The organism is Salinihabitans flavidus (assembly GCF_900110425.1).
GTDB classification, from domain to species: Bacteria; Pseudomonadota; Alphaproteobacteria; order Rhodobacterales; family Rhodobacteraceae; genus Salinihabitans; species Salinihabitans flavidus.
The window spans coordinates 112,345-226,063 of the sequence record NZ_FODS01000003.1 but is presented as its reverse complement, the minus strand read 5'-3'; the positions used below and the strand labels follow the sequence as shown (position 1 = coordinate 226,063).

Genomic DNA, 113,719 nt, shown 5'->3' with positions numbered 1-113,719 from the left:
ATGATCGACGGACGGGTGCGCGGCGAAGGCGGCCACGGTCCAGTCGACCACCCGCCGTCCGGCCAGCGCGCGCCATTGTTTCGGCCCGCCCGGTCCCGCCCGCGTGCCACGCCCGGCGGCCACGATCACGGCGGCGGTCATCGGTCTTGTTCGTGTCATGCTCAAGCTCTAGACCCTGCCGCGCGCCAAGGCAATTGACCCAAGGCGCGCGCCTAATTATTGGGCAATCATGCTTTCGTGCCGGTTTTTTGCACCCGTTTTCATTGAGGCAGGCGCCCAAGTCGTCTAGCAAGACCCCATTGCACAAGGATTGAGCAGGTGACCATCCAGACCGCAGAGCTTTCGATTGATCCGCCGGTGCTTCTCGCACCGCTGGCCGGGATCACCGATCTGCCCTTCCGCGAGCTTGTCGCCTCTTTCGGGGCGGGGCTGGTGGTCAGTGAAATGGTGGCAAGTCAGGAGATGGTGCAGTCCAAACCCGGCGTGCGCGAAAAGGCGGAGCTTGGATTCGGCCGCGCGGGCACCTCTGTCCAGCTTGCCGGGCGGGACGCCCACTGGATGGGAGAGGCCGCGCGCATGGTGTGCGACAACGGCGCGCGGATCATCGACATCAACATGGGCTGCCCGGCCAAGAAGGTGACAAGCGCGAGCGGGTCGGGCGCGAGCGGCTCGGCGCTGATGAAGGATCTGGGTCATGCCCTTTCGCTGATCGAGGCGGTGGTGGGCGCGGTGGATGTGCCGGTCACGCTCAAGACCCGGCTGGGCTGGGACGACGAGATGCGCAACGCCCCCGAACTGGCGCGGCGGGCTCAGGACGCGGGCGTGCGGATGGTGACCATACACGGCCGCACCCGCTGCCAGTTCTACAAGGGCACCGCGGACTGGGCCGCCGTCGCGGCGGTGAAAGAGGCGGTCTCCATCCCGGTGATCGTCAATGGCGATATCACCGGACCACGTCAGGCGCGGCGCGCGCTGGCGCTGTCGGGGGCCGATGGCGTGATGGTCGGACGCGGGGCGCAGGGGCGGCCGTGGCGGCTGGCCGAGATTGCAGCCGCGCTTTACGGCCATCCCGCGCCGGAGATTCCGCAGGGCGATGCGCTGGCCACGATGGTGGCGGGGCATTACGAGGCGATGCTGTCCTTCTATGGCGCGCCGCTGGGGTTGCGTGTCGCGCGCAAGCATCTGGGCTGGTATATGGACGTGGCCGGAACGCCGCCCGACCTGCGCCGCCGCATTCTGACCGCGCGCACTCCGCGAGAGGTGCTTTCGCTATTGCCATCCGCCTTTGAGGCCGTGCCACGGGACGACGCGGCATGAGCCATGATCCCGCCATCTGGGCGTCTTTGCCGGTGCCCGCAATCCTCGTGGATGATCAGGACCGGATCGAGGACATCAACCCCGCCGCCGAAGGGTTTCTCAACGCGTCCGATCGCCTCCTGCGGGGGGTGCCTCTGTGGGACAAGGTGATGGTCGACGCCCCGCTTGAGGGCGCGTTTCAGCGCGCGCGCGACAGCGGCACCCCGCTGTTCGTCAATCATGCCGATGTGGGCACCGGAGACGGCCCGCCGGTGCAGTGCAATCTCCAGATTGCCCCGGTCACCAACCGGCCCGGCACCATGCTGTTCATCATCGCCCCGCGTGAGCTTGCCGGGCGGCTGTCCCGCTCCGAAGGGGTGAAATCTTCGGCGATGTCGGCCATCGGCATGGCCGAGATGCTGGCCCATGAGATCAAGAACCCGCTGGCGGGGATTACCGGCGCGGCGCAGCTTCTGTCGATGAACCTGTCGCCCGACGATCTGGAGTTGACCGATCTGATCGTCGAGGAATCGCGCCGCATCGTCACGCTTCTGGAGCGGGTGGAGCAGTTCGGCAACCTGTCGCCGCCCCGCCGGGCGGCGGTGAACATTCACGATGTGCTCGACCGCGCGCGGCGCTCCGCGCTGCTGGGTTTTGGCGCGCATATGTCCATCGTGGAGGATTACGATCCCTCGCTGCCGCCCGCGCTTGGCGATGCCGATCAGCTTTTGCAGGTGGTGCTCAACCTGCTCAAGAACGCCTCCGAGGCGGCGGGGGACAAGGGCACCATTCGCTTGCGGAGCTTTTACGAACACGCCTTCCGCCTGCGGCGGGCGGGCGGTCATGGCACGGCGCTGCCGCTTCAGATCGAAGTGATCGACGACGGCCCCGGGCTGCCCAAGGAGATCGAGGGCGACATCTTCGATCCCTTCGTGTCGGGCCGCGAGAACGGAACCGGGCTTGGCCTCGCGCTGGTGAGCAAGATCATCTCCGATCACCACGGCTGGATTTCCGTCGATTCGGTGCCGGGGCGCACGGTGTTCCGAATCTCGTTGCCGCGGGCGCCGAAGGATATGGAAACCACAGAAGAGGAAACGGGCTGATGGACGGAACCGTTCTTGTCGCCGACGACGATCGCACGATCCGCACGGTGCTCACGCAGGCGCTCACACGCGCGGGATGCAAGGTGCACGCCACCTCCTCTCTGACCACGCTCATGCGCTGGGTGGGAGAGGGCAAGGGCGATGTGATCATCACCGACGTGGTCATGCCCGACGGCAACGGGCTCGAATTCCTGCCCAAGATCGCCGAGGACCGCCCCGGTCTTCCGGTGATCGTGATCTCGGCGCAGAACACGATCATGACCGCCATCAAGGCGGCGGAGGCGGAAGCCTATGATTACCTGCCCAAGCCGTTCGATCTGCCCGACCTTATGAAGCGCACGGCCAAGGCGCTGGAGCAGAAACGCCGCGCGCCGCGCCCGGCACAGGCCGAGAACGAGCGGCCCGACGAGCTTCCTCTGGTGGGGCGCACTCCGGCGATGCAGGCGCTCTACCGGCTGGTGGCGCGGGTGATGAACACCGATCTTCCGGTGCTGATCTCTGGGGAATCGGGCACGGGCAAGTCATTGATCGCGCGAGAGATTCACGACTTTTCCGACCGCCGGAACCTGCCGTTCGTGGTGGTCACGGGGCCGGAGCTGTCGGACATCGAAGGGCCGGCGCGGGTTCTGGCGCGGGCGCGGGGCGGCACCGTCGTCTTTGACGAGATCCCCGATTTCGCCGATGACATTCAGGCCCGCATCGTTCGGATGATCGACAATCCCGGCGAACACAGCCCCCGGTTCATGGCCACAAGCCAGGGCGATCTTGCCGCTTCGATGCAGAAGGGCGGGGTGCGCGAGGATCTCTACTACCGGCTCAACGGGGCGGCGCTGCATGTGCCGGCGCTGCGCGAGCGGGTGGATGACATACCGCTACTGGTCGAACATTTCCTGGCCCGCAGCGAGCAGGACGGCCAGCCGCGCCGCGCGTTCACCTCCGAGGCGCTGGACCTGTTCCGCGCCTATAGCTGGCCGGGCAACGTCCGGCAGCTTGAAAACGCGGTCAAACGGCTCGTGCTGACGGCGCGGGGGGATGAGATCTCACGGACAGAGGCCGAAGCCGTGCTCGGCAACCAGCCCGAGGTCGAACGGTTGCTGGGTGGTGACAGCGAAAGACTTTCCGGCGCGGTGGGGCGCCATCTGCGGCGCTATTTCGATCTGCACGGCAACATGCTTCCGCCGCCCGGACTTTACGCCCGCATCCTGCGCGAGATCGAAGCGCCGCTGATCGAGATCGCGCTCGATGCGACGGGCGGAAATCAGGCGAAATGCGCCGATCTGCTTGGCATCAACCGAAATACTCTGCGCAAAAAGATTACTGATCTGGATATTGAGGTGACACGGCGGCGGAAATTGATGTAAAACTGCCACAATACGTGGCTTTGGCGCAGCACTGTGCAGGCGTCGCCACAAGATTTGGCGGTTGAGCGCATGCGCGCATCAAGATCAATTGAGGTCGTCGGGTGAGTAGCCGGACAAACAGGAACCACTGGACACGGCTGCGCCGCCTGCGGCGGCAACGCCGGGTGCAGACTGCGGCGACCTTCGGGCTGGTGGTTCTCGGCCCGGTGCTGGCGATTGCGACCTTCCTTGCGCTCGGGCCGCTCGATCAGGACGCCAACGCGGTCGGACTGCGCGCGATTCTTCTGGCCGATCTTGTCTATGTTCTGGTGGTGGCCGCGCTTGTCCTGCAACGCATCGCCCGCATGATCGCATCGCGCCGGGCGCAATCGGCCGGCTCGCGTCTGCATATGCGTCTGACGGGGGTATTTACCGCGCTGGCGCTGGTGCCGACGGTCACGGTGGCCATTTTTGCCGGGCTGACCCTGAATATCGGGCTGGAGGGGTGGTTCTCGGACCGGGTGCGGCAGGTGGTGGGCAATTCTCTGGCCGCGGCCGAAGCCTATGAGGATGAACATATCCGCGACCTTGAAACCGATGTGCGTGTGCTGCGCGATTATCTCGACGCGAACCGGCGGGCGGTCTTCTTCAACATGTCGGCGGGCGATCTTCGCGTGCTTCTGACCAATGGGCAGTCGCGGATTCAGCGCGGCTTGCGCGAGGCGTTCGTGATCGACGGCACTGGCGAGATTCTGGCGCGGGGTGAGCGGTCATATCTGTTCGATTTCGAACAGCCCACCCCTGAGCAGATCGAACAGGCCGACCACGATGAAGTGGTGATCATCCGCGATCTGGACGCCAGCGAATTGCGCGCGCTGGTGCGGCTCGATGCCTTTGTCGACCGTTTTCTTTACGTCAGCCGCGCGGTCGATGCCTCGATCTTCAGCCTTCTGGACGAAACCCGCGAGTCGGTTCAGCTTTACAGACAGCTCGAAAGCGAACGGGGGCGGGTGATCTTTGAGTTCGGGCTGATCTATATCGGGTTCGCGGTGATTCTCATTCTGGCGGCGATCTGGCTGGGCCTGTGGTTCGCCGAGCGTCTGTCGCGGCCGGTCGGGCGGCTGACGGGTGCAGCGCAGCGGGTGGGCGCGGGCGATCTCGACGTGCAGGTGATCGAGGACGACGGCGACGACGAGATTTCCATGCTCGGGCGCTATTTCAACCAGATGACGCGGCAGCTCAAGGCGCAACGCGAGACACTGCTGGAGAATACGCGGCAGATCGAACGCCGCCGCCGCATGTTCGACTCGGTGCTCAGTTCGGTCACATCCGGCGTTGTCGGGCTCGATGCCGAGGGGCGGGTGGCCTTTGTCAACCGCTCCGCGGAGCGTCTTCTCGACTGGTCCGGCGACCGGCAGGCGATGGCAATCTCCGTGGCGGTGCCGGAGTTCGGGGCGATGTTCTCCCGGCTGAAATCAGAGGGCGGCGAGGTGGCGCAGGAAGAGATCAAGGTCACGCGCGGCGGGCGGCTCGAAAGCCTTCTGGTCCGCATGTCCACACGCCGCAATCAGGACGGACGGCTGGAAGGCTATGTGGTGGCCTTTGACGATGTGACAGACCTTGTCACCGCGCAGCGCATGGCCGCCTGGGGCGACGTGGCGCGGCGCATCGCGCATGAGATCAAGAACCCGCTCACGCCGATCTCGCTGTCGGCGGAACGGATCAAGCGCAAGTTCGCGGGGCGCCTTGGGGAGGACGGCGAAAAGCTTGAGGCGATGACCGACGTGATCGTGCGCCAGACCAATGACCTGCGCCGCATCGTGGACGAGTTCTCCAAGTTCGCACGTATGCCGCAACCGGACCGCCGCACCGCCGACCTTGCCGAGCTGCTTCGGGGGGCGGCGCTGTTGCAGGAAACGGGTCAGCCGGAGGTGCGGTTCGTGACCTCGATCCCCGAGGGGCCGGTCTGGGCCGAACTGGATGCCACTATGATTTCGCAGGCGCTGACCAACCTGATAAAGAACGCGGGCGAAGCGATTGAAAGCCTTGTCGAAAAGGGCGCGCCCGAAGGGTTCGTGCCGGAGATCAGGGTGCGGATGGAGACGCGAAGCGGCTCTGCCGTGATCCACATTGCCGACAATGGTATCGGCCTGCCCGAGGATCGCGCCCGCCTGTTCGAGCCGTATGTGACGACCCGCGACAAGGGCACAGGGCTGGGTCTGCCGATCGTCAAGAAGATCATCGAAGAACATGGCGGCACCCTCGTGCTTGAGGATGCGCCGGTTTTCGAAGGCGCCGAGCATGTCGGAGCGCAGGCGGAAATCAGGCTTCCGCTGACCGAGACGCCGCCAGTCGAGATTGAAAAAGAAGAAGTGATGTGAGGGCCTTATGAGCGACATTCTGATCGTCGACGACGAACGCGATATTCGAGAGCTGATTTCCGATATCCTGAAAGATGAAGGCTATACCACGCGGCTGGCGGGAAATTCCGATCAGGCCATGACCGAGATCGGCGGAGAGCCGCCCGCGCTTCTGATCCTCGATATATGGCTCAAGGATAGCCAGATGGACGGGATCGACATTCTCAAGTCCGTCAAGCGCGACCATCCGGATGTGCCGGTGGTGATCATCTCGGGCCACGGCAATATCGAGATCGCGGTCGCGGCGATCAAGCAGGGGGCCTATGATTTCATAGAGAAGCCCTTCAATATCGACCAGCTTCTGGTGGTCATCCGCCGCGCGATGGAAACGTCGCGCCTGCGCCGCGAGAATCTGGCGCTCCGGCGCCAGGACAGCAAGGCCGCCGAGATGATGGGCGATTCCGGTCCCTTCCGCGCCCTGGTGTCGCAGCTCGACAAGGTAACGAAATCCAACGGGCGGGTGATGCTGACCGGGCCGGCCGGATCGGGCAAGGAGTTGGCGGCGCGCTACATTCACACCAATTCCAACCGCGCTTCCGGCCCTTTCGTGACGGTCAACTGCGCCAGAATGGAACCTGACCGGATGGAAGAGGTGCTGTTCGGGCGTGAAGACACGTCCCGCGGGGTGGAGCCGGGTCTGCTTGAAGAGGCAAATGGCGGTGTCGTCTATTTCGATGAGGTGGCCGATATGCCGGTTGGCACCCAGTCGAAGATCCTGCGCGTTCTGGTGGATCAGCAGTTCCAGCGAGTCGGCGGGTCTGACAAGGTGCGGGTCGATCTGAGGGTGATCTCGTCGACCAACCGCGATCTGGAGACCGAAATTGCTGAGGGGCGCTTTCGGCAGGAGCTTTTTCACCGGCTCAACGTGGTGCCCATCGAGGTGCCGTCGCTGGCCGACCGGCGCGAGGATATACCGCTTCTGGCGTCGCATTTCATCGCCGCCTTCCACGAGACACAGGGCCTTCCCCGGCGCGAGTTGAGCGATGAGGCCGTGGCGCTGATGCAGACGATGCTCTGGCCGGGCAATGTGCGACAACTCAAGAACCTGATCGAACGGGTGCTGATTCTCGGCGACGGCAGCGGGCCGATCGAGGCGCGCGAATTGCCGAGCGACGAGCACGCCCCCGGCGATAAGGGTCGCACCGTCGTGCTTGGCGCGCTTGCCACGCTGCCCCTGCGCGAGGCGCGCGAAGCCTTCGAGCGTGAATACCTTCTGACCCAGATCAACCGTTTTGGCGGGAATATCTCGCGCACGGCCAGTTTTGTCGGAATGGAGCGCAGCGCGCTGCACCGCAAGCTGAAATCGCTTGGCGTGGTGACCTCGAACAAGTCCGGCGCGCGCGTGGCCCATGTCGGCCCCGAGTCAGAAGACGAGCAGGAGGTCGGCTGAACCTTTTGGGGGGAAGCCCCTGAGGCCGCCTAGCCGGGGCCCATCCGCAACAAGACCCGGCCCTGTTTCGTGCGCATGGTGCAGATGCTCTCGTCGAGCGGCGGCGTGCCGCGCACCACGCTGTAGCCACGCGCGTCCAGCGCCTCGCTGTCGCAGACCGGAATCGACACCCGCTCAAAGCCCTGCCGCTGCATGCACTGGCGCGTCACCCGTGCGCGCAGCCCCGCATTGACGTCGTATTCGTCATAGTCATAGCCGATGATCCGGGTGCGGCCCTTCTTGTCCTTGCCATAGATCGGGGTCACGTCGCGAACGATCTGTACCGGGGCCTTGCGCAGCGCGCTCACCTCGCATTCGGTTTCCAGCGTTTCGGCTTCGCGCAGCGGCGTGCCGGGCTTGTAGTAGGTGGAATAGCCAAGACAGCCGCAGAGCGGCAGCAACAGCACAAGGGCCAGCAGTCGCATGTTCCCCTCCTTGGAAAAGAGGTCGAGTCTGCCCGAGGGGGCAGGGCGCGTCAATCTTCCGTTTGACGCCCGCGACCTGTTCTGACACATCTTCTCTTTACGGGAAAATGCGGAGACCCACGTATGAAGGTCATCATCTGCGGCGCGGGTCAGGTCGGATGGCAGATCGCGCGCCACCTCTCGGGCGAACGCAACGACGTCACGGTGGTGGACAACAATCCCGAACTGGTGCGCCGCGCGACCGATACGCTCGATGTGCAGGGGATCGCGGGCTTTGCCAGCTATCCCGACATCCTCGACCGGGCGGGCGCGCGCGATGCCGACATGATCATCGCGGCCACCCATTCCGACGAGGTGAACATGGTCACCTGCCAGGTGGCCCATTCGGTGTTTTCCATCCCGCGCAAGATCGCGCGTCTGCGGGCGCAAAGCTATCTCGATGCGATCTATTCCGACCTTTACCGACGCGATCACATGCCCATCGACGTGGTGATCAGCCCCGAACAGGAGGTGGCCGAGGCCGCGCTCAAGCGGATGTCCGCGCCAACGGCCTTCGACACCGAGACGTTTCTGGGCAACAGGATGCAGATGCTGGGAATCGCGCTGGATGAGGACTGTCCGGTGCTCAACACCCCGTTGCGCCAGCTTTCCGATCTGTTCTCCACCTTGTCTGCCGTGGTTGTCGGGGTGCGGCGCGAGGGCAGGCTTTTCGCGCCCGAACCGAAGGATCAGCTTTTCGCCGGCGATGATATCTATGTCTTCACGCTGATTTCCGATGTCGGGCGCACCTTTGAAGTGTTCGGCAAGAAACCGAGGAAACAGGAGCGCGTGATCATTATCGGCGGCGGCACCGTGGGCCTGATGGTGGCGCAGAAACTCGAAGCGCGGGCAGATCGCGTCCGCGCCAAGGTGATCGAACGGGACCGGGCGGTGGCCGAACGCGCCGCCGAGGCGCTGGAGCGCACCATCGTGCTCAACGGGGACGGGCTCGATGTGGCGTTGCTGTCGGAGGCATCGGTCGATCGGGCGGATGCCATACTGGCGCTCACGGATGACGACAAGACCAACCTTCTGGCATCGGTGCGGGGCAAGTCGCGCGGTTGCGGCATGGCGATCGCGCTGATCAACGATCCGTCCTTTGTCCCGCTGATGAAGCCGCTTGGAATCGACGCCTACATCAATCCGCGCGGCACGACCGTCAGTTCCATCCTGCGCCACATTCGTCATGGCCGGGTGCGCGATGTCTATTCCATCGGCGATGCCGAGGCCGAGATCATCGAGGCGGAAGTGCTGTCCACCTCGCCCATCGCGGGCCGGCAGGTGCGCGACATCGACTTCCCGGAGGGGGTGCTGATCGGCGGTATTCTCAAGGACGGCGATATTCTCAAGCCCCGGGGCGGGACGCGCATAGACGAGGGCGACGTGATCGCACTCTTTGCGCTGTCGGGGGATGTGCCGGAGGTCGAGCGCCTCTTGCAGGTCTCGATCGACTACTTCTGACCCGCCATGATCGCAGCAATCGCCCAATGGCCGCTTTTTCTTCTGCTCACAGGGGTGGCGGCGCTGTCGATGTTCGTGCCGGCCGCGCACGCGCTGGCGCTGGAGTCCTTTCACGAGGCACGGACCTTTTTCTATGGCGGTCTGCTTCTGTTGATGGCAACGGGGCTGGTGGGAATCGCCCTTTCGGGCCGGACCGGGGCGGCCAGAACGCGTCACCACCTGCTTGCCCTTTTCGCGGCGCTCACCATTTTGCCGCTGGCGCTTGCGGTGCCGTTTCATGAAGTCGTGCGCAACACCTCCTTTCTGAATGCCTATTTCGAGATGGTCTCGGCCTTCACCACCACGGGGGCGACGCTGTTTCCGGCGCCCGACCGGCTGAGCCCGACGCTGCATCTGTGGCGGGCGCTGGTTGGCTGGCTTGGCGGGCTGATGATGTGGGTAGCGGCGACGGCGGTGTTCCTGCCGCTCAACCTGGGGGGCTATGAGGTCACATCGCGCGGTGAGCCGGGGCAGCATGTCTCCTCCAGCGGTCAGATGGTGCTGGCCGATCCGGCGCGGCGGTGGCAGCGCGCGTCGGCCGTGCTGGTGCCGGTCTATGCCGGTCTCACGCTGGCATTGTGGGTGATGCTTCTGATCATGGGCGACCGGCCCCTTGTCGCGTTCAGCCATGCCATGTCCACAATGGCCACGAGCGGCATTTCCCCCATCGGCGGGGTGCAGAACGCCGGGTCCGGTCTGGGTGGGGAGGCGGTGATCTTCCTCTTCCTGACCTTCGCGCTGTCGCGGGTGACCTATGCCAGCGATGCCGGCATCCACCGAAGCGCCAAGGTGATCGAGGACCCGGAGTTGCGCCTTGGTGCCCTGATCGTGCTGGGCGTTACGGCGGTTCTGTTCCTGCGGCACTGGGTCGGTGCCTATGATGTTGACGAGCAGGAGAATCTTGTCGGTGCCCTGCGCGCCGCGTGGGGCACGCTGTTTACCATCCTGTCGTTTCTGACCACGGCGGGGTTCGAAAGCACCGAGTGGGCCGCGGCGCGCGACTGGTCGGGCCTTGGCACGCCCGGGATGATCCTCATGGGGCTGGCGCTCATGGGGGGCGGTGCGGCCACCACCGCCGGGGGGGTCAAGCTGCTGCGCGTCTATGCGCTTTATCTTCAGGGGTTGCGCGAGATGGAAAAGCTCGTGCAGCCCTCGTCGGTCAGCGGGGCGCGTCTGCGCGCGCGCCGGATACGGCGGCAGGGGGCGGTGATCGCCTGGGTGTTCTTCATGCTCTTTGCCATGTCGCTGGCCGTTGTCACGCTGGTGCTCACCGCGCTGGGTATCGGCTTCGAGCAGGCCATCACGCTTTCGGTCGCCTCGCTGACGACGACGGGCCCGATCACGCGGCTTGCCGGGGATGTTCCGGTGGACCTTCTGGCGCTTGCGCCCGCCGTGAAACTGGTGCTTTGCGCCGCGATGGTTCTGGGCCGACTGGAGATGCTGGCCATCATTGCGCTGCTTGCTCCGGGGCTCTGGCGGAACTGATGCGAATGCGTCACGCCCCCTTGAAACTTCTTGTATTTTGCTATGGCATGTCAGGACGATGCACGACATACTCTGGCCCTGAAAATGATTTGGCTCCCGGGCACGACATAAGAACAAAGGCGTATAAACGATGGCTTCGGATCGACAGAACCTTCAGGACGCATTTCTCAATCATGTTCGCAAGACCAAGGTTCCGGTCACGATATTCCTGATCAATGGCGTGAAGCTTCAGGGTGTGATCACCTGGTTCGACAACTTCTGCGTGCTTCTGCGCCGCGACGGGCAGAGCCAGCTTGTCTACAAGCACGCCATTTCCACGATCATGCCAGCGCAGTCCATCAGCCTTTATGAAGGCGATGACGGCACTTGATGGAGCATGATCCGCAGATCACCCGCGCGTGGGTCCTGCATCCCGAGATTACCAGCGCCTACAAGCGCCGCGAGCCGGCCCGCGCCCTGCAAGAGGCTGTTGCGCTTGCCGAGGCGCTTCCCGGTCTGGAGGTCGCGGGATCGGAAACGGTGCGCCTGTCCCGGCCTCATGCCGGAACGCTTTTCGGCTCCGGCAAGATCGCCGAGATCGGAGAGAAGCTCGCCGAGCAGGAGATCGGTCTCGTCCTGATCGACGGCCCCGTCACGCCGGTGCAGCAGCGCAATCTGGAACGGGCGTGGAAGGTGAAACTTCTGGACCGGACCGGGCTGATTCTGGAAATCTTTTCGGACCGGGCCCGCACCCGAGAAGGTGTGTTGCAGGTCGAAATGGCCGCGCTTTCCTATCAGCGCACCCGGTTGGTGCGCGCATGGACCCACCTTGAACGACAGCGCGGCGGCCTTGGGTTTGTCGGCGGTCCCGGCGAAACGCAGATCGAGGCCGACCGCCGCGCCATCGACGAACAGCTCGTGCGCCTGCGCCGTCAGCTCGACAAGGTGGTCAGAACGCGCGAGTTGCACCGCAAGGCGCGCGCCAAGGTGCCGTATCCGATTGTCGCGCTCGTCGGCTATACCAACGCCGGTAAATCGACGCTGTTCAACCGCCTGACCGGGGCGGACGTGATGGTCAAGGACATGCTGTTCGCCACGCTCGACCCGACGATGCGGCGTCTTGAACTGCCCGAAGGCCCGGAAGTGATCCTCTCCGACACGGTCGGGTTCATCTCCGACCTGCCGACAGAGCTTGTCGCGGCCTTCCGCGCCACGCTCGAAGAGGTGCTGGCCGCCGATCTGATCGTGCATGTGCGCGACATTTCCCACCCCGAGACCGCAGTTCAGGCCGAAGATGTACGCTCTATCCTTGCCTCTCTGGGCGTTGAGGAGGAAGCGCCGATACTGGAGGTCTGGAACAAGATCGACCTTCTGGATGCCGATGCCCGCGACGCCGCCCGCGCCCGCGCGGCGCGCGACGATGCGGTGCTTGCCGTGTCCTCCACCACGGGCGAGGGCGTGCCGGCGCTGCTTGCCGCGGTGTCCGATGCGCTTCAGGGCGCACAGCACCAGACAGAGCTGCATCTGGGTTTTTCCGAGGGGCGCAAACGCGCATGGCTCTTCGATCACGATCTGGTTCAGAACGAACGCCAGACGGACGACGGGTTCGAAATCACGGTGCTCTGGACCGCGAAGCAGGAGGCGCAGTTCAACGCGCTCTAGGCCCGATCGCCCGGCTGATGGCCACTGCGGCGACCACGGGTCCGAGCAGTTCGAAGGCCACCGTGGTCCCCACGGCAAGCGCCATGATCGTGTCGGCCTGATCGGGCATCTTGTCGGACGCGATCAGCGCCATGCCGATCGCCACGCCCGCCTGCGGCAGCAGCGCAGGGCCATACCATGGCCGCTCCCGCCGCGGCACGCCCGAAAGATGCCCCCCGGCCCAACCACCCGCGATCCGGCCCAGCACGCGCAAACCCGCATAGGCCACACCAACTCCGCCAACACCCAGCAATGCCCAGGCATCGAGCGAGGCACCGGCCAGCACGAAGAAGATGATCATGAAGGGCCACTCGAAATGCTCGATCTCGTGAAAGGCCTTGGTGTGATGAGTGGCGACGTTCACGATCACCGCGCCCACCGTCATCCCCGCGATCAGATAGGACAGGTTGAGCCAGATCGACAGCCCGGCGGTCAGAAAGATCAGCCCCAGCCCCTCGATCCGAAGCGGCTCACCTTCCGACATGCGCCCGGTCAGATAAGCGGCCGGAAGCCCGATCGCGAGCCCCAGCGCCACCGAGCCGCCGATCTCCTGCAGCGAGTGGAGCAACGCGCTGCCCCCCGCATCCCCCTGTTCGATGAACTGTGAAAGAACCAGCGCAAGGCTGAAGACGATCAAACCCCAGCCGTCATCAATCGCCACGATTCCCTTGAGCCTGTCGGTAAACCCGCTCGCTCGCCCCGACTGGTCGATCACGTCATAGATCGCCGCGGGGTCGGTCGCCGTGGCCATTGCCCCGAGGATCAGCGCCAGCGCCAGCGGCACCCCGATAAGCCAGAGTCCGGCCGACACCACCGCCAATGTCACGATGACCACCGACAGCGACAGCATGATGATGGCCTTGCCATGCGTCCTGAGTGTCTCGAGCGACAGCGCGCTGCCCAGAAGGAAGGCCACCGCGCTCAGTGCGATGACGCTCACGGTGGGATAGAGCTGCGTGACCCTTTCGGGAAGCAGATCGAACCCCGCCTTGCCCACGACCAGCCCGCACCCCAGCAATAGCGTGACCCGTGGCAACCATGTGCGCCGGCCGATCCAATCGGCCCCGAGGCCGGCCAAAAACAGAAGGCCGAGCGCGATCAGGGGCAGAGCGGGCGCCTCCATGTCAGCGCCGGGGGCGGAGTGTCGTCGTCCCGACCGCCGCCGCCCGCGCCAGATCGGCGTCAAGCGACATCGGGATATACTCCCCCCGCCGCCAAAGCTGGGCGAAATCATCGTAGTAGCGCGACAGGAAATGCCCGGATTGCCCGGTGGACGTGATGAAAACGGAACTGTCCGGATCGGCGAAATCATAGATCCCGCGATAGCCTGCTCCGTGCACATTGGTGAAGGGGGCGGGCTCCTTGCCGCTGGTTCGACCCCGCAGCAATGTGTTGTCACCGCCGCTTGTGGATTGCCGGATATTCACGAAATACCGCAGAACCGGCACCTCCCCCAGAACGGGGTGATCATGGGTCGCCTGATGCGCATCCCCCCAGCGCAGCGTTTCAAGCTGTCGGCCATGATGTTCGGCAATCCAGAGCAGCGCATCATCGAGCGCGAGCCGCGCCATGTCGGCGCAGGTTTCCTCGGTTGCGCTCCGGATCACGTTGCACCACGCCGCAGCGCCGTCGATGTCGCGGAAGACCCGCTCTATGAACAGCGGCTCCACATGGGTGAATTCCTCCGCCAAAGTTCCGATCTCATCGCGGATCAACCGCTCCTGCAAGGCCCGTAGCCATGCCGAGTAGATAAGCGGCTCTGGCATGTGCTCGTTCATTTCGCCATTCCATTCGGCCAGAAGGGCTAAGGCGCGCTGGCGCTGCCGTTCTGGCGTGCCCTTGGGCGCGGCTTCTGCGGTGAACCACAGGTCCGCCCCGATCAGCGGCAGAAGCGATCGTGCCGCGGAGCTCACGGTGTCAAGCTGCGCTTCCATGAAGCTGTCGCGGGTATGCACCTGCCGGCCCTGCATCAGCCGCTGCCAGCGTTTCACCCGCTGGCTGTCACCCCAGCTGTAGGAGACATGGAGCGGAAAGGGCCGCTCCACGATCTTGTTGTTGGTATTGCCAAGTATACCGCCCACCGGCGCGACGAACTCGGGATTCGCCGAATAGTCAAAGTGCCCTTGCCAGCGGTTCTCCGGCTGCCAGCCGAGGCTGGGAAGACGCCCCTTGCTGCGATGCGCGTCCTCGCGCCGGGGCATGGCCCCGATCAGCTTCAGCGCGATGCGTTCGTCATCGACCAGCGTGAGGTTCTGCGCCGGGGCGATGAACGCCTCGCCGGCGTCGAGCGCCTCTTCGATGTCTGCCGCGCCCATCAGCGCGATGGCGGCGCTCATCGACGTGTCCTCACCGCTCAGCGCGGTCCAGCCGAGCGCGGGCACATGACCCGGCGGCGTCACCGCGCCAAGGCTGTAGTGACTTGCCGGCAGCACCGGGCCGTTGTCGCTCCAGCGCAGGGTGAGCGTGACCGGCGCTTCATCCTTGATCTCAATGATGGTCTTGCGTGTCTCGAACGGCTTGAACCCGTCAGGCGTTCGGTATTCCTGCGGGTTGTCGGGGTCGAGTTCCTCCATGAATACGTCCTGATCGTCGAGATAAGAGGAAGTCAGCCCCCACCCCAGCCGCGCGGAGCGTCCCACCAGAACCGTGGGCAACCCCGGAATCGTGCCGCCGATCACACCGCCCGATTGCAGCTCCAGCCGCGCCAGATACCATGTCGACGGCGCGGAGAAGCCAAGATGCGGATCGTTGGCCAGAATCGTTCCCCCCGCGGCAGAGCGTGACGTCGCCGCGGCCCAGGCGTTCGATGCCCCGGCAAAGGCACGCGGCTTGAACGGTGACAGCGGATGATCGGGCAGGGGGGTGGTCTTTGCAAAGCGCGGCATTTCGGGCATGAGCGCGGAATACTCCGGCAGCGCCGCGATCCCGCTTCCCGGCGCATCGGGCATGATGTCGCGAAGCCGCTCCGGATCCGGCAGGGCGATTGACACCCGGGCGCGCAGCACCTCTTCCTCAAGGTGGCTGGACAGTTGCAGTGCCATCAGCTTCAGGATCACCAGCGAATCGGCGGGTCGCCACGGGGCCACCGCATGTGGAAACAGGAACATTTCCGGGGCGCCGCGACCAAGCGCATCGCGGTTCACCTCGTCAATGCGCGCATTCACCCCCTGCGCGTAGGCTTCAAGAAGGTCCACGGTGCGGGTGTCCTGGGCCTCCACCGAGGAACTCGCCAGCCGGTACAGATCCAGCCGCCGCAGGAGTTTGTCTATATCGAGCGTGCGCGATCCGAAGATCTCCGAAAGGCGCCCCTGTGCGGTGCGCCGCAGCATGATCATCTGCCACAGACGGTCCTGCGCATGGGCGTAGCCAAGGCCATGGAACACGTCGGCGTCCGTTTCTCCGAAGATATGCGGCACATTGGCATTGTCCCGCATGATTTCCACCGGCGCGGAAATTCCCTCGACGCGCAGCGTCTTGTTGTAATCGGGCAGGGACCGCGACGCGAGGTAGTACACCACCGCGATCGCCAATGCGATCAACACCACGAACCCGCCAGTGATCCGCAAAAGCCATCTGAAATAGAATGCCATGCCGTGTTGTCCCGCCTCGTTTTTTGCGATTGTCTCTTGCAGTCTGCCGTCCCGGGCGGGACAAAGACTACGACGAAAGCAGCGAAGGGGAAAGCAGATGACGAAGATTGCATTTCTGGGACTTGGTGTCATGGGCTATCCGATGGCCGGGCACCTGAAGGCTGCCGGACATGATGTCACGGTCTACAACCGCACCGCCGCCAAGGCGGAGAAATGGGTTGCCGAGCATGGCGGCGCGATGGCCGCCACCCCGGCAGAGGCCGCCGAGGAGGCCGAGATTGTTCTGGCCTGTGTCGGCAACGACGACGATCTGCGCCAGGTCTGCACCGGCATGGGCGGGGCCTTCGAGACGATGGGCGAGGGCAAGTTGTTCGTCGATCACACCACCGTATCGGCCAAGGTCACGCGCGAGCTTTACGAGGCGGCGGCGGGCAAGGGCGTCGGTTTCGTCGATGCGCCGATCTCCGGCGGACAGGCGGGCGCCGAGAACGCGCAGCTGTCGATCATGTGCGGCGGCGATCAGGATGCCTACGACCGTGCCGAGCCGGTGATGCAGACCTACGCCAAGATGTGCCGTCGTATCGGTGAAAGCGGCGCGGGCCAGATGACCAAGATGTGCAATCAGATTGCCATAGCCGGGCTGGTGCAGGGGCTGTCCGAGGCGCTGCATTTCGCCGAACAGGCCGGGCTTGATGGCCGCGCGGTGGTCGAGGTGATCTCTCAGGGGGCCGCCGGGTCCTGGCAGATGTCGAACCGTTACGAGACGATGCTGGATGATCATTTCGAACACGGCTTCGCGGTCAACTGGATGCGCAAGGATCTGGGGATCTGCCTGTCCACCGCCGATGAGACTGGCGCGACCCTGCCGGTGACCGCGCTGGTGGATCAGTTCTACAAGGATGTGCAGGCGATGGGTGGCGGCCGCTGGGACACGTCGAGCCTGTTCAAGCGCCTGCGCGCCCTTGCCGGCGACTGATCGCTCCAGAACGCGGGATTGGCGGGGCACGTGTCCCGCCAATCCGAAGGTTCACGGAATGACGCGGGTGTATTTCGTTCCCTCGAGTGTCAGCCCCGCCCGAAGCCCCGCACGCCCGAAAATCACCCCGATCACGGGCGAAAGCACCGTCGTGGTATCCGCGCTGGCCGAATTGCCTTCGTTGAGCACGACGAATTCCGCATCCCCGCCAACGGCCCATCCGCTTGAGCGGCGGAACTGCGACAGCGCCTCTTGGGTCATGAAGAACAGGACGTGCGCATATTGTTGCGCGCCGATCTGAAATCCGAAATTCGCCTTCGCGGACGAGTAGTAGTCGACCGTCACGTCATCGACCAGAAGCGCACCGCGCCCATAGCCGCCGCCAAAGCCGAAGCCCGCCTCCGTCACCAGCGGCATGACCAGCATGCCCGCCGACTTCTCCTTCAGATCCACGGTCCCGGGATAGTTGGAATACATATGGTTGAGCGTGGTTTGCACCCGCGCGTCGATCTCTGCCGGCCCCCGGCTTCCGATGCCGTTGCCGCATGCCGCGGTCAACCCAAGGCTCGCAAGCCCGGTCAGCGCGGCCCGCCGTGTTGTGATGATGCTCATGTTTTCTCTCGCCTGACTGTTGCCTCTGCCGCCGGGTTTGCCCCGATCGGTATGGGGCGAGAGTATAGACAGCCCACGCGCCGCTGTCACCTTGCATCTGGACGCTGGCAGCTTCACGCCTGTTGCAGAAGCCGTGCCGCCGCCGGGGCGAAATAGGTCAGGATGCCGTCGCAACCCGCCCGCTTGAACGCCAGAAGGCTTTCCATCATCGCGCGATCCCCGTCGATCCAGCCGTTCTGCGCCGCCCCCGCGATCATCGCGTATTCGCCCGACACCTGATAGGCGAAGGTCGGCGCGCCGAAGGTATCCTTCACCCGGCGGCAAATATCGAGATAGGGCATCCCCGGCTTGATCATCACCATGTCCGCCCCCTCGGCCAGATCGCGCGCCACAAGGCGCAGCGCCTCGTCGGAGTTGGCCGGGTCCATCTGGTAGGTGGTCTTGTCCCCCTTGAGCGCGCCCGATGCCCCCACCGCGTCGCGGAACGGTCCGTAAAAGGCGCTGGCGTATTTCGCGGCATAGGACAGCAACGTGACGTTGCTGTGCCCGGTCTCTTCCAGCGCCCGGCGCAGCGCGCCGATGCGCCCGTCCATCATGTCGCTGGGCCCGATGATGTCGGCCCCCGCGTCGGCCTGGCTCAGCGCCTGCTTGACCAGCGCCTTCACGGTGGCATCGTTCACGATCTCGCCCTCGACGACGAACCCGTCATGGCCATCGCTGTTATAGGGGTCGAGCGCCACATCCGTCATCACCGCGATGTCCGGCACGGCGGCCTTGATGGCGCGGGTCGCGCGGTTCGACAGGTTGTCGGGATTCCACGCCTCTTCGCAGCCGGGGGTTTTCTTCGCCGGGTCGGTATAGGGAAACAGGCAGATCGCCGGAATACCAAGCGCCGCCGCCTCCTGCGCGGCCTCCACCACCTTGTCGACAGAGCGGCGGACAACGCCGGGCATCGAGTTCACCGGCTCTTCCACGTCCTCGCCGTCGCGCACGAAAACCGGCCAGATCAGATCCTGAACACAAAGCACGTTCTCGCGCACCAGTCCGCGCAATGCGGGGCTCTGGCGGGTGCGGCGAAGACGCGCGGCGGGGAAGGGGGCGACGGTCGGGGTCATGACACTCTCCGGGAATTGCGACCTGTCTGACCTGCCACGGAAATTCGCGCATCTCAAGGGTAGGAATTGCCGCGCGCCCGCGCTATGTCGGGGTGCTATTTCAAGGGACATCGCACGTTGCACTGGTATCAGACGGTTTTCGAACTCATCGACATGCGCAGTTTCACCAACCTGTGGTATTGGGTGGCGCTTGCCGTGATGTGGTCGTCGGCAAGCCATTGGGTGCTTGGCGTGCCCTATGACATGATCCTGCGCGCGCGGCGTCAGGGCGGCGCGGCGCAGCGCGACCTTGAGGATATGGTGCGCATCAACACCAACCGCCTTTTGCATTTCGGGCGCAGCTCGGGCGTGATGATGGTCAGTTTCGGCTGCTTCATGTTCACCATCATTGTCGTTCTCGGCTTCTGGTATCGTCTCGAGTTCGCGCAGGCGGTGTTTCTGCTGCTCTTCCCGCTGTCGCTTGTCGGGATAATGGGCATCAACACCGCGCGGCTGATCCAGTCGGGGCAGGAACGTGGCGAAACCCTGCACAAGCGCCTTGCAAAGCATCGGCTCTGGACACAGGTGATCGGCATGCTCGCCATCCTCGTCACCTCGATCTGGGGGATGTATCAGAACCTACAGGGCTCACCGCTGCACTGAGCGATACAGGCATCATGACCAAGACAACGCATATCTCCGTCGGCGGGGCGCCCGAAGGCTTCGATGCCCGGCTGATCCTCGATGAACTGGGCAAGACGGGCCGCCCTGTGGCCCATGTCGCGCGCGATGACAAGCGGCTGGCGGCGCTGCGCGCGGCGCTGGCCTTTCACGCGCCCGATATGCCGGTTATGACCTTTCCGGGCTGGGATTGCCTGCCGTATGATCGGGTTTCGCCCAATGCCGACATCTCCGCCACGCGGATGGCGACGCTGGCGGGGCTGGTGCACGGAATGCCGGACCGCTTCATTCTTCTGACCACGCTGAACGCGGCGACACAACGCATCCCCGCGCGTGAGGTTCTGCGCGATGCCGCCTTCACCGCCCATGTCGGCGAACGCATCAACGAAGAGGCGCTGCGCGGTTTCCTCGTGCGCATGGGGTTCTCGCAGGCCCCCACGGTGATGGAGCCGGGCGACTATGCCATTCGCGGGGGCATCATCGACATCTTTCCGCCCGGGGAGAGCGGCCCGGTGCGGCTCGATCTGTTCGGCGATGTGCTCGACGGGGCCCGACGCTTCGATCCCGCGACGCAGCGCACCACCGAGAAGCTCAAGGTGATAGAGCTTGCCCCGGTCTCCGAAGTGATCCTTGACGAGGCGGCGATCACCCGGTTCCGGCAATCCTATCGGATCGAGTTCGGCGCGGCGGGCACCGACGATCCGCTCTATGAGGCCGTGAGCGCGGGGCGCAAGCATCAGGGGATCGAACATTGGCTGCCGTTCTTCCATGAGCGGTTGGAGACACTGTTCGACTATCTTCCAGATGCCACGATTACCCTTGACGATCAGACGGATGCGGTGCGTCTTTCACGTTGGGACGGGATCGTTGACCAGTATGAGACGCGTCATCACGCCCTTGGCCAGAAGTCGCGGATCGACACGGTCTACAAACCCGTTCCCCCCGAACTTCTCTATCTCGACGACGACGCCTGGGACGCGGCGCTCTCGGGCCGCCGGGTGCTGCATTTCCACCCGCTGCCCCAGGCCTCCGGCCCCGGCGTGATCGACGCGGGCGGACGCATCGGGCGCAATTTCGCTCCTGAGCGACAGCAGGAAAATATAAGTCTTTTCAAATCTCTGGCGGATCATGTTCGCGCGAAACTTGAAAAAGGCCCGGTGCTCATCGCCTCCTATTCCGAAGGCGCGCGCGAACGCCTGACCGGGCTCATTGAGGACGAAGGGCTGGCCGAGACGATCGCAATCGGTGACGCCACGCGCATCGGCAAACGCGGGCTTTATCTCGCGGTCTGGCCGCTGGAGCATGGCTTCGAGACGCCCGACATGACGGTGATCTCGGAACAGGACGTGCTTGGCGACCGGCTTATCCGCGCCCCGCGCAAACGCCGCCGCGCCGAGAATTTCCTGACCGAGGCGCAATCGCTCTCGCCCGGCGATCTGGTGGTGCATGTGGATCACGGAATCGGCCGCTATCGCGGGCTGGAGGTGATCACCGCCGCTGGCGCCGCGCATGAATGCCTGAACATCGAATATGCCGAACAGGCGCGGCTTTATCTGCCGGTGGAGAATATCGAGCTGCTGTCGCGCTACGGCCATGAAGAGGGTCTGCTCGACCGTCTGGGCGGCGGCGCGTGGCAGGCCAAGAAGGCCAAGCTCAAGGAACGCATCCGCGAGATGGCGGACCGGCTCATCCGCGTGGCCGCCGAACGCGCCCTGCGCTCCGCCCCGGTGTTGGAGCCGCCCCACCATGCGTGGGAGGCCTTCAGCGCCCGCTTCCCCTATCAGGAAACCGACGATCAGCTCAGCGCGATCGAGGATGTGCTGGGCGATCTGACCTCCGGACAGCCGATGGACCGCCTGATTTGCGGCGATGTCGGCTTCGGTAAGACAGAGGTGGCCATGCGCGCCGCCTTCATCGCTGCCATGTGCGGACAGCAGGTCGCGGTGATCGCGCCCACCACGCTGCTCGCCCGCCAGCATTATCAGAGCTTCGCGGAGCGGTTCCGCGGCTTCCCGCTCGAGGTGCGCAGCCTGTCGCGTTTCATTTCCGCGAAAGAGGCCGACAAGACCCGCGAGGGGCTGGCGCGGGGCACGGTGGACATCGTGATCGGCACCCATGCGCTTCTGGCCAAGGGGGTTCGGTTCAAGAGCCTCGGCCTGCTTGTCATCGACGAAGAGCAGCATTTCGGCGTCACCCACAAGGAGCGCCTGAAACAGTTGCGCTCTGATGTGCACGTCCTGACCCTGACCGCCACGCCGATCCCGCGCACGCTTCAACTGTCGCTCTCGGGGGTCCGGGATCTCAGCATCATCGGTACGCCGCCGGTGGATCGCCTCTCCATCCGCACCTATGTGAGCGAGTTCGACGCCATGACCGTGCGCGAGGCGCTCTTGCGCGAGCACTATCGCGGCGGGCAGAGCTTCTATGTCGTCCCCCGTGTCTCCGACCTGCCGGACATCGAGGCGTTCCTGCGCGAGCAGGTGCCAGAGGTAAGCGTAGTCACCGCCCACGGGCAGATGGCCGCGGGCGAACTCGATGACCGCATGAACGCCTTCTACGATGGCAAATACGATGTGCTTCTGGCCACGACCATCGTGGAATCCGGTCTCGACATTCCCACCGCCAACACCATGATCATCCATCGCGCCGACATGTTCGGCCTTGCGCAGCTCTATCAGATCCGAGGTCGCGTGGGCCGGTCCAAGACCCGCGCCTATGCCTATCTCACGACGAAACCGCGGTCTCCGCTGACACCGGCCGCCGAAAAGCGGCTGCGCGTTCTGGGCTCACTGGACACGCTGGGCGCAGGGTTCACCATCGCGTCGCAGGATCTCGACATTCGCGGGGCCGGCAACATTCTGGGCGAGGAACAGTCCGGACAGATGCGCGACGTGGGCTATGAGCTTTACCAATCCATGCTCGAAGAGGCGATTGCCAAGATCCGCTCGGGAGAGAGCGAGGGGCTCACGCAGGACGATGACCAATGGGCGCCGCAGATCAACCTTGGCGTCTCCGTTCTCATCCCCGAGGATTACGTGCCCGATCTCGATGTGCGTCTTGGATTGTATCGCCGCCTTAGTGGCTTGCATGATAAAGTTGAACTGGAAGGCTTTGCCGCCGAATTGATCGACCGTTTCGGAAAACTGCCGCGCGAGGTCAATACCCTCCTGCTTGTCGTGCGCATCAAGGAGATGTGCAAACGCGCCGGGATCGCCAAGCTCGACGGCGGGCCCAAGGGGGCGACCATCCAGTTTCACAACGACAGGTTCGCCTCGCCCAAGGGGCTGGTGGAATTCATCGAGGATCAGAAAGGGCTGGCCAAGATCCGCGACAACAAGATCGTGGTGCGCCGCGACTGGAAGGCCGAATCCGACAGGATCAAGGGCGCCTTCGCCATCGCCCGCGATCTGGCCGAGAAGCTGGCGCAGGAAAAGAAAGCGGGCCAGCCGAAGAGCTGAGCGCTCGACATTTGCCGCGCTGTGGTCAACCCTGCCCGCATCCATACGAGAAAGGACCGGCCCCGATGATCTTTTACGATTGCGCCACCGCCCCAAGCCCGCGCCGCGCGCGCATGTTTATCGCGGAAAAGGGGCTCACGCCGGAGACGCGCGAGATCAGCATCGCGGCGGGAGAGCAGCTTGTCCCGGAGTTCCTTGCCGTCAATCCCCGTGCCACGGTGCCGGTTCTGGTCACGCGGGACGGCACGGCGCTGACAGAAAACCTTGCCATCGCCACATACCTCGAAGAGAGCCATCCGCACCCCCCGCTCATGGGGGAGGGGGCCGAGGAAAAGGCCGCCGTGATGATGTGGACCGCCATCTGCGAGACGCAGGGCGGGCAGCCCATCGCGGAAACGCTGCGCAATTCCAATCCGCATATGCGGGGCCGCGCGCTGCCCGGCCCGGTGGACTATGACCAGATCCCCGAACTGGCCGAGCGCGGCCGCGCCCGCGTCGCGCAGTTCTACGACCTGCTGGAGGACCGGCTGACAGGTCGCGATTTCCTCGCCACGGATCGCTTCACGCTGGCCGACATCACCGGCTACGTGTTCTGCGATTTTGCCCGCGTGATCCGGATGCGCGTGGACGACACGCACCCGGCGCTGAAGCGCTGGTATGATGCCATCGGCGCCCGTCCCAGCGCCGCGCTCTAACCGGCCATCGCCGCCTGCGCGCAGGCGCAGGAGGCGCGCGCAACCCGGTCCGCCCGAGCCTGCGCGAGGGCGAGCCTTTGGGCGACCTGCACGATCTCTGTTTCTTCACCTCTTGCCTCAAGGCAATCGTGCAACCCCTTGAGGGACCATATATTATCCGGGTGAACCGTGGCCCTTGAAAGTTGCCCACCAAGGCCCAGATCCTCGCGGTAGACCGCCTCCGCCTCGGGCACGCGCCCCTGTTCGAAAAGCAGCGCGCCAAGCGCGTGCCGCGCCGGCTGCATCCAGCCCCAGGGCTCGTCATAGGGCAGCGCGTCATCGCGCGCGACCGACCGGCGCAGCGCCGCGAAGGCCGCCTCATACTCGCCCTTACGATAGGCGATCTCTCCGCGCAGCATGTCCGCCGCGATCTCCAGCAGGTCCACCACCCGGTTGTTGTGCAACAGCCGCGTGTGCGGCACCCGCGCCCTGGCCGCGTGGAAAAGCCGCTCTTCGGCTTCGGCCTGCGCGACATGGCCAAGCGCCGCATGGGCCACGCCGCGCGCGTAATGCACATGCGCCACCTGCGTGCAGTAAAGCTCCGGATCGTCCGGCAGCGGCAGCCGCGTGGCCTCTTCCCACCGGCCAAAGCGGATCAGGACGTGCGGCTCCATCGCGAGGAAGGCTTCGAAATAATCGGCCATCGGCGGGCTTTCGATGCGCAGCATATCCTCGGGCGTTGTCTCGACAATCTCCCGCAAGGCTTCGCGCGCCGGTTCGATCTGTCCCAGAAACAGCGCGCCATAGATGATGAAATGGTAATTGTGCTGCCGGTAGCCGGTATAGATGTTGAGCGCGCCCTCGCGCTCGTAATATTTCAGATCGGCCTCCACCGCCTTGCGGTTCCAGTAGACGACATCATGATACTGCCCGCACAGCACGTCGATATGCGTGGGCATATGCACCAGATGCCCGGCATCCGGCACCAGCTCGCGCAGCGCATCGCCGGCCCTGAGCGCCTTTTCCGGCGTGGGCGACATCTCCATCAGGTGAATGTAAAGATGCAGCAGGCCGGGATGGCGCATCGCCTCCGGATCGGTCTCCAGCGCCTTTTCCAGAATTGTCTGACATTCGATCGTGCTGGCGCCCTGCGCCGGTTGTCCGCTCGCCAGATCCCACATGTTCCACGGCGTGCGGTTGAGCAGCGCCTCGGCGAACACCGCCCGCAAATCGCGGTGATGCGGATGGGCGGCGAACACCGCGCGCATGGCATCGGCAAAATCATCGTCCCAGGCGGACATGTCGGCGATCGGCTCGCGCTGCGGGTAGCGGGCGGGCAGGGCGCGGATCAGCGCGGCCTCCTCCGCGCTCACCCCGTCCAGACAGGTTAGCGCCGCCTGCGTCGCGTCATAAGCGGCCGCCAGCGCCGCCGCGCGGCCCGCCTCGTCAAAGATCTTCCATGGCATGTTGTAATTGGGGCCAGAGGCATAGGCGACACCCCAATGCGCCATCGCGCACTGCCGATCATGCTCCAGCGCGCGCTGAAAACAGGTCACCGCCTCGGCGTGGTTGTAGCCATAGGTCCAGATCAGCCCCCGGTCGAACCAGAGCTGCGCCTGCTCCGATCCGGTGGTCACCGAGCAGCTGTGCGTTCCAAGGTCGTAATACGTCATCTCATCCTCCCATCATCCCTGGGCGCCGCCCCGAAAAATGTCTGACCTTTCTTTGTTCCACAAATACTCAAATTCCGACAGCCGGGACAGGCGCGCGCTTCGCGTCCCGCGCCTCGATCCGCCGCAAATGCATCATGAGCGCAAAACCAAGGGCCGCCTCGACCCCCAGCCCCAGCGCGAGCGGCACCGGCGTGCCATTGAACAGAAGTCCCACCGGCACCGCCAGCGCCGCCCCCGCCACGGTGGACACCGCGCCCATCACGCTGGCCGCCGTGCCCGCCATGTGGCCCAGCGGCTCCATCGCCATCGCGTTGAGGTTCCCGATGGTCAGCCCCGCCTGAAAGAAGACCGTCGCCTGCCACAGCAGGAACACCGCGAAAAGCACGCCCATCTCCGGGATCACAAACCAGCACAGGACCATCGCGCCCGACAGGCCCATCTGCGCGCCAAGCGTCACCGTCACCATGACCCGCATTCCCAGACGCATCACCAGCGCCGCGTTCAGAAGGCTGGCCGATCCGGCGACGATGGCGATCACCCCGAACCAGAACGGAAAACTCGCCCCCTGTTCGAAGGTGATGTCAAACACCTGCTGCACCGTGCTGATCATCGTGAACAACATGGCAAAGCACAGCGACTGCACCATCATCGGGAGGCGCACCGCCGGGATCGCCCACATCTCGCCAAGCGCGGCCACGATCAGCCGGGGCCGGAACGGGCGGCGGTTCTCCGGTGCCAGCGGCTCGGGCAGGCGGATATGCAGCCACAGCACGGAGATCAGCGAAAACAGCATGAAGGCCGCGAACACTCCGCGCCAGCCGGTGAAGGCGATGATCGCCGCGCCCAGCGTCGGCGCGATCGCCGGCACCAGCGTGAAGACCATCATCGCAAAGGACATCATCCGCGCCATCTCGCGCCCAGAGACCAGATCGCGGATGATGGCGAGCGTCACCACCCTTGGCCCCGCCGCCCCCAGACCTTGCAGGAACCGTGCCGCCAGCACCAGTTCAAGCGACTGGGCCATCCACGCCAGCCCCGCCGACCCGATATAAAGCGCGGCCCCCGCATACACCACCGGCTTGCGTCCGAACCTGTCCGACAGCGGCCCGGTGAAGAACGTGCCCACCCCCATGCCCAGAACGAAACTCGTCAGGATGAGCTGCGCGCGGTTGACGTTGTCGGGGCTCAGCTCCGCGCCGATCTCGGGCAGCGCGGGCAGCATCGCGTCGATGGAAAAGGCGATGGTGGCGAACATCATCGCGCAGAGCGCGGTGAACTCCACGCGCGAGATCGGCAATCGGGGGGCTGTCATGGTTCGGGCCTGTCATCCTCGTTGGCGGCCTCCGGTTCCTGCTCCGCCTTGTGGTGGCCCAGTCGCGCAATCAGCCATTCGGTATGCGTAAGCCGGTTTTCTGCAGCCATCCGCCCGATTTGCTGAATCACAACGGCGAAAATTCCCAGCCCGATGAAAATGAACACCGTTGTGCCGATCTTGCCCAGCGTCGTAGCCGGGACCAGCTCCCCATAGCCCACGGTCGAAAGCGTCACCACCGAAAAGAAATAGCTGTCCACCCAGCTCCAGCCCTCGACATGATGAAAGAACACGGTCCCCGCCGCGATCACCGGCGCCAAGAGCGCCAGAAGCGCGAGAATGCGCAGCATCGGGTTCATTCCCCGTCCTGCCGCGCGTTGATCTCCGCGATCACCCGCGTCCAGAGCTCGGGCGGCTGCGCGCCGGGCACCGCGTGCTGGCCGGCCACGATGAAGGTGGGCACCGCGGTCACCCCCATTTCGCGCGCCTGCGCGTCGCGCGTGCGGATCTCCTCCACATCCGCGTCCGAGGTCAGAAGCCGCCGCACCGCCGCGGCGTCCATCCCGGCCGCGTCGGCGATATCGGCTAGAGTGTCATGCTCGCCAATATCGCGGCCCTCCTCGAAATAGGCCCGGAACAGCGCATCCACGACGTCTTGCTGCCTGCCCTCGATCCCGGCCCAGTGGATGAGCCGGTGCGCGTCGATGGTGTTGGGCGTGCGCGCGATGGCGCCGAAATCGAGCGACAGCCCCGCCTCTTCGGCTTTTTGCGCGATCTGGGCATAGGTCTTGACCGCCGCCTCCCGGCCGCCGAACTTCGCCTCCAGATAGGCGCGCCGGTCCATGCCTTCGGGCGGCATCTCGGGGTTGAGTTGAAAGGGATGCCATTCGATGGCAAAGGGCGGATCGGGCTCCGCCGCCAACGCCTGTTCCAGAAGCGCCTTTCCGATATAGCACCACGGGCAGATCGGGTCCGACATGATATCGAGTTTGATCATCGCTTAATCCTCCATCAACGCGCGCAGCGCCCGGCGCGAGAGTTTGCCATTCGGTCCGGTGGGCAGGGTATCGAGCCGCCGCCAGATGCGCGGCTGTTTGTATCGTGCGAGATTGGCCGCGGCAAAACCGGCCAGCGCCGCCTCGTCGATCGTCTCTTCGGCGGTGTAGAAGGCCGCGATCACCCGCGCGTCGCGCTTGACCTCCACCTCCGCCACGCCGACCGCGCCGATGCCCGGAAAGCGCGAGAGCGCGTGCTCCACCTCCAGCGGTGAGACGCGGTATCCGCCCGCGTTCATCATGTCGTCGGCCCGCCCCTTGTAGGTGATGTTGAAATCCGCGTCCATCTGGCCCAGATCGCCGGTCAGGAACCACTCCCCGGCAAAGCGTGCGCGGGTTTCCGTCTCCGCCCCGACATATCCGAGCATCAGCCCCGGATCGCGTGACGACACCGCGATCACCCCTTCGGTGCCGATCTCCACCGGACCGGCGTCATCCACGATGGCGACGCGCCGCCCGGCCTGTGGCCGGCCAAGGCTGTGGGCGGGCGCGGGCGCCTCGGGGCTGGCGGAAATGAACGTGGAACATTCCGACATGCCAAAGGCCTCATAGATCGCGGTGCCGGTCGCCTTGTGCCAGCCCTCTCGGATCGCATCGGACAGCTTTTCCCCCGCGCTCAGCCCATGGCGCAGATCGGGTAGCAAAATCTCGTTCTGCGCGGCAAGAATCTTGCGGTAAACCCCCGGCGCGGCGGCGAATATCGTCGCCTGATGCCGCCGCAGCAAAAGCGGCAGCGCGGCAATCTCCACCCCCGGCGCGGGGATAAGCGCGCTTGCCCCCACGCTCCAGGGATCCATCAGCCCGGTGCCAAGCGTATAGGTCCAGTTGAACGCCCCCGCATGGCACAGCCGGTCCTGCCCGCCGATCCCGTACCACCCGTCATGCATCATCCGCCGTGCCCAGATCGCGCGATGCGCATGGGCCACGGCGCGCGGGCGCCCCGCCGTGCCGGAGGTCTGGACGATATAGGCTTCCCGCTCCGGATCGCCCATCGCATAGGGTGCGCCGGGCAGATCGCGCATCGCCACCAGCCTCTCCAGCCCGATCTCGGGCACGCCCGGAGCGTCGGGGCTGGCGATCTCGGGGTCACGCAGGATCGCCCCCGGCGCGATGTCATCGACGATCCGCGCCACCTCCCCGGCGGTGAGCATGGCGGAGGTGGGCACCGGCACGATCCCCACCGCGATGGCGCCGAGATAGGCAATCGGAAACTCCACCGAATTGCCCAGCCGCATCACCACCCGGTCGCCGGGCCGCAGCCCCCGCGCCAGAAGCCCCGCGCCGGTGCCCAGCACGGCATCGCGAAGCCGCCCATAGCTCCACCGCTCGGACCGCGTGGGCGAGACCACCGAGAGCGCGATCTTGTCGGGCTGGCTCTCGGCATGCGCCAGCACATACGCGGCCATGTTGAACGGCGCGGGGCAGGGGGGCGGGGGGCCTTGATCGAAAACCGACAGCATGCGGCATTGCTATGCCGCGCCCTTGCGGGTTGCAAGTGCGCGCCGGGCGGGGCTATAGGCTCGTCATGAAAAAGACCGACCCCAGAACCCTCATCCGCGTCGCGCGAGAGGCGGGTAACGCGGAGAATCCCGAACCGCTCGATCTTGGCGCGCGGGTACGCGAGCTGCGCAAGGCGCAGGGCTGGACGCTGGAACAGGCGGCGCGGCAGGCGGGGCTGGCCCGCTCCACCCTGTCCAAGATCGAGAACGGCCAGATGTCGCCCACCTTCGACGCGCTGCGCAAACTCGCCGTGGGGTTGCAGATTACCGTGCCGCAGCTTTTCTCGCAGCCGCGCCACGGGCAGGTCAACGGCCGCATGGTGACGACGAACTCCGGCGAGGGGATGCATCAGGTCACGACGACCTATGAGCATGAGCTTCTGGCCGAAACCCTGAGCCGCAAGCAGATGCTCCCCTACCGCGCCCGCATCCGCGCCCGCTCCATGGAGGAGTTCGACGGCTGGGTGCGCCACGACGGAGAGGAGTTTCTCTATGTCCTCACCGGGGTGATCCGCCTTTACACGGAATATTATGAACCGTTCGAGATGCGCCGTGGCGACAGCGCCTATTACGACGCCGCGATGGGCCACAACGTGATTTCGATCAGCCCCGAGGACGCGATGATTCTCTGGGTTACCTCGCTGACCTGACCCGACACCCGGGGGACGGGGCCGATACCGACGCAATACCGACGTTTTACCGACGTGGTGCAGCCTCGCCTTTCGCGGCCCTTTCCAGCGCCTCCGCCAGATCGCCATAGCCGGTGAAACGCCGCTCGAAGTCGAGGCCGAGGAAGTCCGCGCAGGCCCGCGCCTTTTCGGTCAGGGCCGGATCGTCGGTCTGCGCCTGATAAACCAGTTTCGTGTAATTGCCGAAATACATGTCCCGAAGCTCCGGGTGCCGGTCAAGGCCAAGCGGTTTTGTGACGAAGGCATCGAACTGCCGGACGAGGAAATCGGTCAGGTAGAAGGCGGTGATCTCGTCTTCGCTTTTCGCGGCAAAGTCCTGATTTCCCTGGAAAAAGCTGTAACAATGGGGCCCCTGGATCATCTCCACCCCCATCTCGTCGCAGGCGCGCTGCAATGCCCCGCCGGTGCCGCAATCGGCATAGGCGACGAAGATCGAGTCGAAGCTGCCCCGGTGCTTGTCCACCGCTGCGCGCACCGCGTCCGTGATCTTGTCGGGCGTGTTGTGCAGGATCGCGGGCAGGCAGGCCAGATGCAGATGATCCCAGCCATTCGCCGCCCGCAGGTCGAGGATCTCCCGCGCCAGCGCCCCGCAGGCGATGACCAACACGCGCCCCTTGTCGGTGCCGGGGGGCAGCCCCATTTCGGTCAGATCGCTGTCGCTGATCCCGCTCATCTCATGACCTCGAAAAGCAAAGGCCCGCCAGTGGCTTGGCGGGCCCTTCCGATGTGAATGCCGAGCCCGCTCAGCCAGCGGCCATCGCATTGTGCTTGCGGGCGACATAGGCTTTCGCCGTCTCCACCGCAACGGCGGCATCGCGGCAATAGGCATCCGCGCCGATCGCCTTGCCGAACTCCTCGTTGAGCGGCGCACCGCCCACCAGCACGATGTAATCGTCGCGCCGCCCCTGCTCGATCAGCGTGTCGATCACCACCTTCATGTAGGGCATCGTGGTCGTCAGAAGCGCGGACATGCCAAGGATGTCGGGCTTATGCTCATCCAGCGCCTCAAGGTAGTTTTCCACCGGGTTGTTGATTCCCAGATCGACCACCTCGAACCCGGCGCCTTCCATCATCATGCTGACAAGGTTCTTGCCGATGTCGTGGATATCGCCCTTCACCGTTCCGATCACCATGGAGCCCATGCGCGGCGCGCCGGTTTCCGCCAGCAGCGGCTTGAGAATCTGCATCCCGCCCTTCATCGCGTTGGCCGCCAGAAGTACCTCCGGCACGAAGAGGATTCCGTCGCGGAAATCGGCGCCCACGATTGTCATTCCGCCGACAAGCGCCTCCGTGAGAATCTTGTAGGGGGCCCAGCCCCGCGCAAGCAGGATCTGCACGCTCTCCTCGATCTCCTCTCGGAGACCGTCATAGAGATCGTCGAACATCTGCTGAACCAGTTCATCGTCGTCGAGGTCCGCGAGAATGATGTCGTCGTCGTCTTCCGCCATAGCACTTCCTTGTCTGCGTAGGGTACGCGCCTGGATCTTCTTGCCGCAGCTTGTAGGGGAAGCCCTGCGACATGATGTCAAATTTGCGACACCGTCGCCTTCGCCACCGACCTATAACGGCTTTTTCAATTCCGTGTGATGGCAATTACTCATGTCAGACATGAAGAAATTGCGAATGTTCCCTCTATGTTCTATACATTGCCCATGTCAGAGCATGATCCCCTCCCGATCGACACCAACCGCCGCCGCGCCCGCGGTGCGCAAAGCAATCATTCGGGCCGTTTCGAACGCCTCGTGCGGGAGGAGACACATGACGGATGGGATGGCCCTGAAGACCGTGCCGCCTTCCGCACCTTCGTCACCACCGAACGCCCGCGCAGCGCGATCACGCGCAACACCTCTCCCGATGTGCCGTTCGATCGCTCGGTCAATCCCTATCGCGGGTGCGAGCATGGCTGCATCTACTGTTTCGCCCGGCCCAGCCACGCCTACCTCGGGTTTTCACCGGGCCTCGATTTCGAAACCCGCCTGATCGCGCGCCCCGGCATTGCGAAGGTGCTGGAACAGGAGTTGCGCGCGCGCCGCTATCGCCCCGCGCCGATGGCGTTCGGCACCAATACCGACCCCTATCAGCCCGTGGAAAAGACCCATGAGATCACGCGCAACTGCCTGAAGGTCCTGCGCGATTTCAACCATCCGGTCGCCATCGTGACCAAGGGCACGCTGATCGAGCGGGATCTCGACATCCTGTCGGACATGGCCGCGAAGGGGCTTGCGCATGTCGGGATCTCGGTGACGACGCTCGACGCGGGACTGTCCCGCGCGATGGAGCCGCGCGTGCCGCCCCCCGCCCGCAGGCTTGCCACGATCAGCGCGCTCGCGCAGGCCGGCGTGCCGGTGCGGGTGATGATGGCCCCGGTGGTGCCCGCGCTCACCGACCATGAGATCGAGGGCCTGCTCACCGCTGCAAGGGACGCGGGCGCCACGGCGGCAAGCTGGATCATGCTGCGCCTGCCGCGCGAGGTCTCGCCGCTGTTTCAGGACTGGCTTCAGGCGCACCGTCCGGACCGCGCGGCCCGCGTCATGGCCCGCCTGCGGGAGATGCACGGCGGGCAGGACTACAGTCCCGACTGGGGCAAGCGGATGCGCGGCGAGGGACACCATGCGCAGATGATCGCGCATCGCTTTCGCCTCGCCATGCGGCGGCTCGGCCTGTCCGAGGCGTTGCCGCCACTGCGCCGCGATCTGTTCGCCCCGCCGCTGGCCTGCGGCGATCAGCTTGCGCTGTTCTGACCCGTTCTCTGTTCGTCAAATACTCCCGCCGGAGGCGTCCCGACAGGATGGCAAGCGCGGGGGTGCCTGTGTTCTCAGGCGCGCGGGCGGCGGCGGCCCCGGCGGCGTTCGGGCGCCGCGCTGCGCGCATCCGCCCCGGTGCCATCTCCGGCCGAGGAAAATGCCCCAAGCGCGGCGGTGATCTGCTCCAGTGTCGGGCGCGGCCCGCGGGGCCGCGTCTCCAGCGCCTCGCGCATGGCGGCAAGATGCTCCGGCATCGTTCCGCAGCACCCGCCAATGATCGTGGCGCCGCAATCGCGCGCCATCACCGCGTAATCGGCCATGAGCGCCGGGGTGCCGTCATAGTGGATATGCCCGTCCTCGTATTTCGGAATCCCGGCGTTGCCCTTCGCGATCAGCGGCCGCTCCGTGCCCTGCGCGGCAAAGCCCAGAACCGTGCGCAGCAAATCCGCCGCCCCGGTGCCGCAATTGGCGCCGAAGGCGATCGGCGGGTTCGGCAGGCCTTCGACAAGCTGCACCATATCGGCGGATGTCACGCCCATCATCGTGCGTCCGGCGGTGTCGAAGCTCATCGTCCCGCACCACGGCATATCCGCCAGCGCAAAGGCTTCGGCCGCCGCGCGGTATTCCTCGGGCGCCGAGATGGTCTCCAGCCAGAGGATATCGACCCCGCCCTCCTTCAGGCCCTCGGCCTGTTCGTGAAAGATCTCCACCGCTTCGGCGTGGCTGAGTGTTCCGACCGGCTGCATGATGTCGCCGGTGGGGCCGACCGACCCTGCCACCACGACCGGACGGCCCGCCGCGTCGGCCACCTCGCGGCCAAGCTCCGCCGCCGCGCGGTTAAGCTCCCGCACCCGGCCCTGCGCCTCGTGCAGCTTGAGCCGGGAGGCATTGCCGCCGAAGGAATTGGTCAGGAAAAGATCGCTGCCCGCCGCGACCGCATCGCCGTACAGCTTGCGGATCTTGTCGGGCTGATCGAGATTCCAGAACTCCGGCGCATCGCCCGACATAAGCCCCATGTTGAACAGGTTGGTGCCGGTGGCACCATCGGCCAGGATCCAGTCACGGGTGTCCAGAAGACGGCTCAGCGCGTTGGTCATGAAGGGCGCTCCTCTCAGAGGTGGGATAAGCGGCGGGGACCGAGTGAACACCCTCTGCCATGCCGGCGCGCGCACCGCAAAGTCACTCTGTTGATGGTCAATATGAGATCGCGGCCCGAGTTTGCAATGCAAAACGCCCGAACCAACGGTCCGGGCGCCGTTGTCTCGCGCCGCCTCGCGCCTAGACTTCCTTGAGAAGCTGGTCCTTGGCGATCTTGAGAAGCTCGGCCATCTTGGCGCGAATCTCCTCGGCGCTCACGCGTCCGTCCAGATCGCCCGCGACCTTGCGCACCACGTCCTCGTGACCGGCCTCCTCGAAATCGGCGATCACCACCGATTTGGCGTATTCATTGGCCTCCTCGCCCGTCTTGCCGAGGATCTCCGCGGCCCACAGCCCCAGAAGCTTGTTGCAGCGGGCCTGCGCCCGGAACTTCATCTCTTCGTCATGGGCGAACTTGTTCTCGAAGGCTTTCTCGCGGTCATCGAAGGTGTTCATCTGTCCAGGTATCCCTTGCAGGCGTTTCAGGTTGGTCCAGATATGCCCGGATGGGGGCCGTGCTGCAAGAGGGCAGGCGTGCTTGCGACAAAGCCGCCCATGGATTAAGAGAACGCCATTGACGGGGACTCAGCCCTGCATTGATGAAAGAGACCCCGATGGCGCGTCGCAACAAGATTTACGAAGGCAAGGCGAAAATTCTCTATGAAGGACCGGAGCCCGGCACTCTTGTCCAGTATTTCAAGGATGACGCCACCGCCTTCAACGCGGAAAAACGCGATGTGATCGACGGCAAGGGCGCGCTCAACAACCGCCTGTCCGAATATTTCATGACCGGGCTGAACAATGTCGGCGTGCCGACGCATTTTCTCAAGCGGCTCAACATGCGTGAGCAGCTTGTGCGGGCCTGCGAGATCATCCCGCTGGAAGTGATCGTGCGCAACTATGCCGCCGGATCGCTGTCAACGCGGCTCGGCATCGAAGAGGGCACGCAGCTTCCCCGCCCGATCGTGGAATACTGCTACAAGGACGACAAGCTCGGCGATCCGCTGGTGACAGAGGAGCATATCGCCGCCTTCGGCTGGGCCAGCCAGCAGGACATGGACGACATCCTGAGCCTCGCGCTGCGGGTCAACGATTTCATGTCGGGGGTCATGTTCGGCGTCGGTATCCGGCTCGTCGATTTCAAGATCGAGGTGGGCCGCGTTTATGACGGCGATTTTCAGCGCCTTGTCGTGGCCGATGAAATCAGCCCCGACAGTTGTCGCCTGTGGGATCTGGAAACCGGACGCAAGCTCGACAAGGACGTGTTCCGCCGCGATCTTGGCAACCTGACCGATGCCTACGCAGAGGTGGCGCGGCGACTCGGCGTGATGCCCAAGGGCACGACGCCGATGTCGAAACCGACACTGATCAACTGATCCCGCACCGGCCTTCGGGCGCGGGACGGGGAACGAACGGGGCGGCACCGCCGTCATGATGACCGGAGCGGAGAGAACGGACATGAAGGCACGGGTCTATGTGATGCTGAAAAGCGGGGTACTCGACCCGCAGGGCGAGGCGGTGCGCCACGCGCTCGCCACGCTTGGCTTTGATGGCGTCGAAGGGGTGCGTCAGGGCAAGGTGATAGAGCTTGAACTGACTGAAACCGATGCAACAAGGGCTGAGGCGAGTGTCACCGAGATGTGCGAAAAGCTGCTCGCCAATACCGTGATCGAAAGCTACCGGGTGGAGATCGCCCAATGAGAGCGGCGGTCATCGTCTTTCCCGGCTCCAACTGCGACCGCGATCTGAAGGTCGCCTTCGAGCGGGCGGGCTTCAGCGTGGATATGGTCTGGCACAAGGACACGTCCATGCCGGACGGGATCGACATCGTGGGGGTGCCGGGCGGATTTTCCTTCGGCGACTACCTGCGCTGTGGCGCCATCGCGGCCAACTCCCCGATCTGCCGCGCGGTGATCGACCATGCCAGCCGCGGCGGCTATGTCCTGGGAATCTGCAACGGTTTTCAGGTTTTGACCGAAACCGGAATTCTGCCCGGCGCGCTGCGCCGCAACGCGGGTCTGAAATACATCTGCCGCACTGTCGGTCTGAAGGTGGAGACGGCCGACAGCGCCTTCACCTCCGGCTATCAGGCCGGGCAGGAGATCATGATCCCGATTGCCCATCACGATGGCAACTATTTCGCGGACGAAGGCACGCTCGCGCGGCTGCGCGATGCGGATCGCATCGCCTTTTCCTATCTCGACAATCCCAATGGCTCCGTGGCCGACATCGCCGGCGTTCTGTCGGACAATCGCCGGGTGCTCGGCATGATGCCGCATCCAGAGCGCGCGGCAGACGCGGGACATGGCGGCAGCGACGGGGCGGCAATGTTCCGCGCGTTGGCGAGTCAGTTTGCAATGGCGTGACTTGAGCATGCCGCGGCGGCGGCGTAGTCTCTTGCCATGAAAGAGGTGGTCCCCCAGAACCCGACTCCCGCGAGGCCGGGCACGATAAGCTGGCGTGTGCGTGCCGTGCTGGCGGTGTTGTGCGTTCTGGCGGGTATCACTGTCTGGATCACCAATAGCTATCTTACGGACCGTTTCACCGAAACCACGCGCAACCGTGCGGAACTTCGCCTGACGCTCTATTCCGGAAACCTTCAGGCAGAGTTGAGCCGAAACGCCATCGTGCCGCAGCTTCTGGCGAAAGACCCGGCGCTCATCGGAGCATTGAACTCTGAGGATTTCTCGCAATCCACCGCCCGGCTCATTTCCTTTGTCGAAGAGATCGGCGCCGCGTCGCTCATGCTGCTCGATTCCGATGGGCGCACCGTGGCCGCGACCGATCGCAACCGGCTCGGCTCCGATCACCTTCAGGACGCCTTCTATGTTGACGCCATGCGTGCCAGCAGCACTGTTTTTTCGGCTATTCCGACCGAAGGCACCGGCTATCGCTTTTTCTATTCCCGCCGGATCGAGGCGCAGGGTGACACCATCGGCGTGATCGCGGTGGAGGTGGATCTGCAAAAATTCGAACGCGCCTGGGCGGGGATTTCCGACGCGGTTTATGTCACCAACAGCGACGGGATCATCATCCTCGCCACAGAGCCGCGCTGGCGCGGCCTGACCGAGGATGAGGCGCTCGCGCGGCAGCCCGCCCAGGGCGCGATCGAACGTGCGATACAGGCCACCGCCGACTGGACTGCACTGCCCGCCGACGCCTATATCCGCGGCGAGGCGGTGATGCGGATGGGCGCGCGCATCCCCTTTCGCGGATGGGGCATTACCTCCTTTACCACCTATGCCAGCGTGCGCGAACGGGTGAACAGCGTTCTGGCGCTCGAAATCATGGGGTTCGCGATTCTCTTTGCGCTCACCTTCTATTTTTCAAGCCGCAAGAACGCCCTGCGCATGGCGTTGTTTCAGCGGGAATCGGCAAGCCTGCGCGTCTTGAACCAGCGCCTTCAGCGGGAAATTGCCGAGCGGGAGCGCATGCAACACAGCCTTGCGGTGGTCGAGCAGTCCCTCGCCCAAAGCTCCAAGCTGGCCGCGCTGGGTGAAATGTCCGCCGCTGTCAGCCATGAGCTGAACCAGCCGCTGGCGGCGATGAAAACCTATCTTGCCGGCGCGCGCCTGCTGCTGCGCCGCAACCGCCCCGAAGAGGCGCTGTCGAGCTTTCAGCGCATCGACGATCTGATCGAGCGGATGGGGGCGATCACCCGGCAGCTCAAATCCTACGCCCGCAAGGGCGGGGAGGAGTTCCACCCCGTTGACATGGGCGAAGCGCTGGCCTCCGCGCTGTCGATGATGGAGCCGCAATTGCGTCAGCGCAAGGTTCGCATCAGTCGTATCCTGCCCGACCATCCCGTGCGGGTGATGGGCGACCGGGTGCGCATCGAACAGGTGATGGTCAACCTGCTGCGCAACGCGGTGGATGCCACGAAATCAGTGCGTGAACCCGAGATCGAGGTGATCCTTGCGGCGGGCGAGACCGCGACGCTGTCGGTGCGCGACAACGGGCCGGGCATCGACAATCTCGATGCCCTGTTCGAACCGTTCTACACCACCAAGCAGCCGGGTGAAGGCGTGGGACTCGGGCTTGCCATTTCTTCGGGAATCGTGAACGACCTTGGCGGGCGGCTGACCGCGCGAAACGGTCAGGACGGCGGGGCTGTATTCGAGATGCAGTTGCCTATCTTGAGTGACGAGATCGAGGCGGCGGAATAGGAATTGGAACGCAGATGGCTCAGGCAATGAAAATCGCGATCATCGACGACGAACAGGATATGCGTCAGTCAATCAGCCAGTGGCTCGCCCTCTCGGGGTATGACACCGAGACCTTCGCCAGCGCAGAGGATGCGCTCAAGGCCCTGGGCCCGGATTATCCCGGCATTGTCATTTCCGACATCAAGATGCCCGGCATGGACGGGATACAGTTCCTCAGAAAACTCATGGGCAGCGATTCCGCGCTGCCGGTGATCATGATCACCGGCCACGGCGACGTCCCGATTGCGGTGGAGGCGATGCGCATCGGGGCCTTTGATTTTCTTGAGAAACCCTTCAACCCCGACCGGATGAGCCAGCTTGCCAAGAAGGCCGCCAACGCCCGCCGCCTGACCCTCGACAACCGCGCGTTGCGGCGCGAATTGTCTGATGGCGGGCAACTCATGAAGAAACTGATCGGCGCCAGCCCGGCGATGCAGCGCCTGCGCGAGGATATCCTCGATCTCGGACAGGCCGACGGCCATGTGCTCATCGACGGGGAAACCGGCACGGGCAAGACGCTGGTGGCCCATGCCCTGCATGCGGTCGGAAGCCGCGCGGGACGGAAATTCGTGTTGGTAAGCTGTTCGGCATGGGAAGAAGAGGCGCTTTCCAAGCGGCTTTTCGGACCGATGCAACCCGAAGACAGCCAGCTTCCCGCCATCGAGGAGGCGCGCGGCGGCACGCTTGTCCTGGAGGGGGTCGAGGCTCTGAGCGATACGCTCCAGGCGCGGCTTCTCAGCGTGATCAACGAACAGGGCACCCCCGCCGAAACCCGCATCATCGCAATCTGCAACCTTCAGGAACAGGACCGCACCTGCGAGGACGCGCTGCGCCCCGATCTGTATTACCGTCTGGCCGCGCTGCGCATCACCGTGCCGCCGTTGCGCCAGCGCGGAGAGGATATTCTGACCCTCTTCACCCGCATGTCAGAGCAATTCGCCGAAGAATATGGCTGCGACGCCCCCAAGGTCAGCGCGCAGGAAGCCGCGCAACTTCTTCAGGCGCCCTGGCCGGGCAACGTGCGCCAACTCATCAATCTGGCCGAACGCGCGGTGCTGCAATCGCGCAGGGGCGAGGGGACCATCGCCTCTCTGCTGATGTCCGATCACGACGAGATGCAGCCCGTGATGACCACCGACGGCAAACCGCTTAAGGAATATGTGGAAGCGTTCGAACGTATGCTCATCGACAACACGATGCGCCGCCACCGTGGCTCCATCGCTGCCGTGATGGAGGAGCTTTGCCTGCCGCGCCGCACCCTGAACGAGAAGATGGCCAAATACGGCCTGCAACGCTCCGATTATATCTGAACGTTCCGCTCGCGCGATGGTTGCATATTTCCACCGCGCCATTTCTTGGGTTTTGCCCATTGTAATTGCCCGCGCGCTGGCCTTATGTTGAGAAAGACGGAGTCCGGTGGATTTGAACCGGTCCGCAAGAGTTTCGCCGACCCTGACCGCACGGGGCCTTAAACCCCGCGGTCGCCCGGTCGGACCGATTAGGCCTTACTTGAAAATGAGGCCGGAAAGTCGCCCGGATCGCGCAAGCGGCGGGCATGCAACAGGCGCGGTGCTCCCGCAAGGGGCCGAGCGTCGGAGAAGAACCGCGATGAAGCGCGCGCAAAACATGAGTGTCAGAGCAGAGGCCGCAAGCGGCCCTGTCTGCCGCGCGCCATCATTCGCCCTGACAAGACACCCCGACGCGACACTCGCGCCCCCCGGGCGCGGGTGTCGTACGGGTGCAAACGGACAAAATGGCAAAGAAAATGCTCATAGACGCCACGCACGCGGAAGAAACCCGCGTTGTTGTGGTGGATGGAAACAAAGTCGAGGAATTTGATTTTGAATCCGAAAACAAGCGCCAGCTTGCTGGCAATATCTATCTCGCAAAGGTAACGCGGGTCGAACCGTCGCTTCAGGCGGCCTTCGTCGATTACGGCGGCAACCGGCACGGGTTTCTCGCGTTTTCCGAGATTCATCCCGACTACTATCAGATCCCCGTCGCCGACCGCGAGGCGCTGATGGAGGAAGAGCGCGCTCTGGCCGAGGCCCAGAAAGAGCGCGACGAGGAAGAGGACAACCCCAAACCGGCCCGCGCCCGCCGCAGCCGTGCGCGAAAGCCCAAGCAGGCCAAGCCCGAAACCGATGACGCACCGAAAGGGGCGGCACCGGAAGCGGAGTCGAATGACGCACCGGAAGACTCAGCCCCGCAAAGCGGTCAGATTTCCGGCATGGAAACGATCGACCTCGACACCTCGCAAGACACGGACGCCGAAACCTCGGCGCTGGTCGAGGACAAGTCCAAGCCCCAATCCGCGAATCCCGATGCCCCGGACGACACATCCGGGCAAGAGCCTTCCGCGGACGACGATGGCGACGATTCCGATACATCCGGCAGCTCCGGTGGCAAGACGATGGCCGCAAACGCCGATCACGGCGATGCGCTCGCCACCCGCGATCCCGGCACCGGCGAAGAAACCGAGGATAACGGCACGGACGGCGATGACGACAATGGCAATCGCCGTGGCAGCCGGCGCCGTTCCGACGCCGCGTCCAAGGATGACACCATTGAATCGGTGGCCGATGATGACGATACCGACGACATCCGCCCGCCGCGCAAGGCCCGCCCGCGCCGCTACAAGATCCAGGAGGTGATCAAGGTCCGCCAGATCATGCTGGTGCAGGTGGTCAAAGAGGAACGCGGCAACAAGGGCGCGGCGCTGACCACCTACCTTTCGCTCGCGGGCCGCTACTGCGTGCTCATGCCCAACACCGCCCGTGGCGGCGGCATCAGCCGCAAGATCACCAATGCCGTGGACCGCAAGAAACTCAAGGCCATCGCCTCGGAGATCGACGTGCCCAAGGGCGCGGGGCTCATCGTGCGCACCGCCGGGGCCAACCGCACCAAGGCCGAGATCAAGCGCGACTATGAATACCTACAACGGCTCTGGGAACAGATCCGCGAGCTGACGCTGCAATCCATCGCGCCGGCCAAGATCTACGAAGAGGGCGACCTGATCAAACGCTCGATCCGCGACCTCTACAGCCGCGACATCGACGAGGTTCTGGTGGAGGGCGACCGCGGCTACCGCATCGCCAAGGACTTCATGAAGATGATCATGCCGTCCCATGCCAAGAACGTGAAGAAATACGAGGGCTCGCTCCCGCTCTTCGCGCGTTTTCAGGTCGAAAGCTACCTGTCGTCGATGTTCAACCCCACGGTGCAGCTCAGGTCAGGTGGCTATATCGTCATCGGCGTGACAGAGGCGCTCGTGGCCATCGACGTGAACTCCGGTCGCGCCACCAAGGAAGGCTCGATCGAGGAGACGGCGACCAAGACCAATCTGGAGGCCGCCGAAGAGGTGGCCCGCCAACTGCGCCTGCGTGACCTTGCGGGCCTCATCGTGATCGACTTCATCGACATGGATGAACGCAAGAACAACGCCGCCGTGGAGAAGATGCTCAAGGACAAGCTGAAAACGGATCGCGCCCGCATCCAGATGGGCCGCATCTCGGGCTTCGGCTTGCTGGAGATGTCGCGCCAGCGTTTGCGCCCCGGCATGATCGAGGCCACGACACAGCCCTGTCCGCATTGTCACGGCACCGGGTTGATCCGTTCCGACGACAATCTTGCGCTTTCGATCCTGCGCGAGATCGAGGAAGAGGGCACCCGCCGCCGCTCGCGCGAAGTGCTGGTCAAGGCACCTATCGGGATTGCCAACTACCTCATGAACCACAAGCGCGAACATGTGGCGATGATCGAGGCGCGCTATGGCCTGTCGGTGCGCATCGAGGGGGATCCCATGCTGATCTCCCCCGACTTCAGCCTTGAGAAATTCAAGACCGCCACCCGCACCGTGCCCGAGGTCGTGCCGGTGGTGTCCGCCGATGCCGCCCTGATGGGACAGATCGACGACGACGACAACATCGTCGAAGAGGCGGATGTCGTGACCGAACCCCGGCCAGAGCCGGAGCCGGAGCAGCCGCAGGCCGAGAGCGACGACAAGCCCAGGAAAAAGCGTCGCCGCCGTCGCCGCAGCAAGAAGAAAACCGGCAACGGGGATCAGGCCGACGGCAACGGGACTGACAACAGCAGCGACAGCACCGCTCAGAGCGGCGAGGCAGCATCGCCCGATACCCCGGATCAAAGCGGCAGCGACGCCCCAACGCCGGAGCCTTCGGCACAAAAGGCGGTCGCGGTTGACAGCGATGCCGACACGGCGCCCGAGGAGGCCGGCGAGGCCGCGGAGCCCGCGCCGAAAAAGCGCCGCACCCGCACCCGCAGGAAGCCCGCAAAGGCCGACACCGCACCGCAGGAGGTCGCAGCGCCCACGCCCGAGGCGACCGGGGCAGACACGGCCGCACCGGCAAAGCCGGAGCCCGCCCCCGACACGACGCCGGCCACCGCCGCGCATGAGGCGGAAACGGCACCTGCCGAAGCGGCCCGGACGGTGGAACAGCCGGAACAGACCCCGGCGGACTCCGCGCCGTCCCCGGCCGAACCGGAACAACCGGAGCAGAAGGCCCCAACCGCGCCGGACGAACCGGCCGAGGCAGAGGCAGAGCCGGAAAGTGCCACGAACGACAGCGACACAACAGCTGACTCAAAGGGCGAGGTGCTGGAAAAACCGGCCGCTGAAAAGAAGAAGAAGCCCGCCAGCAAACGTCGCGGCTGGTGGTCGCTGGGAAGCTGATCCACGTCGTTATGTCCTGACATGCGCAGCGCCGCCCGGGGAGATTTCCGGGTGGCGTTTTGCGACAGGAGCGAGGAGATTTTCGCGGTCCGTTGTGTGATCCACTGGTTCGGATGATGGCGTTCTGACCGCATCTTGCAACGCGCGCTGCCTTCATCATGTCCAAAACGCGGTGGGCCTGAAAACCGGCACCGACGCGATACCGACGTAATACCGACGTTTTACCGAAAGGCGATTTTTAGCGAAATCAGTGCGTTAACCCTGATTCGCACATTTCTCGACGATAAACACCAGAATCGCCCCATCCTCGCGCGTTTCCACAAGCCTGTGACCGGCCTCGGCGCAGAAATGCGGCACGTCCACCACGGCCGCCGGATCGTCCGCCAGAAGCCGCAGCCGCGCGCCCTCCGGCAGGGCCTTGAGACGCTTGCGCAGCTTCAGGACGGGTAGGGGGCAAAGCAGCCCGATCGCATCGAGTTCCTGTTCCATGACAATCCCTTAGCTTTCATGTTTCAACCTGTCCACAAGGTTGTGACAATCGGCCCCGTGACGCCGGGCCTGCTTTGGCATATGCCGGTGTCATGTTCGGAATCGACATCATCGACGCGGGGCTGATCCCCGCCATGATCGCGGCGCTTTTCGCCGGCCTCATCTCATTTCTGAGCCCCTGCGTCCTGCCCATCGTGCCGCCCTATCTGGCGTATATGAGCGGCGTGTCCGTCACCGACCTGAGCGAGGACCGAAGCCACCGAAGCCGCGCCCTCTTGCCGGCGCTGTTCTTCGTTCTGGGCCTGTCCACGGTCTTTCTTCTGCTTGGCTTCACGGCCTCCGCCATCGGCACGCTGTTCCTGCAATATCAAAGCTGGTTCAATGCGTTAGCCGGGATTCTGGTGATGTTTTTCGGGGCGCATTTCATCGGGATCTATCGCATCGGGTTCCTTGACCGCGAAGCGCGGCTTGAGGCCGGAGATCGGGGCGGCACCTCCTTCGGGGCCTATATCATGGGCCTCGCCTTCGCCTTCGGCTGGACCCCCTGCATCGGCCCGCAACTCGGTGCGATCCTGTCGCTCGCCGCCTCCGAGGCGTCGGTGAGCCGGGGCACCTTCCTGCTGGCGATCTATGCCGGGGGGCTTGGCATTCCCTTCCTGCTCGTGGCGGCCTACCTGCCGCGACTGGGCGGGCTCATGGGCTGGATGAAGCGGCACATGGACCGGATCGAACGGATCATGGGCCTGCTTTTGTGGACCATCGGCCTGCTGATGCTCACGGGGGGCTTTTCGGCCTTTTCCTACTGGCTTCTGGAGACATTCCCGGCGCTCGCGCTTCTGGGCTGATCGGGGTCAGATCCGGGCCGCGCATTCCCCTTACTCTTGCCGCAAAACCCCGTTACCCTGCCTGAAAAGAGGGCAGGCATGGGCAGAGCAGAGAACAGGATCGTGCGCCGGCGCCGGGTGTTCTACATCCCCGGCTATGATCCGATTCATCCCCGCCGCTATCGCGAGCTTTACCGCAAGGAATCCGCCGCGCAGTCGGCCATTTCCGGCTATGACATTGCGCTTCGCCCCAAGCAGACCGAGGGCCCCTATGGCTGGCATGTCACGGGCCGGATCGACGGTGCGGACGTGACCGTTGATGTGGAGGTTCTGGTCTGGTCCGACATCGTGCGCGACAGCATGGAGCAGGGCATTCTCGCCACCTACCGGCAGCTTGCCATCACCGCCTGGACCTATATCGCCTCCGGTGCGCTCTGGCGGCTCATGCGGCTTCGCAAGGGGCCGGTGATCGCCGCGCTCTACCCGGTGGTTTTCCTTCTCGTTCAACTGGTTCTGGCGCTTCTGGTGGCATGGGGGCTGGGCCGTCTTCTGACGCTCGCGCTACCCGGCTGGACGGCGGTTCTTGGCCTCGCCGTGGTGCCTTTCATCCTGAACTGGTTCCGGCGAATGGACAGCCGGTTTTTCGCCTATTACCTGATGCATGACTACGCCTATTCCGCCGCCTCCAACGGTGCCAACCCGCCCGAGCTCGAGGTGCGGATGCGCCGGTTCGCCGATACTATCGCAGAAGCGCTCAGCACCGATGCGGACGAGGTTCTGGTGGTCGGCCACAGCTCCGGCGCGCATCTGGCGGTGTCCGTGCTGGCCGACCTGATCCGCGCGGGGCGGGTGCCTGTGGACGGCCCGGCCCTTGGGTTCCTGTCGCTGGGGCAGGTGGTGCCGATGGTGTCCTTCCTGCCGGAGGCTCACCGCCTGCGCGCCGATCTGCGCTTCCTGTCGGAGCGCGACGAACTTGCATGGGTGGACGTGACCGCCCCGGGCGACGGCTGCGCCTTCGCGCTCTGCGATCCGGTCGCGGTCAGCGGAATGGCCACGCCCGCAAAACGCTGGCCGCTTGTGATCTCGGCAGCCTTTACCAAGACGCTCAGCCCTGCGCGCTGGAGGGAATTGCGCTGGCGGTTTTTCCGGCTGCATTTCCAATATCTTTGCGCCTTCGACCGCCCCGGCGATTACGACTATTTCCAGATCACCGCGGGCCCGAGAACACTGGCGGACCGCTACGCGGGGCGCCCGGCCTCGAAATCGCGGATCGAGGTGCCGGTCAACAAGTTCACCGGGGTGGCCGCATGATCCCGCCCAAGCCAACCTCCCGCCCCAATCGGGTTTCGCTCTGGCGGTATGCGCGGCTCTTCCGGCAGGACATCCTCTCGGCGCAGCCCGCACGGCTTTACCGGGCATGGATGGCCGAATTCCGCACGCCGTTTTTCCGCTCCTACCTGCTCAATCAGCCCGATCTGGTGAAAACCGTGCTCAAGGACCGGCCCGACGATTTCCCCAAGTCCGGCCGGGTGAGCGAGGGGCTCCGCCCGCTTCTGGGCAACTCCGTGTTCCTGACCAACGGTGCGGTCTGGAAACAGCAGCGTCGCATCATCGACCCGGCGTTCGAGGGGGGGCGCCTGCGCGACACCTTTCCCGCGATGTGGGCGGCGGCAGAGGCGGCGGTGGTCCGGCTGAAGGGGCGCACGGGCCACCCCATCGAGATCGAGGCCGAAACCAGCCACGTCGCCGCCGATGTGATCTTTCGCACCCTTTTCTCAATTCCCATCGAACACGAGGTCGCGGCGCAGGTCTTCTCGCAGTTCCGCGACTATCAGCGCAGCCAGCCGATCCTCAATGTTGCCGCATTCATTCCGCTGCCACGTTTCCTGCCGCGCCTCCACCGCCGCCGCACACGCCAGACCGCACAATCCATCCGGGCCCTCATCACCCGCCTGACCACGGATCGGATGGCGGCGATCCGCGATGGCACCGCACCTGACGATCTGGCCACCAAGATCATGACAACGGCGGACCCGCAGACGGGCGAGACCTTCAGCACCGAGGAGATGGTCGATCAGGTCGCGATCTTCTTTCTGGCCGGACATGAAACAAGCGCCTCCGCGCTGGCCTGGACGCTGTATCTCTTGGCGATTTTCCCCGACTGGCAGGATCGGGTGGCGGAAGAGGCCGCCGCTCTCGAGTCCTGCGATTTCAGTGTCATGTCGCGCTTGCGCACAAGCCGTGATGTCTTTCGCGAGGCGCTGCGCCTCTATCCTCCGGTGCCGATGATGGTGCGGCAGGCCACCTGTTCGGAACGCTTCCGCGACCGCACGATCCGCCCCGGCTCCCAGATGGTGCTGTCACCCTGGCACCTGCATCGCCACAGCCGCCTGTGGGACCGGCCAGACGACTTCGATCCGGGGCGATGGACCACCGACAACGGCAAGGCCTGCCTGCGCGACGCCTATATACCGTTTTCCGCGGGGCCGAGGGTCTGTACGGGGGCGGGTTTTGCGATGGTGGAGGGGCCGCTGATCCTGTCCATGCTGCTGCGGCATTTCCGCGTCTCCGCAGTGCCCGGGCAGGAGCCGGTGCCGGTGGCGCATCTCACCGTGCGCTCGCGGGACGGGATCTGGCTCCGTCTCGATCCGCGCTAGCTATCAGAACCAGCCCTGAACGGTGCGTGCCCCGCCAGAGATGTCGTGCCCCACACCCTCGATCGTGGCGCACCCGGCGAGCAGTGCAACGAGCCCTGCCAACATGAGTGTCTTCATTCTTCCGTCTCCTCATACCACCATGTCGCGGGCATCCATTCCGCCCCGTCGCCATAGATCGGCACGGTATCGGGATACTTCAGCTCCTTGACATGCGCAATCCGCCCCACGGCATAGGTCCAGATCGGGATCACATAACGCCCCGCCGTGAGCACCCGGTCAAGCGCACGGGCCGCCGAGAGGAAATCCTCGCGGCTTTCCGAGGCCAGAAGCGCGTCAATCACCTCGTCCACAGCCTTTGAGCGCACCCCCATCAGGTTGCGGCTGCCCTCCTGCGTGGCGGCCTCCGAACCCCAGTAGAGCCGCTGCTCATTGCCGGGGCTGAGCGACAGGGAGCGGCGGAAGTCCGTCATGTCGAAATCGAACGCGTTGATCCGCCGGGTGTATTGCGCGTTGTCCACCGTGGTTTGCCGCACGTCGATGCCCAGCCGTTCCAGCGCTTGGCTGTAAATGTCCGCGATGGCCTGCGTCTGCTGATCGGCCTGACGCAGGAGAATCTCGAACCGCATCGGCGTTCCGGCCTCATTGGCCAGCCGCCCCTCCTGCACGGTCCAGCCCGCGTCTGCCAGAAGGCGCAGCGCCTTGCGCAGATTGCCACGGTTGCGGGAGGTGCCATCGCTTTGCGGCAGTGTATACCCCTCCAGCGTTCCGGGCGGCAATGCCTCGGCATAAGGCGTCAGCAACTCCGCCACCCGTCCCTCGGCCGGACCGGGGCGCATGGCCAGAATGGAATTAGAGAAATACGAGGTGATCCGCGGCTGACGTCCTCCCGTGAGCGTGTCGTTTACGAATTCGAAATTAAACGCGTGTAGAAGGGCATCACGCACCCGAATATCGTCAAAGGGCGCGCGCCGGGTATTCATCACCAACCCGGTCATTCCCGACGGTTTCTGATGCGGGATTTCGGATTTGACGATGTCGCCTTCGCGGACACGACGGAAATCATACCGATTGGCCCAAGCTTCGGCGTTGAACTCGCGGATGTAGGACAGATCACCAGCCTTGAAGGCCTCGAATAGAACATCGCCATCGCCGAAGAATTCGATGCGGATTTCGTCAAGGTTATGCGTGCCTCGGCGAAATGGCAGATCGCGGCCCCAGTAGTCGGGATCGCGGTGCAGGGTGACATGGCGCCCCGGTTCGAAATCCGCGATCACATAGGGGGCGGTGGTGATCGGCACATCCTCCAACGTGGACTGGCTGAAATCCTTGCCCGCCCATTGCGTCTTCTTGAGAATGGGGCGCATACCGGCCAGCATGGCAAGCTCGCGGTCCGGTGTCTCGAAGGTCAACCTGACCTTGCGTTCGCCCGTCTGTTCGATCCGCTCCACCCTGGACCAGAACCCATGATAGCGTGGGTGACCCTCGGTGCCCAGAACGTCGTAGGACCAGATCACATCCTCCACCGTCACCGGGCTGCCATCGGAGAATCGCGCCTCGGGGCGAAGGGTGAATTCCACCCATTCGCGCTCTGGTCCGGTCTCGACCGATTCGGCCAGAAGTCCGTAGAGCGTGAACGGTTCATCCCAGTTTCGTCCCATGAGCGATTCGGCGGCAAGAAATCGCAACTGCCACGGGGCGGTGCCTTTCAGGATGAATGGGTTGAGCGAATCGTACCCCCCCGTGTTGCCCGTGACGACCCGCCCCCCCTTGGGGGCCTGCGGGTTGGCATAGGGCAGAGACACAAAATCCGGTGGCAGGGCGGGGTCCCCATACATAGCTATGCCATGTGAAGGATCCGCGAGCCCTTTCACAGGCAGCAAAACTAGTGTGATGATGGCGCCAATCCGGCACCATCGGGGAAAATTCAACGGGCGCATTCTGGCAACAATCCTGCTCTTGTCATTGTTCATTGGCGGTCAGGCTACCCCCGGAATCGTGAGTTTTCAAACTTTTACCTTGGACTCCGGACGCTGGATTGCTTATACAGGAGTCACTGCTCGATAGGTTTCTTGCCTGTATGAAACCTGCCTCAATAACTTAACGCCCGCCTTGTGCGGGCGTTTTTTTTGTGCGCCTCATGGCTGCCTTTTCCCCCGTTCCCCCTTATTTTGCTGATGCAGCATGCTATGGTGCGGGCAACTCAAACCAAGGGGCAACTCAATGACGCTTTCGGGAAAAACGGCCATCATCACCGGGTCCAATTCGGGAATCGGTCTGGGAATCGCGCGGGAACTGGCGCGGGCAGGGGCCGATGTCGCGCTCAACTCCTTCACGGACAGCGAGGAGGACCACGCGCTGGCCGATGGCATCGCCAAGGAATTCGGGGTGTCGGCGCGCTACATTCAGGCCGACATGTCGAAAGGCGAACAGTGCCGCAAGCTCATTGCCAAGGCGGGCATCTGCGATATCCTCATCAACAACGCTGGGATTCAGCATGTCGCGCCGATCGAGGAATTCCCGGTGGACAAATGGGACGCCATCATCGCGATTAACATGAGCTCCGCCTTTCACACCACGGCGGCCGCCTTGCCGGGGATGCGGGCACGCGGATGGGGTCGGGTGATCAACATCGCCTCGGCGCACGGGCTGACGGCCTCTCCCTACAAATCGGCCTATGTCGCGGCAAAGCATGGCATTGTGGGCATGACGAAGACGGTGGCCCTTGAAACCGCCGAGGAGGCGATCACCGCCAACGCGATCTGCCCGGGCTACGTTCTGACCCCGCTGGTCGAGGCGCAGATTCCCGACACCATGAAGGAATACGATATGACCCGCGAAGAGGTCATCAAGAACGTGATGCTGACGCGGCAACCCTCGAGGGAATTCGCCACGGTGGAGCAGATTGGCGGCACGGCGACGTTCCTGTGCTCTGATGCCGCGGCGCAGATCACCGGAACGACGATCAGCATTGATGGCGGCTGGACCGCGCTCTGAGGCGTTGGCCAGGCGAGAGAGGACGGGCCCGTCCGTGGCGCCCCTCTCTGGCCTTTTGATCCTGCACGGCATACCTGACAGGGAAAGAGTCGGGGAAGACACGCATGAGACAATGGCATACCGCATCCGAGGATGAACTGGCCCGGGCAGAACAGCGTTCGGGATGGCGGACGGTGCGCCGGGTCTCGCCCTACCTCTGGCCCGAGGGGCAGACATGGGTGAAGCGGCGCGTGATCCTCGCGCTTGCGATGCTGGTCGCGGCCAAGTTTATCGCCGTCGGCGTGCCAATGATCTACAAGATGGCCGTGGACGATCTGTCGGGGGAGGGCGCATCGGATCTGATGCTTGGCGCGGTCGGTCTGACGGTGGCCTATGGCATGGCGCGGCTGATGTCGGTCGGGTTTCAGCAACTGCGCGATGCGATCTTTGCGCGGGTCGCACAGCGGGCGCTGCGGCGACTGGCGCTGGAGACCTTCCAGCATATCCACCGGCTTTCCATGCGCTATCACATCACCCGCAAGACCGGCGGATTGAGCCGCGTGATCGAACGCGGGGTGAAAGGGGTGGAGTTCCTTCTGCGCTTTCTTCTGTTTTCCATCGGACCGCTCGTTCTTGAACTTGTGCTGATTGCCGGGGTGCTCTTCTTCCTCTTTGACGTGTGGTATCTGGCGGTGGTGACAGGCACGATCGCGGCCTACATCTGGTTTACCTTCAAGGTGACGGAATGGCGGGTGAAGCTGCGCCGCCAAATGAACGATCAGGACACCGACGCCAACCAGAAGGCCATCGACAGCCTGCTCAATTTCGAGACGGTCAAGTATTTCGGCGCCGAGGCCCGCGAGGCGGCGCGCTATGACGCCTCCATGGAAGGCTATGAAACAGCGGCACTCAAGACCTCGTATTCGCTGGCCTTTCTCAACACCGGGCAGTCGTTTCTGATCACCTCCGGTCTTGTGGGGGTGATGGTTCTGGCCGCGCTGGGGGTGCAGTCGGGCGCGCTCACGGTGGGGGATTTCGTCATGGTGAATGCCTACATGATCCAGATCACCATGCCCCTCAACTTCCTCGGCACGGTCTACCGCGAAATCCGGCAGAGCCTCGTGGACATGGGCGAGATGTTCGACCTGCTGGAGCAACCCGCCGAAGTGTCCGACAAACCCGGCGCGCATGATCTGGTGGTATCCGAAGGGCGGGTCGAGCTGGACAATGTGGAATTCGGCTATGATCCCGAACGCCCGATCCTTCAGGGGGTGAGCCTTGTGGTCGAAGGGGGGCAGACCGTGGCGATTGTCGGTCCCTCGGGATCGGGCAAATCGACCATCGGGCGGCTCCTGTTCCGGTTCTACGATGTGGGCGGCGGTGCGCTTCGGATTGACGGGCAGGATATACGCGATGTCACCCAGACAAGCCTGCACGACGCCATCGGCGTGGTGCCGCAGGATACGGTCCTGTTCAACGATTCCATCCGCTACAACATTGCCTATGGTCGCGACGGGGCGAGCGAAGAAGAGATCGAAGCCGCAGCGCAGGCGGCCCAGATCCATGATTTCATCATCTCACTGCCTCAGGGATATGACACGATGGTGGGCGAACGGGGCCTGAAACTTTCCGGTGGGGAAAAACAACGCGTGGGCATTGCCCGCACCCTTCTGAAGAATCCGCCGATCCTTCTGCTCGACGAGGCGACAAGCGCGCTGGATACAGAGACCGAACAGGAGATCAAGGTGGCGCTGAACCGTGCCGCCGAGGGGCGTACGGTGCTCACCATCGCGCATCGCCTGTCCACGATCGCCGAGGCGGACCGGATCATCGTTCTGGAACACGGGCAGATCGTCGAGGAAGGCACCCATACCGATCTGCTGGCGCGGCGGGGTCGCTATAGCCAACTCTGGGCACGGCAGCAGGCCGAAGAAGAGGAGGCGGCCTGAGGGGACCGCCGCCACCACAGGTGCGGCGCTATTCGGCCGCGCGCAGTCTCGCGCCCGCGAGAGTGGATGTGCCGTTCGCTTTCTTCTCGGTCTCATCGACCCACAGAATTTCGGGATGCCGGACCTTCTTGGCCGCGCGGCGCAGCGCCCAGTCACGGGCGGCACGGCTGGACCGGCCCATCGAGAGCCGCGCCAGAAGCATGGCAAGCCACATCGCATAGCGTCCTGCCCAGACCCGAAGCGCCAGCATCGACGGAGTGAACACCAGCGTCAGCATCGTGGCAACGCCAAGCCCGAACACCACGGCCGTGGCGAGTTGCTTCCACCACAGGGAGGTGGGGCTGTCGATGGAATACCCGCCGCCGATGAAATCGAGGCTGAGACCGAACATCATCGGCGCAAGCCCCGCCATCGTCGTGATCGTGGTCAGAAGTACCGGGCGAATACGGTCCTGCGCGGTGCGCACGATGGCCTCGATCCGGGGCATGTAGCGGCTGTATTCCTGATAGGTGTCGATCAGCACGATGTTGTTGTTCACCACGATGCCCGCCAGCGCGACAATCCCGGTGCCGGTCATGATGATCGAAAAGGGCTGCTCCATCACCAGCATTCCGATCAGAACCCCGGTGGTGGACAGAACCACCGCGAGAAGAACAAGAACCGAATTGTAGAAGCTGTTGAACTGCGCCAGCAGGATGATGAACATCAGTCCCAACGCCCCGGCGAAAGCTTTCATCAGGAAGGCCTGACTGTCGGCCTGCTCTTCCTGATCGCCGCTCCATTCCCAGTCGATGCCTTGGGGCAGGGGCTCCGTCTCGAGCCATTGGGTCAGGGCCGCGATCCGTTCGTTGGCGTTGACCGGCTGCACGCTGTACCCCTCATCGAGATAGCGCGCCCGCAAATCCTCATCGCCCTGCCACTCGGATGTGGACACGACCACGCGCTCACCACCGTCGGGCGGGATGAGAGCGGTCTGGCCCGAGGACACGTCGGCCTTGATATCGAGATAGCGTTTCTGCCCCACGCGGGTGATCTCCGCGAGGCTTTGCACAGGTTCGCGGGTGATGAAGTTGGACAGCGGCACCAACCCGTCATTTGTGCGCACCTTGAGCGAATCGAGGGTCGAAAGGACCCGGTCCCGTTCCGGAAGCCGCACGCGGATCTCGATCTCCTCGTCGCTGGAATCGACGCGCATTGTATCGAGAAGGATGCCCCGGGTGACAAGCTGCACCATCGCGCCCACGGTGGCCACATCGGCGCCGTAGCGACCCGCCCTCTCAACGTCCACGTCAATTTCCCAGTCAATGCCGGGCAGGGGGCGGGTGTCCTCGACCAGGAAAAGGCCGGGCGTGTCCTCGAACCGCTTTCTGGCCTGTTCGGCGGCAGCCAGCAGGCTCTCCCAGTCGTTGCCCTTGACACGCAGGTGCAGAGGCTTGCCGCTCGACGGTCCGCGATCCGCGCCAAGGATTTCGATCCGGGTGCCCGGGATTTGCCCAAGCGACTCGGTCAGTTCCTCTATGACGCGGTTGCCATCATACGCCGGGTCTTTCACCCTGCGATTCACCACGAAGTCGGTGAAGGGTACGGTGAACCACGGCTCCACCGTGTCGGGACGGTCTTCCCACCGTATCGTCTCAAGCTGGATCTGGCCGATGGTTTCCTTGGGCGGTTGCGCGCCCCCGGTGTTGGCATCAAGCCCGCCTTCTCCCGCAAAGGCAAAGGCGGTCTCGATCCCGGGATGATCCAGGACGATCGCTTCGGCTTCGCGGATGAGCGAATCCTTTTGCTCCAACGACAGGTTCCCGCGCGCGAGGATATAGACGATGGCCTGTTCCGGTTCGCTTTCGACAAAGAAATCCACGCCGCGGTTGTTCTCGGCGAAATACGCGAAAACACTGACAACGACGAAGATGACCGCGCCGATCGACACCAGCGGCATGATGGGATTGGAGGCGATACCACGGATCAGCCAACCGAAGGGTGACAGCCGCCGACCGGCCCGGATGCGCCTGACCCGCCGCTGAATGCGGGCGGCGTCGAGCGTGATCGACCCGGCAAAGGCGCCCGCAATGAACAGGACAATCCCCGGCAGGATCGCGGCCCGGCCCTCGATCGGCGCCTCGCCCCCGAAAAGATACCCGGGGTTAAGGGTCTGCATGGCGCCGAGAAAGATGAGATAGAGAGACGGCGGAACCAGAAGCGCGCGCACCACCCAAGGCAACCGCGCGCGCAGCCCATTGGACGCGCGGTGGAACAGGCGGCTCAACCGGCCGGAGACGCCCCCCATCACGGGCAGATAGATGAGTGCGACCACAAGAGACGCCGACAGCACGAAGATGAGCGTGATGGGAAGCATCCCCATGAATTCACCGGCAACGCCTGGCCAGAACAGCATCGGCAGGAAGGCACAAAGCGTGGTGGCGGTGGAGGAGACGATGGGCCAGAACATCCGCTTGGCTGCCTCCACATAGGCGTGCATCGGTCCGATCCCGTCACGGATACGCTTGTCGGCGTACTCGACCACGACAATGGCCCCGTCCACCAGCATCCCCACCGCGAGGATCAACCCGAACATCACGATGTTGGATATCGTCACATCCATTGCGGCCAGCAGCGCGAAACACAACAGGAAGGAGGTCGGGATAGCAAACCCCACCAGAAGCGCCGCACGACTGCCAAGTGCCGAGAGCACGACGATCATCACCAACGCGATGGCGGTCAGCACCGAGCCTTCCAACTGACTGACCATGGAGCCGACGATGCGGCTCTGATCGTTGGAGGTGCCAACTTCCACGGCCGCGCGGAGTTCCTCGGGCCAATCGGCTTCGGCCTCGGCCACCTCGCGCTTGACCGCATCGGCGGTGTCAATCAGGTTGAAGCCCTTTCGTTTCACCACCTGAAGCGCGACGGTCTTCTGCGCGTTGAAACGCGCCGTGCCTGTGCGATCCTCGAATGTCAGGTTGATCTCGGCCAGATCGCCGAGCGTCACCACGCGATCCCCGTTGGTCTTGACCGGAAGTGCATAGACGTCTCGCGGTTCGTCGAAACTCGACGGAATCTTGACAGCGAACTTCCCTGTCGCGGTCTCGACTTCTCCGGCGGCGATAAGCTGATTGTTGTTCTGCACAACGTTGATCAGCTCCCCCGCGGTGACATTGTAGCTTTCGAGCCGGAGCGGATCGATCACCACTTCGAGCATCTCCTCGCGGTTTCCGGCAATCCCGGCCTCAAGCACCGAGTCCATGGCTTCCAGCCGCTCCTGAAGATCACGCGCGACGCGGAACATCGTGCGTTCGGGAACGGCGCCGGTCAGATTGACGATGATGATCGGAAACTCGGAGAAGTTGATTTCATTGATGGAATATTTCTCGAAACCGTCGGGAAACTTGCTTTCGGCGGTGTTCATGGCCTCGCGCACATCGGCCATGATCTTCGACTTGTCCCATCCGAACTCGAATTCGAGCGCAATCCCGGCGTAGCCCTCGGCGGCTGTGGCGGTCATGGACTTCAGGCCATCGAGATCGGCCAGTTCAGTTTCCATCGGCTTGACCAGAAGCGTTTCGGAATCCGCTGCCGAAATGCCGGGAAAGGGCACCGAAACGAAAAGCGCCGGAATTTCGATATCCGGCTCGCCTTCTTTCGGCAGGTTGAAATAAGAGAACCCGCCCACCGCAATCGAAAGGACGATGAAGGCGATCACCATGCGGGCGCGTGTCGCGGCCCAGTCCACCACCCTGTTCATTTTCCGGGCTCCTGAAAGCGCGGGGCGACGGGCACTCCCTCGGTGACGTAATCCTGCCCGACGACGATCACATCGGCCTCCTCCGGAAGCCCGGTGACCCATGCGCCATCGACCGTGTCTCGCATCAGATCGACGGCGACGAAAGTGGCGCGGCTTTCGCTGTCGACAATGCGCACACCAAGCGTGCCCTCATCATTTAGCGTCAGCGCAGATTGTGGCACCAGATGCGCGTTCTTGCCGTCCGAGGCGATCATGATCTCCGCGGTCTGCCCGTCGCGGATGGCCATGTCGGGATTGGCCACTTCCACCTCGACCCGGAAGGTGCGGGTCTGTGGATCGGCAGAGCGTGACAGAAAGATGACACGCCCACGCACATCCTGTTCGCCCGCCGCGAGTCGGGCACCCGCCATCGCGCCCACATGCACGCGGTTCACTTGCGTTTCCGGCACGAAGCCCACCAGCTTTATCGGATCAAGCTGAATAATCGTCGCGCAATGTGCAGAGCCGCCCTTCGGCTGCATCAGGCTACCAAGTTCCGCGGTGTCGGATTCAAGCAGTCCGGCAAAAGGCGCCCTGATCGTGAGCCGGTCGATGTCGGTTTGCGCCCGTGCCACTGCGGCCTCGGCGGCCTGCTTGTTGGCTTGCAGGCTTTCCATCCCGGCGCGTGCGGCCTTCAGGCTGGCCTGCGCGCTGACAAGCCCCGCCTCGGCGGAGCGCTTGGCGGCATTCGTGTTGGCGACGCGGGTCTGAGATGCAAAGCCACTCTCACTCAGCTTTTGCGCCGCGTTGGCATTGATCCTTGCCTCTTCCAACCGTGCACGTGCTTCTTCCACGCGGGCCTCTGCCTCTGGTATGCGGGCTTCGACCTCTCCCTTTTGGGCCTGCACCTCGGCAAGCCGTGCCTCCGCCTCATCGAGACTGATGCGCCGTGTTCCGGGATCGAGTTTGCAAAGAACATCGCCCTCCTCCACGACGCTACCCTTGCGCAGCGGATCGGAAACGACCTTGCCGGAGGTTTCGGCCATGACGTCCACCTGGCGCAGCGCTTCGGTCTGGCCGCGCAGGATCACGGCGCTGTCGGTGACCTGGGATCGGGATTTCACCGCTATGACACCGACCGCACCTTTGTCGGATGGCACAGCCGTGTCAGGGGCGACGCTCTCGTCCTGAGGCTGCGTCGCAGCACTTTCCGCCGCGCCTCCGCCTGCAAACTCTATAAGCCGATCCCGCTCCACCACGATCATGTAGAGGAACGCGACAACCACGATGGCGGTCAGGACCGGAACAAGTCGCATCTCGGGGTGTCCTTGCGAGGTTTCGAGAGCGCAATTAGTAGCTTTGCGTAAGAATGCATAGGGTGTCAGCGCGAATTCTGAACTGATCGGTTCACTTTATGGCGTTTCCGCCACATGTGCAAGCACTCGCAAGTGCGGGATGGCGGCCCTTGGCATGCTGCTGTCTTCAGGTTATGAGGAGGCAAATCAAGGGGGAAGCCGCGTGAGCGAAACCGACAGCTTTATTCAGGAAGTTACCGAGGAGGTCCGCCGGGATCGTCTGTTCGCGTTGTTCCGCCGCTATGGATGGATTGCCATTCTTGCGGTCCTGCTCATCGTCGGGGGCGCGGCCTGGAATGAATACCGCAAAAGCGAGAATCGCGCGGAGGCGCAGGCTACGGGGGACGCACTTCTGGAGGCGCTCGACCGTGATGATGCGGCCGCACGCGCCGAGGCATTGGGCGCATTCGACGCCCCGTCCGAAGAGGCGCAGATCGTTGTGGACCTGCTGGCCGCAGGCGAGGCGCTTGAGGCCGGTCGCGCCGAGGCCGCCACCGAGACGCTTGGTGCGGTGGCATCGACCAGCGGAGAGGCGCCGGAGATTTACCGTGAGATTGCCGCGTTCAAGGCGGTGCTGGCTGCAGGGACGCGCCTGCCGCCGGAGGAGCGGCGGGTCCGCATGGAGGCGCTGGCAAGTTCGGGCGGGCCTCTCGCCCTTCTGGCCGAAGAACAACTTGCGCTTGTGGATGTCGAAGAAGGCCGCACCGAGGCGGCGCTGACCCGTCTGCAAGGGATCGTGGACGCCGCGAATGTGTCGCCGGGCTTGCGTCGACGCGCGTCTCAGTTGATTGTGGCCCTTGGGGGCGAACTCGGGTCCGGCACCGGGCAGTGAGCTACCGATAGGGGGCAAGGACGTGCTAAATCACAACTGGATCCTGGCGCTGACGGGGGCCGTGCTGATCGCGGGATGCACCGAACCGCAATTCATCCTGCCTGGGGAACGGGAGGAGTTGCGCAGCGGTGAGGCCGCCACGGCGCAAGGCGAGATCGTGAACCGCGCCGCACCAATCCGGCTTGCGCAACAGAGCGTGAACGCCAATTGGACCCACCGTATTGGCACACCCGCATTCCGCACCACGCATCCGGCCCTGTCCCAAACGCCCAAATTGAAGTGGAGCGCGGATGTAGGATCGGGGATGGGCAAACGGCAGAGGCTCAATACCGATCCTATCGTTGCCGATGGACGAATCTTCACCCTCGATAGCGAATCGCAGCTAGTGGCAACGTCGACCTCGGGCGAACAGGTTTGGTTCCGCGACATGACGCCACCGCAAGATCGCAGGGGCGAAGCGACGTCCGGCGGCTTCAGCTATGGTGACGGTCGGCTCTATGTCGTTACCGGGTTCGGCGTTCTGATGGCCTTGAGCCCGGCGACGGGTGACGTGATCTGGGAGCAGAAGCTGCTCGCCGTGGGCAATTCCACCCCAACCTTCTACAAGGGTCGCGTTTATGTCGTGGCGGGGGACGAAACCGCGTGGGCGGTGGATGCCGCGACGGGTCGGGTGGACTGGCGTCTCGGCGCGTTGCCCTCTGTGGCCAGCCTTCAGGCCCCAACCGCTCCGGCGCTGACAGACCGGCTTGCGATTTTTGGCTTTGGTTCCGGTGAGATGAACGCCGTATTCCGCGAGGGCGGTACACGGCTTTGGAATGTGAGCATTACGGGCCAGCGTCCGGGCCGCGCGATCAACACCGTAGGAGACATCTCGGGTGATCCGGTTATCGACGGCGGCACGCTCTACGCGGCGAACCATACCGGCCGGCTTGTGGCGATGGATCTCGATACCGGCCAGCGCAAATGGACGATTGAACGCGGCACGCTGTCGCCGGTCTGGCCTGCCGGAGGCTCTCTTTTCATGGTGACAGAGCGTAACAAGCTGGTGCGGATCAACGCCAGTGACGGAGAGGTGATCTGGGAACAGGAGTTGCCGCTTTTCGTGCAGGATCGCCCGCGCCGTATGAAATCCATGCATGAGCACTATGGCCCGGTCATCGCCGGCGGCCGGGTGATTGTCGCCTCTTCGGATGGGCGTCTGCGCAGCTATGATCCCGAGTCCGGCGCACTGCTTTACGATACCCCGATTCCGGATGGCGCGGCCTCCAACCCGATTGTGGCGGGGCGCACGCTTTATGTGCTGGGCGCCGAGGGGCAATTGCACGCTTTCCGTTGAGCGTGAATTGCTGTATCGCCGCACTTTCGGATCGTGACGGAGTGTGACCGATGAGCTTTACCCTCGCCATCGTGGGGCGCCCGAATGTGGGCAAATCCACTTTGTTCAACCGCCTTGTGGGCAAGAAACTGGCGCTGGTGGACAATCAGCCCGGGGTCACGCGCGATCTGCGCGAGGGCGAGGCGCGACTTGGTGATTTGCGGTTTACCGTAATCGACACGGCAGGGCTTGAGGACACCACCGACGATTCCCTTCAGGGACGGATGCGGCGGCTGACCGAGCGTGCGGTGGATATGGCCGACGTTTGCCTGTTCATGATCGACGCCCGCGCTGGTATCACCTCCATCGACATGATGTTCGCCGAAATCCTGCGCAAACGGTCCGCCCATGTGATCCTCGCCGCCAACAAGAGCGAGGGCAGCGCCGCCGATGCCGGTGTGCTGGAAGCCTACAATCTAGGACTTGGAGAGCCCATTCGTCTGTCCGCCGAACATGGCGAGGGGCTCAATGATCTCTATTCGGTGCTGATGCCACTTGCGGATGATTTTGAAGAGCGTGAGCAGGAAAGCGCCCCGGAAACCGATGTCGAGGTGTCCGAGGAACCCGAAAACGACGGAGCGCCGGTGCCCACCGTTGCCAAACCGCTTCAGATCGCGGTGGTCGGCCGCCCGAATGCGGGCAAATCGACGCTGATCAACCGGATTCTCGGTGAAGACCGCCTTCTGACCGGGCCCGAACCCGGAATTACCCGCGATGCGATCAGCGTGGCCACAATCTGGGACAACACCCCAATGCGCATTTTCGACACTGCGGGAATGCGCAAAAAGGCGAAGGTGCAGGACAAGGTTGAAAAGCTCTCGGTTTCCGACGGGCTGCGGGCGGTGAAATTCGCCGAAGTGGTGGTGGTGCTCCTTGATGCCGCGATACCGTTCGAGCAGCAGGATCTTCGGATTGCCGATTTGGCCGAACGCGAGGGCCGCGCCGTGGTCTTGGCGGTCAACAAATGGGATGTGGAAGAAGACAAACAGGGCAAGTTGCGCGCGCTGAAAGAAGCGTTCGACCGGCTTTTACCACAGTTGCGCGGTGCGCCTCTGGTGACGGTGTCGGCCAAGACGGGGCGTGGATTGGACCGGCTGCAAGATGCGATCCTGCGGGCGCATGATGTCTGGAACCGCCGGGTGAGCACGGCAAAGCTCAACCGCTGGCTGTCGGGCATGATCGAGGCGCATCCTCCCCCCGCGCCGCAAGGCCGCCGAATCAAACTGCGCTACATGACTCAGGCCAAGACCCGGCCGCCGGGCTTTGTCGTCATGTGCTCTCAGCCCGACAAGATGCCCGAAAGCTATTCACGTTACCTCGTGAACGGGCTTCGTGACGATTTCGACATGCCCGGCACACCCATTCGTCTCACGATGCGGGGGCAGGGGGACAGGAATCCTTACAAGGGGCGCAAGAAATCCACGCCCTCGCGGCTTCGCAAACACCTCGATAAATAGATCAGAAGCGGCCAAGCAGCGGAGCGGCCCCGGCTTGACCGGGGCCGCAAATCTTTCATAGAAGGTCGTTGACCTTTGCAACCACGGCGTCGGCGGTGATTCCGAAATGCTCGAACAGAGCCTCGGCCGGCGCGGATGCACCAAAGCTGTTCATGCCGATGAAACCAGCTTTCGCCTCGCGCCCGCGCTCGCCCAGAAGCCAGCGATCCCAGCCCATTTGCACACCGGCCTCCACGCCGACACGGACCGGGCCGGCGGGCAGGATGCGCCTGCGGTAGCCTTCCTCCTGCTGCGCGAAAAGCTCCATGCAGGGCATGGAGACGACACGCGTTCCAATCCCCTCCGCCTGAAGCATGTCGCGCGCGGCCATCGCAACCGATACCTCGGAGCCGGTGGCGATCAGGATCGCCTGGCGCTTGCCCTCGGCCTCGGCCAGAACATAGGCGCCTTGCGCGGTGAGGTTCTTCATCTTGTGTTCGACCCGCACCGTGGGCAGGCTCTGCCGGGTGAGTGACAGCACTGACGGCGTGGCCTTCTGGTTCAGTGCGATTTCCCAGCTTTCGGCAGTCTCCACCGTATCGGCGGGGCGGAACACGAGGGTGTTGGGCGTGGCGCGCGAAATCGCCAGATGCTCCACCGGCTGATGGGTGGGCCCGTCCTCGCCCAGTCCGATGCTGTCATGAGTCATCACAAATACAGTTGGCACCTTGCTCAGCGCGGCGAGGCGCATGGCGGGGCGGGCGTAGTCTGTGAAGCACATGAAGGTGCCGCCATAAGGGCGGATGCCGCCATGAAGCCCCATACCGTTCATCGCCGCGGCCATACCGTGTTCGCGGATGCCCCAATAGATGTAGCGGCCTTTGCGGTTGTCCACGTCGAAGACACCCATGTCGCCCGTAAGCGTGTTATTGGAGCCGGTCAGATCGGCCGAGCCGCCCACGGTTTCAGGCATGATCGGGTTGATCACCTCCAGCGTCATCTCGCTCGACTTTCGAGTGGCGATCTTGGGTTTGCTTTCGGAGACCTGCCTTTTCAGGGCGCGAACCACCGATGCGAGTTTCTTCGGGACCTCGCAGGCATAGGCGCGGTTGAACTGCGCCTGTCTTTGCGCCGAAAGAGTATCGAAACGGGCTTGCCATGCCTGCCGCTGCGCCGCGCCCTTGCGTCCGATCTCTTCCCATTCGGCCTTGATGTCGGCGGGGATTTCGAACGGACCATGCGGCCAGCCGTAGGCCTTTTTCGCCGCGGCGAGCTGATCCATATCGGTCAGCGCGCCGTGTCCCTTGGCCGTGTCCTGCGCGGCGTGACCGAGTGCGATATGGGTCTTGCAGGCGATCATCGAGGGTTTCTTGGACTTCTTTGCCGCGTTGATAGCGGCGTCGATGGCGTCGGGATCGTGCCCGTCGATTTCCTGCACATGCCAGCCCGACGCCTTGAAGCGCTTTACCTGATCGGTGCGGTCCGACAGACCCACTTCTCCGTCGATGGTGATGTTGTTGTTGTCCCAGAAAGCGATGAGCTTGCCCAACTGGTGGCGACCGGCAAGGCCTATGGCCTCCTGGCTGATGCCTTCCATGAGACACCCGTCGCCGGCAATGACATAGGTATGGTGGTCCACGACCTTGCGCCCGTAGTGCGCGCGCTGGATTTCCTCTGCCATGGCGAAGCCGACGGCGTTGGAGATCCCCTGACCCAGCGGGCCGGTGGTCGTCTCAACGGCATCGAGCAGAAAATTCTCCGGGTGTCCTGCCGTTTTCGCGCCAAGCTGCCGGAAGTTCCTGATCTCATCGAGGGTGACCTGCGCGTCGCCGAGAAGATGCAGCAGTGAATAGATCAGCATGGAGCCATGCCCGGCAGACAGGATGAAGCGGTCGCGGTCGGGCCATTTCGGGGTGCTCGCATCGAATTTGAGATGCTTTTCGAACAAAACCGTCGCGACATCCGCCATTCCCATCGGCATGCCGGAATGACCGGATTTGGCGGCCGCGACGGCATCGAGGGTCAGGGCACGGATGGCGGTCGCCTTTTTCCAGTGCGCGGAATTTCTTGTTTGCAGCGCGGCAATATCCACGGGCGGATTCCTTTGATCAGGTGATGTTCGGAGCGTTCCTATCAGGCTCTGGGTGAAGATCAAGCGGATGGGTCAAGTGCTTGAAACCAAAGGGGGCGCAATTTGCCAGTCCTTTAGGTAAACTCGGGGAACGCCTGCGCGGGGCCGATTCGCCGCCGCGGGTCTGCGCATTTGGGCATGCGCGGGTCGAAAAAACGAGGATGAGGGCATGAGCGAACTCAGTGAACTTGAGGGCAGGCTGACCGCCGCGATGGAGCGGATTGGCCGGGGCATGGAAACCTTGCAGGAGGCCCGAAGTGCCGACCCTGACGAGCTGGCGCAACTGCGCGCCGCGCTTGAGGACGAAAGGCTTGTGAGCGCGCAGCTCGAAGAACGTGTCAAAACATTGCACGCGCGTCAGGCTAGCGAGATCGAAGAGTTGCAGGCGCGCGCCGACAAGCAACGCGGAGCGATACAGACGCTTGACGCGCGATTGCAGCGGTTGCGCAAGGCCAATCAGCAGATGCGTGAGGTCAACCAGGCCCTTCGCGAGGCCAAAGAGAGCGAAGGGGCCGATCCGCATCTGATCAATAAGTCGATGCTGGCAGAGCTCGAGGCGCTGCGCGCCACGCAGGAGGCAGATCGGGCAGAGGCTGATCTGATTCTCGCGGCAATGCGGCCGCTCCTTGCCGAGGACTCCGCCGGGGATAGTACCGATACCGTAACGGAGGGTGCATAGATGCCGGAGGTGGAAATTAACATCGGTGGACGGGTTTTCGAGGTCGCGTGTCAGGAGGGCGAGGAAAAATACCTTCAAGCGGCAGCGAAAATGCTCGACGACGAGGCGCAGGTGCTTGCCCAGCAGATCGGGCGCATCCCGGAATCGCGCATGCTTCTGATGGCGGGGCTGATGCTGGCGGACAAGACCGCCGGGATGGAGGACCGGCTGCGCGAGATGGAGGCCCGACTTTCAGAGCAGACCGCCGAGCTTGAGGCACTACGCGCAGCCCCCGCGCCCGAGCCCGAACGGATCGAGGTTCCGGTCGTGCCGCAGGATGTGACCGAAAGCCTGGCCGAATTGGCTGCGCGCGCGGAAGCACTCGCCGATGAGGTAGAAGAGAAGGTCGAGGGTAAATCCGCGCAAGGATAATCCCGTGCCGGGGTGGTTCAGCGGGCAAAGGCGATGAAAAAGGCGCGCGGAACATCGCCACGCGCCTTTTCGTCTTCAAATTCAGTGTCGTTCGGGCGAGCCCGATATCATCCGTTCGCTTCGCGGATCTTGTCGGCGGCGTCCTTGTCATAGTTCACGCCGCTCTGCTCGAATAGCTGGTCCAACTCTCCCGAAAGGGTCATTTCGGTGATGATGTCGCAGCCTCCCACAAATTCGCCCTTCACGTAGAGTTGCGGGATGGTGGGCCAGTCGGAATAGTCCTTGATACCCTGGCGGATATTCTCATCGGCGAGCACGTTCACTTCGGTGAAATCCACTCCCATGAAATTCAGAACGCCTGCTACGCGAGAGGAGAACCCGCACTGCGGCATCTCCTTGGTGCCCTTCATGAAGAGCACGACATCATTGGACTTCACGGTTTCGTTGATCTGGGTCTTGGCGTCGGTCATGGTCTCGGCCTCTATGCTGTGTTCGTTTGGGGTGTTCACGTCCTGAGCGTCGGGGTCGCCCTCCGGTGCGGGCGGCTCATAGCTGGGCGCGGTTTCGTCGATCGGGAATGCCGCGCGATTGTTGCCCGATGGTCCGTATCGCCACCAACGCCGAACCTCCAGCCATGTCGCCCAGACAAATACAACAAGAAAGGGTAGTACAAGAAGGACAATCAAGGGGTTGTGCGTGATGAGCGTCGGCTCGGGCATGAATCAGTCGGGGGCCTTCGTGGTCAGGGCGAGGGCGTGCAGGTCGCCGGCAGGGCCATCCATCTTGCCCTTGAGGGCGGCATAGATGGCGCGCTGCTGCTGAACCCTGTTCTTGCCCCGAAAGCTCTCGTCGATCACCTCTGCGGCATAGTGGTTTCCGTCGCCCGCAAGATCGGTGATCGTCACCTTGGCATCGGGAAATTCTGCGCGGATCAGCGCCTCTATTTCATGGGCTTGTATCGCCATTTCGGAACTCCCTGTTCGTCTTGATATTGATGTAGAGGGGATGGGGGCGCGCTGCAAGGGGGGCGGCCGGCGGGGGCGTCGCGCAGGAAAACTTCGCTGCTATCGCGATGGAACCGACACCTCCGCGTCCGCTGCTCCATTGCGTTCAGGTGTTTGACATACAATTGCCTGCGCTTGGTCGGCTCCGGGGGCTGCCCTCGCTGTCAGCCCCGCCCATGGACCACAAGGCTTTCGCCGAGGTTGGCAACGGTCACATAGCCGATAAAGCGGCCCTCGTGGTTCTCGATCGCGACTGCTGGAACATTTCCGCCATGCAACAGGTCAAGCACCTTGTCGAGGCGGGTGGTCAACCGGGCCGTGGGTATATCCCCGGTCATCAGATCACCCACGGTGGCCCCCTGCCTGTCGCCCATCAATGCGGCATATAGTGAATCACGCGTCAGCACGCCGAGAAGTCGATCCTCTGCGTCCAGGACCGGAAACTCCTGTTGCGTCGTTCGGATCAGCGCGCTGGAGGCGGCCTGAAGCCCATCTCCAGGTGTCAGGCACTCGAATTCGGTGATCATCGCCTGCCGCGCCAACATGTTCCGGGCGGCCGCATGAAGCGAAACACTGCTGCTTTCGGCCTCGGCGGCCACGAACACGAATACAGCGATCAGGATCAGCACGATATTCCCGCTGGTCAGCCCGATGAAACCGAAGACAATGGCGAGGATCTGCCCAGTGGAGGCCGCCACTTTTGTCGCCTGCACCCGGTCGACGAAGACCGACAGCACAGCGCGCAGCACCCGGCCACCGTCCATCGGAAAGGCAGGGATCATGTTAAAAACCGCCAGAAACAGGTTGATCATGGCCACGCGGGCGAGGAAATCTTGGGGCGTAATGTCAAAATCCGCCATCACCGACGGATCCGTGCGCAGCCCGAAGAAACCCGAAAGTACCGCCCAGATAACCACATTGACCGCCGGACCCGCCAGGGCGACGAGAATCTCCTCGCGTGGATTTTCGGGCATCCGTTCGAGCCGGGCCAGCCCGCCGATGGGTAGGAGCGTCACATCCGGAGTGCGAATTCCGAACCGCCGAGCCGTGAGCGCATGGCCGAATTCATGGGCGATTACGCAAGCAAAGAGCACGAGAACAAAGGTCGTGTTCAGGGCTGCCGCCGCCAATCCGCCCTCTTGATAGGCGATGGCAGCGATCAGCAACAGCAAAAGGAAAAACGTCGCATGCACACGAAGCTGCGAGCCGAACAAATGACCAATGGGAAATGACCAGCGCATGGGGAGTGCCTCAACAGTTCAGGTGCCGTCCCAACCTAAGGGGGTGGACGGGACAAGACCATCCCTGTGATGCGAAAATCAGAACGGGATTTCGTCGTCCAGATCGCGCGAGGGGGCACCGCCGCCGCTCGGCCCGCCATAGCCTGTGTCATTGCCTCTGTCATCGCCGCCGCCGCTCTGCTGGCCGCCGCCTTCACCGCGACCATCCAGCATCACCAGCGTGGCGTCGAACCCTTGCAGCACCACCTCTGTGCTGTAGCGGTCCTGCCCATTCTGGTCCTGCCATTTGCGGGTCTGCAACTTGCCTTCGAGATAGACCTTGGAGCCTTTCCGCAGGTATTGCTCTGCCACTCGGACAAGCCCTTCGGAGAAGATTGCGACCGAATGCCACTCAGTCCGCTCGCGCCGCTCTCCGGTGTTCTTGTCTTTCCATTGCTCTGATGTTGCGATGCGCAGGTTACACACCTTGCCACCGTTCTGAAAGCTGCGCACCTCGGGATCGCGGCCCAGGTTTCCAATCAGGATGACTTTATTGACTGATCCGGCCATGTCGCTTCTCCCTCAGAATCCGTCACTTCACATCCAGCTTACACCACTCTGTTCCTGCGAGGGAAAGCCAAAAATTTCGTTAACCTACCCATTTCCATGTTGTAAAGCTGCTCCCGGCAGGTTTGCTCAGTTCCAGAGCGCGGGCGATCGCTTGCCCTGACACGCCGCGCGACGCTTTGGGTGCTGGAAATTGCGCACTGGGCTGGTATAGTCGGGAAGGAGCGGAAATGGGACAGTTCAATATGAAACACTGGGTCACGGCAATGCTGGCGGCCGCGTTTGTCTCGGCCAGTCCGGCTGCGGCGGATGTGCTGTCCACGAAATCGCGTCTCAAGCTATTTGAATCGCAGACCAACGTTCTCGATAACCGCGCAAGTCAGCAGTATAATGGATCTGTGCGACTGAAACCGCAGGCGATCCACACGCCGAGCAAATGGGGCGCGCAAGGCTACGAAGGCTCCTATCGCGGTCCCTACCTCGACATGGCGCGCGACGCTGCGCTGCGTCACGGCATTCCCGTCGACCTCTTCCTGCGGCTTGTGGAGCAGGAATCAGGCTGGAACCCGCGGGCCAAATCGCACAAGGGGGCGCTTGGTCTTGCGCAGCTCATGCCGGAAACCGCGCGCAGGCTGGGTGTCGATGCGCTCGACCCGAAACAGAATCTCGAGGGCGGCGCGCGCTATCTTGCCAGGCAGTATGGCAAGTTCCGCTCGTGGCGGCTGGCGCTTGCGGCCTACAACGCCGGGCCGGAGGCCGTGGTCAAGCACGGCGGCGTGCCGCCCTATCAGGAAACCCGGAACTATGTTCTTGTGATCTGGGGAAGCTGACCGTCACAGCTCCCCGGGGGTCAACAGCGGCGCGCGGTGCTCTATATGGGGACTGCCCGGATCACTCCGCCGCGATCTTGATCACTGGTGCCATGCGTTTGAAGATTTCGTCGTCCAGATGGCACTTCACCTGATGCCCGTCGCCCATATCACGCACTGGCGGCACCTCCGTCTCGCAGAGATTGCCCGGCACTTCAGATTTCCAGCGGCAACGCGTCTGAAAGGGGCATCCCGAAGGCGGGTCCATGGCCGACGGGATGTCACCTTCCAGCACGATATGCTGTTTCTCCACCTTGGTGTCCGCAATCGGCACGGCGGATAATAGCGCCTCCGTATAGGGGTGATACGGCGGGCTGAAGACCTGATCCGTGGTGCCCAGTTCGACCACATGGCCAAGGTACATCACCATCACCCGGTCAGAGAGATAGCGTACGATCGAAAGATCGTGGCTGATGAAAAGCAACGTGGTCTTGTGCTCGCGCTGAATCTCCATGAGCAGATCGGTCACAGCCGCCTGCACCGAAACATCAAGCGCCGAGACGGGCTCATCGGCCACGACGATCCGCGCATCCCCGGCAAAGGCCCGCGCGATGCCGACACGCTGTTTCTGCCCGCCTGAAAGCTGCCGGGGCATCCGGTCGGCAAACTCGCGTGGCAACTTCACGAGATCGAGCAGGTCCAGCATCCTTTTGCGCCGATCGGCCTCAGACGCACCGATACCGAAAATCTCCAGCGCCCGCATGATCTGCCGACCCACCGTCATCGACGGGTTGAGTGTGTCGAACGGGTTCTGGAACACCATCTGAATGTCCGCCACTGTCTGGGTGTCGCGCTTTTCGATAGGGATCTGTTCGATATTGCGATTGTCGAGCAGGATCTGCCCGTCGGTGGCCGTCTCAAGCCCCATCAGCACCTTGGCGAAGGTCGACTTGCCGCATCCCGATTCCCCCACGATGGCGAGCGTTTCGGATTCATGCGCTTCGAAACTGAGGCTTTCATTGGCCTTCACAACCTTCAAGTCGCCACTGCTCCCAAAGAGCGCGTTGGCCGCGACCTCGTAATATTTCTTGAGCTTGTCCATCTTCAGAACGACCCGGCCGATCTCTCCCTTGGTCTTGGTCTGCGCCAGTTCCAGCGGGGCGTTCCAGTCGATTTCCTCAAAGCGCAGGCATCGGCTCTCATGCCGTTCATAGCCTTCGACCGGGATCATCGGAATGGTTTCTTCCTTGTCGCAGATCCCTTCGACGAAATAGTTGCAACGCGGGCCAAAGTTGCATCCAGGGGGGCGTTCATGGGGAAGTGGAAAGTTCCCCGGAATGGCGATCAGCGGGCGTGAGTTCTTGTCCGCCCCCGGAAGCGGGATCGAGCGAAAAAGCGCCTGTGTATAAGGGTGCTGCATGTGATCGAACACATCCTCGATGGAGCCGCGCTCCACCGCCTCGCCGGAATACATCACGCAGATCCGGTCGCAGGTTTCCAGCACGAGCCCAAGGTTGTGGCTGATGAACAGCATCGAGGTTCCGTATTTCTTGCCCAGATCCCTGACCAGTTCGACCACTGCCGCCTCCACCGTCACGTCGAGCGCGGTGGTCGGCTCATCCAGGATAAGAAGCGACGGCTTTGACATCAGGGCCATGGCAATCACGATGCGCTGCTGCTGGCCGCCCGACAACTGGTGCGGATAGGCGTCGAGAATCCGCTTCGGGTCCGGCAGACGGACATCGGTGATAACCTCGAGCGCGCGTTTGCGAGCCTCTTTCTGGCTTACGTTCTCATGGATCATCGGCACTTCCATGAGTTGCCTGCCGACTTTCATCGCGGGGTTCAGGCTGGCCATCGGTTCCTGATAGATCATGGCGATCTCATTGCCGCGGATCTCGCGCAGCTCTTCGTCGTTCAGGTCGGCCATGTCGCGCCCCTTGAACTTCACAGAGCCGCCGACAATCGCTCCGTTCTTGCCAAGATCGCGCATGACACCAAGCGCCACCGTCGATTTGCCACAGCCCGATTCCCCCACAAGGCCCACAGCTTCGCCGGGTTGGACATGCACCGTGAAATCCATCACCGCCGGAATCTCGCGCAGGCGGGTGAAGAAAGAGATCGACAGCTTGTCGATCTCCAGGATCGGGCCATCGTGATCTGCCGGTTCGGTCATTCGTCGTCTCCCTTTGGAGCCTCGGATCAGAGGGGTGGCCCTGATCGTCTTCTTGATTCACACACTTCGGAAGGTCCGGGAGGCTGACCCCCGGTTCCGCCCGTTTCGTCAGTCGCGCAGGCTTTCCTCGCGTAGCCCGTCCGCCAGAAGGTTAAGCCCCAGAACGAGGCTCAGAAGCGCGAAGGCCGGCGGCAATGCAGGATGTGGATAGATTGACAGAAGCTTGCGTCCCTCGTTGATCGTGGAGCCCCAGTCCGGACTTTCCGGCGGAAGGCCCAGCCCGAAGAAACCCAAAGTTCCAAGCAGGATCGTTGTATACCCGATGCGCAGGCAGAAATCGACGATCAGCGGCCCGCGCGCATTGGGCAGAATCTCCCACAGCATGATATACCACCGCCCCTCGCCGCGCGTCTGGGCCGCGGCCACGTAGTCGCGTGTCTTGATGTCCATCGCCAGCCCGCGCACGATCCGGAAGACCGTTGGCGAGTTCACGAAGACGACCGACACGAAGACGACGAGAATTCCGCCCGGAATGTCGAACAGATCGAGAAAGGACGGCAGAACGCTGACCACCGTGCCTTTGGCCGAGATCACGCTGAGATAGATCCAGAACATCACCAGAAGCACCGCCGCCAGAAGCGGCGTTCGCAACGTGGGCCTTGTGTAGAAGCGTGAATTCAGCAGCACCGTCACAAAGATGATCGGAAACATGAAAAGAACCATCGCCATGTAGTTGGGAATCCCGGTCTGAACAATCTCGGGTGTGACCAGCAGGTAGAAGAGCAGAATCACCGGAAAGGCGAGGATCAGGTTGGCCAGAAACGACAGGAAGGTATCCAGCCGCCCGCCGTAAAACCCCGCCGGCAAACCCAGCGTGATCCCGACCATGAAGGCGAACAGCGTGGCCAGCGGCGCGATCTGAACCACCACCCAGCTTCCCGTCACCATGCGGCTGAAGACATCGCGCGCCAGATTGTCTCCGCCCAGCAAGTAATAGGCGTACTCGCCTTCCTCGGCGCTGCGAAGCGGCTCACCGGGCAGCTTGTTTTTCATGCCGGAGACCTGGGAAAGCGGATCGTGGGTGTATACCAGGTCGAATACCCCCGCGAAGATCGCGGTGTAGACCCAGAACATCACCAGACCGAAGCCGATCATGCCGATCGTGCTGTCGAACAGCTTGCCATAAAGGCCAAGCCGGCGTTTGTAGACGATGGAAACGAGGAAGGTCACGATCAGTGCGATCCAGACCGGCGAGAACTGAAACAGGATGTTCAGGATGATTTGAGTCCAGCTCAAAGGTTCCATGATGCTCTCGCCTTCTCAGGTAATTCGGATACGCGGATTCAGGTAGACATAGCCGATATCGGAGATCAGCTGTGTCGCCAGCACCACGAAGACCGAGACCACCGAAACCCCCAGAAGCATCTCGATGTCATTGTTGCCGGCAGCCTGCACCAGCGTCCAGCCGAAGCCCTTGTAGTTGAAGAGCGTCTCGACAATCACCACACCGTTCAGCAGCCAGGGAAACTGCAGCATGATTACGGTAAAGGGCGCGATGAGGGCGTTGCGCAAGGCGTGTCGCAAGACAATGTTGCGGAATGTGGCCCCCTTGAGCCGCGCGGTCCGGATATACTGCGCTGTCATCACTTCGGCCATGCTCGCCCGTGTCATCCGCGCAATGTAACCCGTCCCGTAAAGCGCGATGGTCAACACGGGCAGAAAGAAGTTCTCGAAGGTGGGATTTTCCATCGCGCTTGTCGCCGTGCCTTTGAACGGTGCGTTGCCCTCGATCAGGCCCCAGTCGTTCAATAGCGGGCCGAGCCCATACCGCGACGAGGCCAGCAGCGCGATGAAGATCACGCCCGAGACGTATTCCGGTGTGGCCGTGGACAGGATCGACACAGTTGAGAGGGATCGGTCTGCCCGGCTTCCCTCACGCATCCCCGCAAGCACCCCGATGATGAGCGCGGAAGGCACCATCAGGACCATCACCCAGAACATGAGAATCCCGGTCAGCCCCAATCGCGTGGCGAGGATTTCGGAGACATCTTCGCGGAACACGGTCGAAAAGCCCCAGTCGCCCTGCAACACACCACAAAACCGTGGTATTTCATCGGGTTCCATGCCCGGCTTTACGCATTTTCCGAGAACCGTGCCGTTCTGCAACTCATTGACAAAGCCGGGCAGCACACCGAGCCATTGGGCGTATTTCACCGGCATGGGTTGAAGATGACCGCGGTTTTCAAGCCAGCTTTCCACCGCTTCATCAGACATGCGGAAATTGCCCTGCGTCTTGGCCAGCTTCTCGAGATTGGGATAGAGATTCGTGAGAAAGAAGACCACAAACGTCAGACACAACGCCGTGATCAGCATCACCCCGAGTCGTCGTAGGATAAACAGTCCCATGAAGTCCTCTGTTGGTCTGTTATTGTTTCGTTGGGCAGCGGACCGTCCGCGCGCCAGGATATCGAAAACCGCCGTGGCATCATGTCAGGCGGTTTGCGGGGCTTTTGCTAAATTGGGGTTGCCTCTGATCTGTGGACACTGATCGGAACTGTCCCGGCCTCTTGCGGCATTGTGGAAGGGTCTCTTCATGTCGGCTTGCCTGGCATGTCGCTACTCCCCTGTGACACGGTCCTTCAGCAGCCAGATGCCCTCTTGCAGGGGCTATTCCATGCCGTGCCCGTTCTCAGGCGGCATTGCGGTTCTGGCGTCTGTGGCAGGTATTCGGCACCAGAAATGCAGCCGCGTCAACAGATGTCACCGCCATTCGCGGGTGAAAAAACGACATTCGCCTGTCGTGAAAGCGACATCACCACGACGGAAGCGGCCGCGTTTCATTGCCCACCCTCACACCGGAGTGCGGCGAGGAGGACTTGCGCAATTGGCTTGGTGGCAGGCCGCATCGCTGCTGCATGAACCGCGAGAAATAGGCCGCGCTGCCAAAGCCGAGATCCTGCGCGATGTCCTGAACCGGCTGTTCTGTCGCGACCAGCCGCCTGCGCGCCTCGTATTCGAGACATTGCGAAAGCATGTCGCTCGCGGTCATGCCATTGGCCTTGCGGCAGGCACGGCTGAGGTGGGTGGGTGTGATATCAAGCCGGTCGGCATAATCGGCCAGACTTTGTCCGGTCTGGAAATCGGTGGCCACCAGATCGGCAAAGCGCCGAACAAGGCGTTCGCCAGCGTCGGCGCGGGCCGGGTCTTCGGCCCCCCGCATCTGCCGTTTCAGCCAGATCGCCAGAAGCTGCGCCCGGGCGATCATCGCTTCGGACAAGAAGGGGCGGTTCGCATCCAGCTCGCGCCGCATTTCCTCGATCAGTCCGGTCAGTTCCGATTGCACCATCACGTCCTGCGCCCGCAGGTGATGGCAGCGATCCGGTAGTGTCACCTGGTTGTCATCCGGGATCAGGACCGCATGACCGATCATCTGCCGCCCGGCTTCGATGGCCAAAAGTCGACCCGCCGGAACGAAAATCGCGTTATGGGCGCCAAACCCCCGACGCAGACCGTGCAGGACAATCCGCCCCTGTCCCCGGGTGATCCAAAGAAACAGGTGATCGTGCCGAACATGCAATCGCGCAAGTGAACCCGGCGCCCATTGCGCAAGCTGTGCCAGAGACAGAACCTGAATTGGGGTGGCCTCGGACATGGAGCTCCGCAAATGCCTGAATAGTGAATGAAATCCCACTGTGCGCAGAGGGTCAAGTGTGCTTTAAATCAGATTTGGACAAGTCAAGTCAAGTCAAGTCAAGTGAAGCTCTGCTCCGGAGACCATGCTTGCCAGTTTTTCATCCGGCCTCGAAACCATGTGCGCTGTCGCTTGGCGAATTGCCGCGTCGCGATTGTCGCGCGCTCGCGCGCTTGGTCGAGCGTGATTTCGCCGCGCAGATGTGCGATGAGTTCGGGGGCGCCAATGGCCTTCGATGACAGATGCGTGGGATCCCATCGCGGCAGGTTTTCGCGCGCTTCCTGCAATGCGCCCTGATCGAGCATTCGGTCAAATCGCCAGGCAATGCGCGCACGGAGCCAGTTCACGTCCACATCGAACAGGATCGGCGTGCATTCCTCTTCGGGCAGAAGCGGCGGCGGCGTCTCGTCGTGCCATTGCGCCATCGGCCGACCCGTGGTGCGCCAGACCTCCCAGGCTCGCTGCACGCGCATCGGGTTGGCGCAGTCGATGCGCGCCCGCGTTCTGCTGTCAAGCTCGGCCAGAAGGCTTTCGAACCCCTCTGCGGCGACCCGAGCGTCGGCCTGGGCGCGGATGTCCGCCGGAGTGGGGGGGATCTCGGCAAGTCCTTGCGTCAGTGAGGTGAAATAGAGCCCGGTGCCCCCCACGATGATCGGCCTCCGGGAATCCTGAAGAATCGGCGCCACCTCGCGAAGCCAGTGCCCGACCGAATACTCCGCGTCAAAGGCCACATGCCCATAAAGCCGGTGCGGCGCGCGGGCCTCCTCCTCCGGCGAGGGACGCGCGGTCAGAACGCGCCAGTTTTCATAGACCTGTATCGCGTCGGCATTGACGATCACGCCGCCCTGCGTCTCTGCGATCCGAAGCGCCAGCGCGCTCTTGCCGCTGGCCGTCGGCCCGGCGATCAGGACCGGGCGGTCGGGATCAAGGTCGCGCAACGCGTTCATGGCGTCGCGCCGGCGCGTCTGACGCGCGCGGGTCTCCGCCCGTTTTCGATCATATCACGCATTGAACCCGCCCGTGTTTTCCGACATCTTGCGCGCGATCCTAAGATCCAGCCGCGACGGAGTGCAACATGAACGAGGCCGACCCCGAGACAAAGACCACCTTTCGCAGGGTGTTGCTCAAGATATCGGGTGAGGCGCTGATGGGCGATCAAGGGTACGGGCTGCACCCGCCGACGGTGCAGCGCATCGCGCAGGAAGTGAAATCCGTCCACGATCTCGGGGTTGAGATCTGCATGGTCATTGGTGGCGGCAACATCTTCCGGGGGCTGCAAGGCTCCGCACAAGGGATGGAACGAACCACCGCCGACTACATGGGCATGCTCGCCACGGTGATGAATGCGCTGGCGATGCAATCGGCGCTGGAGGGGCTGGGCGCGTACTGCCGCGTTATCTCGGCGATCCGCATGGACGAAGTGGCAGAGCCTTACATCCGCCGCCGGGCGGTGCGACACCTTGAAAAGAAACGCATCTGCATCTTCGCCGCGGGCACCGGCAACCCATATTTCACGACCGATACCGCCGCCACGCTGCGCGCCAACGAAATGAACTGCGAAGCCATCTTCAAGGGCACGAAGGTGGACGGGGTCTATGACAAGGATCCCCACAAGTTCGACGACGCCGTGCGCTATGACACGGTGAGCTATGATGACGTGCTGGCCAAGCGGCTGGGGGTCATGGATGCGTCCGCCATCGCGCTGGCGCGGGAAAACAACCTGCCGATCATCGTGTTCTCACTGGATGAACCCGGCGGCCTGCGCGGTATCCTCGCGGGGAAGGGCACCTATACAACTGTCAGGTAAACCCGTTAGAGTGATCCGCGAAACTGGGGCTAAATCCCCCTTTCAACAAGAGCAAGAGCCATGTCCGAAGATGAAATAGAGATCGACACCGCAGATCTGGAACGCCGGATGGAAGGGGCAATCGCCAATCTGCGCGTCGAATTTGCAAGCCTGCGCACCGGCCGCGCCTCCGCCTCCATGCTGGAGCCGGTTCAGGTTGACGCTTACGGCCAGATGACCCCGATCAACCAGGTCGGAACCGTGAATGTGCCAGAGCCGCGCATGGTCACCATCAACGTGTGGGACAAGGGGCTCGTCAACAAGGTTGAAAAGGCCATCCGCCAGTCTGGGCTGGGCATCAACCCGCAGCTGAACGGCACGATCATCATGCTGCCCATCCCCGAGTTGAACGAGGAACGCCGCAAGGAACTGACCAAGGTGGCTGCGCAATATGCCGAACACGCCCGCGTGTCCGTGCGCAACGTGCGACGCGACGGCATGGATCAGATCAAGAAAGCCAAGAGCAACGGCATGTCCGAGGACGACCAGAAATTCTGGGAAACCGAGGTGCAGGAATTGACCGACCGCTACATCGCGCGGGTGGACGAGGCGCTGGAAACCAAGCAGGGCGAGATCATGCAGGTGTGACCGGCGCCTGTCACGATCCCGACAGGCCGTGTTCCGCCGAGGGGCCGAACCCGTAGCACCCGCGACAGACAATGGCGCAACCCCGGACGGAAACGCCGGGCCTCGCCTGCGAAGGAGATAATGAATGGCCGCTGACACGTCCCGGGAACTGCGTTCCGGCCCGCGCCATGTGGCCATCATCATGGACGGCAACGGTCGTTGGGCGCAGGCGCGCGGGCGGCCGAGGCTTTTCGGTCACCACGCCGGCGCAAAGCGGGTCAAGGAAAATGTCCGCGCCTGCCCGGAACTGGGCGTGAAATATCTGACCATCTTCGGCTTCTCGACCGAGAACTGGAAACGCACCCAGTCTGAAGTGGCCGGGCTGATGAGCCTGTTTCGCCAGTATATCCGCAAGGAGGCCCGCGCGCTGAAGGCCGAAGGCGTGCGTGTGCGCTTCATCGGTGATCGGGTCAGGCTTGACGAGAAGCTGGTGGCGCTCATGGATGAGCTTGAGCTGATGACAGCCGACAATGACACGACGCATCTGACCATCGCACTGAATTACGGGGGACGGGATGAAGTGGCACGCGCCACCAAGCGTCTTGCCCGCGATGTGGCGGCGGGGCACCTCGATCCCGACGACATAGATGAGGAAACCCTGCCCAAGTACCTCGATACCTACGTTCTGCCCGATCCCGATCTGGTGATCCGCACCAGTGGGGAGGCCCGCGTCTCCAACTTTCTGCTCTGGCAGTCGGCCTATTCCGAATATGAGTTTATCGATACGCTCTGGCCCGATTTTACGCCCGAGGAGTTCCGCCGCGTGGTTCAATCCTTCTGTCAGCGGGATCGCCGCTTTGGTGCCGCAAGCGTATGAGCGACGGGGGCAAATGGGGCGATCTGCCCGCGCGCGTCGGCTCAGCGGTGGTGATGGTGACCATCGGCGCAGTTGCGCTCTGGCTTGGCGGACTTTGGTTTCGCCTGCTGTGCGCCTTGATATGCGGCGGTATGCTATGGGAACTGACACGCATCCTTGCACCGGAGAAATCCGCGCTGGCGGTGCAGATGGGGATTCTGGGCACGGGCGTCCTGCTGATTGCCACATATGGGATCGGTCTGTTGACACTGCCGGTTCTGATTGCGCCGGTGCTCGTCGGGGCAACGCAGATTTCCCGCGAGCGGGCGATTTTCGCAGGCTACTCTGCACTGCTTCTTCTGGCGTGCTTTGGCCTGGCGGCATTGCGTGATTTCCGGGGGGTTGACTGGGTCGTCTGGCTTGTCGCGGTGGTCATCGCCTCGGATGTGGCCGGCTATTTTGCGGGCCGGATGCTGGGCGGGCCCAAGGTCTGGCCGCGCGTGAGCCCCAAGAAGACATGGTCCGGCACCGTTGCCGGCTGGATTGGTGCGGCGCTGGTAGGCTGGGCCTTGCTCGGGCCGGGGGTGGTCGTACTCAGCGTTCTGACCGCGATCGCCGCTCAAATGGGCGACATCGCAGAAAGCGCGATCAAGCGCCGGTCAGGGGTCAAGGACAGCTCCGCCCTCATCCCCGGACATGGCGGACTGATGGATCGGTTCGATGCGATGATGGGGGCGGCCTTGTTTGTCCTTCTTGTGGGTGTGACGACCGGATTGCCGGGGGTCGGATGAAACGGGTTTCAATCTTCGGGGCGACAGGCTCGATCGGGCAGAATACGATCGACCTGATCGCCCGCGCGCCGCAGGACTATCAAGTTGTGGCGTTGACCGGCGGAAGTAACATCACGCGGCTGGCCGCAGATGCCCGTGCCTTGGGCGCAGAGATCGCGGTCACCGCGCATGAAGACCTGCGCGCGCCGCTCATGCAGGCGCTGGAAGGCTCTGGGGTGGAGGTGGCCGCCGGCCCCGCCGCGCTGCTGGAGGCGGCGAGCCGTCCGGCCGACTGGATCATGTCCGCCATCGTCGGCGCCGCGGGTCTCGCACCGGGGCTCAAGGCGATCGAACAGGGCGGTACCCTGGCCCTTGCCAACAAGGAATCGCTCGTGACCGCCGGGCCGCTCGTGCTGGAGACCGCGCGCCGGCATGGGACAACGCTCCTGCCGGTGGACAGCGAACATTCGGCGGTGTTTCAGGCTCTCAGGGGCGAAGAGATGTCCGCCGTTGAACGCATTGTCATCACCGCCTCGGGCGGTGCCTTCCGAGACTGGACGCGTGAGCAAATGGCCCGCGCCACCCCCGACGAGGCGGCCAAACACCCCAACTGGGACATGGGACAGAGGATTACGATCGATTCCGCATCCATGTTCAACAAGGCCCTGGAAATCATTGAAACCAAGGAATTCTTCGGGTGCGCACCGGATCAGATCGAGGTGCTCGTGCATCCCGAATCGCTGGTTCACGCGCTGGTCGGCTTCACGGACGGGGCGCTTATGGCGCATGTGGGTAGTTCCGATATGCGCCACGCCATCGGCTATGCCCTCCACTGGCCGGAGCGGCGCGCGCTGCCGGTCGAACGGCTCGATCTGGCGCGCGTCGGGCAGCTCAATTTCCGCGCCCCGGACGAGGCGCGCTACCCGGCGCTTCGACTCGCGCGCGAGGTGATGGCGGCGGGGGGGCTGACGGGCGCGGTGTTTAATGCGGCCAAGGAGCGCGCGTTGGACGGATTTCTGGACGGGCGCATCGGATTCTTGCAGATGGCCGAGGTTGTGGAAGAAGTCCTGACTCGATTGTCATCAGAATGCGGCCTTACAAATGCCGCGTTGACCCTTGATACCGTCGCGCAAACGGACCAAATCGCCCGGAAGACGGCGGATACGATAATGGCAGAACGGCAGGCATAGGAACGGTTTTGGATATTTTTGCACTTCTTCCCGCATTCGGCGGCATGGCGATGACTGTGCTGGCGTTCATCGTGGCGCTGTCGATCATCGTGGCGATTCACGAATACGGTCACTACATTGTCGGGCGCTGGTCGGGCATCCATGCAGAGGTGTTTTCTCTCGGCTTCGGCCCTGTCCTCTGGTCCCGCATGGACCGGCGCGGTACGAAATGGCAGGTCGCCGCGCTGCCCTTTGGCGGCTACGTTCGCTTCATGGGCGATTCCGACGCCGCCAGCGGCAAGGATGCCGAGGCGATCGAGACGATGGACGACGACACCCGGCGCCATTCGATGCACGGCGCCCCGCTCTGGGCGCGCACCGCCACTGTGGCCGCCGGTCCGCTCTTCAACTTCGTGCTCGCGATCCTGATCTTTGCCGCCGTTCTCATGGCCCGCGGGCAGGTGGGCGACACGCTCGTCGTCGGGGAACTGCGCGACCTGCCGCCCCCGGCGTATGAGTTGAGTGAAGGCGACGAGGTGCTTGCCGTGGCCGGCGCGCGTGTGCCCGGTTTCGATGACGCAGAGACGTTCAGGGAGTTTACCGATGCGCTGCCGCTGGAAAACCCGCTCGACTACCGCGTGCGTCGCAACGGCCGGGAACAGGTCGTCAGCGGCCCCTACCTCTATCCGCCGTTGATTCAGCATCTGGCCCCGCAATCGGCCGCCTATTCTGTCAACCTCAAGGTCGGCGATGTCATCACCGCCATCGATGGCAGCCCCATCGTGGGCTTCTCGCAGCTCAAGGAGGCCGTTGAAGATGGCAAGGGCCGCCCGCTTCTGCTCGATGTCTGGCGCGACGGTGAGACGCTGCAATTCACCTTGGTCCCCCGCCGCGTGGATGAACCGCAGCCCGGCGGAGGCTTTGACACCCATTGGCGTATCGGCATCGGCGGCGGACTCGCCTTCGATCCCGCGACCGAGACGCCGGGCGTCGGAACGGCCCTTCTGGGCGGAGCAACGCAGACATGGCGTATCATGGAAGGCTCGGTCTCCGGTCTTTATCACATGATCACGGGCGCCATCAGCAGTTGCAACCTCTCCGGACCCATCGGTATCGCCCAGACCTCCGGTGCGATGGCCAGCCAAGGTGCACAGAGCTTCATCTGGTTTATCGCCGTGCTTTCCGCGGCGATCGGGCTTCTCAACCTTTTTCCCATTCCGGTGCTCGATGGTGGCCATCTGGTGTTCTATGCCTATGAGGCGGTCGTGGGGCGTCCGCCAAGCGATGGTGCCGTGCGGATTCTGATGACCATCGGCCTCGCCCTGGTTCTGGGCCTCATGACCTTCGGTGTGACCAACGATCTATTCTGTCCCTGAGGTTGCAAGATCGCCGCAATCCTGCCCTAATTGGTTGGTAACGTTGTCTTATCTGCAATGGGAAAGGCACTGTTGCCATGCAAACGCTACAGCAAGGCTATCGCGCGCTCGAGGAAATGGTGGAAACCAACTGGGACCGCATGCTGTTTCCTGCGGCCATCGTTGCAGGGTTGATGCTTGCGGCCTTTGGCCGGTCAATCGGCCTTTTCTGAGCCTATAAAGCTCTTGACGCCACGTTTGTGAACCGGGTTTGCCCGGTGGCGCGCCATTGTGATTTTGCAATCATTCCGCAAGCGCCATAACGCGCTTTTGACAAGGCGGCGCAATCCCGCTAGTCACAATTCATCTGGGATGTCGCACGGGATTTGAATCATGACCGACCTTGCGGGCGCGCGAGCGTCTTTGCCAACCGGCCGGAAAGGCCCCGGATGCAGATTTTTGTTTGCATTTGTTCTTTTGATTTCGATGGCTTTCATTGCCTTGCCGCAGGTGTCCGAAGCCCAGAGCTATCGCTTTTCTTCGGTTACGATCGAAGGCAATCAGCGGATCGACCCCTCTGCCATCGTGAACTACGCCGGAATCGCCCGCGGTCAGACCGTCAGCGCGTCCGAGCTGAACGACGCCTATCAGCGCGTTCTTGCCAGTGGCCTGTTCGAAAGCGTCGAAATGGTGCCGCAGGGCAACCGTCTGGTGATCCGGGTCGAAGAGTATCCCACGATCAATGTCGTCAGCTTCGAGGGCAACCGGCGGCTGAAGGACGACGCGCTCACTGAAATTGTCGAATCGCGTTCCCGCCGTGTGCTCAACCCTGACGTGGTCGAACGCGACGTGGCCAGGATCGTCGATGCCTATGTGGCCGAAGGGCGGATTGCAGCGCGTGTGACACCACGAATCATCCGCCGGTCCGATAACCGCACCGACCTGATCTTCGAGATTTTCGAAGGTGGCGTGGTCGAGGTGCAAAGCATCAGCTTCGTCGGCAATCAGGAATACTCGGACAACCGGCTGCGCCGTGTGCTCAACACCAAGCAGGCGGGAATTCTCCGCGCTTTCATCCGATCCGATACCTTCATCGAAGACCGAATCGAGTTCGACAAGCAGGTGCTACGCGATTTCTATCTTTCCCGCGGCTATGTGGATTTTCGCGTGACCAACGTCACGTCCGAACTGTCGCGTGCCCGTGACGGCTATTACATGACCCTGCATGTCGAGGAAGGGCAGCAGTTCCGCTTTGGCAAGATCACCACGGTGAGCGAATACAAGGGCGCCGACGCCAAGGAGTTTCAGGAGTCGCTGCGAATTCGCGAGGGGGTGGTTTATCGTCCCGGTCTCGTGGAGAATTCGATCACCCGTCTGGAACGTCTCGCCACGCGTAAAGGGTTCGATTTTCTGCGGGCAGAACCGCGCATCACGCGCAATGACCGCGATCTGACGCTGGATGTGGAATTCGTCCTCGTCCGCGGAGAGCGAATCTTTGTCGAGCGGATCGATATCGAGGGTAACACCACCACGCTCGACCGCGTTGTGCGGCAGCAGTTCAACACGGTGGAGGGCGACCCCTTCAACCCGCGCGAAATCCGCGAGGCGGCGGAGCGTATCCGCGCCCTGGGCTTCTTCCAAACAGCCGAGGTGAACGCGCGCGAAGGGTCCAGCCCCGATCAGGTGATCATCGACGTCGATCTTGAGGAGGAGCCGACCGGCTCCCTCTCACTCGGGGGGACCTATTCGACCAACAGCGGCTTTGGCGCCGTCGTGCAGTTTTCCGAGCGGAACTTTCTTGGCCGCGGACAGCAGCTTCGGCTGTCGTTCTCCGCCGCCGAGGATGTGACCGACTATGGCATTCAGTTTGCGGAGCCTAACCTTCTTGGACGGGATCTGCGGTTTGGGCTTGATCTGCTCTATCGCGAGTCGGAGAGCAGTTTCACCCGCTTCGACGTGCTGTCGGGGCAGTTCCGTCCATCGCTCAACTTCCCGGTCGGTGAAAACAGCCGCCTTGGCGTGCACTATTCGCTGAGCCTCGATCAACTGGTCATCGACCCGCCAAACAAGATCGGCGGATCTTTAATCGACGCAGAAGATGCCCGCGGCGATATCTGGAAAAGCGAGGTCGGCTATCGCTACACCTACGATTCTCGCACGACCGGGCTTAACCCGAATGCCGGTTACCTGTTCGAGTTTGGACAGGACTTCGGCGGCTTGGGCGGCGATTATACCTATATCTCGACAACAGGTCGGGCCGTTGCCCAGACAAAGGTGCTCAACGAAGAGGTGACGCTGCGCGCCGCGCTTGAAGGCGGGATGCTCTATTCGCCCAACGACGACTCGCGCGTGACCGACAGGTTCAACTTCTTCGGCCGCCGGATGCGCGGGTTTGAGCCCTATGGCATCGGCCCGCGTGAGGTGTCCACGGGACAGAACGATCCGCTCGGCGGTACATACTTTGCGGTCGCGCGGTTTGAGGCGGAATTCCCCCTTGGCCTGCCCGAGGAATACGGCATTACAGGCGGTCTGTTTTACGACATGGGGTCGGTCTGGGGGCTTGATACGACCTCGACCAGTGTTGTTCAGGAAGATTTCGCGCTGCGCCATGTAGTGGGTTTCTCGCTCTTCTGGAACACGCCGGTGGGGCCGCTGCGCTTCAACTTCTCCAAGGCGCTGAAAAAGGAAAGATACGACAACGAACAACTCTTCAACCTGACCATCCAGACCGAATTCTGATCGCCCCATGCGTGCCGTGCGTCGGATCATAGCCACCCTTGCCACAGTCCTGCTGATGGCAGGCGGGCTCGCTGCGCAGACCTTCGGCACCACGGTCAGTTCGGTTCTGGTTATCGACTCCGAAGAGCTTTTCGCCCAGTCAGAGTTCGGACAGCGCGTGAGCAGCGAGATCGAGGCCGATCAGGCCCGGCATTTGGCCGAGAACCGCAAGATTGAGGCGGAGTTGACGGCCGAGGAAAAACGCCTCACCGAACAGCGCCCCGAGATGGACCCCGGCGATTTTCGCGCCGAGGCCGATGCGTTTGATGACCGGGTGCAGGAAATCCGCCGCATACAGGATGAGAAGGCCCGGAAGATCGTTCAGCGGCGCGACAGGGCGCGTGTCGCCTTTTTGCGGGCCGCAACGCCGGTTCTGGGGGAGATCATGCAGAACTCCGGAGCGAATGTGATCTTCGAACGCAATTCCGTTTTCCTGCTCGATGAATCCATCGACATCACCGATCGCGCCATCGACCGGATCAACGAGGCTATAGGGGAGGGGGCGGACCTCCTGCAGGAAGTGGACGAGGACAGCGAGAACGTGGGCGGCAGCGATGAGCAGGTGCCGCCTCTACAGAATACCGATTGATTGGCTGGCCGGGCCGTGTCGGGAAACAGTACCGACAAAATACCGACGTTATACCGACGCGATACAGACACCGGATTCCTGCCGCCCTGCGCCCTGCACGCTTGCCCCGGTCCCGTCGGGTTGCTAGGCAAAGGTCGGTGACATTTCTCAGGAGCCCAATATGAGCGAGCCGACCAAGACCGCTGATATCCATATGATCCAGCGGATCATCCCGCACCGCTATCCGTTTCTCCTGGTGGATAAAGTCATTGATATCAATGGGTTTTCATCGGCCCGCGGCATCAAGAACGTCACCATGAACGAGCCGCATTTTCAGGGGCATTTTCCGGGAAAACCGATCATGCCCGGCGTCACCATCGTTGAGGCGATGGCCCAGACCGCTGCCGTCATGGTCGGCACCGCTCTCGGCATGCAAGACCGTGAAATGCTTGTATATTTCATGGCAATCGACAAGTGCAAGTTCCGCCGCATGGTGATCCCGGGGGATGTTCTGGAATTGAATTTGACCACCCTGAGGGGTAAACCCGGCGCGAAGGTTTGGAAATTTTCCGGCGTGGCCGAAGTCGAGGGTGACATGGCCGCCGAAGCCGAGTTCACCGCCATGATGGACCTGCCCGGAGAATACCGGCGATGAGCATCTCCCCCAACGCCCGGATCCACTCCAGTGCCGTGATAGAGGACGGCGCGCGGATCGCGGATGGTTGCGTGATCGGTCCGTTCTGCGTGATCGGCCCGCATGTGGTCCTGAAAGAAGACGTCGAACTCAAGTCTCACGTGGTCATAACCGGCAATACAGAGATCGGCGCGGGAACGCAGATCTTCTCATTCGCGGTGATTGGTGAAGTTCCGCAAGACCTTAAGTTTAAAGGCGAAAAAACCCTTCTTGTGATTGGTCAACGCAATCGAATCCGCGAGCATGTGACCATGAATCCAGGGACAGAACACGGTGGCGGCGTGACCCGTGTGGGCGATGACGGGCTCTTCATGGCGGGCTGTCATATTGCCCATGATGTGATTCTGGGCGACCGGGTGATCATGGTCAATTCCGCGGCTGTGGCGGGCCATTGCGTGATCTCGGACGACGTCATCATCGGTGGCTTGTGCGGTATTCATCAATGGGTGCGTATCGGTCGCGGGGCAATCATTGGTGCGCTCAGCATGGTGACAAATGATGTGATCCCCTACGGCCTTGTTCAGGGACCGCGCGGGGCGCTTGATGGCCTCAATCTTGTAGGCCTGAAGCGCCGCGGCGTGGGGCGCGCCGATATCACGGCCCTGCGCGCGGCGTTCCAGATGCTCGCACAGGGTGATGGCACCTTTGCCGATCGTGCGCGCCGTCTCGGCGAGGAAAGTGAAAGCGCCTATGTGCGGGAGATCGTCGAATTTGTGCTCGGAGAGAGCGACCGATCTTTCCTGACGCCTGGGTGAAAATCGTGGGGCTTGCGATTCTTTCAGGTTCCGGAGGGCTTCCACAGCGGCTTGCCGAAGCGCGACCGGATGCATTGCGCGTGGTTTTCCGGGGGGAGAAACACGATCACTCAGGTTCCGTATTTGAGCATGATTTCAATCGATTGGGCGATTTATTTGATTTTTTGATTGAACATGAAATCGGTCAGGTCGTGTTGGCGGGCGCTGTGTCTCGCCCGTCTCTGGATCCGGCGCAATTCGACCCTTACATGGTGCGGGTCGCGCCACGACTGATTGCCGCGATGCGAACAGGGGATGATGCGCTCCTGCGCGAGGTCATTGCGCTTTTTGAAGAGCAGGATCTGGAAGTAGTCGGCGCCCATGAGCTGCTGCCTGACCTTACCGTGCCCGAAGGAGTGATCTTCGGAACCTTACCCAGCGATCAGAACCGAATTGATGCGGCGCGGGCATTGGATATACTTGAGGCGCTTTCACCGCTGGACGTGGGGCAGGGCGCTGTGGTGGCGCGAGGCCTGTGTCTGGGGGTTGAAACGCTGCAAGGAACCGATGCGTTGTTGCGTTTCGTGGCCGATACCCCGACCGAAGTACACCCTGGGGGTGGAGTGCTGGCGAAGGCTCCCAAGATCGGGCAGGATCTGCGCGCGGACATGCCGGCGATCGGTCCCGCGACAGTTCGAAACGCGGCGGCTGCACGGCTCGACGGAATCGTGATCGGTGCAGGGACGGTGCTTGTTCTGGAGCGTGACTCGATCATGCAGGCACTCGATGAAACCGGTCTTTTCCTTTTCGCGGAGCGGTGTCGATGAAGGTCTTTGTCGTTGCCGGAGAGCCCTCCGGGGACAGGCTCGGCGGAGCGCTTCTGGCAGGGCTTCATCAGCTTGACCCCGACCTTGAGATCAAGGGGGTCGGCGGCCCACAGATGGCGAAGCAGGGGCTGAACAGCCGTTTTCCCATGGATGAGTTATCCGTAATGGGGATTGCCGAGGTTTTGCCGAAGTACCGCCACCTGAAGCGCCGGATCGTCGAGACGGCCGAGGCTGTCCTCGCCATGAATCCAGATGTGCTCATCACGATTGACAGCCCCGATTTCGGCCTGCGCGTGGCGCGTCGTGTGAAGGCGGCCAGTTCCGTCCGCACAGTGCATTATGTTGCCCCGACGGTCTGGGCTTGGCGCGCGGGCCGGGCGGCGAAAATGGTCGGGAAAATTGATCAGGTTCTGGCCCTTTTCCCGTTTGAGCCGCCCTACATGGAAGCGGTGGGAATACGCTGTGATTTTGTCGGTCATCCCGTCGTGGCAGAGCCCGTGGCGAGCGACGCGGAGGTGAGAGAATTCAGGCGTCGTCACACTCTGGGCGACGCGCCTGTTGTATTGGTGCTCCCCGGATCTCGCAGGGCGGAGGTGTCGCGCATGGCGCCGATATTCGGGGCCACGCTGGGGCCGATCATCGACGCGCATCCTCAGGCCCGTATCGTGCTGCCCGCAGCCGCGTCCGTGGCACCCGTGGTGCGTGAAATGACGGCCGACTGGCCCGTGCCGCCACTGATCCTCGACCCAAGCGCCGCCGATCCGGAACAGGCTGCCACCGATAAACGCGCCGCGTTCCGTGCGGCCCAGGGGGCGCTTGCGGCCTCTGGCACAGTCTCGCTGGAGCTTGCGGCGGCGGGAACACCGATGGTTATCGCCTATGACATGAACTGGCTGAGCAGGCAGATCATCGGCAGAATGCTGAAGGTGGACACGGTAACACTGGTGAATCTTGTCACACGGACTCGTGCAGTGCCCGAATTCATCGGAAGGGCATGCCGTGCAGAGGCCATCGGGCCGGCAATGCTGGATGTTCTTCGCGATCCCACAGCTCAGAGAGAAGCCATGGTGCGCTGCATGACCCTTCTGGGAAAGGGACAAGAGGATCCGGGCCTGCGCGCTGCGCGCGCCGTTGTGCATGGTCTGAGAGAGGCCTAGATCAGTGACGAGCTACACGACGCCACGCCAGATCCAGCCCCCTCCGAGGATGCGGCTTCCCTCTGTCTCGTAGAAGACACATGCTTGCCCCGGTGAGACACCTTCCTCTGGTGTCAAAAGCTCCACCTCCGCCGTGTGCGGTCCAAGAGGGCGCAGGATCGCCTCCCGCGGCGGGCGGGTGGAGCGGACCTTGACCGCAACCGGCCACTCATCTTTAGATGCGAAAGGCTCATCGCCCAGCCAGTTGATTTCCCGAACCGGAATAGTGCGTGTGGAGAGCATGTCCTTGGGGCCAACTACGACACGGTGATTATCCACATCGAGCTTCACCACGTAGAGCGGGTCGGATAATCCACCGATGCCGAGTCCTCGCCGCTGACCGATCGTATAGTGGATGACCCCGTTGTGGCGCCCCAGCACATTTCCCGTGCTGTCCACGATTTCACCCGGTTCCGCCGCGCCGGGGCGCAGCTTCTCAATCACGCTGGCATAGTCGCCATTCGGCACGAAGCATATGTCCTGGCTATCCGGCTTGTCCGCCACGGCCAGCCCATATTTTGCCGCCAACCGCCGCGTGTCATCCTTGGACGGCAGATGACCAAGCGGAAAACGCAAGTAGTCAAGCTGTTCGGGTGTCGTGGAAAACAAGAAATAGCTCTGATCGCGCGTTGGATCGGCGGCGCTATGAAGCTCAGGTCCTTCTTCGCCCATCTTGCGCTGAATGTAGTGTCCGGTGGCCATGCAATCGGCATCCAGATCCTTCGCGGTTTCCAGAAGATCTTTGAACTTCACACGCTCATTGCAGCGGATGCAGGGCACCGGTGTCGCACCCGCGAGATAACTGTCGGCAAATTCGTCAATCACCGCATCCTGAAAGATATTTTCATAGTCCAGCACGTAGTGCGGAAATCCCTTTTCTTCCGCAACGCGGCGTGCGTCGTGAATGTCGATTCCGGCACAGCAAGCCCCCTTTTTCGCCAGCGCTGCGCCATGGTCGTAGAGTTGCAGGGTAACGCCCACGACATCATATCCCTCATCCGAGAGCATCGCGGCGACCACGGAACTGTCCACGCCACCCGACATGGCAACGACCACGCGGGTTTCGGATGGGGGCTTGGAAAAACCAAGCGAATTAAGTGTCGGGCTGCGGTCGAGCGCCATGCGAATCTCCTTTGGAAGTGGCCAAGAATATAGGAAAATCCTAGATACTCTCAAGACCCGGTTTCATCCTGCGTTAAGCGCGTTGATCCAGCATTTGTCAAAAGTATTGAGGGTCGACGTAATGTATCTGAAAAAGGTTGATGGTCCCCGGGCTGTCTCATTGAGCGATGGCACGGTAATGACCCGCGCCGACCTGCCGCCTGCCAGCACCAAACGATGGGTCGCTTCGCGCAAGCTCGCGGTGGTACGCGGTGTGGTCTACGGGCTGATCTCGCAGGATGAAGCACTTTGTCGCTATGCCCTCAGAAAAGAAGAGTTTCATGAGTGGGTGTGTGCAGTCACGGAACACGGGGAAGAGGCTCTCAAAGCAACGGCTTTACAAAAGTTCAGACATCTTTAAGTTGAGTTTGGAAGTGATAACAAAGGTAACCTGGGATTAACCATTTTTGTTCACGATAAATTCCCGTAGCGGCCCATAGCGGAGATTAGAAATATGCGTGTTCTGTTGGTAGAGGACGATCCGACCACCTCGAAAAGCATCGAAATGATGCTGACCCATGCCAATCTCAACGTCTATGCGACCGATCTGGGTGAGGAGGGCGTAGATCTGGCAAAACTCTACGACTACGATCTCATCCTGCTGGATCTCGGGTTGCCTGACATGAACGGTCATGACGTGTTGCGTCAGTTGCGGCTCAGTCGTGTGGAGACGCCAATTCTCATTCTGTCGGGGGCCGACGATACGGAAAGCAAACTGAAGGGATTCGGCTTTGGTGCCGATGACTATCTGACCAAGCCGTTCCACCGTGAAGAGTTGGTGGCCCGGATTCACGCAATTATCCGTCGCTCGAAGGGACATTCGCAGTCGGTGATCCGAACCGGATGCATCTCCGTCAATCTCGATGCCAAAACGGTAGAGGCAAATGGAAAGCAGATTCACCTGACTGGCAAGGAATATCAGATGCTGGAACTGCTGTCGCTTCGTAAGGGCACGACGCTGACCAAGGAAATGTTCCTGAATCATCTCTATGGTGGAATGGATGAACCTGAACTGAAGATCATAGACGTATTCATTTGCAAGCTGCGCAAGAAGCTGAGCGAGGCGACAGGCGGCGACAACTACATAGAGACGGTCTGGGGACGAGGCTATGTGTTGCGCAACCTTGAAGCCACCGGACGCGGCAACGATGAATCCCTGGCACTACGGGCCTGATCGATCTGAACCGCCTTTAGTGTGATCACTCTGATCTGGACCTTGCCGCGCCCCGACCCTATCACTTGACGATGTGAGTGGGAGGGATGCGTGACCGCCGAAACAGAAATCGAAAAGTTGACCCGCGAACAAGCCAAGGCGGAACTGGCCAGGCTTGCTACGGAGATTTCGCGTGCGAATGCGGCCTATCATGTTGAGGATGCACCGGAGATATCGGATGCGGAGTATGATGCGCTCAAGCGGCGCAACGCCGCCATCGAGGCGCGATTTCCCGACCTCAAACGCCCTGACAGCCCGTCTGAGCAGGTAGGGGCAGCCCCGGCGGATAGCTTTGCCAAGGTTCGGCACGAGGTGGCAATGCTGTCCCTCAACAATGTGTTCGAAGACGAGGAGATTGCTGATTTCACCAAACGGGTGCGTCGCTATCTCGGAATCGAATCGCACGCACCGCTTGTCTTTGTCGCAGAGCCGAAAATTGATGGTCTAAGCCTGTCCCTCAGATACGAAAGCGGTCGACTGGTGCAGGCCGCCACACGCGGCGATGGGGCGACCGGAGAAAACGTTACCGCCAATGCCCGCACAATTGACGATATTCCCCGTGACCTGACCGATGCTCCAGATCTGCTCGAAGTGCGTGGCGAGGTTTACATGAGCCACGAGGACTTCAAGGCGCTAAATGCGCGCCAAACCGCGCGGGGCGGCAAGACATTTGCAAATCCCCGCAACGCAGCGGCAGGGTCCCTCAGGCAGCTTGATGCGGAGATCACCCGTGCGCGACCGTTGAGATTCTTTGCCTATGGTTGGGGTGCATTGAGCGACCCGCTGGCCGAAACCCAGTGGGACGCGATCAAGCGACTTGAAACACTTGGGTTTCAGGTCAATCCCTTGACCGTGCTATGCGCCGGGCCCGAGGAGATGCTGGCACAGTATCACAAAATAGAAGAGCAACGCGCAACACTTGGGTATGACATCGACGGTGTAGTCTACAAGGTGAACGATCTCGCGCTTCAGGCGCGACTTGGATATCGCTCCACCACGCCGCGTTGGGCGACCGCGCACAAATTTCCTGCCGAACTGGCATGGACCCGGCTGGAATCGATCGACATTCAGGTGGGCCGGACTGGCGCGCTATCTCCTGTTGCGCGTTTGCACCCTGTCACCGTGGGGGGCGTCGTCGTGTCCAATGCAACTCTGCACAACGAGGATTACATCGCCGGGCTGGATAGCAAGGGAGAACAGATTCGCGGTGGCAAGGATATTCGCGTCGGCGACTGGGTTCAGGTTTACCGCGCCGGTGATGTGATCCCGAAGGTGGCAGATGTCGATCTGAGCAAACGGCCCGCCGATGCGATACCGTATGCGTTTCCCACCACATGTCCACGTTGCGGATCGGAGGCGTTGCGTGAAGAAGGCGACGCCGTGCGTCGCTGCACCGGCGGATTGATATGCCCGGCGCAAGCGGTGGAGAAACTGAAGCATTTTGTGTCACGCAAGGCGTTCGATGTCGAAGGCCTCGGCGCGAAGCAGATTGAACAATTCTACGAGGATGGCTGGATCAGGGAACCGTCGGACATCTTTACCCTTGAGGAGCGATATAGCAGCGGCCTGCAGCAGCTCAAGAATCGTGAGGGCTGGGGTGAGAAAAGCGCCGAAAATCTGTTCCTTGCGATTCGGGACAAGCGGAGAATCCCGTTTGCGCGACTACTTTTCTCTCTCGGAATTCGACATGTGGGAGAGGCGGCATCGAATCTGATCGCGCGCAGCTATGGCAACTGGTTCGATTTCGTGGCCGCAATGGACGCGGCTTCCGATTTTGAAGGCCCAGAGTGGGATGCGCTTTTGAACATTGATGGCGTGGGGGAGGTTGTGGCGCGCTCGCTTGTCACGACATTCGCGCAAGAAAGGGAGCGTGCCTCGATCGACGCATTGGTGGCTCATCTTGAAATCGAAGACGCTGAAGCCCCCCGTGTTGATGATAGCCCCGTGGCTGGCAAGACGATCGTCTTTTCCGGCACGCTCGACAAGATGACTCGCGCCGAGGCGAAGGCGCGCGCAGAGGCGCTCGGTGCAAAGGTGGCCGGTTCGGTTTCGGCGAAAACTGATCTTCTCGTGGCTGGACCCGGGGCAGGGTCCAAGGCAAAGAAGGCGTCCGAGTTGGGCGTGAAAATGATTGATGAGGATGACTGGCTCCGGCTGGTCGAAGGGAAATGAGCGGACGGCCAGAGGTTCTTTTTCCGCTGTTTGCGGAGTTGTCCACGCTTGACGGGGTGGGGCCGAAGACCGCACGCGCGATGGAACAGATCGACATAGCCAAGCCGCGCGATGTGATTTTTTCCCTGCCTTATTCCGGCATTGACAGGACCCGCCGCGCCAGCGTTCAGGGCGCAGATCTGCCCGGTGTCGTGACGGTAAAGGTCAATGTTGTCGCGCACCGCCCCCCCCGATCACGCAGCGGCGCCTATCGCATCGTGGTGGAAGACGCGGAGACCAGCTTTCAACTCGTCTACTTTCACGCTCGCGGGGATTATCTGGAGCGGCAACTGCCGGTCGGGGCGTGCAGAATCGTTTCCGGTCGGGTGGAGCTTTTTGACGGTATCGCGCAGATGGCGCATCCCGATCATGTTCTTGATGAAGGCGAAGCCGACAGTATCCCGCCCTTTGAGCCGGTCTATCACCTGACCTCCGGTGTGACTCTGCGCACCATGCGCCGCGCCGTGGCCTCCGCGTTGGAGCGGTTGCCCGAACTTTCGGAGTGGATCGATCCGTCGCAGAAGGCGAAGGCTAAATGGCCCGACTGGCACGAAGCCTTGCATGCAACGCATGCGCCGAGCAGTGTCGTCGATCTTTCGCCACAGGCTCCGGCCCGCGAACGGCTGGCCTATGATGAGTTCTTTGCTCATCAGCTTACCCTCGCGCTTGCCCGTGCCCGGCTTCAGCGTGCAAAGGGGATCATCACGGAAAGTGACGGCCACCTGCGGCGGAGGGTATTGGAAGCCCTTCCATATAGTCCCACCGCGGCGCAGGTTCGGGCCGTTGAGGAGATCGCCCACGACATGGCGCAACCTTTACGCATGAACCGACTGCTGCAGGGCGATGTCGGGGCCGGCAAGACGCTGGTGGCCTTTCTGGCCTTGCTGATCGCGGTCGAGGGAGGTGGGCAGGGCGTGATGATGGCCCCGACGGAAATCCTTGCCCGACAGCACCTTGAAGGGCTGCGCCCTTTGGCGGAGGCGGCGGGCGTGCAGGTTGACGTGCTGACCGGACGCGACAAGGGTGCTGCGCGCAAGGCTAAACTCGCCGATCTGCAAGCCGGGCGCACCCAGATCCTGATCGGTACGCATGCGGTGTTTCAGGCGGATGTGCAGTTTGTCGATCTGCGCCTTGCCGTGATCGACGAACAACATCGCTTTGGTGTGCGTCAGCGCCTGGAACTCGGGCGCAAGGGCGCGGGTGCGGACGTGTTGGTGATGACGGCCACTCCGATCCCGCGCAGCCTCGCGTTGGCACAATACGGCGATATGGATGTTTCGATCCTGGACGAGAAACCACCCGGGCGCAAACCGATCAGCACGGCGCTCATCTCATCAAGCCGGATGGATGAGGTTGTGGAGCATCTGCGCAAGGCGATTGCCGAAGGGCGGCAGGCGTATTGGGTATGTCCGCTTGTGGATGAAAGCGAATCTGTGGATCTGACTGCGGCGGAAGAGCGGTTCAAGCACCTGCGCGCCGCCCTTGGAGACGGGCTGGTAGGTCTGGTGCATGGTCAAATGCCGCCGCAGGAAAAGGACGCCGCAATGGCACGGTTTCAAGGCGGTGAAACGAAGGTTCTGGTGGCGACCACAGTGATTGAGGTGGGTGTTGATGTGCCCAATGCCTCGATCATGGTGATAGAACGGGCAGAGATTTTCGGTCTTGCGCAGCTTCACCAGTTGCGCGGGCGTGTGGGGCGAGGCGAAGCAGCGTCAACTTGCCTTCTGATGTATCGCGCTCCGCTGAGTGAAAGTGGCGAGAAGCGTTTGACCACCCTGCGGGAGACGGAAGATGGATTTCGCCTTGCGGAGACAGATCTCGAAATGCGTGGAGCGGGCGATCTGATCGGCACGGCGCAGTCAGGGGTGCCACGGTTCCGCATTGCCGATCTGGAGGGGCAGGCAGGGCTGATGGCGATCGCGCAATCAGATACGCGCAAGCTACTTGCCGATGATCCAGATTTGACTTCTGATCGGGGGAAGGCGGCGCGAGTTTTGCTTTGGCTGATGGAGCAGGACCGCGCGATCCGTTTGATTTCTGTCGGTTGATCGAAAATGTTTCGCTCTGTTCTCAAATGTTCCTAAAAAGTTCTTTACAGGTGCCTCTAAAAATGAGAACAAAGAGGCAACTTACAGGATTGAGTGCAGGAGGCCATAATGCTTACACAGTTTCGTAGCGTGATCCGAAACGCCCAACCCCATCTTGTGCAGGATGTGCTTGGGGGGGTGGCGTTGATGGTTCTTCTTGTCGTCGCACTGCATTTGCCAGGATTATCCTGAAGACCTGCCTGCGTTCCGGGATCGCTGCATCCTGTCCCAACCGATGCGCTGAGACTGACACTGCCTGTCCCGAAGTCCTTGGGGGTCTGCCTCACTCTCCCCCATCGCATCCGTCGGCCTGTCCCGGAACGCAACACTGACCGCCGCCTTTCCTACTGGAATGTGCGGCGGTTTTTTTGTTTCGGTGATCAGGCGCAGTTTTCCTGAGCGGCCTTTTCCATCGCTTCGGTCGTTGCCTCAAGCGCGAGCATGATGGAGGCGTGCCGGTTCTTGTAGTCCCGCGCGGGGCGCAGAACCTCAAGTTCATCAAAGGGAGCCGGGGGCGTCGGCCCATCGGATTTCAGCATCTCTTTGAGTGCGTCGCGTGCTTCTTGGATTTGGGCGCGTGTGCAGCCGATGGCATGGGCCCCAACGATCGCGGCTGCCGACTGACCAAGGGCGCAGGCTTTTACGTCCTGACCGTAGTCAGTGATCCGTCCATCCTCTACCTTCACATCCACCGTGATCGTAGAACCACATAGCGGTGAGCGGCGTTTCACCGTGGCGTCGGGGTTTTCGAGGCGTTCGGTATTGGGAATATCCGCCGCCAACGAAAGTATGCGGCCCGAATACAGCTTGATGAGGTCATTTTCGCCTGACATGTCGTTCCCTTCCGGTCGTCTTTTCTAGATAGATGGCAATGGCCGAGTTGCAAAGGAGTTCCATATGACTTTTGATCCGAATGCCCTGAAATTTGACTCCTCGGGGCTGCTGCCTGCCATTGCACAGGATGCCGCGAGCGGTGAGGTGCTGATGTTGGCGTGGATGAATGCCGAATCAGTCGCTCGCACGCTTGAGACGGGAAAGGTCACCTACTGGTCGCGCTCGCGGCAGACCTTCTGGGTGAAAGGGGAGACGAGTGGGCATTTGCAGCATTTGGTGGAAATGCGCGTGGATTGCGACCGTGATTGCCTTCTGATCTTTGTGCGACAGGAGGGTCCGGCCTGCCACACCAACCGCCGAACTTGTTTTTACACGGCCATACGCGACGGTGTGGAGGTGGAGTTGATGGCGCCTATGGTCTAGGCCAGACCGACCATGGCGCGAATGCCATTGGGCGTTTTGCCGGCTTCGCGATAGGTTGCAATGGCACGGGCGTCGTCGCGTTTGGCCAGCCGCTTGCCGGCCTCATCCCGTACCAGTCGGTGGTGATGGTAGATTGGCGTCGGCAGTCCGAGAAGGTGCTGCAGCAGGACGTGGATCTGTGTCGCGTCGAAAAGGTCCTCGCCGCGGGTGACATGGGTGATGCCCTGATCGGCATCATCCACCACGACCGAGAGGTGATAGGAACTGCCCATCTGCCGTCGCACCAGAACGATGTCCCCCACCTCGCGGCAAAGCGTTTCCGGGGAGATCCGGTGCCGTCCAATGTGCCGGGGAGCAGTTTCCTTAAAGTCGAGATTGGGATGGAGCGCCGCAGCTTGGGCAATATTGAGCCGGATCACGTCCCCTGCCTTCCGGTCCGACATCGGGCGTGTGCGACAGGTTCCGGGGTAGATGCGCCCGTCGGGGCCGAAGTGCGGCACGCCTTCCTGGGGGGCCCCGGCGGCGAGTTCAATGTCTGCGCGCTTGCAACGGCAAGGGTAGGTCAGCCCGAGCGCCTCGAGTTCTATGAGCGCGGCGGCATATCGGCTCATCCGCTCCGATTGACGCATGACCGGCTGCGGCCAGCGCAGGCCAAGCCATGTGAGATCGTCATAAATCTGCCTCTCCCAGTGATCGCGCGCCCGGCCTTGGTCTATATCCTCGATCCTGAGCAGGAAAACACCTTCTGATGCCCGCGCCATGTCGTTGGCCAAAAGCGCGGAAAACGCGTGTCCGAGATGAAGCGGCCCGGTCGGAGATGGGGCGAATCGTGTCGTGATTCTCACTTTTTTTCAATGACGTAGACGATGGATTTCACGTTTCGGCCGGGTAGGTGATCGCCGTGTTCACGAAAGAGCAGACTTGCGAAACCGCCATCGAGGTATTCATTGATGCGCGCCTCATAGATCGGATCTTCCAATGTGTGATCGTTGAAAGACAACACGATCTTGCCGCCTGTGGCCAGCACGTCCATCAACGTGTCGAAACAACCGAGCGGTGCCGCGCCCGCACCAATCGCACCGATTGCAGCAATGCGACCGTATACGCCCGGTTCACTGGGCGGCTCATCGGCTGTGATCTGGCGCAGGTCTCGGTACACGTCCTTGCTTCGTGCGCCCTCGAGCATCTCGGCGGAAATGTCCACACCGTCGATCACCTTGAACCCGGCCCACCGAAGGGCGAGGCCGGAGAGGCCGGTGCCGCAGCCGAAGTCGAGAACCGGCTCATCCAGAGTCCGGCAATGCTGCTTGAGTGCGTCGGCGCAGCGGCCCGGGGTGGTGTAGCCGTATTCGGCCACCTCATCCTCATAGCTGGCCGCCCATTGATCATAAAAGCCCCGCATGTCGTCGGCGCCATCGAGGCCATAGGCCTTGTCCAGAAATTTATCAGTCATAAACAGAGCGTAGCGCGGTAGGGAACGCTGGTCCAGTCTCAGCCGTCAAACGCGTCGAGCCAGTCGCGCCAATCGCTTTTGGCACGATCGGTATAGGCCTTGTAGCGGTCCTTGCGTCCGCGCCGCCCGCCCTTGAGCCCCTCCACCGGAGGGAACAGTCCGAAATTGACGTTCATCGGCTGAAAGGTTTTCGCATCCGCACCGCCGGTGATATGCGTGACCATGGCGCCCATGGCAGTGGATTGCGGCGGCGCCGGCACCTCACGCCCAAGAAGTTCGGCGGCGGCCATACGCCCCGCAAGAAGTCCCATTGCCGCGCTTTCGACATAGCCTTCCACCCCGGTGACCTGTCCGGCAAAGCGGATATTGGGACGGGACCGGAGCCGCATCTGACCATCCAATAGCGTGGGCGAATTGAGGAAGGTGTTGCGGTGGATACCTCCCAGCCGGGCAAAGCGCGCCTCGTGCAGACCGGGGATCATGCGAAACACGTCGGTCTGCGCACCATATTTCATCTTCGTCTGGAAGCCCACGATATTATAAAGTGTTCCCAATGCGTTATCACGGCGAAGCTGCACAACGGCATAGGGCTTCTGATCGGGCTTGTGCGGATTCGTCAGGCCGACGGGCTTCATCGGGCCGTGCCGCAGAGTTTCCCGCCCCCGCTCTGCCATCACTTCGATCGGCAGGCAGCCATCGAAATACTTGGCAGTCTCGCCCTCGTGGAATTCGGTCTTATCGGCAGCCAGAAGCGCATCGATGAAGGCTTCGTAGTCGTCGCGGGTCATCGGGCAGTTGATATAGGCGCGGCGTTCGTCCTCGGTCTCGCCCTTGTCATACCGTGACTGCAACCAAGCGGTGTCCATGTCGATGCTCTCGGCATAGACGATAGGGGCGATGGCATCGAAAAAGGCAAGCGCGGCGGCGCCGGTTTCCGCCCGGATAGCCTCACCCAGCGCGGGGGAGGTGAGGGGGCCGGTTGCGAATATCCATTGCCCGCCCTCCGGCAGGTGGCTGATTTCGCCATATTCCACGCGAATGCGCGGATGGGACTTCAACGTCTGAGTGACGGTCCGGGCAAAAGGATCGCGGTCCACCGCGAGGGCCCCGCCTGCGGGCAGGCGGTGCTGATCTGCCGTCTGCATGATCAACCCGTCCGCGGCGCGCATTTCCCAATGCAACTGGCCGACAGCGTTCTGTTCGTCGTCGTCCGAGCGGAAAGAGTTGGAGCAGACCATCTCCGCAAGATCGCCGGTCTTGTGCGCGAAGGTGCCCACCGTGGGGCGCATTTCGTGAATCACGACCTCCACGCCCATCTGCGCCGCCTGCCAGGCGGCCTCGGACCCGGCCATGCCGCCGCCTACGATATGCAATTCATCACTCATGCGCCGCATTTAGGCCAGTCGCAAGGCGTTGGAAAGGGGCAGGCTGCATCCGCAGTTTCGAATCTGGTTGAAAGAGCAGTCGGGCCACTGCGGCGGGGATGTCATGGCCAGAGAGAGGTTGACCCAGGAGGGACCTTCCGCCGGCAGCGACCCGGATTGTGACGATGGCAGGGTTATGCCATGAGCCGCTGCCTTCGAATAGCCCCAGTCAGACGAAAATCGGCGAAAGTCCGGAAACAATCATGCCGGAATCGGGGACAATGGTCATTGATCCCATTTCGGCGTTCGCTTGTTGAGAAAGGCGTCGATACCGGCCTCGGTTTCGGAGAACAGCATGTTCTCGACCATCACCTCTCCGGCATAGGCATAGGCATCCTCAACACGCATCTGGGCCTGACCGTAGAATGCAGCCTTGCCGATCTTGAGCACCTTGCCCGCCTTGCTCGCGACGGCTTCCGCCAGCTGCGCGGTCGTCGCTTCAAGCGTTTCCCCCGGCACCGCATAATTGATGAGGCCCAGGCGCTCGGCCTTCTCCGCGTCGATGAAAGCGCCCGTGGTCAACATCTCAAGCGCATGTTTTCGCGGGATATTCCGGCTCAATGCGACCATGGGGGTGGAGCAGAACAGACCGATGTTCACCCCGTTCACGCCAAAGCGCGTGCCGTGGGCGGCGACGGCCATGTCGCAGGTGGCCACAAGCTGACAGCCTGCGGCGGTGGCGATACCGTGAACCTGTGCGATCACCGGCTGCGGCAGGGCCTGAAGCCCCATCATCACCCGGCTACAGCGGTCGAACAGGTCCTTGAAATAGGCGCGGCCCCCATCCTCGGCCTGTCGCCCGGCGGTCATCTCCTTCAGGTCGTGGCCGGCGCAGAATGCCTTGCCCTCGCCCGAAAGCACCACGGCGCGCACGGAGCGGTCCTGCGACAGCGCGTCGATCTGCGATGAAAGGGCGGCCAGCATCTCGTCGGAGAGTGCGTTGAGCCGGTCCGGCGCGTTCATGCGCAGGTGCGCGACCCCGTTTGTGTCGTGACGTTCCAGAATTGTCATCTTGCCCTCCCTCATGATTACCGCAACCTTAGCCGTGCAGAACGAGGGAGGTAAAGCATGTCCGCTGTCATGACGGTGCAGGAAATGATGGATTATCTGGCGGAGGTCTTTCCGCAGGTGCGGGACGATTTCGCGGTCGAGCATATGGACGGCACCGAGACGGTGGTGCGCCTGCTCACCGCCGAGCGCCACCTGCGCCCGGGCGGCACGGTTTCGGGGCCGTCGATGTTTGCGCTGGCCGATGTGACGGCCTATATTGCGACGATGGCGCGCGTCGGTAAAAAGGCGCTGGCCGTCACCACGAGCTGTTCGATGGATTTCATGCGCAAACCGGCGGCGGGGGCGGACCTGATCGCGCGCGCGCGGCTTCTGAAGCTCGGGCGCACGCTTTCAGTGACGGATGTGCTGATCTTCTCGGACGGGGCCGACGCGCCCGTGGCGCGCGCGACGATGACCTACTCCTTGCCACCAAAATAGTGGGGTATTATGATACCTAATTTCTAACGCACTGTTTTGTAATGATTAATTAGGAAAGACTCGCCTTGACCAGAGCGGCGAACCCTTTATAACCCGCCCATCACATTCTGATGCGCGGGGGTCCGTGCATCTGTCAACCAAACTCCGGGTGGACCGATATGAAAACCTACTCTGCTACTCCGGCAGATATCGACAAGAAATGGATCCTGATCGACGCCGAAGGCGTTGTTCTGGGTCGTCTTGCGTCGATCATCGCCATGCGCCTGCGCGGCAAGCACAAGCCATCCTTCACTCCGCATATGGATGTCGGTGACAATGTCATCGTGATCAACGCGGACAAGGTGCAGCTTACGGGCAAGAAACGCACCGACAAGAATTACTACTGGCACACCGGCCATCCCGGCGGCATCAAGCACCGTAACGCCGGACAATTGCTGGAAGGTAAATATCCCGAGCGCGTCGTGACACTTGCCGTCAAGCGCATGCTTCCGGGCAACCGCCTTTCGCGCCAGCAAATGACCAACCTGCGCGTTTATGCCGGGACGGATCATCCGCATGAGGCCCAGCAGCCCGAAGAGCTGGACGTCAAATCCATGAACTCCAAGAACACGCGGAGCTAATCAATGGCTGATCAAATCAATTCGCTCGAAGAGCTGAGTGCCGTTGCCGGTGTGGAGACAGTGTCTGTCGCCGACGAAACCCCACGTGAACCGGAGCGCGATTCCCTTGGTCGATCCTATGCCACCGGCAAGCGCAAGGACGCCGTGGCCCGTGTCTGGATCAAGCCGGGTTCCGGCAAGGTCGAGGTGAATGGCAAGACGATGGACAAGTATTTTGCCCGTCCTGTGCTTCAGATGATCCTGCGTCAGCCGTTTCAGGTGGCCGGGGTCGAAAACGAGTTCGATGTTTATGCCACCGTCAAGGGCGGTGGGCTTTCGGGGCAGGCCGGTGCTGTCAAGCACGGCATCTCGAAGGCGCTGCAACTCTATGAGCCGAGCTTGCGCGGCGCGCTCAAGGCCGCCGGGTTCCTGACCCGTGACAGCCGCGTGGTGGAACGCAAGAAATTCGGCCGCCGCAAGGCACGCCGCAGCTTCCAGTTCTCGAAGCGTTAAGCTGTTTCGAATTCCAATTGCAGAACGGGCCGTGGTTTCCGCCGCGGTCCGTTTTCGTATGGACGTGAGCGCGATTTGAAGGCGCGCGCGAAATCGCCCATTCACTCATCCGGCGGGATGAGGCCAAGCCCCCTGAGATAGATGCCGATGCCCGTTTCCAGAAGATCCTCTGGCGGAAAAGGGCTTTGCGTACCGGGGGAGTTGCGGGCGAAAAGCTCCACAACGCCGTGGCTCATGGCCCAGATGTGGGCCGAGAACATCGAGGCGGGGGGGCGCTTTTCGGGCGGAATATGCTGTGAAAGATCTTCGGCGGCACGTTCCAGAACGGCGCGTGCGCGGGTGGCGATCGCCGCAAGTTCGGGCGTGCGGTTCACCGAAATACCGCTTTCGAACATGGCGATGTAGTGGCCGGGGTATTTGCGCGCGAACGCGAGATAGGCTCGGCCTGTCGCCTCGAACGCGGCGAGCGCGGAGGGCTGCCCTTTCTCGTAGGCGAACTGCATCACATCGGTAAAAATCTCATAGCCCTGACGCGCCGCTTCCGCGATGAGGTCTTCGCGCCCCTCGAAATGACGATAGACGGCGGCCGGGGTCACGCCGGCCTGTTTGGCCGCCTCCGTCAGGGTAAAGCCCATCGGGCCGCGCGCCTCGATCAAACGGAGCGCCGCCTCCACCAAAGCCTGGCGCAGATTGCCGTGATGATAGCCGCGTTTAGCCATTCCAGATACCCGGGTCGCCACAGATGAGCGGGTCGATCGCCCCAACCGCGGCCGCGTTCTTGCGGGCATAGTCGATGTTGCACAGAACCTGTCGGATCGCGTTGAGGCGGGCGCGGCGCTTGTCGTCGCTTCGGATCACGGTCCAGGGGGCCGGGCCGGTGTGGCTGCGCTCGAAGGTTTCGCCGATCGCCTCGGTGTAGGCGTCCCAAAGATGCAGCCCGTTCACGTCGATGCGGCTGATCTTCCACTGCTTGAGCGGGTTGCTTTCACGCTTGAGGAAGCGGCGGAGCTGCTCGCCACGCCCGACATTGAGCCAGAGTTTGAAAAGCAGGATACCCTCGTCCACCAGCATCCGCTCAAAGTCAGGCACCTGGTTGAAAAAATGCTCGCGCTCGTCATCGGTGCAAAAACCGAAAACCTTTTCCACAACGGCGCGGTTATACCAGCTTCGGTCATAGAAGGTGATTTCCCCGCCCGAGGGCAGGTGGTCGATATAGCGCTGGAAATACCACTGCGTGCGCTCCGTGTCCGAGGGTTTGGGAAGGGCCACGACGCGCGCGCCGCGCGGGTTGAGGTATTCCCGGAATCGCTTGATCGTGCCGCCCTTTCCGGCGGCATCGCGGCCCTCGAACACGATGGCGATGCGGGTTCCGCTGTCTTTCGCCCAAGCTTGCAATTTCACCAGTTCGATCTGAAGCGCCTCAAGCTCCGCCTTGTAGGCTGTCTTGTTCATGCGCGCGGGATGGGGGTAGTCGTCCGAGAGAATGTCACCCTTGCCGGCCCGGACGATGGCGTCGCGGATCTCCTCCGGGGCCTCGTTTTTGTGGAAGGCGCTGATCGCGCCGTCAAAGGGCAACTCCATGAAACCTCTCCGTTTTCGAACGACTATGGCCTTGTCGGCCCGCTAGCGCAATCCGGCGCGTTCCGCGACACGGTGCAGCGCGTCCATGACATCGTCCTGCGCTGCGTGATGCGGCATGTGCCCGATCCCGTCGAGCACCGTCAGCGTGGCGCCGGGAATCGCGCGCACGAGGGGGCGGGCGTGAATGTCGAGACCGACTGTGGTATCGGCGTCGCCGTGCAGGATCTCGGTGGGCACGGCGATGCCCGGGTAGCGCCTGTGCAACGCCTCGATTTCGCCAAGCAGCCCGGCGCGTTGCAGGGCATTGGCGCGCAGACTTTTGCGGCGCAGCGTCAGGCCGGGGCCGAAATGCGCGGCATACCCTTCGGGCGGGGCCTGGGGCGCGAACACCTCCCGCATGGCGCGCATGACCCTGTTTTCGTCAACCCATGCCGTGATGAGCGGGATCGCAAGCGGTCCGAGCCAGCGATGCGATGTCAGCCGGTAATAGGGATCGAGCGGGGTGTCCCAGGGGTGCGAGGCCGCCGACAGCGGCACAAGCCCGGCAATGCGGTCGGGATGATGCACCGCCCACGCCAGCGCCACGGCGCCGCCGTAGCTGTGGCCGAGAACGATGGGAGTTTCGGCGCCAAGCTGCTCTGCCGCCAGCGACAGAAGGCGGGCTTGCTGGACGATGCTGGCGCCATTGCGATCAATGCGGTCGGAATAGCCAAGCCCCGGTCGGTCGAAGGCGATCACCCGGAAGTGCGGCGCGAGGCGCTCTGTCAGCCTGTGGGTAAAGTCACGCAGGTTGCCGCTCGATCCGTGGATCAGGACCAGATCGGGTCCGCTGCCACGCACCACGGCGTGCACCTTGTTTCCGTCCACATCAAGGAGACGGCCCTCGGGTGGGTGCGAGGCTTCTGCACGCGCCTCGTGCCGGGCCGCGCGCCAGAGAGTCACCACAACGGCGGCCGCGACAAGGATCAACAGGAGAAGAGCCAGAATACGCCACATGCCGGTCAGCGGCGCCAATCCGTGACTTCGAGCCCGATCTTTTCCAGATCAAAGGGTGTGGTCTGATAGATCTCGCTGATCCAGTTGCCGTAAAGCAGATGCGCATGGCTGCGCCAGCGATTGAGCGGCGGGCAGCTTGGATCATCATCGGGATAGTAGTTGATCGGCACCTTGACCGCCGCACCGGAGGCCGCGTCGCGGTCGTATTCCTGCTTGAGCGTGTCTCTGTCGTATTCGAGATGATTGAAGATATAAAGCGCGCGATGCGCCGCATCCTCTACCAGACAGGGACCGACCTCGGAGCTGCTCAGCAAGGTGACAAGGCCCGGCACGGCGTCGATCTCCTCCTGCCGCATCTCTGTCCATCGGCTGACAGGGATCACGCAATCATCTGAAAACCCGCTCAAATAGGGCGAAGCCGGGGCCATGTTGCGGTGCCGGTAGCAACCGAACGCCTTTTGGTCGAGAATATGCTTTTTCACCCCGTGGAAATAGTTGATCATCGCCATCCCGCCCCAGCAGACGCCGAAGGTGGACTGCACATGGGTCTGGGTCCAGTCGAACACCTCGCACAGCTCATCCCAATAGGTCACCTCGTCGAAGGGCAGGTGCTCGATGGGGGCGCCGGTGATCACCAGCCCGTCGAATTTCTCGCCGCTCGCCTTCACCTCGGAAAAGGGGCGATAGAAGCTTTCCATATGTTCGGCGGCGGTGTTGCGGGTCTTGTGTTCGGTCATGCGGATCAGGCTGAATTCGATCTGAAGGGGCGTGGCGCCGATCAGCCGGGCGAACTGGTTCTCCGTCTGGATCTTCTTGGGCATCAGGTTCAGCAGCGCGATGCGCAGCGGGCGGATGTCCTGCCGCATGGCCTGATCCTCGGTCATGACCATGACGCCTTCGCGCGAGAGCACGGTGTAGGCGGGCAGGTCGGACGGGATCTTGATGGGCATGGGGTCGGGTCTCCTTGGAAGGTGAGCGGTTATCTAGGTCGCGGCGGTGCGGCGCTCAAGGCCGCGGGCGATCAGCGCCTCGAAATCGGCGGCGGTGCGGATCTGTGCCATCTCTTCGGCGGTGACGCTCACGCCCCAGCGGGCCATCGCCTCATAGCGCGGCTGGCGATGCTCCAGCGCCTGCGCGTAAGTCCAGCGCACGAAGGCATCTGGATCAACTTCATGCTCCTGAAGGTTGTTGATTCTGAGATATTCCGCCCAGTGGGCCCTGAGGAAATCGGGCTGGTAATACATCGGCTTTGGTGCGCGGTCGAAGCGGCGGATCAGTTCTTCGGTGTGCGCCTCCGAACCTTTGATCCAGACCATGAGCGTATGGCGGGTCAGCGCGCTCAGCACCGGATCGTCGGCGTCGGCGGGATCCACCACCTCGCAGATGGAGCCGCCGGTGTCGCAGACGAAGTGATCGTAACCGTAAAGCTCCTGTGCGCGGGTGATGAAATGCGCGGTGTCGAGCAGCGCGGCGGACTCTGCCGCGCGGTGCTGTTCCTGCCGCCGCATGTATTCGTCGAACGGCAACCCGCCCTTGTCGGGATTGCCCGGCTTGCCGAGATACTTCGACAGCGGGGCGAGGTTGTCGAAGGTGATGTTGGAGCCGATGTAGATCGAATCCGACATCAGAAGATCCCGTAAAAACGGAACTTTCATGGCCTCCCGCTTGAACAGGTCAGCGATGTGCTCGCCCATGTATCGGGTGCCGATGCGATAGTCGATGGAGTAGTGAAACCAGTTGCCCTCGGCCCGCAGGAGATTGGCGAGATGGGTCTTGCCCAGTCCCGACATGCCAAAGAGAAGAACCCGTTTCTTTGGCGCCTCGCGCCAGTCCGTTGCGGTCGGATAGATCATGTTCCCGGCCCCCTGATCCGTCGCATGTTGGTAGCGGCAGGGGCGAGGGGGGTCAAATGCAAATCGACCCCCGCTGGCGAATCGGGTTAACCCGCTGATTTCGCTGAAAATGCCTATGCGGTAAAAAGTCGGTATTACGTCGGTATCGCGTCGGTGCCTCCGTTCGCTCCAAGGCGGCGTGGGCCTGTGTTAACGCGGCGCGCGGGATTCTGCGCGGATGTTAAGGTAGTTGCCGGCAAAGATGACCACCGCGCCAACAAGCACCCAGGGGCTGACCGTCTCGGCGTAGAAGATGAAACCGACGAGGGCGATCACGGGAAGGCGTCCGAAATCAATCGGCATGACCACGGCGGCGGGCGCGAAGGTCAGCGCGGTGGTGATGCAGAAATGTGCCGCCAGTCCCGCAAGGCCGATCACGATGAGCCAGGGAATGGCGGTGGCGGAGGGCACCGCCACATCCAGATCCGCGAAGGCGCAGACAATGCCGAAGACCGACTGCAGGAGGGTCATGTAGAACAGGATGCAGATGGTCGAGTCGGTCCACGTCAGCCGCCGCGTGACAAGCGCGGAGCCGGCAAACCCAATCGCGGCAAAGGCGGCGGTGAGTTGTCCGAACTCGAATGTTCCAACGCTGGGCCGGGTGACGATCAGAATCCCGGCAAAGCCGATCAGCGCCGAGAGCGCGCGCACCGGGGTCAGCCGCTCACCCAGAACGAGCGGGGAGAGCACCACGACCCAGAGGGGCGATGTGAATTCGATGGCAAAGACCTGCGCCAGCGGGATGACGCTGATCGAGTAGAACCAGAAATTCTGCCCGGCGAAGTGAAAGATATTGCGCGTCACATGCGTGCGAAAGCGCGCCGTGCGGTATTCGTGCAGTCGCCCGGCCATGGCACCGACCGCCACCATGATGGCCAGCCCCACGAAGCTGCGATACATCATGATTTCGAAGGTATCGAGTTCGAAACTGACCTCACGCCCGGCGATGGCCATCGACGTGAAAGAGGCAATCGCCCCGATCATCCAGAGCGCGCCCTTGATCATGTCGGTTTTCGGCGTCATGCGGCGGCCTCCTGTCGCCGGAAATGTCACACGTTCCGCGGCGTGTTCCTGTCAGGAAAAGCCGTGTCGCGTGCCCTGCGCGGGACGCCGGGCTATTCCCACTCTATGGTTCCGGGGGGCTTGCTGGTCACGTCATAGGTGACGCGGTTGATGCCCTTGACCTCGTTGATGATGCGCGTGGCCGTCTCGCCAAGGAAATCGTGGCTGAACGGGTAGTAATCGGCGGTCATGCCGTCCACGCTTGTCACCGCGCGCAGGGCGCAGGCGAAATCATAGGTCCGACCGTCGCCCATCACGCCGACGGTGCGCACGGGCAGGATGGCAACGAAGGCCTGCCAGATCTCGTCGTAGAGGCCGTGCTTGCGGATCTGGTCGATATAGACGGCGTCCGCCTCTCTCAGGATTTCCAGCTTTTCGCGGGTGATCTCTCCGGGGCAGCGGATGGCAAGGCCCGGCCCGGGAAAGGGGTGGCGGCCGATAAAGGACGCAGGAAGACCCAGCTCGCGGCCCAGAGCGCGCACCTCGTCCTTGAACAGCTCGCGCAGCGGCTCCACCAGTTTCAGGCCCATCTTCTCGGGCAGCCCGCCCACGTTGTGGTGCGATTTGATCGTCACCGAGGGGCCGCCCGAAAAGCTCACCGATTCGATGACGTCGGGATAGAGTGTGCCCTGCGCGAGAAATTCCGCGCCCTCGATGGCGTCGGCGTGTTTCTGGAACACGTCGATGAAAAGCCGGCCGATGATCTTGCGCTTTGTTTCCGGATCGGAAACGCCGTCCAGCTCCCCAAGGAAAAGCTCCGATTCATCGGCGTGGATGAGCGGGATGTTGTAGTGGTCGCGGAACATGGTGACCACTTCTTCGCTCTCATTCTTGCGCAACAGCCCGTGATCGACGAAAACGCAGGTGAGTTGATCGCCGATCGCCTCGTGCAGCAGAACGGCCGCCACGGAACTGTCCACGCCGCCGGAGAGGCCGCAGACCACCTTCTTGTCGCCGATTTGTTCGCGGATCAGGCGGATCGCCTCCTCGCGGTAGGCATCCATGGTCCAGTCGCCGGTGAACCCGGCGAGTTTCACGAAGTTTTCGTAGAGCGTCTTGCCGTTGGGGGTGTGATGCACCTCCGGGTGGAACTGCACCGCATAGAAATGGCGCTCCGCATCGGCGGTGATGGCAAAGGGCGCGTGGGGCGAGGTGCCATAGACGGCAAAGCCGGGGGCCAGTTCGCTGACGTGATCGCCATGCGACATCCAGACTTGTTCGCGGTCCCTGTCATTGGCAAACCAGCCCTCCAGAAGGGGGATCCGCTCTTTCGTGGGGGTGACATAGGCCCGGCCGAATTCCGAGGTGCCGTGGCCCGAGACGACCTTGCCGCCAAGCTGCTCCATCATGACCTGCTGGCCGTAGCAGATGCCGAGGATCGGCACGCCATAGTCGAAAATCTCCTGCGGCACGCGCGGGGAGCCGTCGCGGGTCACGCTGTCGGGCCCGCCCGAGAAGATCACCGCCCTGGGCGCCATCTCGCGCACGAAGTCCATGGTGACGTTCTGAAACGGGTGAATTTCGCAATAGACGTTCAACTCGCGCAGGCGGCGGGCGATCAGCTGCGTCACCTGGCTTCCGAAGTCGATGATCAGGAGGCGGTCATGGGAAATCTGGCTCATATCCGCCTAGTAGTCCGCGCCGCCCGCCCGCGCAAGAGGTCAGAGAGGCGGGCGATCGGTGCATGTCGCGGCAAACCCCGGCGAATGTCGCTTTTCAACCGCACGCGCCGCAAATCTTCGGCGGGCGGGCCCTGCGGGGGCGTATACCGTCAGCCAGATGCAACACCTGTTGGTGAGGACGGAATATGGCAGAAGCAGTCGCGCGCAAACGGGCACGAGGCGGAGGCGGGGCCGCACGCCGGGCCGAACGCACCGCGGTGAGTATCGAAACCGCGAAGTATATCGAGCGGAACATCCCGCTTTACGAGATACTCACCGACGAGGCGCTGGAGACCATCGAGACCAACGCCGAGATCATCCTTGAAGAGATCGGCGTCAATTTCGTGGAGAATCCCGGCGCGCTGGAACGTTGGCGCGCGGCGGGGGCCGAGGTGACGGGCGAGCGGGTGCGCATTCCGCGCGGCTTGGCGCGGGAGCTGTGCAAGACCGCGCCGGCGTCCTTTACCCAGCACGCGCGCAACCCCGAACGCTCTGTCGAGATCGGCGGCAAGACCCTTGTCTGCGCGCCGGTTTACGGCCCGCCCTTCGTGCGCGATACCGAAGGCGGACGCCGCTATGCGACGCTGGAGGATTTCAAGAAGTTCGTGAAGCTGGGCTATATGTCGAAATGGCTGCACCATTCCGGTGGCACCGTGTGCGAGCCGACGGACGTGCCGGTGAACAAGCGCCACCTCGACATGCTGCTGGCGCATATGACATATTCGGACAAGCCATTCATGGGCTCCGTCACCGATCCGAGCCGCGCGCAGGATTGCGTTGAGATGTGCGAGATCCTGTTCGGCAAGGACTTCGTGCAGGACAACACGGTGATGACCTCGCTGATCAACGTGAACTCCCCGCTGACCTTCGACGAGGTGATGATGGGCGCGCTGGAGGTCTATGCTGCGAACAATCAGGCCTGCATCATCTCGCCCTTCATCGTCGGCGGCGCGATGGCGCCGGTGAGCGTGACGGGGACGCTGACGCAGGTGTTGGCCGAGGTGATGGCGGGCATTGCCTACAGTCAGTTGATCCGCCCCGGCGCGCCGGTGATCTTCGGCGCCTTCGTCACCTCGATCGACATGAATTCGGGGGCCCCGACCTTCGGCACGCCGGAGGCGTCGCAGATCCTCTATGGCGCGGGGCAGCTTGCCCGGCGGATGGGACTGCCGTTCCGGTCGGGCGGGGGGCTGTGCGGGTCGAAACTGCCCGATGCGCAGGCCGCCTATGAGACCGCGCACACCCACAACGCGGCGCTTCTGGGCGGTGTGAATTTCATGCTGCATAGCTGTGGCTGGCTTGAAGGCGGGCTTGTGGCGAGCTTCGAGAAATTCGTGATGGATGCCGATCAGCTTGGCGTGCTGCACAAGATGGCGGCAGGCGTCACCGCCGACGAGGAGGCGCAGGCGATGGACGCGATCCGCGAGGTTGGCCCGGGCGGGCATTACCTTGGCTGCGCCCATACGCAGGCGCACTTCAAGTCGGCCTTCTGGAAGACCGACCTGTTCGACTACAAGCCCTTCGAGACATGGGATGAAGAGGGCGCGCGCGATACCCAGACACTGGCCGCGCGGCGGGTGGAAAAGATGGTGTCGGATTACCAGCAGCCCGCGCTCGATCCCGCGATTCTCGGCGCGTTGAACGATTATGTCGCGCGCAAGAAGGCCGAAACGCCCGATTCCTTCATGTGAGTGGTGGATGCGAGGCGCGCAGAAGCCGCGCCTCGCCCATCATGGCGATCAGCACGTCCACATGGCGCACGAGGGAATACCCCCGTCGCCCGCGCGCCGCTGATCGTTGAGCGTGCCCTCGATCTCCATCAGTTTCATCAGCGCCGCGCCGCTGCGCGGCAGAGTGCCGTATCCCAGATGACGCGGCAGATGCGCATCGCGCCGGTAGTCCTCGGCGCCGGCGCGCGCCGCCCGGATAAGCAGCCGGGGGCGCCGCAGATCATTGAGAACGCTCAGAATATCCTTCATCGACTTACCTCTTTCAAGTTGGCGTTACCACAGGATTGCACAACCTGAAGAGGTGTTGCCTCTATCACATTCCCGCCGCTCGCAGGTTTTTCCAGCCGTTTACCAAAATGAAACAATGATGCCATTCAGAGCTAACTATTAACGAACAGGTAACAAAGCGGATCTAATTTGTGGAAAATTTTAGGGAAAACCTGTGTGTAACAACGGCACGGATTCAGACCTAACAGAGGATCGGGGATGACGCAGAAGATCGTGACAGAGAATGAGATGCCCGGCTGGGTGCCCGCCGGTGCGCGGCGGTATCTTGAGCATACCGAAAAGGGGCTTTCGATCCGCGAACTGGCGCGGGACGCGCAATGCCATGCCTCCACCGTGATGCGCCAGATCCGCAGGATGGAGGCGCGCCGCGATGATCCGCTTGTGGATGCGGCGCTTTGCGCGCTGGGCGACCGGCAAGTGAAACAGAAGGGGATGTCCGCGATGGCCGAGAAAACCGAACCCGAATGCGATGCACCTGATGAAACCACCTTGCGGCGCGAGGCGCGGCGCGTGCTGAGGCGGCTGTGCGAGACCGGCGCGGTTCTCGCCGTGGCGTCCGAAATGGAAAAGGCGGTGGTGGTGCGCGACGGGGCGGACGGGGCGACCATGCGCACCGCGGTGGTGGCACGGTCGGTGGCGCAGGCGATGGCGCTCAAGAACTGGATCGCCTGCGACGCGCCGGGCCGTGTGTCGCGCTATGCGATCACCACGACGGGGCGCAATGCGCTCGGTGAGATGATGGCCGAGGCCGAGAACCGCGCACAGGGGTTTGCGGAGGCGCAAGCCGCTTTTGCCACGCGGCCCGCTGCCCGCGACAGGACCGGGCGGGAGGAAACGGCGGCCCGCCCGCGCCGGATGCGCTTTGCCATGACCGAATCGCCGCTCAGCGCGCTGGCCCGGCGCCGGGGCAAGGACGGCGCGCCCTTCCTGTCGGATGATCTCGTGGCGGCGGGGGAGCGGCTGCGCGAGGATTTCGAGTTGGCCAACATGGGTGTGCGGGTGACCCAGAACTGGGAGCATTTTCTGACCGCGGGGTCGCGGGGTGGCGGAAGTTTCGGGGATGGGCATGGCACCGGACCCGAAGCCGCCCGCCGGCGCGTGACCGGCGCGCTGGAGTATCTGGGCGAGGGGCTGGCCGATGTGGCGCTGCGCTGCTGCTGCTATCTCGAAGGGTTGGAGACTGCGGAACGCAGGCTTGGCTGGTCGGCGCGGTCGGGCAAGATCGTGCTTCGCATCGCGCTGATCCGCCTGCGCGAGCACTACGCCGCGCTGGGATCGAAGGGGCAGATGATCGGCTAGCACCGCGCCTTCAGATGCGCGTGTGAATAGGTGCAGGTTGTGAATGCCACTTCATATGATAGGATTTTCATATGAAGATTACTCTCAGGCAACTGTCCTATTTCAAGGCGCTGGCCGAGCACCGGAATTTCGGGCGCGCGGCGCTGTCGTGCAACGTCTCGCAGCCCGCCCTGTCGGTGCAGATCCGCGAACTTGAGGCACATCTTGGCGGCCCGCTGGTGGAACGGCATGCCCGCGGTGTCGTGCTCACCCCGTTCGGGCGGCAGGCGCTGCACCATGCCGAGTCCATGCTGCGCGAGGCCGAGGCGCTGGAACGCGCGGCGCGCTGGCGCGAAGGTCTGGCCGGGCATCTGTCTCTGGGGGTGATTCCCACGGTGGCGCCCTATCTTCTACCCGATGCGCTCGCGGCGCTGCGCACGCGCGACATTTCCCTCGATCTGTATGTGCGCGAGGGCAAGACGGCCGTGTTGCTTGCGATGCTGCAATCGGGGGCGCTCGACGCGGTGGTGATGGCGCTTCCGGCAGAAGTGGACGGGCTGACTGCGGAGCCGCTTTTTGAGGATCGCTTTTTACTGGCCGGAACGCCTGAGCGTGTCGCCGCGCTCGCCGGCGGGGACTCGGTCCTGCGCCCCACCGGGCTTGAGGCGCATCAGCTTCTGCTTCTGGAGGACGGGCATTGCCTGACCGATCAGGCGCTGGACGTCTGCGGGCGCGGCCGGGGCCATGCGCAGATCGACATGGGCGCGTCCTCTCTGGCGACGCTCTCGCGCCTTGTGGCGGCGGGGTTCGGTCTCACACTGATGCCGGAGCTTGCCGCGCCGGTGGAGGCGACAGCGACGCCCGGCCTTGCGCTGCACCGCTTCGGCGCGCCGGAACCCGCGCGCCAGATCGGGCTTGTCCGGCGGCGCGGCAGCTTCGATGACGGCTGGTTCAGCGAGTTGGCCGGGGTGCTGCGCGAGGTCGGCGCGGCGCTGGTGGAGCGCACGCGCGATGTCGCGCGCAAGAGCGCCTGACTACCCCCGCATCCGCGCGCCATCCGCATCGAACAGCGGTTCCGTGACCAGGCGGGCGGGGCGCATCTGCCCGAGAATCTCGATCTCCACCTCCAGCCCGGGCTGCGCGCGATCGGCGGGCACGAACCCCTGCGCCACCGATTTGCCCGCATGGTGCGAATAGCCGCCCGAGGTGCAGAACCCCACCACCGCCCCATCGAGCCAGATCGGTTCATAGGCGTGCACATCGGCATCCTCCGCCGCCACCTCGAAGGCGCAGAGGCGCCGCGCGGGGCCGGCATCGCGTTCGGTTTCGGCGGCGGCGCGACCGATGAAATTGGCCTCCTTGCCGAAGGCGATGAACCGGTCGAGCCCGGTTTCGGCGGCGGTGTAATCGGGCGAGAACTCCGACAGCCACGCGCCGAAGAACTTGTCGAGCCGCAGGCTCATCATCGCGCGCATGCCGAAGGGGCGCATCCCGTGCGCCTGTCCGGCACTCCACAGCGCATCCCAGAGCGCGCGCTGCGCCATCGGATCGCAGTAGATCTCGAACCCCAGATCGCCGGTATAGCTCAGCCGCTGCACGATGCAGTCCGCCATCCCCACGGTGAGCCGCCGCACATCCATGAACCGCATGTCCGAGATGTCCGCGCGGGTGCAGGCGGCCAGCACCTCGCGTGCCTTGGGCCCCGCGATCTGAAAGCCCGTGCGGCTGTCGGAGATATTCGCGATCTCCACGCCCTCGTCGCGGTTGGCACGCAGCCAGCGCCAGTGAAAGGCCTGCGCGCCATAGGAGGCGGTGAGCTGAAACTCCTCCTCCGACAGGCAGGATATGGTGAAATCCCCGATCAGCCGCCCGCGCGGCGACAGCATCGGGCTAAGCGACACGCGCCCCAGTTGGGGCACGCGCCCGGCCATGATCCGGTCGACCCATGCGCGCGCCCCGCGCCCCGTCACACGGTATTTGCCGAAGTTGTGCACCTCGTTGATGCCGACGGCCCCGCGCACGGCGGCCACCTCGCGCGCGGTGGGATCAAAGGCGTTGGAGCGGCGGAAGGACGGGATTTCAAGGCGCGGCTCCCCCTCTGCGGCGAAGTAATTGACCACCTCCAGCCCGTATTTATGGCCCCAGACCGCGCCCATCCCATTAAAAATGTCATACATCGGCGTGGTGCGGAACGGGCGCGCGGCGGGCAGTTCCTCGTTCGGGTAGCTGACGGAGAACCGCTTCTGATAATTTTCGATCACCTTGGGGCGGGTATAGCCCGGCGTGATCCAGTCGCCGAAGCGCGCGCAATCCATGGCAAAGGTGTCGCGCTCCGTCTCGCCCTGCGTCATCCACTGCGCCAGCATCAGGCCCACGCCGCCGCCCTGGCTGAAGCCCGCCATCACCGCCGCCGCCGACCAGTAGTTGCGCATCCCCGGCACCGGCCCGACCAGCGGGTTGCCGTCGGGGGCAAAGGTGAAGGGGCCGTGGATGACCGATTTGATGCCCGCACGCTCCAGCGCCGGAAAGCGGCGGTAGGCAAAGGCGATGCTGTCCTCGATCTTGTCGAAGTCATTGGGCAGAAGCTCGTGTCCGAAGTCCCAGGGCGTGCCGTCGATGCCCCAGGGGCGGCAGGGCTGCTCATAGAACCCGATGCAAAGCCCGCGCCCCTCCTGCCGCAGATAGCTTTCGCCAGCCGGGTCCATCACATGCGGATGCTCTCCGCCCGCGTCGATGATCGCGGCGATCTCGGGCACCTCCTCGGTCACGAGATACTGGTGCTCCATCGGATGCAGCGGGAAATAGACCCCCGCCATCGCGCCCACCTCGCGCGCCCAAAGGCCCGCGGCATTGACCACATGTTCGGCATGGACCGTGCCCTTGTCGGTGACCACGTCCCAGGTGCCGTCGGGGCGCTGGTTGGTCTGCACCACCTTGCAGTGGGCCTCGATCTCGGCCCCGCCGATCCGCGCGGCCCGCGCATAGGCGTGGGTGGTGCCCGAGGGATCGAGATGCCCGTCGAGCGGGTCGTAAAGCGCGCCGAGAATGCCATCGACGTTGGTGACGGGGGCGATCCTGCCGATCTCTTCAGGGCCGACGATCTCTGTCTCCAGCCCCATGAAGCGGTGCTTGGCGCGCTCGGCCAGAAGCATGTCGAACCGATCGCGATTGTCCGCCAGCGTGATGCCGCCGACATGATGCAGCCCGCACGACAGGCCGGTGATCTCTTCCAGCTCCTTGTAGAGTTTGATCGTGTAGCCCTGAAGTGCGGCCATGTTGGTGTCACCGTTGAGCGTGTGAAACCCGCCCGCCGCATGCCATGTGGACCCGGAGGTCAGATCGCTCCGCTCGATCAAC

101 protein-coding genes and 1 pseudogene (2 of these 102 running past the window's edge) are annotated in these 113,719 nt (G+C 62.9%); 57 read left to right on the top strand and 45 right to left on the bottom strand.

Annotated elements, in window-relative coordinates:
• A protein-coding gene (locus BMW66_RS04440; protein WP_245729352.1) for a bifunctional 2-C-methyl-D-erythritol 4-phosphate cytidylyltransferase/2-C-methyl-D-erythritol 2,4-cyclodiphosphate synthase crosses the window boundary here: on the bottom strand, positions 1 to 159 show its 5' portion. It extends 984 nt beyond the left edge of the window; 159 of the gene's 1,143 nt are visible here — the first part of the coding sequence; its start codon is at positions 157 to 159; the stop codon falls past the left edge of the window.
• A 159-nt stretch (positions 160 to 318) separates the two neighbouring features.
• On the opposite strand from BMW66_RS04440, the gene dusB reads away from it, so the two are divergent.
• The 5 genes from dusB to ntrX all read left to right on the top strand — a co-directional run bounded on the left by dusB (position 319) and on the right by ntrX (position 7,549).
• Complete coding sequence (dusB, locus tag BMW66_RS04435) at positions 319 to 1,317, top strand: tRNA dihydrouridine synthase DusB (protein WP_093115818.1); 999 nt, start codon at positions 319 to 321, stop codon at positions 1,315 to 1,317.
• Positions 1,314 to 2,399, top strand: a complete 1,086-nt coding sequence (locus BMW66_RS04430) for a two-component system sensor histidine kinase NtrB (RefSeq protein WP_093115816.1) — start codon at positions 1,314 to 1,316, stop codon at positions 2,397 to 2,399. The genes dusB and BMW66_RS04430 overlap by 4 nt, the downstream gene beginning before the upstream one ends.
• Positions 2,399 to 3,760 carry a response regulator gene (locus BMW66_RS04425; RefSeq protein ID WP_093115814.1) on the top strand — a complete coding sequence of 454 codons (1,362 nt, stop codon included), beginning with the start codon at positions 2,399 to 2,401 and terminating at the stop codon, positions 3,758 to 3,760. Before BMW66_RS04430 ends, BMW66_RS04425 begins: the two co-directional genes overlap by 1 nt.
• Positions 3,761 to 3,861: 101 nt before the next feature.
• Positions 3,862 to 6,120 (top strand): sensor histidine kinase NtrY-like, encoded by a 2,259-nt coding sequence (locus BMW66_RS04420; protein WP_425441306.1) that lies wholly within the window; start codon positions 3,862 to 3,864, stop codon positions 6,118 to 6,120.
• Positions 6,121 to 6,127: 7 nt separating this feature from the next.
• Complete coding sequence (gene ntrX, locus BMW66_RS04415) at positions 6,128 to 7,549, top strand: nitrogen assimilation response regulator NtrX (protein WP_093115810.1); 1,422 nt, start codon at positions 6,128 to 6,130, stop codon at positions 7,547 to 7,549.
• 29 nt (positions 7,550 to 7,578) lie between these two features.
• Here the strand turns inward: ntrX and BMW66_RS04410 are convergent, their stop codons facing one another.
• On the bottom strand, positions 7,579 to 8,013 hold the full coding sequence (locus BMW66_RS04410) for a hypothetical protein (RefSeq protein ID WP_093115808.1): 435 nt from the start codon (positions 8,011 to 8,013) through the stop codon (positions 7,579 to 7,581).
• A 123-nt stretch (positions 8,014 to 8,136) separates the two neighbouring features.
• Here BMW66_RS04410 and trkA point away from each other — a divergent pair, with 123 nt between their 5' ends.
• From trkA to hflX, 4 genes are all read left to right on the top strand, one after another.
• Positions 8,137 to 9,513 carry a Trk system potassium transporter TrkA gene (trkA, locus tag BMW66_RS04405; protein ID WP_093115806.1) on the top strand — a complete coding sequence of 459 codons (1,377 nt, stop codon included), beginning with the start codon at positions 8,137 to 8,139 and terminating at the stop codon, positions 9,511 to 9,513.
• A 6-nt stretch (positions 9,514 to 9,519) separates the two neighbouring features.
• The gene (locus BMW66_RS04400) at positions 9,520 to 11,037 is read left to right on the top strand and encodes a TrkH family potassium uptake protein (RefSeq protein WP_093115803.1); all 1,518 of its coding nucleotides are present in this window, start codon (positions 9,520 to 9,522) and stop codon (positions 11,035 to 11,037) included.
• 130 nt (positions 11,038 to 11,167) lie between these two features.
• Positions 11,168 to 11,407 (top strand): RNA chaperone Hfq, encoded by a 240-nt coding sequence (gene hfq, locus BMW66_RS04395; RefSeq protein WP_093115801.1) that lies wholly within the window; start codon positions 11,168 to 11,170, stop codon positions 11,405 to 11,407.
• Positions 11,407 to 12,678, top strand: a complete 1,272-nt coding sequence (gene hflX, locus BMW66_RS04390) for a GTPase HflX (RefSeq protein WP_093115799.1) — start codon at positions 11,407 to 11,409, stop codon at positions 12,676 to 12,678. The genes hfq and hflX overlap by 1 nt, the downstream gene beginning before the upstream one ends.
• On the opposite strand, the gene BMW66_RS04385 is transcribed toward hflX, so the two are convergent.
• Together BMW66_RS04385 and BMW66_RS04380 are read right to left on the bottom strand one after the other, a co-directional pair.
• Positions 12,665 to 13,840 carry a cation:proton antiporter gene (locus tag BMW66_RS04385; RefSeq protein WP_093115797.1) on the bottom strand — a complete coding sequence of 392 codons (1,176 nt, stop codon included), beginning with the start codon at positions 13,838 to 13,840 and terminating at the stop codon, positions 12,665 to 12,667. The two genes, hflX and BMW66_RS04385, sit on opposite strands and share 14 nt — an antisense overlap.
• A gap of 1 nt (position 13,841) precedes the next feature.
• Positions 13,842 to 16,307 carry a penicillin acylase family protein gene (locus BMW66_RS04380; protein ID WP_093115795.1) on the bottom strand — a complete coding sequence of 822 codons (2,466 nt, stop codon included), beginning with the start codon at positions 16,305 to 16,307 and terminating at the stop codon, positions 13,842 to 13,844.
• Between the two features lie 97 nt (positions 16,308 to 16,404).
• On the opposite strand from BMW66_RS04380, the gene BMW66_RS04375 reads away from it, so the two are divergent.
• A complete protein-coding gene (locus BMW66_RS04375) occupies positions 16,405 to 17,283 on the top strand; it encodes an NAD(P)-dependent oxidoreductase (protein WP_093115793.1) in 879 nt (292 codons plus the stop codon).
• 51 nt (positions 17,284 to 17,334) lie between these two features.
• Here BMW66_RS04375 and BMW66_RS04370 read toward each other — a convergent pair whose 3' ends face one another.
• Complete coding sequence (locus BMW66_RS04370) at positions 17,335 to 17,895, bottom strand: lipid-binding SYLF domain-containing protein (protein ID WP_093115791.1); 561 nt, start codon at positions 17,893 to 17,895, stop codon at positions 17,335 to 17,337.
• A 113-nt stretch (positions 17,896 to 18,008) separates the two neighbouring features.
• Positions 18,009 to 19,010, bottom strand: a complete 1,002-nt coding sequence (hemB, locus tag BMW66_RS04365) for a porphobilinogen synthase (RefSeq protein WP_093115789.1) — start codon at positions 19,008 to 19,010, stop codon at positions 18,009 to 18,011.
• A 117-nt stretch (positions 19,011 to 19,127) separates the two neighbouring features.
• Here hemB and BMW66_RS04360 point away from each other — a divergent pair, with 117 nt between their 5' ends.
• The 3 genes from BMW66_RS04360 (at position 19,128) to BMW66_RS04350 (ending at position 23,823) form a co-directional block, all read left to right on the top strand.
• Positions 19,128 to 19,652, top strand: coding sequence for a component of SufBCD complex (locus BMW66_RS04360; RefSeq protein ID WP_093115934.1), 525 nt, complete (start codon positions 19,128 to 19,130; stop codon positions 19,650 to 19,652).
• 14 nt (positions 19,653 to 19,666) lie between these two features.
• Entirely contained in the window at positions 19,667 to 23,128 is a 3,462-nt protein-coding gene (mfd, locus tag BMW66_RS04355; protein WP_093115787.1) for a transcription-repair coupling factor, read from the top strand.
• Between the two features lie 65 nt (positions 23,129 to 23,193).
• Positions 23,194 to 23,823 carry a glutathione S-transferase family protein gene (locus BMW66_RS04350; RefSeq protein WP_093115785.1) on the top strand — a complete coding sequence of 210 codons (630 nt, stop codon included), beginning with the start codon at positions 23,194 to 23,196 and terminating at the stop codon, positions 23,821 to 23,823.
• Here the strand turns inward: BMW66_RS04350 and BMW66_RS04345 are convergent.
• The 5 genes from BMW66_RS04345 to BMW66_RS04325 form a co-directional block, all read right to left on the bottom strand.
• A complete protein-coding gene (locus BMW66_RS04345) occupies positions 23,820 to 25,475 on the bottom strand; it encodes a tetratricopeptide repeat protein (RefSeq protein ID WP_093115783.1) in 1,656 nt (551 codons plus the stop codon). The genes BMW66_RS04350 and BMW66_RS04345 overlap by 4 nt on opposite strands.
• A 67-nt stretch (positions 25,476 to 25,542) precedes the next feature.
• Positions 25,543 to 26,787: a multidrug effflux MFS transporter gene (locus tag BMW66_RS04340; RefSeq protein ID WP_093115781.1), complete on the bottom strand. Its 1,245-nt coding sequence runs from the start codon at positions 26,785 to 26,787 to the stop codon at positions 25,543 to 25,545.
• The gene (locus tag BMW66_RS04335) at positions 26,784 to 27,146 is read right to left on the bottom strand and encodes a potassium channel family protein (protein ID WP_093115779.1); all 363 of its coding nucleotides are present in this window, start codon (positions 27,144 to 27,146) and stop codon (positions 26,784 to 26,786) included. Before BMW66_RS04335 ends, BMW66_RS04340 begins: the two co-directional genes overlap by 4 nt.
• A complete protein-coding gene (locus tag BMW66_RS04330; RefSeq protein WP_093115777.1) occupies positions 27,143 to 27,784 on the bottom strand; it encodes a DsbA family oxidoreductase in 642 nt (213 codons plus the stop codon). Before BMW66_RS04330 ends, BMW66_RS04335 begins: the two co-directional genes overlap by 4 nt.
• A 3-nt stretch (positions 27,785 to 27,787) precedes the next feature.
• Complete coding sequence (locus tag BMW66_RS04325; protein WP_093115775.1) at positions 27,788 to 29,302, bottom strand: class I adenylate-forming enzyme family protein; 1,515 nt, start codon at positions 29,300 to 29,302, stop codon at positions 27,788 to 27,790.
• A 65-nt stretch (positions 29,303 to 29,367) separates the two neighbouring features.
• On the opposite strand from BMW66_RS04325, the gene BMW66_RS04320 reads away from it, so the two are divergent.
• Complete coding sequence (locus tag BMW66_RS04320; protein ID WP_093115773.1) at positions 29,368 to 29,991, top strand: helix-turn-helix domain-containing protein; 624 nt, start codon at positions 29,368 to 29,370, stop codon at positions 29,989 to 29,991.
• 46 nt (positions 29,992 to 30,037) lie between these two features.
• Here the strand turns inward: BMW66_RS04320 and BMW66_RS04315 are convergent, their stop codons facing one another.
• The gene (locus BMW66_RS04315) at positions 30,038 to 30,703 is read right to left on the bottom strand and encodes a DUF1638 domain-containing protein (RefSeq protein ID WP_093115771.1); all 666 of its coding nucleotides are present in this window, start codon (positions 30,701 to 30,703) and stop codon (positions 30,038 to 30,040) included.
• A gap of 70 nt (positions 30,704 to 30,773) precedes the next feature.
• Positions 30,774 to 31,478, bottom strand: coding sequence for a corrinoid protein (locus BMW66_RS04310; protein WP_093115769.1), 705 nt, complete (start codon positions 31,476 to 31,478; stop codon positions 30,774 to 30,776).
• 204 nt (positions 31,479 to 31,682) lie between these two features.
• On the opposite strand from BMW66_RS04310, the gene BMW66_RS04305 reads away from it, so the two are divergent.
• Entirely contained in the window at positions 31,683 to 32,771 is a 1,089-nt protein-coding gene (locus BMW66_RS04305; protein ID WP_093115932.1) for a PA0069 family radical SAM protein, read from the top strand.
• Positions 32,772 to 32,845: 74 nt separating this feature from the next.
• Here the strand turns inward: BMW66_RS04305 and bmt are convergent, their stop codons facing one another.
• Together bmt and BMW66_RS04295 are read right to left on the bottom strand one after the other, a co-directional pair.
• The gene (gene bmt, locus BMW66_RS04300; RefSeq protein WP_093115767.1) at positions 32,846 to 33,871 is read right to left on the bottom strand and encodes a betaine--homocysteine S-methyltransferase; all 1,026 of its coding nucleotides are present in this window, start codon (positions 33,869 to 33,871) and stop codon (positions 32,846 to 32,848) included.
• A gap of 181 nt (positions 33,872 to 34,052) precedes the next feature.
• Positions 34,053 to 34,367, bottom strand: coding sequence for a DUF1476 domain-containing protein (locus BMW66_RS04295; protein ID WP_093115765.1), 315 nt, complete (start codon positions 34,365 to 34,367; stop codon positions 34,053 to 34,055).
• Between the two features lie 158 nt (positions 34,368 to 34,525).
• On the opposite strand from BMW66_RS04295, the gene purC reads away from it, so the two are divergent.
• The 6 genes from purC (at position 34,526) to BMW66_RS04265 (ending at position 42,809) form a co-directional block, all read left to right on the top strand.
• Entirely contained in the window at positions 34,526 to 35,287 is a 762-nt protein-coding gene (purC, locus tag BMW66_RS04290; protein WP_093115763.1) for a phosphoribosylaminoimidazolesuccinocarboxamide synthase, read from the top strand.
• An 82-nt stretch (positions 35,288 to 35,369) separates the two neighbouring features.
• Positions 35,370 to 35,612 (top strand): phosphoribosylformylglycinamidine synthase subunit PurS, encoded by a 243-nt coding sequence (gene purS / locus BMW66_RS04285; protein ID WP_093115761.1) that lies wholly within the window; start codon positions 35,370 to 35,372, stop codon positions 35,610 to 35,612.
• Positions 35,609 to 36,277: a phosphoribosylformylglycinamidine synthase subunit PurQ gene (gene purQ, locus BMW66_RS04280; RefSeq protein WP_093115759.1), complete on the top strand. Its 669-nt coding sequence runs from the start codon at positions 35,609 to 35,611 to the stop codon at positions 36,275 to 36,277. Before purS ends, purQ begins: the two co-directional genes overlap by 4 nt.
• A 36-nt stretch (positions 36,278 to 36,313) precedes the next feature.
• Positions 36,314 to 38,077, top strand: coding sequence for a sensor histidine kinase (locus BMW66_RS04275; RefSeq protein WP_093115757.1), 1,764 nt, complete (start codon positions 36,314 to 36,316; stop codon positions 38,075 to 38,077).
• Between the two features lie 14 nt (positions 38,078 to 38,091).
• Positions 38,092 to 39,426: a sigma-54-dependent transcriptional regulator gene (locus BMW66_RS04270; protein WP_093115755.1), complete on the top strand. Its 1,335-nt coding sequence runs from the start codon at positions 38,092 to 38,094 to the stop codon at positions 39,424 to 39,426.
• A gap of 443 nt (positions 39,427 to 39,869) precedes the next feature.
• A complete protein-coding gene (locus tag BMW66_RS04265; RefSeq protein ID WP_093115753.1) occupies positions 39,870 to 42,809 on the top strand; it encodes an Rne/Rng family ribonuclease in 2,940 nt (979 codons plus the stop codon).
• A 255-nt stretch (positions 42,810 to 43,064) separates the two neighbouring features.
• On the opposite strand, the gene BMW66_RS04260 is transcribed toward BMW66_RS04265, so the two are convergent.
• Positions 43,065 to 43,298 carry a sulfurtransferase TusA family protein gene (locus BMW66_RS04260; RefSeq protein WP_093115751.1) on the bottom strand — a complete coding sequence of 78 codons (234 nt, stop codon included), beginning with the start codon at positions 43,296 to 43,298 and terminating at the stop codon, positions 43,065 to 43,067.
• 92 nt (positions 43,299 to 43,390) lie between these two features.
• On the opposite strand from BMW66_RS04260, the gene BMW66_RS04255 reads away from it, so the two are divergent.
• The 3 genes from BMW66_RS04255 to BMW66_RS04245 all read left to right on the top strand — a co-directional run bounded on the left by BMW66_RS04255 (position 43,391) and on the right by BMW66_RS04245 (position 46,779).
• Positions 43,391 to 44,143: a cytochrome c biogenesis CcdA family protein gene (locus BMW66_RS04255; protein WP_093115930.1), complete on the top strand. Its 753-nt coding sequence runs from the start codon at positions 43,391 to 43,393 to the stop codon at positions 44,141 to 44,143.
• Positions 44,144 to 44,221: 78 nt separating this feature from the next.
• Positions 44,222 to 45,433: a hypothetical protein gene (locus BMW66_RS04250; RefSeq protein ID WP_093115749.1), complete on the top strand. Its 1,212-nt coding sequence runs from the start codon at positions 44,222 to 44,224 to the stop codon at positions 45,431 to 45,433.
• Entirely contained in the window at positions 45,430 to 46,779 is a 1,350-nt protein-coding gene (locus BMW66_RS04245; protein WP_093115748.1) for a cytochrome P450, read from the top strand. Before BMW66_RS04250 ends, BMW66_RS04245 begins: the two co-directional genes overlap by 4 nt.
• A gap of 3 nt (positions 46,780 to 46,782) precedes the next feature.
• Here BMW66_RS04245 and BMW66_RS04240 read toward each other — a convergent pair whose 3' ends face one another.
• Together BMW66_RS04240 and BMW66_RS04235 are read right to left on the bottom strand one after the other, a co-directional pair.
• On the bottom strand, positions 46,783 to 46,896 hold the full coding sequence (locus BMW66_RS04240) for an entericidin EcnA/B family protein (RefSeq protein ID WP_093115746.1): 114 nt from the start codon (positions 46,894 to 46,896) through the stop codon (positions 46,783 to 46,785).
• Positions 46,893 to 48,716 carry an extracellular solute-binding protein gene (locus tag BMW66_RS04235; protein ID WP_093115744.1) on the bottom strand — a complete coding sequence of 608 codons (1,824 nt, stop codon included), beginning with the start codon at positions 48,714 to 48,716 and terminating at the stop codon, positions 46,893 to 46,895. The genes BMW66_RS04240 and BMW66_RS04235 overlap by 4 nt, the downstream gene beginning before the upstream one ends.
• Before the next feature lie 283 nt (positions 48,717 to 48,999).
• Between BMW66_RS04235 and BMW66_RS04230 the strand changes: the two genes are divergently transcribed.
• Positions 49,000 to 49,773, top strand: coding sequence for a 3-hydroxybutyrate dehydrogenase (locus BMW66_RS04230; RefSeq protein ID WP_093115742.1), 774 nt, complete (start codon positions 49,000 to 49,002; stop codon positions 49,771 to 49,773).
• Positions 49,774 to 49,877: 104 nt separating this feature from the next.
• On the top strand, positions 49,878 to 51,701 hold the full coding sequence (locus tag BMW66_RS04225; RefSeq protein WP_093115740.1) for an ABCB family ABC transporter ATP-binding protein/permease: 1,824 nt from the start codon (positions 49,878 to 49,880) through the stop codon (positions 51,699 to 51,701).
• Between the two features lie 28 nt (positions 51,702 to 51,729).
• Here BMW66_RS04225 and BMW66_RS04220 read toward each other — a convergent pair whose 3' ends face one another.
• Positions 51,730 to 55,443: an efflux RND transporter permease subunit gene (locus BMW66_RS04220; RefSeq protein ID WP_093115738.1), complete on the bottom strand. Its 3,714-nt coding sequence runs from the start codon at positions 55,441 to 55,443 to the stop codon at positions 51,730 to 51,732.
• The gene (locus tag BMW66_RS04215) at positions 55,440 to 56,738 is read right to left on the bottom strand and encodes an efflux RND transporter periplasmic adaptor subunit (RefSeq protein ID WP_093115736.1); all 1,299 of its coding nucleotides are present in this window, start codon (positions 56,736 to 56,738) and stop codon (positions 55,440 to 55,442) included. The genes BMW66_RS04220 and BMW66_RS04215 overlap by 4 nt, the downstream gene beginning before the upstream one ends.
• 202 nt (positions 56,739 to 56,940) lie before the next feature.
• On the opposite strand from BMW66_RS04215, the gene BMW66_RS04210 reads away from it, so the two are divergent.
• Genes BMW66_RS04210 through der form a run of 3 tightly spaced genes read left to right on the top strand, consistent with a single transcriptional unit; the run spans position 56,941 to position 60,441 of the window.
• On the top strand, positions 56,941 to 57,609 hold the full coding sequence (locus BMW66_RS04210; RefSeq protein WP_093115928.1) for a tetratricopeptide repeat protein: 669 nt from the start codon (positions 56,941 to 56,943) through the stop codon (positions 57,607 to 57,609).
• A gap of 22 nt (positions 57,610 to 57,631) precedes the next feature.
• Positions 57,632 to 58,945 carry a PQQ-like beta-propeller repeat protein gene (locus tag BMW66_RS04205; protein WP_245729351.1) on the top strand — a complete coding sequence of 438 codons (1,314 nt, stop codon included), beginning with the start codon at positions 57,632 to 57,634 and terminating at the stop codon, positions 58,943 to 58,945.
• Positions 58,946 to 58,995: 50 nt separating this feature from the next.
• Positions 58,996 to 60,441: a ribosome biogenesis GTPase Der gene (der, locus tag BMW66_RS04200; RefSeq protein ID WP_093115734.1), complete on the top strand. Its 1,446-nt coding sequence runs from the start codon at positions 58,996 to 58,998 to the stop codon at positions 60,439 to 60,441.
• A gap of 55 nt (positions 60,442 to 60,496) precedes the next feature.
• Here der and tkt read toward each other — a convergent pair whose 3' ends face one another.
• On the bottom strand, positions 60,497 to 62,512 hold the full coding sequence (gene tkt, locus BMW66_RS04195) for a transketolase (protein WP_093115732.1): 2,016 nt from the start codon (positions 62,510 to 62,512) through the stop codon (positions 60,497 to 60,499).
• Positions 62,513 to 62,720: 208 nt separating this feature from the next.
• On the opposite strand from tkt, the gene BMW66_RS04190 reads away from it, so the two are divergent.
• On the top strand, positions 62,721 to 63,230 hold the full coding sequence (locus BMW66_RS04190) for a hypothetical protein (RefSeq protein WP_093115730.1): 510 nt from the start codon (positions 62,721 to 62,723) through the stop codon (positions 63,228 to 63,230).
• A complete protein-coding gene (locus BMW66_RS04185; protein WP_093115728.1) occupies positions 63,231 to 63,641 on the top strand; it encodes a cell division protein ZapA in 411 nt (136 codons plus the stop codon).
• A 107-nt stretch (positions 63,642 to 63,748) separates the two neighbouring features.
• On the opposite strand, the gene grxD is transcribed toward BMW66_RS04185, so the two are convergent.
• The 4 genes from grxD to ssb form a co-directional block, all read right to left on the bottom strand.
• On the bottom strand, positions 63,749 to 64,111 hold the full coding sequence (gene grxD / locus BMW66_RS04180; RefSeq protein WP_093115924.1) for a Grx4 family monothiol glutaredoxin: 363 nt from the start codon (positions 64,109 to 64,111) through the stop codon (positions 63,749 to 63,751).
• A gap of 252 nt (positions 64,112 to 64,363) precedes the next feature.
• Positions 64,364 to 64,606: a BolA/IbaG family iron-sulfur metabolism protein gene (locus tag BMW66_RS04175; protein WP_093115726.1), complete on the bottom strand. Its 243-nt coding sequence runs from the start codon at positions 64,604 to 64,606 to the stop codon at positions 64,364 to 64,366.
• A 203-nt stretch (positions 64,607 to 64,809) separates the two neighbouring features.
• Positions 64,810 to 65,886 carry a site-2 protease family protein gene (locus BMW66_RS04170; RefSeq protein WP_093115724.1) on the bottom strand — a complete coding sequence of 359 codons (1,077 nt, stop codon included), beginning with the start codon at positions 65,884 to 65,886 and terminating at the stop codon, positions 64,810 to 64,812.
• A 78-nt stretch (positions 65,887 to 65,964) separates the two neighbouring features.
• Entirely contained in the window at positions 65,965 to 66,435 is a 471-nt protein-coding gene (gene ssb, locus BMW66_RS04165) for a single-stranded DNA-binding protein (protein ID WP_093115722.1), read from the bottom strand.
• A 242-nt stretch (positions 66,436 to 66,677) separates the two neighbouring features.
• Between ssb and BMW66_RS04160 the strand changes: the two genes are divergently transcribed.
• Complete coding sequence (locus tag BMW66_RS04160) at positions 66,678 to 67,262, top strand: lytic transglycosylase domain-containing protein (protein WP_093115922.1); 585 nt, start codon at positions 66,678 to 66,680, stop codon at positions 67,260 to 67,262.
• 61 nt (positions 67,263 to 67,323) lie between these two features.
• On the opposite strand, the gene BMW66_RS04155 is transcribed toward BMW66_RS04160, so the two are convergent.
• From BMW66_RS04155 to miaA, 5 genes are all read right to left on the bottom strand, one after another.
• Positions 67,324 to 69,417: a dipeptide ABC transporter ATP-binding protein gene (locus BMW66_RS04155; protein ID WP_093115720.1), complete on the bottom strand. Its 2,094-nt coding sequence runs from the start codon at positions 69,415 to 69,417 to the stop codon at positions 67,324 to 67,326.
• 108 nt (positions 69,418 to 69,525) lie between these two features.
• On the bottom strand, positions 69,526 to 70,722 hold the full coding sequence (locus tag BMW66_RS04150) for an ABC transporter permease (protein WP_093115718.1): 1,197 nt from the start codon (positions 70,720 to 70,722) through the stop codon (positions 69,526 to 69,528).
• A gap of 15 nt (positions 70,723 to 70,737) precedes the next feature.
• Positions 70,738 to 71,823 carry an ABC transporter permease gene (locus BMW66_RS04145; protein WP_093115716.1) on the bottom strand — a complete coding sequence of 362 codons (1,086 nt, stop codon included), beginning with the start codon at positions 71,821 to 71,823 and terminating at the stop codon, positions 70,738 to 70,740.
• A 406-nt stretch (positions 71,824 to 72,229) separates the two neighbouring features.
• Positions 72,230 to 73,069, bottom strand: coding sequence for a helix-turn-helix transcriptional regulator (locus BMW66_RS04140; protein ID WP_093115714.1), 840 nt, complete (start codon positions 73,067 to 73,069; stop codon positions 72,230 to 72,232).
• Between the two features lie 98 nt (positions 73,070 to 73,167).
• Positions 73,168 to 74,055: a tRNA (adenosine(37)-N6)-dimethylallyltransferase MiaA gene (gene miaA / locus BMW66_RS04135; protein WP_093115712.1), complete on the bottom strand. Its 888-nt coding sequence runs from the start codon at positions 74,053 to 74,055 to the stop codon at positions 73,168 to 73,170.
• Between the two features lie 128 nt (positions 74,056 to 74,183).
• Between miaA and pyrH the strand changes: the two genes are divergently transcribed.
• The 13 genes from pyrH to lpxB all read left to right on the top strand — a co-directional run bounded on the left by pyrH (position 74,184) and on the right by lpxB (position 86,429).
• Entirely contained in the window at positions 74,184 to 74,915 is a 732-nt protein-coding gene (gene pyrH, locus BMW66_RS04130) for a UMP kinase (RefSeq protein ID WP_093115710.1), read from the top strand.
• A 60-nt stretch (positions 74,916 to 74,975) separates the two neighbouring features.
• Positions 74,976 to 75,542, top strand: coding sequence for a ribosome recycling factor (gene frr / locus BMW66_RS04125; protein ID WP_093115708.1), 567 nt, complete (start codon positions 74,976 to 74,978; stop codon positions 75,540 to 75,542).
• 124 nt (positions 75,543 to 75,666) lie between these two features.
• Entirely contained in the window at positions 75,667 to 76,398 is a 732-nt protein-coding gene (gene uppS, locus BMW66_RS04120) for a polyprenyl diphosphate synthase (RefSeq protein WP_093115706.1), read from the top strand.
• Positions 76,395 to 77,168: a phosphatidate cytidylyltransferase gene (locus BMW66_RS04115; protein ID WP_093115704.1), complete on the top strand. Its 774-nt coding sequence runs from the start codon at positions 76,395 to 76,397 to the stop codon at positions 77,166 to 77,168. The genes uppS and BMW66_RS04115 overlap by 4 nt, the downstream gene beginning before the upstream one ends.
• Entirely contained in the window at positions 77,165 to 78,337 is a 1,173-nt protein-coding gene (gene dxr, locus BMW66_RS04110) for a 1-deoxy-D-xylulose-5-phosphate reductoisomerase (protein WP_093115702.1), read from the top strand. Before BMW66_RS04115 ends, dxr begins: the two co-directional genes overlap by 4 nt.
• Positions 78,338 to 78,345: 8 nt before the next feature.
• On the top strand, positions 78,346 to 79,692 hold the full coding sequence (rseP, locus tag BMW66_RS04105) for an RIP metalloprotease RseP (RefSeq protein WP_093115700.1): 1,347 nt from the start codon (positions 78,346 to 78,348) through the stop codon (positions 79,690 to 79,692).
• A gap of 77 nt (positions 79,693 to 79,769) precedes the next feature.
• Positions 79,770 to 79,904, top strand: coding sequence for a hypothetical protein (locus BMW66_RS20745; RefSeq protein WP_281242617.1), 135 nt, complete (start codon positions 79,770 to 79,772; stop codon positions 79,902 to 79,904).
• Positions 79,905 to 80,157: 253 nt separating this feature from the next.
• Complete coding sequence (gene bamA / locus BMW66_RS04100; protein WP_245729350.1) at positions 80,158 to 82,410, top strand: outer membrane protein assembly factor BamA; 2,253 nt, start codon at positions 80,158 to 80,160, stop codon at positions 82,408 to 82,410.
• Between the two features lie 7 nt (positions 82,411 to 82,417).
• The gene (locus tag BMW66_RS04095; protein WP_093115696.1) at positions 82,418 to 83,038 is read left to right on the top strand and encodes an OmpH/Skp family outer membrane protein; all 621 of its coding nucleotides are present in this window, start codon (positions 82,418 to 82,420) and stop codon (positions 83,036 to 83,038) included.
• Positions 83,039 to 83,198: 160 nt separating this feature from the next.
• Entirely contained in the window at positions 83,199 to 83,672 is a 474-nt protein-coding gene (fabZ, locus tag BMW66_RS04090; RefSeq protein ID WP_093115694.1) for a 3-hydroxyacyl-ACP dehydratase FabZ, read from the top strand.
• Positions 83,669 to 84,466, top strand: coding sequence for an acyl-ACP--UDP-N-acetylglucosamine O-acyltransferase (gene lpxA / locus BMW66_RS04085; RefSeq protein ID WP_093115692.1), 798 nt, complete (start codon positions 83,669 to 83,671; stop codon positions 84,464 to 84,466). The genes fabZ and lpxA overlap by 4 nt, the downstream gene beginning before the upstream one ends.
• Positions 84,463 to 85,272: an LpxI family protein gene (locus tag BMW66_RS04080; protein ID WP_342741842.1), complete on the top strand. Its 810-nt coding sequence runs from the start codon at positions 84,463 to 84,465 to the stop codon at positions 85,270 to 85,272. The genes lpxA and BMW66_RS04080 overlap by 4 nt, the downstream gene beginning before the upstream one ends.
• Positions 85,269 to 86,429 carry a lipid-A-disaccharide synthase gene (gene lpxB, locus BMW66_RS04075; RefSeq protein WP_175483157.1) on the top strand — a complete coding sequence of 387 codons (1,161 nt, stop codon included), beginning with the start codon at positions 85,269 to 85,271 and terminating at the stop codon, positions 86,427 to 86,429. Before BMW66_RS04080 ends, lpxB begins: the two co-directional genes overlap by 4 nt.
• Positions 86,430 to 86,441: 12 nt before the next feature.
• On the opposite strand, the gene mnmA is transcribed toward lpxB, so the two are convergent.
• Complete coding sequence (mnmA, locus tag BMW66_RS04070) at positions 86,442 to 87,590, bottom strand: tRNA 2-thiouridine(34) synthase MnmA (RefSeq protein ID WP_093115688.1); 1,149 nt, start codon at positions 87,588 to 87,590, stop codon at positions 86,442 to 86,444.
• A gap of 121 nt (positions 87,591 to 87,711) precedes the next feature.
• Here mnmA and sciP point away from each other — a divergent pair, with 121 nt between their 5' ends.
• From sciP to BMW66_RS20740, 5 genes are all read left to right on the top strand, one after another.
• Positions 87,712 to 87,990, top strand: coding sequence for a CtrA inhibitor SciP (gene sciP, locus BMW66_RS04065; protein WP_093115918.1), 279 nt, complete (start codon positions 87,712 to 87,714; stop codon positions 87,988 to 87,990).
• Between the two features lie 93 nt (positions 87,991 to 88,083).
• Positions 88,084 to 88,803: a response regulator transcription factor CtrA gene (ctrA, locus tag BMW66_RS04060; protein WP_093115686.1), complete on the top strand. Its 720-nt coding sequence runs from the start codon at positions 88,084 to 88,086 to the stop codon at positions 88,801 to 88,803.
• A gap of 90 nt (positions 88,804 to 88,893) precedes the next feature.
• Positions 88,894 to 91,014 carry an NAD-dependent DNA ligase LigA gene (ligA, locus tag BMW66_RS04055; protein WP_093115684.1) on the top strand — a complete coding sequence of 707 codons (2,121 nt, stop codon included), beginning with the start codon at positions 88,894 to 88,896 and terminating at the stop codon, positions 91,012 to 91,014.
• Positions 91,011 to 93,101, top strand: coding sequence for an ATP-dependent DNA helicase RecG (gene recG, locus BMW66_RS04050; protein WP_093115682.1), 2,091 nt, complete (start codon positions 91,011 to 91,013; stop codon positions 93,099 to 93,101). The genes ligA and recG overlap by 4 nt, the downstream gene beginning before the upstream one ends.
• 108 nt (positions 93,102 to 93,209) lie before the next feature.
• A complete protein-coding gene (locus BMW66_RS20740) occupies positions 93,210 to 93,332 on the top strand; it encodes a hypothetical protein (protein ID WP_281242616.1) in 123 nt (40 codons plus the stop codon).
• 188 nt (positions 93,333 to 93,520) lie between these two features.
• Here BMW66_RS20740 and BMW66_RS04045 read toward each other — a convergent pair whose 3' ends face one another.
• Positions 93,521 to 93,973, bottom strand: a complete 453-nt coding sequence (locus BMW66_RS04045) for an iron-sulfur cluster assembly scaffold protein (RefSeq protein WP_093115680.1) — start codon at positions 93,971 to 93,973, stop codon at positions 93,521 to 93,523.
• Positions 93,974 to 94,037: 64 nt separating this feature from the next.
• On the opposite strand from BMW66_RS04045, the gene hisI reads away from it, so the two are divergent.
• Positions 94,038 to 94,397, top strand: a complete 360-nt coding sequence (gene hisI, locus BMW66_RS04040; RefSeq protein ID WP_093115678.1) for a phosphoribosyl-AMP cyclohydrolase — start codon at positions 94,038 to 94,040, stop codon at positions 94,395 to 94,397.
• On the opposite strand, the gene gluQRS is transcribed toward hisI, so the two are convergent.
• The 4 genes from gluQRS to BMW66_RS04020 form a co-directional block, all read right to left on the bottom strand.
• Positions 94,394 to 95,242, bottom strand: coding sequence for a tRNA glutamyl-Q(34) synthetase GluQRS (gene gluQRS / locus BMW66_RS04035; RefSeq protein ID WP_093115676.1), 849 nt, complete (start codon positions 95,240 to 95,242; stop codon positions 94,394 to 94,396). The two genes, hisI and gluQRS, sit on opposite strands and share 4 nt — an antisense overlap.
• Positions 95,239 to 95,850, bottom strand: a complete 612-nt coding sequence (locus BMW66_RS04030) for a class I SAM-dependent DNA methyltransferase (RefSeq protein WP_093115674.1) — start codon at positions 95,848 to 95,850, stop codon at positions 95,239 to 95,241. Before BMW66_RS04030 ends, gluQRS begins: the two co-directional genes overlap by 4 nt.
• A gap of 38 nt (positions 95,851 to 95,888) precedes the next feature.
• Positions 95,889 to 97,235: a methylenetetrahydrofolate--tRNA-(uracil(54)-C(5))-methyltransferase (FADH(2)-oxidizing) TrmFO gene (trmFO, locus tag BMW66_RS04025; protein WP_093115672.1), complete on the bottom strand. Its 1,347-nt coding sequence runs from the start codon at positions 97,233 to 97,235 to the stop codon at positions 95,889 to 95,891.
• 264 nt (positions 97,236 to 97,499) lie between these two features.
• Positions 97,500 to 98,285: an enoyl-CoA hydratase gene (locus tag BMW66_RS04020; protein ID WP_093115670.1), complete on the bottom strand. Its 786-nt coding sequence runs from the start codon at positions 98,283 to 98,285 to the stop codon at positions 97,500 to 97,502.
• A gap of 57 nt (positions 98,286 to 98,342) precedes the next feature.
• Here BMW66_RS04020 and BMW66_RS04015 point away from each other — a divergent pair, with 57 nt between their 5' ends.
• From BMW66_RS04015 to rpsI, 3 genes are all read left to right on the top strand, one after another.
• On the top strand, positions 98,343 to 98,762 hold the full coding sequence (locus BMW66_RS04015) for a PaaI family thioesterase (RefSeq protein ID WP_093115668.1): 420 nt from the start codon (positions 98,343 to 98,345) through the stop codon (positions 98,760 to 98,762).
• A gap of 158 nt (positions 98,763 to 98,920) precedes the next feature.
• A complete protein-coding gene (gene rplM / locus BMW66_RS04010) occupies positions 98,921 to 99,382 on the top strand; it encodes a 50S ribosomal protein L13 (RefSeq protein WP_093115666.1) in 462 nt (153 codons plus the stop codon).
• Positions 99,383 to 99,385: 3 nt separating this feature from the next.
• The gene (gene rpsI / locus BMW66_RS04005) at positions 99,386 to 99,874 is read left to right on the top strand and encodes a 30S ribosomal protein S9 (RefSeq protein WP_093115664.1); all 489 of its coding nucleotides are present in this window, start codon (positions 99,386 to 99,388) and stop codon (positions 99,872 to 99,874) included.
• A 101-nt stretch (positions 99,875 to 99,975) separates the two neighbouring features.
• Here the strand turns inward: rpsI and BMW66_RS04000 are convergent, their stop codons facing one another.
• The 7 genes from BMW66_RS04000 to guaA all read right to left on the bottom strand — a co-directional run bounded on the left by BMW66_RS04000 (position 99,976) and on the right by guaA (position 107,027).
• Positions 99,976 to 100,593, bottom strand: coding sequence for a TetR/AcrR family transcriptional regulator (locus BMW66_RS04000; protein WP_093115662.1), 618 nt, complete (start codon positions 100,591 to 100,593; stop codon positions 99,976 to 99,978).
• The gene (ppk2, locus tag BMW66_RS03995; RefSeq protein ID WP_093115660.1) at positions 100,586 to 101,455 is read right to left on the bottom strand and encodes a polyphosphate kinase 2; all 870 of its coding nucleotides are present in this window, start codon (positions 101,453 to 101,455) and stop codon (positions 100,586 to 100,588) included. The genes BMW66_RS04000 and ppk2 overlap by 8 nt, the downstream gene beginning before the upstream one ends.
• 42 nt (positions 101,456 to 101,497) lie before the next feature.
• Entirely contained in the window at positions 101,498 to 102,451 is a 954-nt protein-coding gene (locus BMW66_RS03990; protein ID WP_093115916.1) for an alpha/beta fold hydrolase, read from the bottom strand.
• Between the two features lie 5 nt (positions 102,452 to 102,456).
• A complete protein-coding gene (gene metA, locus BMW66_RS03985) occupies positions 102,457 to 103,401 on the bottom strand; it encodes a homoserine O-acetyltransferase MetA (protein ID WP_093115658.1) in 945 nt (314 codons plus the stop codon).
• Between the two features lie 33 nt (positions 103,402 to 103,434).
• On the bottom strand, positions 103,435 to 104,304 hold the full coding sequence (locus BMW66_RS03980) for an ATPase (protein ID WP_093115656.1): 870 nt from the start codon (positions 104,302 to 104,304) through the stop codon (positions 103,435 to 103,437).
• Between the two features lie 189 nt (positions 104,305 to 104,493).
• On the bottom strand, positions 104,494 to 105,366 hold the full coding sequence (locus BMW66_RS03975) for a DMT family transporter (RefSeq protein ID WP_093115654.1): 873 nt from the start codon (positions 105,364 to 105,366) through the stop codon (positions 104,494 to 104,496).
• A 92-nt stretch (positions 105,367 to 105,458) separates the two neighbouring features.
• The gene (guaA, locus tag BMW66_RS03970) at positions 105,459 to 107,027 is read right to left on the bottom strand and encodes a glutamine-hydrolyzing GMP synthase (protein WP_093115652.1); all 1,569 of its coding nucleotides are present in this window, start codon (positions 107,025 to 107,027) and stop codon (positions 105,459 to 105,461) included.
• Between the two features lie 185 nt (positions 107,028 to 107,212).
• On the opposite strand from guaA, the gene BMW66_RS03965 reads away from it, so the two are divergent.
• Complete coding sequence (locus BMW66_RS03965) at positions 107,213 to 108,757, top strand: trimethylamine methyltransferase family protein (RefSeq protein WP_093115650.1); 1,545 nt, start codon at positions 107,213 to 107,215, stop codon at positions 108,755 to 108,757.
• On the opposite strand, the pseudogene BMW66_RS03960 reads toward BMW66_RS03965, so the two are convergent.
• Positions 108,750 to 109,045, bottom strand: a pseudogene (locus BMW66_RS03960) (DUF6477 family protein). The gene BMW66_RS03965 and the pseudogene BMW66_RS03960 overlap by 8 nt on opposite strands.
• A gap of 237 nt (positions 109,046 to 109,282) precedes the next feature.
• On the opposite strand from BMW66_RS03960, the gene BMW66_RS03955 reads away from it, so the two are divergent.
• Both BMW66_RS03955 and BMW66_RS03950 read left to right on the top strand, forming a co-directional pair.
• A complete protein-coding gene (locus BMW66_RS03955; RefSeq protein WP_093115648.1) occupies positions 109,283 to 110,383 on the top strand; it encodes a DUF6456 domain-containing protein in 1,101 nt (366 codons plus the stop codon).
• A 71-nt stretch (positions 110,384 to 110,454) separates the two neighbouring features.
• The gene (locus tag BMW66_RS03950) at positions 110,455 to 111,396 is read left to right on the top strand and encodes a LysR substrate-binding domain-containing protein (protein WP_093115646.1); all 942 of its coding nucleotides are present in this window, start codon (positions 110,455 to 110,457) and stop codon (positions 111,394 to 111,396) included.
• Here the strand turns inward: BMW66_RS03950 and BMW66_RS03945 are convergent, their stop codons facing one another.
• Positions 111,397 to 113,719 carry the 3' portion of a GcvT family protein gene (locus BMW66_RS03945; RefSeq protein WP_093115644.1) on the bottom strand. It continues 95 nt past the right edge of the window, so the window shows 2,323 of its 2,418 coding nt (coding positions 96–2,418); its start codon lies beyond the right edge, outside the window; its stop codon occupies positions 111,397 to 111,399.

What these genes read in the sequence shown, in the direction of transcription:
- BMW66_RS04430 (WP_093115816.1), top strand. Translation starts at nt 1,314, where the DNA reads ATGAGCCATGATCCCGCCATCTGGGCGTCTTTGCCGGTGCCCGCAATC.
- BMW66_RS04425 (WP_093115814.1), top strand. Translation starts at nt 2,399, where the DNA reads ATGGACGGAACCGTTCTTGTCGCCGACGACGATCGCACGATCCGCACG.
- ntrX (WP_093115810.1), top strand. Translation starts at nt 6,128, where the DNA reads ATGAGCGACATTCTGATCGTCGACGACGAACGCGATATTCGAGAGCTG.
- BMW66_RS04410 (WP_093115808.1), bottom strand. Translation starts at nt 8,013, where the DNA reads ATGCGACTGCTGGCCCTTGTGCTGTTGCTGCCGCTCTGCGGCTGTCTT.
- trkA (WP_093115806.1), top strand. Translation starts at nt 8,137, where the DNA reads ATGAAGGTCATCATCTGCGGCGCGGGTCAGGTCGGATGGCAGATCGCG.
- BMW66_RS04400 (WP_093115803.1), top strand. Translation starts at nt 9,520, where the DNA reads ATGATCGCAGCAATCGCCCAATGGCCGCTTTTTCTTCTGCTCACAGGG.
- hfq (WP_093115801.1), top strand. Translation starts at nt 11,168, where the DNA reads ATGGCTTCGGATCGACAGAACCTTCAGGACGCATTTCTCAATCATGTT.
- hflX (WP_093115799.1), top strand. Translation starts at nt 11,407, where the DNA reads ATGGAGCATGATCCGCAGATCACCCGCGCGTGGGTCCTGCATCCCGAG.
- BMW66_RS04385 (WP_093115797.1), bottom strand. Translation starts at nt 13,840, where the DNA reads ATGGAGGCGCCCGCTCTGCCCCTGATCGCGCTCGGCCTTCTGTTTTTG.
- BMW66_RS04380 (WP_093115795.1), bottom strand. Translation starts at nt 16,307, where the DNA reads ATGGCATTCTATTTCAGATGGCTTTTGCGGATCACTGGCGGGTTCGTG.
- BMW66_RS04375 (WP_093115793.1), top strand. Translation starts at nt 16,405, where the DNA reads ATGACGAAGATTGCATTTCTGGGACTTGGTGTCATGGGCTATCCGATG.
- BMW66_RS04370 (WP_093115791.1), bottom strand. Translation starts at nt 17,895, where the DNA reads ATGAGCATCATCACAACACGGCGGGCCGCGCTGACCGGGCTTGCGAGC.
- hemB (WP_093115789.1), bottom strand. Translation starts at nt 19,010, where the DNA reads ATGACCCCGACCGTCGCCCCCTTCCCCGCCGCGCGTCTTCGCCGCACC.
- mfd (WP_093115787.1), top strand. Translation starts at nt 19,667, where the DNA reads ATGACCAAGACAACGCATATCTCCGTCGGCGGGGCGCCCGAAGGCTTC.
- BMW66_RS04350 (WP_093115785.1), top strand. Translation starts at nt 23,194, where the DNA reads ATGATCTTTTACGATTGCGCCACCGCCCCAAGCCCGCGCCGCGCGCGC.
- BMW66_RS04345 (WP_093115783.1), bottom strand. Translation starts at nt 25,475, where the DNA reads ATGACGTATTACGACCTTGGAACGCACAGCTGCTCGGTGACCACCGGA.
- BMW66_RS04340 (WP_093115781.1), bottom strand. Translation starts at nt 26,787, where the DNA reads ATGACAGCCCCCCGATTGCCGATCTCGCGCGTGGAGTTCACCGCGCTC.
- BMW66_RS04335 (WP_093115779.1), bottom strand. Translation starts at nt 27,146, where the DNA reads ATGAACCCGATGCTGCGCATTCTCGCGCTTCTGGCGCTCTTGGCGCCG.
- BMW66_RS04330 (WP_093115777.1), bottom strand. Translation starts at nt 27,784, where the DNA reads ATGATCAAACTCGATATCATGTCGGACCCGATCTGCCCGTGGTGCTAT.
- BMW66_RS04325 (WP_093115775.1), bottom strand. Translation starts at nt 29,302, where the DNA reads ATGCTGTCGGTTTTCGATCAAGGCCCCCCGCCCCCCTGCCCCGCGCCG.
- BMW66_RS04320 (WP_093115773.1), top strand. Translation starts at nt 29,368, where the DNA reads ATGAAAAAGACCGACCCCAGAACCCTCATCCGCGTCGCGCGAGAGGCG.
- BMW66_RS04315 (WP_093115771.1), bottom strand. Translation starts at nt 30,703, where the DNA reads ATGAGCGGGATCAGCGACAGCGATCTGACCGAAATGGGGCTGCCCCCC.
- BMW66_RS04310 (WP_093115769.1), bottom strand. Translation starts at nt 31,478, where the DNA reads ATGGCGGAAGACGACGACGACATCATTCTCGCGGACCTCGACGACGAT.
- BMW66_RS04305 (WP_093115932.1), top strand. Translation starts at nt 31,683, where the DNA reads ATGTCAGAGCATGATCCCCTCCCGATCGACACCAACCGCCGCCGCGCC.
- bmt (WP_093115767.1), bottom strand. Translation starts at nt 33,871, where the DNA reads ATGACCAACGCGCTGAGCCGTCTTCTGGACACCCGTGACTGGATCCTG.
- BMW66_RS04295 (WP_093115765.1), bottom strand. Translation starts at nt 34,367, where the DNA reads ATGAACACCTTCGATGACCGCGAGAAAGCCTTCGAGAACAAGTTCGCC.
- purC (WP_093115763.1), top strand. Translation starts at nt 34,526, where the DNA reads ATGGCGCGTCGCAACAAGATTTACGAAGGCAAGGCGAAAATTCTCTAT.
- purS (WP_093115761.1), top strand. Translation starts at nt 35,370, where the DNA reads ATGAAGGCACGGGTCTATGTGATGCTGAAAAGCGGGGTACTCGACCCG.
- purQ (WP_093115759.1), top strand. Translation starts at nt 35,609, where the DNA reads ATGAGAGCGGCGGTCATCGTCTTTCCCGGCTCCAACTGCGACCGCGAT.
- BMW66_RS04275 (WP_093115757.1), top strand. Translation starts at nt 36,314, where the DNA reads ATGAAAGAGGTGGTCCCCCAGAACCCGACTCCCGCGAGGCCGGGCACG.
- BMW66_RS04270 (WP_093115755.1), top strand. Translation starts at nt 38,092, where the DNA reads ATGGCTCAGGCAATGAAAATCGCGATCATCGACGACGAACAGGATATG.
- BMW66_RS04265 (WP_093115753.1), top strand. Translation starts at nt 39,870, where the DNA reads ATGGCAAAGAAAATGCTCATAGACGCCACGCACGCGGAAGAAACCCGC.
- BMW66_RS04260 (WP_093115751.1), bottom strand. Translation starts at nt 43,298, where the DNA reads ATGGAACAGGAACTCGATGCGATCGGGCTGCTTTGCCCCCTACCCGTC.
- BMW66_RS04255 (WP_093115930.1), top strand. Translation starts at nt 43,391, where the DNA reads ATGTTCGGAATCGACATCATCGACGCGGGGCTGATCCCCGCCATGATC.
- BMW66_RS04250 (WP_093115749.1), top strand. Translation starts at nt 44,222, where the DNA reads ATGGGCAGAGCAGAGAACAGGATCGTGCGCCGGCGCCGGGTGTTCTAC.
- BMW66_RS04245 (WP_093115748.1), top strand. Translation starts at nt 45,430, where the DNA reads ATGATCCCGCCCAAGCCAACCTCCCGCCCCAATCGGGTTTCGCTCTGG.
- BMW66_RS04240 (WP_093115746.1), bottom strand. Translation starts at nt 46,896, where the DNA reads ATGAAGACACTCATGTTGGCAGGGCTCGTTGCACTGCTCGCCGGGTGC.
- BMW66_RS04235 (WP_093115744.1), bottom strand. Translation starts at nt 48,716, where the DNA reads ATGCGCCCGTTGAATTTTCCCCGATGGTGCCGGATTGGCGCCATCATC.
- BMW66_RS04230 (WP_093115742.1), top strand. Translation starts at nt 49,000, where the DNA reads ATGACGCTTTCGGGAAAAACGGCCATCATCACCGGGTCCAATTCGGGA.
- BMW66_RS04225 (WP_093115740.1), top strand. Translation starts at nt 49,878, where the DNA reads ATGAGACAATGGCATACCGCATCCGAGGATGAACTGGCCCGGGCAGAA.
- BMW66_RS04220 (WP_093115738.1), bottom strand. Translation starts at nt 55,443, where the DNA reads ATGAACAGGGTGGTGGACTGGGCCGCGACACGCGCCCGCATGGTGATC.
- BMW66_RS04215 (WP_093115736.1), bottom strand. Translation starts at nt 56,738, where the DNA reads ATGCGACTTGTTCCGGTCCTGACCGCCATCGTGGTTGTCGCGTTCCTC.
- der (WP_093115734.1), top strand. Translation starts at nt 58,996, where the DNA reads ATGAGCTTTACCCTCGCCATCGTGGGGCGCCCGAATGTGGGCAAATCC.
- BMW66_RS04190 (WP_093115730.1), top strand. Translation starts at nt 62,721, where the DNA reads ATGAGCGAACTCAGTGAACTTGAGGGCAGGCTGACCGCCGCGATGGAG.
- BMW66_RS04185 (WP_093115728.1), top strand. Translation starts at nt 63,231, where the DNA reads ATGCCGGAGGTGGAAATTAACATCGGTGGACGGGTTTTCGAGGTCGCG.
- grxD (WP_093115924.1), bottom strand. Translation starts at nt 64,111, where the DNA reads ATGACCGACGCCAAGACCCAGATCAACGAAACCGTGAAGTCCAATGAT.
- BMW66_RS04175 (WP_093115726.1), bottom strand. Translation starts at nt 64,606, where the DNA reads ATGGCGATACAAGCCCATGAAATAGAGGCGCTGATCCGCGCAGAATTT.
- BMW66_RS04170 (WP_093115724.1), bottom strand. Translation starts at nt 65,886, where the DNA reads ATGCGCTGGTCATTTCCCATTGGTCATTTGTTCGGCTCGCAGCTTCGT.
- ssb (WP_093115722.1), bottom strand. Translation starts at nt 66,435, where the DNA reads ATGGCCGGATCAGTCAATAAAGTCATCCTGATTGGAAACCTGGGCCGC.
- BMW66_RS04160 (WP_093115922.1), top strand. Translation starts at nt 66,678, where the DNA reads ATGAAACACTGGGTCACGGCAATGCTGGCGGCCGCGTTTGTCTCGGCC.
- BMW66_RS04155 (WP_093115720.1), bottom strand. Translation starts at nt 69,417, where the DNA reads ATGACCGAACCGGCAGATCACGATGGCCCGATCCTGGAGATCGACAAG.
- BMW66_RS04150 (WP_093115718.1), bottom strand. Translation starts at nt 70,722, where the DNA reads ATGGAACCTTTGAGCTGGACTCAAATCATCCTGAACATCCTGTTTCAG.
- BMW66_RS04145 (WP_093115716.1), bottom strand. Translation starts at nt 71,823, where the DNA reads ATGGGACTGTTTATCCTACGACGACTCGGGGTGATGCTGATCACGGCG.
- BMW66_RS04140 (WP_093115714.1), bottom strand. Translation starts at nt 73,069, where the DNA reads ATGTCCGAGGCCACCCCAATTCAGGTTCTGTCTCTGGCACAGCTTGCG.
- miaA (WP_093115712.1), bottom strand. Translation starts at nt 74,055, where the DNA reads ATGAACGCGTTGCGCGACCTTGATCCCGACCGCCCGGTCCTGATCGCC.
- pyrH (WP_093115710.1), top strand. Translation starts at nt 74,184, where the DNA reads ATGAACGAGGCCGACCCCGAGACAAAGACCACCTTTCGCAGGGTGTTG.
- frr (WP_093115708.1), top strand. Translation starts at nt 74,976, where the DNA reads ATGTCCGAAGATGAAATAGAGATCGACACCGCAGATCTGGAACGCCGG.
- uppS (WP_093115706.1), top strand. Translation starts at nt 75,667, where the DNA reads ATGGCCGCTGACACGTCCCGGGAACTGCGTTCCGGCCCGCGCCATGTG.
- BMW66_RS04115 (WP_093115704.1), top strand. Translation starts at nt 76,395, where the DNA reads ATGAGCGACGGGGGCAAATGGGGCGATCTGCCCGCGCGCGTCGGCTCA.
- dxr (WP_093115702.1), top strand. Translation starts at nt 77,165, where the DNA reads ATGAAACGGGTTTCAATCTTCGGGGCGACAGGCTCGATCGGGCAGAAT.
- BMW66_RS20745 (WP_281242617.1), top strand. Translation starts at nt 79,770, where the DNA reads ATGCAAACGCTACAGCAAGGCTATCGCGCGCTCGAGGAAATGGTGGAA.
- bamA (WP_245729350.1), top strand. Translation starts at nt 80,158, where the DNA reads ATGGCTTTCATTGCCTTGCCGCAGGTGTCCGAAGCCCAGAGCTATCGC.
- BMW66_RS04095 (WP_093115696.1), top strand. Translation starts at nt 82,418, where the DNA reads ATGCGTGCCGTGCGTCGGATCATAGCCACCCTTGCCACAGTCCTGCTG.
- fabZ (WP_093115694.1), top strand. Translation starts at nt 83,199, where the DNA reads ATGAGCGAGCCGACCAAGACCGCTGATATCCATATGATCCAGCGGATC.
- lpxA (WP_093115692.1), top strand. Translation starts at nt 83,669, where the DNA reads ATGAGCATCTCCCCCAACGCCCGGATCCACTCCAGTGCCGTGATAGAG.
- lpxB (WP_175483157.1), top strand. Translation starts at nt 85,269, where the DNA reads ATGAAGGTCTTTGTCGTTGCCGGAGAGCCCTCCGGGGACAGGCTCGGC.
- mnmA (WP_093115688.1), bottom strand. Translation starts at nt 87,590, where the DNA reads ATGGCGCTCGACCGCAGCCCGACACTTAATTCGCTTGGTTTTTCCAAG.
- sciP (WP_093115918.1), top strand. Translation starts at nt 87,712, where the DNA reads ATGTATCTGAAAAAGGTTGATGGTCCCCGGGCTGTCTCATTGAGCGAT.
- ctrA (WP_093115686.1), top strand. Translation starts at nt 88,084, where the DNA reads ATGCGTGTTCTGTTGGTAGAGGACGATCCGACCACCTCGAAAAGCATC.
- recG (WP_093115682.1), top strand. Translation starts at nt 91,011, where the DNA reads ATGAGCGGACGGCCAGAGGTTCTTTTTCCGCTGTTTGCGGAGTTGTCC.
- BMW66_RS20740 (WP_281242616.1), top strand. Translation starts at nt 93,210, where the DNA reads ATGCTTACACAGTTTCGTAGCGTGATCCGAAACGCCCAACCCCATCTT.
- BMW66_RS04045 (WP_093115680.1), bottom strand. Translation starts at nt 93,973, where the DNA reads ATGTCAGGCGAAAATGACCTCATCAAGCTGTATTCGGGCCGCATACTT.
- hisI (WP_093115678.1), top strand. Translation starts at nt 94,038, where the DNA reads ATGACTTTTGATCCGAATGCCCTGAAATTTGACTCCTCGGGGCTGCTG.
- BMW66_RS04030 (WP_093115674.1), bottom strand. Translation starts at nt 95,850, where the DNA reads ATGACTGATAAATTTCTGGACAAGGCCTATGGCCTCGATGGCGCCGAC.
- trmFO (WP_093115672.1), bottom strand. Translation starts at nt 97,235, where the DNA reads ATGAGTGATGAATTGCATATCGTAGGCGGCGGCATGGCCGGGTCCGAG.
- BMW66_RS04020 (WP_093115670.1), bottom strand. Translation starts at nt 98,285, where the DNA reads ATGACAATTCTGGAACGTCACGACACAAACGGGGTCGCGCACCTGCGC.
- BMW66_RS04015 (WP_093115668.1), top strand. Translation starts at nt 98,343, where the DNA reads ATGTCCGCTGTCATGACGGTGCAGGAAATGATGGATTATCTGGCGGAG.
- rplM (WP_093115666.1), top strand. Translation starts at nt 98,921, where the DNA reads ATGAAAACCTACTCTGCTACTCCGGCAGATATCGACAAGAAATGGATC.
- rpsI (WP_093115664.1), top strand. Translation starts at nt 99,386, where the DNA reads ATGGCTGATCAAATCAATTCGCTCGAAGAGCTGAGTGCCGTTGCCGGT.
- BMW66_RS04000 (WP_093115662.1), bottom strand. Translation starts at nt 100,593, where the DNA reads ATGGCTAAACGCGGCTATCATCACGGCAATCTGCGCCAGGCTTTGGTG.
- ppk2 (WP_093115660.1), bottom strand. Translation starts at nt 101,455, where the DNA reads ATGGAGTTGCCCTTTGACGGCGCGATCAGCGCCTTCCACAAAAACGAG.
- BMW66_RS03990 (WP_093115916.1), bottom strand. Translation starts at nt 102,451, where the DNA reads ATGTGGCGTATTCTGGCTCTTCTCCTGTTGATCCTTGTCGCGGCCGCC.
- metA (WP_093115658.1), bottom strand. Translation starts at nt 103,401, where the DNA reads ATGCCCATCAAGATCCCGTCCGACCTGCCCGCCTACACCGTGCTCTCG.
- BMW66_RS03980 (WP_093115656.1), bottom strand. Translation starts at nt 104,304, where the DNA reads ATGATCTATCCGACCGCAACGGACTGGCGCGAGGCGCCAAAGAAACGG.
- BMW66_RS03975 (WP_093115654.1), bottom strand. Translation starts at nt 105,366, where the DNA reads ATGACGCCGAAAACCGACATGATCAAGGGCGCGCTCTGGATGATCGGG.
- guaA (WP_093115652.1), bottom strand. Translation starts at nt 107,027, where the DNA reads ATGAGCCAGATTTCCCATGACCGCCTCCTGATCATCGACTTCGGAAGC.
- BMW66_RS03965 (WP_093115650.1), top strand. Translation starts at nt 107,213, where the DNA reads ATGGCAGAAGCAGTCGCGCGCAAACGGGCACGAGGCGGAGGCGGGGCC.
- BMW66_RS03955 (WP_093115648.1), top strand. Translation starts at nt 109,283, where the DNA reads ATGACGCAGAAGATCGTGACAGAGAATGAGATGCCCGGCTGGGTGCCC.
- BMW66_RS03950 (WP_093115646.1), top strand. Translation starts at nt 110,455, where the DNA reads ATGAAGATTACTCTCAGGCAACTGTCCTATTTCAAGGCGCTGGCCGAG.